Genomic DNA, 115,343 nt, shown 5'->3' on the forward strand with positions numbered 1-115,343 from the left:
TATCTATCGGATATCCAGATGTTCAAGTCGTCATCCACGGTGGCGTAGTTGGGAGCCGCATAGCTTCCTCCGCCATAATCATAAGCAAGCCGCAACCTTACATGGTCTGAATTAAACTCGCTAACGCTACCTCCAGCAGAAACCAAAAGCCTTCCATGGGCGTCCTCCAAACTGCGGATATCCTGCTCCTCCATTCCATCAAAACGATTCCATTGTCCGTTGTTTAGATAGTACATGGTATCTAATGCATTCGGCACAGAAAGGTTTACGTAAAGCCTATCATTGAACCACGTGGTTGCGTTATACAGTCCATTCGGAATGGTGTTGAAACGGGTCCAATTCTCATAGTTTGCCAGATTTGGACTGGAAAGTTGCGCGTGATATACACCATCTTCTGTACAAGCAAATATTTCGCTTTCCGAAGTGGCCACATCGTAAACATTCAGCGTGGCTCCGCTCGGACCAATGTAATAGGTGTCTTTTACTTCATGCTTTACAATATCCAATACCACAACCGCGAAGCCACAGGCCAGATACGCGTAATCTCCCTTTATATCTATGTTATTGATCGTTTTGTTCCCTAAGATGGATTTGTCTTTGATGTCTGGCACGTTGATGATCTGTCCATCTTGGATCAGATCAATATTCGTGTTGCTGTAAGCTACAACAAGGGTATTGTTATCATCGCTCCAAGCGATCGATGCGTAGCCAATATCTGAAAGTCCATTCACCTTTGTCAGCCGCTGAATATCTCCATCAGCTTTGGCATATCGGAACAGTCCGTTCTGAGAAGCTGCAAAGATCCAATCGCCTGCATCGGCACACTGAACGCCATCGTTATACGGGAGATGATCGCGCCATTGACCCACGGCCACCTGTGCAAACAGTGGCAAATTGATCAAGGCAATAAGAGGTAAAAGAAATAAGGTACGTGGCATTTGCTTTAGCGATAATGGCAAACAATCAGGAACAAGTATAATGGTTGCAAAGCGAAATAACTCGCCTTTGCCCGATATATTGTGTAAGCTACGGTCAGTCTTCCGGCCAACCGATAACTGCAAGGTCGATCTGACGCTTTTCCAACGATACATTCATCACTTTCACCATCACGGCATCGCCTAGTTTGTAAGAGTTTCCTGTGGTTGAACCTACAACGCTCATCGTGTCTGGCTCGTAATCGTAAAAATCATCTGGAAGGTCTTTCAAACGGATCATGCCTTCGCACTTATTCTCTTTTATCTCCACAAAAATTCCCCATTCTGTCACACCCGAGATCAGTCCTTCGAACTCTTCGCCAATGTGATTCATCAGGTATTTGGCCTGCATGTATTTGGTAGAAGCGCGCTCAGCATCGGTGGCCTTCTTCTCCATTTCTGAACTATGGATGCAAAGGTCTTCGTAGTCTTGCTTGTAGGCTGATTTTCCACCATCCAAATAGCGTTGCAACAATCGGTGCACCATCACATCAGGGTATCTTCTGATTGGCGAGGTGAAGTGGGTATAATAATCGAAACCAAGTCCGAAATGACCAATGTTATCGGTGCTATATTCGGCCTTAGCCATGCAACGGATGGCCATGGTGCTGAGCATGTTTTCCTCACCTTTTCCTTTGATGTCGGTCAATAATTTATTGAGCGATGCGGTCAAAATCCGTCTCGGACCAAGTTCAACCGTGTATTCGAGTTGCGCAGCTATTGTCACAAGCATTTCCAAGCGCTCCTGCACCGGATTGTCGTGAATTCGGTAGACGAATGTCTTCGCCTGACCAGACTTTGGTTTTCCGATAAACGTTGCCACTTGCTTGTTGGCAAGCAGCATGAATTCTTCAATCAGCTTATTGCTGTCCTTGTATTCCTTCAGATAGAGTTCAATCGGGTTTCCTTCGTCATCCAATCGGAATTTCACTTCTTCCTTCTCGAATGCGATAGCTCCATTTTCAAAGCGCTTGGCGCGAAGATGCTTGGCGAGTTCGTGCATCGTCAGCACTTCGTCCTTCAGTGGGCCTTCGCCTCCTTCAATGATCTTTTGAGCATCATCGTAGGTGAAACGTTGGTCTGAATTGATGATGCAACGACCGAACCATTCGTTGATGACGTTGGCTTTCTCGTCCATTTCAAAAACTGCCGAAAAGACCAGTTTTTCCTCGTTTGGACGAAGCGAACATACCTTATTCGAAAGCTTTTCTGGAAGCATCGGTATTACGCGATCAACCAAATAAACAGAGGTTGCTCTGTGAATCGCCTCGTCATCCAGCACGGTTCCGGGCTGCACATAATGCGATACATCTGCAATGTGGACACCTATTTCCCAGTTGCCATTCGGCAGCTTTTGGATGGAGAGCGCATCATCAAAATCCTTCGCATCATCAGGGTCGATGGTAAAGGTGGTAAACTTGCGGAAGTCTCGCCTTTTGGCAATTTCCTCTTTGCTGATCTTCTCAGGTATCTCCTCGGCTTGTCGTTCCACATTGGCAGGGAAACTCAAAGGGAAATCGAACTCGGCCAAGATGGAATGCATCTCGGTTTCCATCTCGCCTGGTCGACCTAGAACCGTGATCACATGTGCGATCGGGTTCTTGGCACGCTCTGGCCACTCGGTCATCTTCACAATCACCTTGTCGCCATCTTTAGCACGGAGCATTTCTCCCAATGGGATAAAGAAATCGACTGGCATCTTCTGATTATCGGGCACCACAAAAGCCACCTTACTGGTGGTATTGATGGTGAGGGTGCCAACAAATGTCTCTTTGGCGCGCTCCACAATTTCCACAATCTCGCCTTCTACCCTGTTTCCATGGTCGGTAGCGTAGGCATGCACTTTTACAATGTCGCCCGGCAACGCCTGACGCACTTTACGTGGCGAAATGTAGATGTCGCGCTCGTAGCCTTCCACGGTAACGTAAGCCGCTCCAGTGCTGGTCATATCCACCTTACCGATCAGTTTCGGTGGTGGCGCGTGTTTCAATCGATACTGTCCTCGCTCTATTTCGCGTAGCTGACCATCATTCTTCATTCGATTGAGGGTCTGAGCAAGTTCATTCCGCTCTTGCGTATCGGTAATACCAATTCGCTTGGCTATTTGCTTGTAATTGAGTGCCCGGTCGGGACTTTTACGCATGGTTTCCAAGATAGGCTCTTGGAAAACTGATATGGATGGGCCGCGTTTTTTGCCTTTTCCTTTCTTATTCTTTTTCAAATTTTCTATTGTAAACAGAGCATTAATACGCTCTTACATTCTTGCCTTCCATATAATTGATGAAGGCTCTATTCACCACGCGATTTCCGCCTGGTGTTGGGTAGTTGCCAGTGAAGTACCAATCGCCCAAATGGTTCGGACAAGCTGAGTGCAATCCTTCGATGGATTGGAAGATGAGCTTCACCTCTGCATTGATGTTCTTTGGCGAAATGATCTCGGCCGATTTATCTGAAAGCTGTTCGGCAGTAAATGGACGATAGATATCCTTTACCACATTTACGGTCTGTTCCAAGGGCAATTCCATTTGGGCCTTTGCCTTCTCGTACACATCATCCAAAATGTTGGTCTGCATGGTGTCTTTCAGCAACTCAACTGCCGCTTTAAAGACCATGAAATCGCCCAACTTGGCCATGTCAATACCGTAGCAATCCGGGTAACGGATCTGTGGTGCGCTGGAAACGATGATGATCTTCTTTGGCCCTAGACGGTCCACAATCCTGAGGATGGATTGCTGCAGCGTTGTGCCTCGAACGATGGAATCATCAATAAGCACCACATTATCTTCTCCACGTTTTACCGTTCCATACGTGATGTCGTACACATGCGAAACGAGGTCATCGCGGTGCACATCGTCCGTAATGAATGTTCGCAATTTGGCGTCCTTAATAGTGAGCTTCTCCACCCGCGCACGCATCGAGAGGATGTCTTTCACCTGTGCGGCATCCAACGAACGTTTTCCCGAAAGGATCATATCGGTCTTCAGTACGTTGATGTAATCCTCCACGCCCTTCACCATTCCGTAAAAGGAGGTTTCGGCTGTGTTTGGGATGAATGAGAAAACGGTGTTTTTCACATCGTAATCCAACTCTTTCAGAACAGGTGCTACAATCAGTCTTCCAAGCTCTTTCCGTTCCTGATAAATGTCTTTATCGCTGCCACGAGAGAAATAAATGCGTTCGAACGAACAGGCCTTTTTCTCCAAAGGCTCGCGGAATTTCTTCTCTCTAACCGTTCCATCTTTCTTGATGATGAGCGCATAGCCAGGCTGAATCTCCTTCACGTCTTCCCATCGAACATTGAAGGCCGTTTGAATGGCCGGGCGTTCGCTGGCTACAACAATCACCTCATCATCCTGATACCAATGTGCAGGGCGGATTCCTGCTGGATCACGCATCACAAATGCGTCTCCATGACCGATCATTCCGGCAATGGCATATCCACCATCCCACTTTTTGGCCGATTCGAACAGAATGCGTTGCACATCTATGTTCTCTGCAATAAGCGGTGTGGCATCTAGTTTAGAATAACCTTTCTGCTTGTAATCGTAATACAAACGGTCGTTCTCTTCATCGAGGAAATGTCCGATCTTCTCCAAAACCGTAACGGTATCTGCTTTCTCTTTCGGGTGCTGACCAATTTCAACCAACTGCTGAAAGAGCTCATCCACATTGGTCATATTGAAATTGCCCGCTAAGACCAGGTTCCGCGTCATCCAGTTATTCTGACGCAGGAAGGGATGACAATGCTCTATGCTGTTTCCGCCAAAGGTTCCGTACCTCAAGTGGCCCAAGAAAAGCTCTCCCGTAAAAGGAAGATTCTGCTTCAACCATTCGGGATCTTGAATATGGTCTGCGTTTACTTTGAATTCTTCCTCAAACCTTCCGTTGATGTGCGCAAACACATCTTTGATTGGCGTGGACGAATTGGAACGGTGGCGACTGATGTAACGCTTTCCGGGCTCCATATCCAACTTGATATTGGCCAAACCAGCACCATCTTGTCCACGGTTGTGCTGTTTCTCCATCAGGAGATACGATTTGTTCAGCCCATAAAAACTCGTTCCGTATTTGTCCTTGTAGTACTGAAGCGGTTTCAGCAAGCGGACCATTGCAATTCCGCACTCGTGCTTTATAGCGTCACTCATGGTGGGTTCCTAAGATGCAAAGGTAACGAAATGAAGATGGGAATGTTCTTGGTTTTGGATAAACGGAACTGTTTTACCTTTAGTCCGAAATGAAGTGGGAACAACGTTTTATCTGTTTGATTTTTTGTGTGTGGTCGGTGACCACACTAGCCCAAAATGCCAAGCTTGACAGCCTGAAGGCTAACTTGGAGAGTGCCCGTACGGATATTTACAAACTGAATGCCCTGAACGAGCTGTGCCTAAACTATCTTTCAATAAACCCAGACACTTCGGAGCTGTACGCGAAACAAGGAATCCGCTTAGCTAAACAACTAGGTTCAAAAACAGAGTTAACACGGGCTATAAGAAACAAGGCAGATGCCATTGCCCGTCAGGGCAAAGACAGCTTGGCGATAAGGATCTATGAAGAAGCCCTTGCAATAGAACCCTCTTCGAATGACAGCGCGCTTAGAGCGAACATATATGGCCAGATGGGAGGTGCGCACTACCATTTGGCCGACTATGATAAAGCCTTGACCGCATTTTTCAGTGCGCTCGAACTACTGAAGTCTGACTCTTTAAAGCAAACAAGGGCAGAAATTCTCAACAACATTGGTAATGTGTACTATTTCGTAAACATGCCAGAGGCGGTAAAGTATTACGAACAGTCACTGCAGATTCATCAGGAGATGGACAACTTGGAGGGCATCGCATCTCAGCTTGGTAATCTTGGGCTCATCTACATCAATACTAAAGATTACGAAAAGGCAATCAGCTATTCAGAACAGTCTCTCAAATATTACCGGAGCCTCGGTAATGACCGGAGCGTTGCCCGTTCTGCCGTAAATCTGGCCTATGCTTACAAAGAAGTGGGAAAAACAGGCTTGGCTCTCAGATACGCTAAAGAATCGCTAGAGATAGCCACGAGGCTGAATGTGGGACGCGCTATCGCCACATCTACCATCATGCTAGGCAATATCTATTTCAAGTTAGAGGATTATGGCGCTGCGATACAGTACTATGATAACGGGTTGAAAATGGTACGTGAATTAGGCATGCGGTCTTACGAATGGGAAACCATGTTTTTTTTGGCTGAATCATATCGACTTACTGGAGAGAAAGACAAGGCTCTTACTCTTTACCCTGAGGTAATCTCTCTTAAAGACAGTATCAATACGCAAGAATTGCTAGCTCTTACGGCTGAGAAAGACGCAAAATATCAATCGCTTCAGAAAGAAGGACAGATCAAACTTTTAACAGCAGAAGCAGCGGTGGCCGATCTGGAACTTCGTAAAGGAGAAACGTACCTGCTTGCCGCAACCATCATCACATTTCTGTTGGGCATTGTTTCTTTGATCGTCTTCTTCTTTTACCGGGTAAGAACACGGGCTAACGTTGCTTTGGAGAAGAAGAACAACGAGATCTCAAAGCAGAAACAAGAAATCGAGGAAAAGAACCTCCACATCACCGATAGTATTCGCTACGCGGAAAGGCTCCAATCTGCCATTCTTCCGAAGGACGAAATGTTTGCCAAGCATTTCTCAGCACATACCATCTTATACAGACCCAAAGACATCGTTTCGGGCGATTTCTATTGGATGGAAAGCCTCCCCCCAAGCCCCTCCTTTGGAGGGGGAGCAATCTGCTATTTGGCTGTGGCAGATTGCACCGGTCATGGCGTTCCGGGCGCCATGGTGAGCATGGTGGGCTTTCAGGGACTGAACAAGGCGGTGTTGGAAGAGAAGCTTACCTCTCCAGCAGCCATTCTACAACGCCTCAGCGACCACGTGGAGGAAGCCTTTGAGAAAAGCGGTGGAAGTGTAAAAGATGGCATGGACATCTGTTTGGTGGCCATCGATACCAAGAAACGGCAGGTGACCTACGCAGGTGCGCACAACGCCCTTTGGATCCTTAGTTCCAAAGAGGAATTGCCGAACGCCAATCTGCGCGAAGAGGAAAACGGCTACCGTATGTTTGAATTGAAGGCCGACAGGCGTTCCATCGGTGGTTTCATGGATGCGGGTTCGTTTAACGAAACAACGGTTGCACTGAATGAAGGCGACCGCCTGTTCCTTTTCTCCGATGGTTTTGCCGACCAGTTCGGTGGGCCGCAAGGCAAAAAGCTTGGCAGCAAACGCATGCGCGACACGGTTCGCGAAATGGCGCTTTCAGGAAACCTAGTCGCCCTCGGAGCCATCTTCGAAGACTGGAAAGGCACAGAAGAACAGGTAGATGATGTAACCGTTATTTCGGTGGCAATCTAAGCTAACACCTCTTCTTCGAGCAAGGCTTCTACCTGCGTATATGGAAGGTCAAACGCATCTGAAACACCTTTATAAACCACTTCTCCTTTCACCACATTGAGACCTTTTTTCAATTCCTCATTATCGGAGCAGGCTTTCTTCCAACCCTTATCTGCTAATTGCAAAGCATACGGTAACGTTGAATTGGTTAACGCGATGGTTGAAGTGCATGGAACAGCTCCGGGCATGTTGGCCACGCAGTAATGCACCACATCATCCACAATGAAGGCAGGATTCTCGTGAGTTGTCGGAACGCAGGTCTCAACACAGCCCCCTTGATCTACGGCCACATCTACGATAACGGTTCCCGGTCGCATGGTCTTTAACATATCCTTGGTAATCAACTTCGGAGCTTTTGCTCCAGGTATAAGCACAGCACCAACGATCAAATCGTGGGTTTGAACAAGTTTTCGGATGTTGTACTCGCTGCTGAACTCCGTTACCACATGGTGCGGCATGATGTCGTTAATTCGTCTCAGACGAGGCAGACTTACATCCAAAATGGTAACATGCGCACCCAAACCGGCTGCCATCTTAGCAGCTTGAACGCCCACAATTCCTCCGCCAAGTATCAGCACTTTTCCTGGCGCAACTCCCGGAACGCCTCCGAGAAGAACACCACGACCTTTAACTGGTTTTTGCAAATAGCGCGCACCCTCTTGAATGGCCATTCTTCCCGCTACTTCAGACATTGGCACCAATAAGGGCAGCGATCTGTCTGCCTGCTCAACGGTTTCGTATGCCAGACACACGGAGCCACTGGCAATCATGGCGTGGGTCAAAGGTTCGCTGGAAGCAAAGTGGAAATAGGTGAAAATGAGTTGGTCTTCACGACATTTAGCATATTCCTCAGCTATCGGCTCCTTCACCTTCATGATCATTTCGGCCGAGGCCCAAACTTCGTCAGCAGTTGCAACAATCTTAGCTCCTACGGTTCGGTAATCCTCATCAGGAAATCCGCTGCCATCGCCTGCAAAGGTTTCTATCAGGACCTTGTGGCCTCTTCGGATGAATTCATGTGCGCCAGATGGCGTTAGTGCCACGCGGCTCTCATTGTTCTTAATTTCCTTAGGGACCCCTATTATCATGATGTTTGGATTTTATTTTTACAAATATTATCCAAATACCCCCTATTCATCAGGGGTTACATCAATAAAAACATAAAAGTTTTACGGAACAGCTGTTGATAACGGGGGTTGGCAGCTACGAAACCTCTTGCCAGCGTTTGACCTTCACCTGATCCTTGATGATCTCTATACTCTGGTTGATCATCTCTACACTCATCTTGTTCAGTTCTTCGTCTTCTTGCTCAAGCAGCATCATGTCCATGGTCACATCGGCCAGTTCGCTGATGACCTTGGTATTCTCTGGACTGCTGATGTCAAGCATCATTCCTTCTACGACCGAGTACGTAATGCTTGCAACCGCCTTTTCGAGTTTGGTAGTAATGGTGCTACCGACCAAGGGAATGGCTGCAATGTCTTTTACCTCCGAATTGTTTCTGACCGCTTCAGACACTTTCCGATTAACATACGTTCGCAATTGCTCCTGATAGCGTTCGTAATGCTGTTCGCTGGCGGTTGTTATTCTGCTCGAAAGCCATTCTACCAATACCTCCTTCTGAGGCCGGATCACTTCCAAAATGATACGACTTGCAACTGGTGTTCCGTGCTTCAGTTCCTCCTGAACACCTTCTAGCACATTGACAACCACACGGTCCGAAATCTCTTCGACCACCACGGCACTGTAACGCAGGTAAATACGGAACAGGTAAGAATCGCGGAGGTTGATAACGCCCATCTTGTGAAGGCGCAAAACCATGCTGCCCACTCGGAAAATTCGCAGTACACGAAACTGACCAAGCGGAATGCAACCCAATACATCGTACCAATGGATGAATGGATAGAAGAACCATTTATGATGATGATTATGATAAACTGCCAAAAACCAACGGATGGAAAACTCCCCAATGAAAATGGACACAAAGAACATATCGTACCAATAGAAATTCTGGTGCAGATGCTTGTCGTACCAAGCGTGAAACGAAGGTGCTTGTTCCAGTAAAAAAGCATTCACAAAGTTGATGGTGAAGTTCCATTCGACCAGAATGTAAAACAGGTTGAGGACCACCAGATTGACCATGAAAAGGTCCACCAGAAAGAGGGCGGTGCCCCGTTCGTCCTTGAATTTTGACCAGTTTATTTTGAGCATGCGGCAAAAGTACCGCGCAAATGACCTTCGACAGTTTTTATGGTTTTTCTATACACTACTTTTCTTACTGATTGACCCCAACCCTTTTTCCGAAAAGCATCTTTCTCATCAGAATGACTCCCAACGCATCCGATCCCAAACCGCGTGATATGATGATCTGGCCCTTGACGGTGATGAATCTGGTGCTTAAAAGAGTCAATCCGCCAAACAGACGTGATTCTGCTGCCGCAGATGACGCATGGAAAACATATAGAATCCGGATTCTTGAAATACTCAACCAACGCGGGGTAGAATATATAGAAACCACCGATCATCAGATCATTGCAGTGGCAGGAAAACCGATGCCCGACAAAAGCAACGTGCAAGGTTTGGTGCTGGCTGCCTTAGAAATTCGTGATTGGCTTGATCGGATGAACAAATTGAACAGTGAAAACCAATATGATTTCAACATAGGAATATACACCGAAAGGGTGGTGGCGGGCATCATTGCCGCGGTTAGAATGCCCTATGATCTGTATTCACACGCCCTCAACGAGGCAGCAAGGATCTGCCAATGTTCCAAGCACGGAACGGTAACCGTATCAGAATACACCCATGCCTGTTTATCGACTGCATTTGAGTGCCATCATTCTGGCGGCTTGGTGCCTTTAGAGCGAATTCACAAACCTATCAGACGACTTCTTCGCGAAGCGAGCAGAAATACGCGAGCTGACGATGCTTGTCCTATAAACCTCTACGAAGTGCGCTCGGTAAAACATCCAAAGCATTGACTAAAGATCAATGTTCCAAATGGTTCCAACCCTGCGCCCTTAGTGGAATGATCTGGTCGTGCGAAACCATGTTGTAACCATCGCCCTTATCGGTAATGTGACCAATGACACGAATGGCCGGATTGTCCTTGATCCGTTGGTAATCTTTCAGATCAACCGTAAAAAGCAGTTCATAATCTTCACCTCCATTTAGCACACATGTAGTGGTGTCGAGATTCAATTCTTCGGCTGCAATGGCGGTTGTATGATCAACAGGAAGTTTCTCAATGTAAATGCGACAACCGACTCCACTTTGAGTACAGATATGCATCAGGTCTGAACTCAATCCGTCTGAAATATCGATCATAGAGGTTGGAACAACTTTTTCGAGTTCGAGAATGTCGATGATATCGGCCCGTGGTTCGGGTTTCAACTGACGTTCCAGCACATAATCGTGACCTGTAAGGTCTGGTTGTATCTCTGGGTTTTCCTTGAAAATTGCTTTCTCTCGTTCAAGCAATTGCAGGCCGAGATAAGCCGCGCCCAAATCGCCCGAAACGCAGATAAGATCGGTTTCTTTTGCTCCGTTCCTGTAGGCAATGACCTCTTCCGTGGCTTCGCCAATGGCTGTAATGCTGAGCGTTAGTCCGGATAGCGAAGTGGTGGTATCTCCACCCACGAGGTCGACATTGTATTTATCGCAGGCGAGAAGGATTCCCGTGTAGAGTTCATCAACCGCCTCTAAGGGAAAACGGCTGGAAAGACCGATGGAAACGGTGATCTGCGTTGGTTTTCCGTTCATGGCGTAGATGTCGGAAAGGTTGACGGCCACGGCTTTGTAGCCCAAATGTTTGAGCGGCACATAGCTCAGGTCGAAATGGATTCCTTCCAAGAGAAGGTCGGTGGAAATGAGTGTTTTTACTTTTCCCGTTCCGAGCACGGCAGCATCATCGCCAATTCCTTTGACGGTGCTTTTCTGTGTGAGTTCTACACTTTGCGCAATGCGATCAATAAGGCCGAATTCGCCCAGATCGCTTAGTTCTGTTCTGTCTTTGTCTTCAAGCATGGCGCGAAGGTCGTAAATGGAACGCTATATTAATGGAACACGGATGACGCGGATTGAACGGTTCTGAACTGATAGGAATATTAGAACAAAAAAGGGGCGTATTTCCATACGCCCCTACTTGGTGTTCTATCAATATTGGGCGAAGCCCAGTGAGAATCAAACCTTACCCAATTTCTTGCGCTCGTGCTCTTTCAGGAATGTCTTTCTGAGACGGATGGATTGTGGCGTTACTTCCACGTACTCATCTGCCTGAATGTATTCCAAAGCCTCTTCGAGTGAGAATTTGATAGCTGGTGCCATTCTGATCTTCTCGTCTGCACCTGAAGAGCGCATGTTGCTCATCTTCTTGGTTTTGGTCAGATTCACGATCATATCGCCAGCACGGGTGTTTTCTCCAACCACTTGTCCTTCGTAGATCGCAGTTCCTGCTTCGACAAAGAATTTACCTCTGTCTTGCAAGTTGCTCAGCGTGTAAGGAATGGCTTCGCCTGGTTCCATAGATATAAGCGAACCGTTCTGACGACCAGGAATTACTCCTTTATAAGGTTGGTATTCCTTGAAACGGTGGCTCATGATGGCTTCACCCGCAGTTGCTGTAAGAAGTTGATTTCTCAACCCGATGATTCCCCTAGATGGAATGGTGAATTCGAGCAACATACGGTCGCCTTTCGGTCCCATGTTCACGATCTCACCTTTTCGGTTGGTCACCATTTCCACGGCTTTTCCGTGTACTTCTTCTGGAATATCGATGGTCAGGTCCTCAACTGGTTCGCACTTCACACCATCAATTTCTTTGATGATAACCTGTGGTTGACCAATTTGAAGCTCATAGCCTTCTCTCCTCATCGTTTCAATCAATACGGAAAGGTGTAGAACACCGCGTCCGTAAACTTGGAAACTATCAGCCAAGTTGGTGGTTTCCATTCTCAAAGCGAGGTTTTTCTCAAGCTCTTTTTCCAAACGCTCACGTACGTGACGTGAGGTAACGAACTTTCCTTCTTTTCCGAAGAATGGCGAATCGTTGATGGTGAAAAGCATGCTCATAGTAGGCTCATCGATGCTGATAGGCGCCATTGCTTCTGGAAACTCTGCATCACAAATGGTGTCACCAATTTCAAACCCTTCAAGTCCGACCAACGCGCAGATTTCGCCTGCTTCAACCTCTTCCACTTTCACTTTACCCATTCCTTGAAACAAGTAAAGCTCTTTCAGTTTTCCTTTGGTGATGGTGCCATCGCGCTTGATCATAGCAATCTGCTGACCTGCTTTCAATGTTCCTCTGTACAATCTTCCAATAGCAATACGACCAGTGTATGGCGAGTGGTCCATAGAAGTGATCTGCATCTGCGCAGGACCTTCAGCAATTTTAGGTGCTGGAATGTGCTCAATAACTTGCTCCATCAAATAATCGATGTTGCCGGTTGGTTCAAATGGCTCTGGACCCATCCAACCTTGCTTTGCCGAACCGAAAACGGTTGGGAAATCAAGCTGATCTTCCGTTGCTCCAAGGTTGAACATGAGATCGAACACTGCTTCCTGAGCGATGTCTGGCGTACAGTTTGGTTTATCAACCTTATTAACTACCACAATAGGCTTCAATCCCAATTCGATTGCCTTTTGCAATACGAAACGAGTCTGAGGCATCGGTCCTTCAAAGGCATCAACCAACAGCAATACACCATCAGCCATGTTCAAAACACGCTCAACTTCACCCCCAAAGTCGCTGTGACCTGGAGTATCGATGATGTTGATCTTGGTGTCTTTCCACATTACCGCAACGTTCTTGGCGAGGATGGTAATGCCGCGCTCGCGCTCCAGATCGTTGCTATCCATTACAAGCTCTCCCATCACCTCGTGGTCTTTGAAAACCTTGGCAGCGGATAGAATTCTATCAACCAACGAAGTTTTTCCGTGGTCAACGTGGGCAATAATGGCAATATTCCTTAATGATGTCATGTCCTTGAAAATCAGCGCGCAAAAGTACGGTTAAGTTTGTGGCGAAAATCACTTGTTCGAATTATGAAAAATCCGTCTCCATTAATCCGCTATTCGTTCATCGCGGCCATCGGCTTTTTGTTTGTTGGGGCGCTATTTACAATGGTAAAATGGCCTGCAGCCGAACTATTTGCCATTCTCGGTGGCGCATCTACAGTCGCACTTTACGTTCTTTTCAACAGGGCAGCAGCAGTTAAAAGAACGTCCGCCTATCCGCGACATGCGGCATTTTTAGCGCTTGTAACAGCTATTGTGCTCAAATCTTTCGGCCTGTCGATCGGGTCTTATTTCATGTTTATTGCGCTGGTTGCAGTACTTGTATGGTTTGTGTGGTCCGTTTTAGAAGAACTTCCTCCTTCAGAAGACTGAGATTATCTCCATCTTTGCGCCATGAGCCAAGGCAAACTCATCATTTTCTCTGCCCCAAGTGGATCGGGCAAAACAACGCTCGTTCATTTTCTGCTTTCAAAACCCGAATTGAAACTGGCATTTTCTGTCTCAGCAGCCAGTAGATCAAAGCGGGCCAACGAAGAAGATGGAAAAGACTACTACTTCCTTACACCTGATGAGTTCCGTGCTCGGATTGCGAAAGGCGATTTCTTTGAATGGGAAGAAGTGTACGAAAACCAATACTATGGAACCCTGCGTTCGGAAATTGACCGCATTCATTCCCAAGGGAAAACGGTGATCTTTGATGTGGACGTAGTTGGTGGATTGAATTTGAAAAAACAATTCGGCAATAATGCCTTGGCCATTTTTGTACAGCCTCCATCGGTTAAAGAGTTGGAAAACCGATTGAAACGCAGATTGACTGAAAGTGATGAAAGTTTAGCCAAGCGCGTGGCCAAAGCGGAAGAGGAATTGACCTTTGCCGATCGCTTTGATGTGGTTGTTGTGAATGACGACCTGGAAATCGCTAAAAAAGACGCATACAAGCTGGTTGCTGATTTCATCCAATGAAAAAGGTCGGCCTGTTCTTCGGTTCGTTCAATCCGATTCATGTCGGACATATGATCATTGCCGACCATGTTGCCATCAATACCGAACTAAAGGAGATATGGTTTGTGGTATCGCCACATAATCCGCTCAAGCAAAAAAAAAGTCTGTTAGACGGGCATCATCGCTTATCGCTTGTGCGGCTTGCAACTGAAAATGATCCGCGGTTCAAAGTATCTGATATTGAATTTCACCTTGAGCAACCTTCGTACACTTCAGTCACACTCGCATATTTAAAGGAGAAATACCCGAATGTTGAGTTCACATTGATAATGGGCGGAGATAATCTGGCCTCATTTTCAAGATGGAAGAATTACGAATCCATTCTTGAAAATTATCCCATTGTGCTTTATTCGCGTCCTGATTTTGACGCAACGGAAATGCTTGATAGAGGCAGAATAACGGTGCTAGATGCTCCACAAATGAATATTTCATCCAGTTCCATTCGCGAACAGATAAGTGCAGGCCACAGCGTAAAGTATCTGATGCCCGCTGAAGCTTGGGAATATTTAGATGAAATGAACTTCTATAAATAAGTGATATAGTATTACATTTAAGTTCAACTTATGCAAGAGGCTAGTACGATCATACATTGGGGAGTTCCTATCATTTCCATCGCCATCCTTTTGGTTGCGTGGTGGCTCTTGAACGGCCGTTTGAAGAGACAACGTCTGAATGACGAACTGGAACTGGGAAAGATGGAAGCCGAGCGTCTGAAACAGCTCGACCTTGTCAAATCCGACTTCTTCTCTAACGTAACGCACGAGTTCCGCACACCTCTCACGCTTATCCTTGGTCATTTGGAGCAGGTTATTCCTACCATTGGCGATGAACAGGCCAAGAAAGAGTTGATCGTAGTTAAGCGAAACGCCAAACTCCTGGAGAAACTCATCAACCAACTTCTTGACATTGCGAAGATCGAAGCGGATAAAATGGACCTCGATCTACGAAGAGGCAATATTGTTCCATTTGTAAATGAAATCCAGAAATCCTTCGTTTCTCTTTCGCTGAGAAAAAAGGTTGCGCTCAAGTTCAAAGCCAACGATGAGGTAATTAATATGGATTTCGACCCAGACAAGATCGAGCTCATATTCTTCAATCTACTCTCCAACGCATTCAAGTTCACGGATAATGGCGAGGTGAGTTTGCAAGTTGGATTGGCGGAAAAGAATGGAGCCGAATATTGCAAGTTGGTCGTTCAAGACACAGGTATCGGAATTGTGGAGGATCAGATTCCTATGGTTTTTGATCGCTTCTATCAGTCCGAAAATTCGAGATGGAGAAAGAATAAAGGAACAGGAATCGGCTTAGCACTGGTTAAAGATCTGGTTGACCTTCACAAAGGCACGATTGAACTGAAAAGCATCTCAGGAGTCGGAACAGAAATCACCATTCTGCTTCCATTGCACCAAGATTCTGTGAAGTCCAAATCCGACATGGAAATTCCAGCATTGGAAGCCATTGATCCTGATCTGGAAGTTTCGGAGGTATTTGAACCGAACAATCAGACGCTTAGCGAAGAAGAAATAAATGCTCAGAACATTGTTCTTGTGATTGAGGATAATGACGATATCCGAAATTTCCTGCGACTTACTTTGGAACCGAGTTATCGGGTTTTTGAAGCTGTTGACGGAGAAACAGGAATTGAAAAAGCCATCGAGATCATTCCAGATATGATTGTCTGTGACGTGATGATGCCAGGTAAAGATGGTTTTGAAGTGACCAAGATTCTGAAGAAGCAGGAGAAGACCAGCCACGTTCCCATCATTCTTCTCACCGCAAAAGCAGGACTCGAAAACCGCATTACCGGACTCGAAACGGGCGCAGACGCTTACGTTCCAAAGCCGTTCAGTTCGGAAGAGTTGCATGCGCGCATCAAGAATCTGATAGACGGAAGAAAGAAGCTGAAGGAGAAATATTCGCGGTCGATGCTGGTGAAACCAGAAGTGGCACACGAACCTTCTATGGAAGAGAAATTCCTAATGCGTGTAAAAGGCGTGGTTGACAAGCATTTGGATGATGAAAACTTCAGCGTAGAAGAATTGAGTAAGGAAGTCGGAATGAGTCGTGCTCAACTCCACAGAAAACTCATTGCGTTAACAGGAAAAAGCGCCAGCAGGTTTGTGCGCAACTACCGTTTGGAGCATGCATACCAATTACTGGAAAATAAAGTTGGCACAGTTTCTGAAATCGCATACCGCGTAGGCTATAGCAGCCCAGCATATTTCACGAAGTGTTTTACCGAAGATTTCGGCATCTCTCCAAGTCAGGTCAAGAAGGAGATCTGACCCGTTATACTTATGTCTCATTTTGATTTTGCAACAGATCCGCTGTGGCGTTGCAACATAATTGAACAGAAATCGGGCGAACGACCTGTTCATAACACATGTTGCTACAAGATGTGAAACACCTTTCGTAGTTCTCGGCACCAGCGAACAAGCCGTTCGCTCGCTTCTTGCTGACATTTGAGTCAGTCAATCACTAAAAGAAGACGGCCATGAAAAATCAAGCAAAAAACAACGGGCAACGCTCCATTTTGATGAGCGCGGGACGCGATACCTTCTCGCGCGTACTACTAATAGTTGCTATCATATTATACTCTACTGCGCTTGTGCTTCTGGCCAATTTAGCAATTGCAGGCGAGAGCAAAGACCTCTCTGGCGCACTCATTAAAGTGAACAACCGTTTGAACGGAGAAGCATTCGCCAATACGAATGCAACGGTTCGGTCGGTACACGGAAACGTTCTTGCCATAGATATGCGTCAGACTGATCTTTCAAAACTGAATTCCGTTGAAGGCATTTGCGCCAGTCAGCTAGATAGAATGGGAAGCGGTCTGTCAACCCTCGACACGAGGGTGGTAAAGAGCAAGTATTCTGGCGCCCACGTGGTTGTTGGGGTGCTTGATAATTCCGGTGTCATTTCAGCGTCCGATATGACCAATCTGATGAAAATGGAAACTGCTGCAAACATCGGTTTCATCTCTTACCTATCGGATGACCCTACTTCTACCGTTATCATGCGCAATCTGAAAGGAGGAGAAAGCAACCTTGTGGAGGCATTGGCATACATGCAGGAATATGCTAAAACCGTAAATAAGCCGCTGGTAATAGAAATGGTATTGAGCGGAAAAGAGCTTGAAAACCCACTTTTTGTTCAGGTATGTCAGAAAATTGCTGAGGCAGGAGTCCAATTTTTAGGCGCTCCTGGAGTGAACATAAGCTATTCGAGTGCTCAGGCGCCAATCCAATTGGCATTCAGCATGTTCAACACCAAAACAGGAATGATCACGGACCAATCCGACTTTTGGGCAATCGGTGAAGTGAAAATGCAAGAGATCATGCTTTTAGGTTCTGACGACAGAACGTGTGAGATCTTTTTCCTCACGGAATCCAATTTCGATAAGATCTACATGTCCAATTCGTCTGATGATGTGGTGATGGTAACCACGCTTAGTGCTGATGGAGAAGTGAACTATTACCATGTAACCAACAAGGAAACTGCCTTGATTCCAAGACCGTTGCTGAACGGAACCCCTGTTTTGGAAGATGGATTGACAGGCATCTACCCATACTTCTCCAAAAAGGCACTGTTCAACGATGGCGTGGCCAAAAACCAGTTTGTGGCGTTGAACAGGATAAATCGAAAAATCGCGCTCCATCCAGATAGCGGAATGGCTTTGTCTATTGGTTCACCTTCGGCTCGCACACTGGCAATGTCCTTGAGCAACCTTGCAGGTTCAATGAAAATTGAGATCCGAGATGCGAATGGAGAAACGGTTTACAAAAACCGTCCAGATGCTGAAACACAAAGCATTCAAACAAAAATCGACCTCTCGGAAGGGGCTGAAGGGCTGTATTTTCTTGACTTGACTTCCCCCGAATTTCACCAGAGCTTCGCCCTGCTGATGGATTGATATAAGAAGCCCCGATGAAAACATTGGGGCTTTTTTTGCTTCATTTTTTTACGGTAGAAAAGCTCAGGCAATAGTTGTTTCAAGTTCAACTGACTTCCAATCTGGTCACTATTCTGAGTTTTGCTGAAATGAACTTCTTGAAATGTCAGTGCCTTTGAAGAATTTTTGCGCGTCTGTAAGTGTCAAATAATTAACAGTATCTTTGCGGCTTCAATAATTATTTAATTACAAAATGAAAAAAGGTACAGTAAAGTTTTTCAATGATTCTAAAGGTTTTGGTTTCATTATCGATGATGAGTCAAAGACGGAATACTTCGTTCACGTTTCAGGTCTAATTGACGAGATTCGTGAAGACGATAACGTTGAATTCGAATTGAAAGAAGGTAGAAAAGGACTTAACGCAGTAAACGTTAAGGTTCTATAATATTTTTGATCTGTAGAAAACAGAAAGGCTCGCCAAATGGCGAGCCTTTTTTATTTAAAGTGGTTTGTTTTAACCCGTGTTTCAGTAAAAAGACACGACTATTTCAACTCATTCAAACTCCAATCATACTCGTAGAACGAATATTTCGGATTGAGTTTTATTTTCTTCAACAGAAATCGCTGAATAAACGGAATGACCTGATCTGAACCACCAAAATCGGGTGCGTACCATTCAAATATCTGCGATACCTGTGCATTCGGCCCTTGCAATCGAATGAAGGCCGGGTCGTTGATAACGGTCCTTGTCTGCTGCTCCAACTCATCATCCAACTTTTTAGATGTATAAGCAAATGAAGCCAATTTTGGACAACCAACTGCTGCACAAACCAGCACGAAATGTAAGCGTGGGTCGGGAAATTGTTTGGCAAGTGTTTCCTTTTCCAAGTCATTCAGTGTGATTTTCTTTCCGCGCAACGTGAAGGTTTGCTTATCAAAGAACCCATCGATTTTAAGCGGCCCTTCTACGGGATGATGATCAACAATTCCTTTGATAACGAACAGATTGTATGTGTTGATCAGAAATGCTTTCTCCTCATCTCCCTGATGTTCTTGGGCCGTTGCAATTTGCTTGAGTAGCGCATTCAATTCGGCAGGATTGGCCTTGATTTCCTTGTAATCCACCAAACCCTTTTCCACATTCTTTTTCAAAAAAGCGTCAGCATCCGTAAAGAAGTTCTGCGCCTGAATAGAAAATGAAAATAGAAGAAGGAAAATAGGAATGAGTGATTTCATACGATTTGAATGGCGAAGATCATGCCAGATCACCAAGGGTTCTTAAGGTCCTCGGCTGTGTAACGATGTTGTTTCAAGATGAAATTGGAATCTCGCGGAGCTTTTAGTTGCAACGGGTCACTTTTCCCAATGCGCGAAAGGAATGCAATGGGTGTAAGCACAAGATAATAGACCACGAAAAGGATAATGGCCGCATTGATCTTTCCCATCGTTTCGCCAAACCAAAGCCATGCACGATCAATCAATAGTGCAGCCTTTTCGCTAAATGCAGAAAGAATAAGCACGCTGAAAGCAATGATCAGAAATACCTTTCCGTGGAAAAGCAGATGAAGCGCGCAGAAACCCGCTACGAGTACAAGAATGTTCTTATACGTTTTCTGCATCAGAAAAGTGTGTAAACAAAAGGCGCAACGGCTGTTCCTCCACCCATCACAATTAGGATTCCGAGAAGTAGCAGTACCAGTACAATTGGCGTGAGCCACCATTTTTTGCGTTCCATCAGAAATTTGAAGAGGTCAGAAAATGCTTCCATGGTACAAGTTTGTAGCGAAGTTAATTATCCTTTTTCAGCGCAATGAACGGACCGATAGCCAATACGTCCATTTCGGTATTCAAAAAGCCATTGATGGCGTCTTCTGGCGAACAGACGATCGGTTCGTTATTCACGTTGAAACTCGTGTTGATGGTAATTCCGTGACCCGTTTTCTCTTTCATTTTGGAAAGCAGTTGATGCATCAACGGATTCGTGTCCTTACTCACTGTTTGAATTCGGCCCGACATGTCGACATGTGCTACAGAAGCGAATTCAGAGCGCACCAGATCAAGCTTTTCCTTCCAGGACAGCGCGCTGTAGTTGGCAGGCAGTTCGTTGTGCCATTCATCTTTCCATTTATGAACCTGTAGCATGTATGGCGATGGCAGTTCCACATCGAAATAACGTTGCAGGTCTTCTTCCAAAAGAATAGGCGCAAATGGTCGGAAACTCTCTCGGTACTTGATCTTGAGGTTCACCTTCTTCTGCATTTCCGGACTTCGGGCATCTGCTAGAATGCTTCGGCATCCCAAAGCCCGCGGCCCGAATTCCATCCTTCCTTGGAACCAACCAATGACATTACCTGAAACGATCAGTTCACTTACTTTTTCAGTTAGGTCGTTTTCAGCAGCAGTTTTCGAGAATTTGATGCCTTTCGAATTCAGTGCCAATTCAATTTCAGCATCGGAGTATTCCGTTCCGAGCAACGAGCCCGACATGGAATCCGGGCGCATCGCGGTTCGTTCCTTTCCTTCAAAAATGTGGTAAGCCGCCAAGGCAGCACCAATGGCACCACCAGCATCTCCAGCCGCGGGCTGAATGTAAACCTCGTCAAATAGACCAAGATCAATCAGCTTTCCGTTGGCCACACTATTCAAGGCTACTCCGCCAGCGAGGCAAATATTACGGCAACCTGTTTTCTCCTTGGCAGTCTTCGCCATCTTGACAAAAATGTCTTCGGTTACCTGTTGAATGGCCAGTGCCATATCGCAGTGCTCACTCAACATTTCATCATTCGCTTCACGTTTTTTCAGTCCGAAAAGTTTTTGCCATTTCTCGTCCTTCACCATGCGAAGACCCGTGGCGTAGTTGAAATAGTGCTGATCAAGCCAAATGGAGCCGTCATCATAAACAGTTACCAAATAGTCAGTAATGAGTTTTCGATACTTTGCGGTTCGTTCCCCTTCAGGATTTCCGTAAGGCGCCAATCCCATCAGCTTGTACTCGCCTTTGTTGACTTCAAACCCCAAATAATAGGTGAAAGCAGAATACAGCAAACCCACGGAATGTGGGAAATTCATGGTAGCGAACATCTCGATGTCTTTTCCCGAACCCTTGCCAATGCTGGCCGTACTCCATTCACCAACTCCATCAATGGTCAGAATAGCAGCATCTTCAAATGGCGAAGGATAAAACGCGGAAGCCGCATGCGAAAGATGATGGTCCGGAAAACGGATCGGAATCTTCTTGGCCTCTTTCGAGTCAGAAATCTCTTTCAACCCATTTCTGATCTCGTGCTTATGAAACAGCTTTTCGCGAAGCCAAACTGGAACGGCTTTGTGGAATGAGATAAATCCGCTTGGCGCGAAGGCATAATAGGTTTCCAGCAAGCGCTCGAATTTGAGTAACGGTTTGTCGTAGAAGGCAATCGAATCCACGTCTTCCAACTTGATGTTGGCGAATTCTAAACAGAAACGAACGGAATTGACAGGAAACGAAGCGTCCTGCTTCTTACGCGTAAAACGCTCTTCTTGTGCTGCGGCAATGATCTTGCCGTCAACAATCAGCGCAGCTGCAGAATCATGGTAAAAGGCGGATATGCCAAGGATGGTCATTTGGTTGGTGATGGAATGAGGAACTCGGTGAAGTTATCAGGAGTAATGACATCAAATGTGCTTTCGTATGCCTTGGCAAAAGCGGACGGGATTTTAACTTTAGACCGCTGCTTCCATTTGAATTCATACGCTTTCATGTTTCCATCAACTTCTTCAATAAGGTCGATTTCCTGTTGTTGGGTAGTTCGCCAGAAATAACTTTTGGCGTACGTTCTGTGGTAGTTATTGCGCTTCAATCGCTCGCTCATCAGGAAGTTTTCCCACAGTATTCCTTTATCCTGTCTCAACGAAATGGGGTTGAGATTATTGATGATGGCATTGCGAATTCCATTATCGTAGAAATAGATCTTTTGATTTTTCTTAATCTCGTTCCGCACATTTCGGCTGAGTGCCGGAAGTCTGAAAACGATGAAAACCTTTTCGAGCAGGTCGATATAAGCAGAAACCGTGTTCTTGTCGACACCCAACAGTTGACCGACTTCTGTCAGATTGACTTCACTTCCACATTGGAGTGCAAGGGCAACGACCAGCTTTTCAAGAATTTCGGGCTTTTTTATTCCAGAAAGAGCAAGAATATCCTTGTAGAGGTAAGACGAGGCTAGGTCTTTTAGCACACCGCGCTCATTTCCTATCCGATTGAGCACATCAGGATACATTCCGAATACCAGACGGTTTTCAAGTTGTTGTTGTACGGTCAGGAAATCTGTGTGTTTCTGCCATTCTTCCCAACTTATAGGTAGCAGTTGAAACTCCCATTTTCGTCCCGTAAGCGATTCGTTGATGGTGTCGCCCATTTCCAGAGCCGATGAGCCGCTGACCAACAGCTGAACTTGAGGAAAGCGGTCGATCATCATTTTAAGCGTAATGCCCGCATTACCGATCCGTTGTGCCTCATCCACAAACACAATTCGATGGTCGCCAATGAGTTGATTGAGTCGTTCATAGCTGGGATCAGTCAAGGTCTGTCGCGTGGTTGCATCGTCCCCATCCAAGTACAGATATTCTCCAAATGTTGAAGCCAGCTTGCGAAGTAGCGTGGTTTTTCCAGTCTGCCGAGGCCCGATGATCACAATCGCTTTCTTGTCAAAAAAGTGATCCTGAAGTGTTTTGAAAATGCTTCTTTCAATCATTTAGCCGTATTCAATTCACCAAAAATATACATAATCGGTGAATTCATTCACTGTAAACGTGAATAATTGGTGAATACAGTCGCCAAATACTATGCAATATTGGTGAACAGGGTGTTCAGCTGTTCTCCCATTTCATGGTACGTTCCACCGCTTTTTGCCAGCCTTTGTAAAGCTTTTTGCTTTCTGCCGAAGACATGCCTGATTTGAACGTTCTATCGATGGCCCAGTTCTTCGAAATCTGGTCTTTTTTATAAAACCCGACTGCGATTCCAGCCAAGTAGGCTGCGCCCAAAGCGGTGGTTTCAATCACTTTTGGCCGCTGAACATCAGTTTGAAGAATATCCGATTGAAACTGCATGAGCAGATCATTAGCACAGGCGCCACCATCCACTCGAAGGGCATTCAAGGTAATTTTCGAATCCTTTTGCATCGCATCCAGCACATCTTTGGTCTGATAAGCCAACGATTCGAGCGTAGCGCGAATGATGTGCTGCTTGGTTGTTCCGCGTGTCAAACCAAACATGGCGCCACGAGCGTACATATCCCAGTATGGAGCGCCCAATCCAGCAAAGGCAGGAACGACATAAACGCCATCGGTGTCTTTGACTTTCATGGCGAAATACTCCGAATCTGGAGATTCATCAATCATCTTCAGCCCATCGCGAAGCCACTGAATGGCCGCTCCAGCGATGAACACACTTCCTTCTAAGGCATATTCTACTTTTCCGTCCAAGCCCCAAGCGATCGTTGTGAGCAATCCTTGTTTGGATTTTACTGGAGTTTCGCCTGTATTCATCAGCATGAAACAACCCGTTCCGTAGGTGTTCTTTGCCATTCCTGGCTCAAAACAGGCTTGTCCGAAAAGAGCGGCTTGCTGATCGCCAGCAATCCCTGCAATAGCGATTTCTCCACCGAAAAGCGATTTTTCCGTTTTTCCGTAAACCGAACTGCTGTCCTTCACTTCGGGCAGAACAGATTCAGGAACATCAATCGCTTTCAGCAATTTCTTGTCCCATTTCAGTTCGTTGATGTTGTAAATCAGCGTTCGCGAAGCGTTGGAATAATCAGTCACGTGGGTTTTGCCTCCAGTAAGATTCCAGATCAGCCACGAATCGACTGTTCCGAAGGCCAATTCGCCAGCTTCGGCACGTCTTCTTGCGCCTTTCACATTGTCCAAAATCCATTTCACTTTGGTTCCCGAGAAATAGGCATCGACCACCAAACCGGTTCGGTTTCGAATCTCTTTTTCATAACCATCAGCCTTCAGTTTATCACAGATGGAGGCAGTTCTTCTGTCTTGCCAAACAATGGCATTGTAGATCGGTTTCCCCGTTTTTCTGTCCCAAACCACGGTAGTTTCGCGTTGATTGGTGATGCCGATTGCGGCTACGTCTTTGGCTGAAACGCCATTGTCTTTTAGAACGGCCTGTGCAACTTCCAACTGGCTGCTCCAAATTTCCATCGGGTCGTGTTCCACCCATCCGGCTTTCGGGAAGAATTGAGTGAATTCCTTTTGAGATGATGCGAAGATTGCTCCGTTCTTATCGAACAGAATTGCTCTGGAGCTTGTGGTGCCTTGATCGAGCGCTAAGACATATTTTGCCATGGGTTTTAATTCAAAGTTTAAGGTTGAAAGCTCAAAGTAATTTGACTTTGAGATATACTGGTTGATGATCTGAGAATTTGAAATCGAGATTGATGACCTTCACTTCTTCAACTGAAATGTTCGGGCTGCACAGATAGAAATCGATGACCTGCGTTTCGGTTTCGCCTTTCACATATGCGGCTTTCAGGTCGCGGTTGGTTGGAAATGACGTATCGAAAGCCCAATTCCAACCTTCAATAAAGTCATTCGGCACTTGACGGTCGCCCGTTCCTGGAGCGTGCTGATTCCAATCTCCGCCCACAATGATGTAGTTTCCTTTTTCTTCTTCAGCCACTAGGAACTCCTTCAAGAAATCCATCTCCGCTTTCTTCAACGAACCATCATCATAAGCAGAATTGTGCGTGTTGATGATGACCACTTCAGCATTGTTGTATGGCATTCGCTGAACCATGAAACATCGATCTAAAAAGTAAATTCTATTTGGCCAAGAATAGCTGGAAGGAAATTGATGACGAGTGGAACTTGTGACCGTAAACCGATTGTAGGTAGCCAAACCGCCCATCACTTTTCCCATTGGTTCTAAGAACGGAATCGGCACAAAATTGACGTTGTAGTTCAAACAGAATGAAGCGTTGTGATCGGGCAGAATTTGAGCAATGTCCGTGTACTCATTCAGGCGCCAGCTTCGTTTAGAAAGCGTGTCTACTTCCTGTAGCATGATAATGTCGACCTCATCGTAATACTTGAGCGTGTTCATCACTCCATTCAAATTCTTTTGAACTGTGCTCTCGTCCATTCGAACGGTGGTTCCTCCATCGTAAAAGAAATCGCTCTCTTCGCCTAATCCGCAGTAACCTACGTTCCAATCGAGCAGCGTAAGAATACTGTCTGGCCGCTGTGCATTAACTGCCTCAATTTGCACCACTTCTTCTTTTGGTGGTTGAAAATCGGTAAGGGTTCCATAAATAAGATTGCCTCCTACCCAAATAACTGGGATGAGAATAATCGGTACTATGAACTTCAGGGCTTTTTTCATGGTCTATGCGTTCGACCAAAGATAGAAGAATCAACCGCGATGGTTTACCCTATATTTGGACACAAATCGGACACAATGCAGCACAACGAATACACTTGGAAATCAAAAACAGGCATCACCGTTTTTGGACAATCGTGGTTGGTGGATCAACCCAAAGCGGTTGTTGGAATCATTCACGGTATGGGCGAGCATGCTTCGCGATACAACTATTTGATCGATGCATTGAATGCTGCAGGAATTTCGGTTGTTGCTTACGATCAGATCGGACATGGAAAAACGGGTGGAAAACGCGGACACGTTTCGAGTTATGATATGCTTTTAGGTTGCGTTGGGGAACTTTCGGCCAAAATGGTGGAATTGGTTCCTGCAAAACCGACTTTTCTGTTCGGTCATAGCATGGGCGGAAACGTGCTGCTCAATTACCTGATCAAAAGAAACCCGAAGATAAATGGCGCCATTGTTTCGGCTCCGTGGTTGAAATTGGCCTTTGATCCACCGGCCATTCAAGTAAAGTTGGCCAAGTTGGTAAGTGGCATTCTGCCTGGTTTGGTTCAGTCAAGCAAATTGGATGTGACAGCCATATCGAAAGACCCGAAAGAAGTGCAGCGTTATGTGAATGATCCCTTAGTACACGACAAGATCAGCACCGCTTTTTTTATTGGCGTTCACGACCAAGGATTGTGGGCTTTGGAACACGCAGCCGAATTGAAAACACCCCTTTTACTGTATCACGGAACAGCAGATAAATTGACCTCGCACGATGCTTCGAAACTGTTTTCAGAACAAGTAACCGGTGATGTTACATTCAAGTCGCTGGATGGTTTTTACCACGAATCTCACAACGAACCAGAACGTGAAGAGCTTTTCAAAATGATCCTTGATTGGATCACTGCTCATTCAAAATAGTCGATTTATTCCTTTACGTTTTCCGGATTCACTTCCCTTCGGGCGTTTTCAAGCTCCGTCTTATAAAGTCCATCTGTAATGATGGCCTCGCCCTTGTAATAGAACACATCGCCCCAACTATGGGCAATCTTCTTGTAGGTGGTCTTCACTCCATAGATGTCGACAACGGCAATGGTGATCACATCTCCACCTTTCTTTTCAGTGGTAATGGTCAGTGTATTCTCCTTGCGTTGTTCTCGGACTCTGGCAATTTCTGCCTGTTTGGCGGCCTCTTTCGCTGCCACAATGGAATCTGCACGCTCCTTTTCCTGCCTTACAGCCTCTTCTTGTTGTCGTAGTCGCTCAATACGGGCGGCTTCTTTGGCTTGAACAATGGAATCTGCCCGTGCTTGTTCGGCAAGCTGTGCCAAGCGTGTTACTTCGGCAATAGAGTCAAGTACGGCTTTCTTTTTCGCTTCTTCTGCCAATAGCGCTGCCTGAGCGGCCAAGCGCTCTGCTTCTTTAACTGAAGCAAGAGAATCTGCTACCGCTTGTTTACGCACTCGTTCCAATTCCTTGGCCAGCTCTGCTGCCACTCTAGCCGCTTCTTTTGCTGCATCAATGGAATCTTTCTCTGCCTGACGTTTTGCCGCTTCAAGCGCAGCTAAACGTTCTCGCTCAATCCTTTCTGCTTCTTTCACTGCTGCCAACGAGTCTGCCTCCGCCTTTTTACGCTGATCTTCCAATTGCTTCGCGAGTTCAGCTGCTACACGTTCCGCCTCTTTAGCAGCGTTGATGGAATCTCGGGCGGCTTGGTTTTTTGCCGCTGCCAGCGCCAATTGTTGCTCCCGCTCCAGGCGTTCTGCTTCTTTCAAGGCCGCCAGAGAATCGGCCTCGGCCTTTTTGCGTTGTTCTTCCAATTGCTTAGCAAGTTCAGCTGCCAATCGTTCGGTTTCTTTAGCCGCATTGATGGAGTCTCGCGCTGCTTGATTCTTAGCAGCAGACAATGCCAGTTGCCTTTCGCGCTCTAGCCGTTCTGCTTCTTTTGACGCTAAAAGCGAATCTTTCTCTGCCAGTTTCCTTAAACGTTCAGCTTCTTTTTCCTGTTGAAGGGCTAATTTTTCTGATTCGCGCAAGGCTGCAATGGAATCCATTTTCGCCTTCTCGCTCAATTCTTTCAATCGCTTAGCCTCCGCAATCGAGTCTTTCTTCGCTTTATCGGCAGCGGCCAACGCTTCTTGAGCCGAAAGTTGCACGTTCTTCAAGGAATCTGCCTTGGCCGCTTCTAATGCAGCCGATCGTTTCCTTTCGCGTTCGGCTTTTGCCAATTCCTCCAATTTGGCTGCTTCGCTGCTCATCTCGTCTTCGCGCTGCTTGGCAAGCTTGGCTTTCATTTTGGCCAAATGCGCCTCTACTGCTGCTATCGAATCGAGACGGTTCTGCTCTTTCGCTATGATCAAAGAATCTTGCAATCGTTGCCAGTTGGCAATGGAGTCGGCAATAAACCGTTCGCGGGCACGGGCAATCGAATCGATTATGGCTTTTTCTCTAGCAGCTGCCATTGCTTTGGCGCGTGCCTCTTCTCTTCGTTTGGCAGCTTCGGCAGCCGCGGCCTTTTCTTCCTCAATACGGCTGATGTCGCGGGTAACGCTTACAAATGCGCGTGCGCCTTCATCAAACATCACGCCTCCAGCAGTTTCCTCTCTGACCGTGTTTCCTTTATAATCCTGTCGCATACGCTGCAGATCGAGCGTAACGTTCTGTGCATATTCTCCCGTTGATCCATCAGGAACTTTCGTTACCACCGTAATGGTTCGCGTGGCATAGCCTTTCTCCGAAACGCTTACCACATACTCGGTATTCAACTCCAGCGTGGCAACAAATTTCCCTACGTTATTGGCGTAAGAATACTTCAATCCGCCATCTATCTTGAATATCTTGATCTCGGCTTCGGGCAGTATTGCTCCTTCCTTCGTAACGTTTCCATTAAGAACGAGCTTGCCCTCTTGCGCATATGATGCCAAGCTGAGCAGGATGAAAAGCAGTATGGATGCGTGTTTACCCAAAGAATCCGGAATGTTCGCCAAACGCAATACTATGCTATTTGTTATCTACCCTAAAATTGGGCTTGCAAAGTTAATAAAATGCCAATCCGCTGGTTTTTAGGAAGTCCACATGGGCGGTCCGTTTGTCGATTGGTCGCTAAATAGCTCAAATTCGTCTAAAAGTGGAAACTTCCAAGGGACGAAATCGGTAATACTCCAACCAAACAGGAAACAACCAGGTCAGCGTCAAAAACGCAAACGATCAATTTAAAGGTTAAGAAGATGAGAACAGATACGAACAGCGGAAGCGGAAAAGAAAGAATCCTGATCAAGGCAAATTATCAGTTGGTGCCAGTAAACCTTGATGACATTCTCTTTATTAAGGCGCTTAGTGACTACGTGATCATTAAGACCACTACCGGAAAATACATCACACTTTCTACCATGAAAGAAATGGTAAGCAGTCTTCCAGAAGATGTATTTGTACGGTCTCATCGGTCTTTTATCGTAAACATGGATAAGGTGTCGGCCGTTAAGGGCAGCACCATCGAAATAAGAGATAGCGAAATGCGTTTCAGTGTGCCAATTGGCAGAGCATATAAAAAAGACTTTAAGGCTTCTTTGAATGCCGCGTAGGTGGTTTCATGGGTTGTAGGTTGGAAAGCCGTGCTGGGGAGCACGGCTTTTTTTATGGTCCAAACTCGAGCAGTTTTCCTTCTAACCAGCTCAGGTCGGCCACCTTCGGGTCTTTTTTTACCCCGTCAGCAATGGCCTGGATGTTTGCCTTTTGGCCATCTGCACGCGAAAGGGAAAGCGTGTGCTTGATCAGATTGAGATACAATTTCCGTTGCTGGTCAGAAATGGTTCTATTCCGGTTTAGGAATGAGCGAAATGCCGTAGCGTGATAGAACAGCGCATCCGAATCATCCAATTCATAATATGATTTGAGCAAAATGGAGCGCGCATCCAACCGGTAGAACACATCATCCAGATCCACTTTTTGCAACTGACTGATTGCTGCGCGGAAGTTGCGCTCGTAGAAATGAAGGTTGGCCAAATTGTAGGCCAGGGCATTGGTCCGTTGCGAAAGTGGCAGAAACTGTTTGTGGCCATGAATGAACTCGCGGGCATAATCCAAATTCCCGGTCCGAAGCGCAATGGTAACCACGTTCTTAAAATCCCATTGCGATATGTTTCCGTTGCTGAATAGGGCGCCATGCTCCAAGGCCTTTTGGTAAACCGCCAGCAGCTCATTCTGAAAAACCAATCTTCCGGCATTTATTCTGCGAATACAGTAGTTGAGCAGATACTGGTAGAGGTCGGAAAGTTCTGCGCTGGATAAACGCCCGATCAGCTTTGGCACCTCATTTTTCAGCTCGTCAAAAACCGTTTCGTTATCAGGCTCGGTCAAACTCCGAATGATGAGACGATACAATTTGATATACGAACTATCATCAAAAAGTCCGGCATCCACCTGGTTCAGAATGGTTTTCAGGAAAGGGTCGTTCCATTCCTTTTTTAAGATGAAGTTCAGGTTGATCTTTTCGGCACTTATCTGCAGTTTCTTGGCCACGAAATAAAGGTCGAGATAGAGCGAGCTTTCCTCGAAAACGTCTGAAGAACGTTTTCCAGAGACCAATTCTTCCTTGGCTTTCAGCGAATGTAACTCGTGGCGATAATGAAGCGCTTCTGAATCGATATGAGCAGAATCTTCTATGCGATTCAATTCCTGATTGTAGGTTTTCTCAAATGCCCTAATACATTTCCGTTCCGACAATTCGTGCAACAGCAGCAATTGTTGTTTCCGAGCCTGCTTCGTCAGCTGTTTGTAACTCAAATACTCGTAAATGACCTTGTTGATGTCCGTGAGAAGATAGCGTATGCCTTTGTCATTGAACGGAACATTAGGATAAAGCCGCGCATGAATATCTTCCCGCGACAGCGCATTCTCATGGTGCTTTCGGAGCGCGTCAATTCCACGTAAAACGTCTTCGCGCATTCGCGGAAATCGGAACCGAACAAATCGTTTCGCCTCTTCCAATTCAGCGGTTGAAAGCTTTTCAATCAGCTCTAAGCTTATCATGTAGAAATATTAGTCCGACAAACATCCACATTTATACGTGTTAAATAAACCACATTGCTATTATAAATATCGATAGGTCAAAATAATCAGCACATTTATCAGTCCGACAAATAGAAAATAATGTGGTTTTTTATCGGAGGTGGTAACGATACATTTGGAACGTGAAACCGTCTAAAGACCAAACCCATGGAAATGACACAGCGAGTATTTAAGGGAATCAGTGGAATGATCCTGATGCTCGCCATCGGAATAGGAACGCTGAATGAAGCTGCTGCTCAATGCACGGTTAACATTTTCGTCACGCAAAATCCAAGCACTTGTTTCTCTCAGGTTGCTATTGCTGCAACAGCTTCCGATCCGGTTCAAGAATGGAGCTATTACATCGATGGACAATTGGTGAGCAACGGAAGTTCCGTCATGCTCAACTTGGAGCCAGGCACGTATCAAGCATACGTTGGAATCACTACCGATCAAGGTTGTGTTGCAACGGATCTGACCACATTCACCGTTGATGGAAACATCCTTCAGGTTGATGCTGGTGCTGATCTGCTTTTGTGTCAGGAACAGGCGGTTCTATCTGCAAACGTGACCGCTACAAACCCATATTCTGTACAATGGACGCCTGCAGGGCTTCTTGAAAATCCGACAAGTGCAAGTACGTTGATCACTCAGAATGTCTACAACCAATGGTTTATTGTTGATGTGATCGATGCTGTTACGGGTTGCATTAGCTCAGACACAATAACGGTAACGCAACAGAATCCTTTGTTCGATACACTTGATCTTTGCAGTGGTTCGGCAATCATAGACCTTGGTCCAGGAGCGAATTCTTATCAGTGGTTGAGTTGGACGGATACGGCAGGAAATAATTTTTCTCTCAACTATCCCACCTCGCAGCAATCAATCACGGCCTCCGAGCCGGGACAGTATTTCATGTATGCCGATTTTCCGGATTGTGGTGCATTGACGAGTTTGGTGACTGTCGAGGCATGTCCGCCCACCTGCTTTAATGCGTTTGCGCAAACGGTTACTACTGATCAGTGCGGTGATATTTATTCATTCGTATCAACGGGAACAGCACAAATAACTTCTTGGTCGTGGGATTTTGGAGACGGAACTACTTCCAGTTTCCCGAACCCATTTCACGTTTTCACCACAGGTACATACGAGGTTTCGCTGACAACCGTCAATTCCGATGGCTGTACTGCAGTTTCTTCGCAAACTTTTACCTCCAACAATGGTGTGTCTCTTACCATGTCAAGCGATACGGTTGCTTGTCAAGAAGCTGCCTATATGGAGGTTTTCCCGATCGGCGGCTCTGGCGATTATAGCTATTCGTGGACTCCGACACAAGGTGTTTTTTCCGACCCAACGCAGTCCATTTTTTATGTCGAAGGCGTGCATAATGAAATTTATTACGCCTACGTAACGGATAACGTGACGGGCTGCTTTGCCTACGATTCGGTAACCGTTAGCTCGTATGTGGCACATAACGAGACACTCCAACTCTGCAACGATAGTGTGTTCTTCAGCCTTGGGCCGGGGGCAAGCTTCTACAATTTAGCCCCGATTTCATTTGATCAGCAACAATATTATGGCTGGATAGATACGCCTGGTCAATATGTGTTCTATGGTCAGTTTCCGGGATGTGGAGCCATTACAAGTCAGATAACTGTAGAAGAATGTTCAACTGCATGTTCAGCAACCATTTCCAATGATGGTTTCAATTATCAGTACTGCTGGGCTTCTGTTGATTTGAATGCCACCTATTCTTCTCCGATAGACAGTGCCATTTGGGATCTTGGAAATGGCGATGTGGTTTTTGATAATGGCAGTGGAATTCCTCCCCAGTTTTATTCAGGAGGTTCTTACATCGTTCAGCTCACTGCCTATCATACTGGTGGGTGCGTAAGCACAACTAGCTATTCCATCATCCTTCTTACAGACATTGACGTTCAAATCAATGTTGGAGATACCGTTGCTTGCGCAGGACAATTATTTGTCAGTGCTACTGCAACGGGAGGCGGAGGTCAGTACGCTTATTATTGGCCAATTTCTGGAAACACTACGCCAAGCGCTGTCATTTCAGTAACGCAGAACCAATGGGTTACGGTGGAAGTGACCGACACGTACACAGGCTGTACAGCCTACGATTCTGTTTACGTATATGCCAATCAGCAGATCAACCAAACCATTGAGATGTGCGTTCCTACCGTCACGTTGGAAGTTGACCCTGGAAGCTTGATTTACAACTGGACATATACAGACGAGTTTGGAAACACTACTCAAATTCCAGAACAGACCAACCAATTAGAGGCCGTTGGCTTGGGAACATACACGTGTTTCACATACAGTTCCGGTTGTTTAAGTGTTCAACATACGTTCGAAGTCATTCTCTGTCCTACCGTATGTTATAGCGACTTCATTGCTGTTTCTAACCCTCAGCAATGTGGTTCGCTTTACGATTTTGCGGGTCAGAATTTCAGTCATCCTGTAGATAGCGTTGTTTGGAACTACGGTGACGGATCGACCTACACAGATGATGGTGTTGGTGAAACACATTTTTTCACAGGCGGGGTTTATACGGTCACGATGACCGCGTATCATTTAAGTGGCTGCGTCAGCACGTCATCGCAAACACTTACGGTCAATTCGGGTGTGACAATTGAGTTAACTGAAGACACGGTTGCGTGCAATGGAATGCTTCAGCTAAACCACACTATTTCGGGAGGAAGCGGAGGCTACATCTACCAATGGTACCCTCAAGCAGCAATGAATAGTCCAACAGCTCCTTTTCCAACAATGACAGTTACAACTGATGGTTGGGTTGAAGTTCATTTAGAAGATACGCAAACGGGCTGCACAGCAGTTGATTCGATGTACGTGTATGCCAATACCGCTATCAACGACACCTTACAATTGTGTGGAGATAGTGTTTTGCTCGTGGTTAATCCTGGTTCTCTGGTTTACAATTGGTCATACACGGATGAGTTCGGAAACACTGGTCAGGTACAGAATTTCGACAATGAGCTGCTGGCCGATGCCATTGGAACCTATATCTGCTTTACCTATTACTCAGGCTGCAATACGGTGATACATTCATTTGTGGTTGACGATTGTGCTGCGCAGAATGATGATGTTTGGCCTGGTGATGCCAACAGCGATGGGATTGTGACCAACTCGGATGCCCTTTATCTCGGTTTGGCATTCAACCAAACCGGACCAAATCGTCCTGCCGCAACCCTGAACTGGGTCGGTCAGCCTTGCCCAGATTGGACCTTCAACTTTGCGGTGAATAACGTGAACCTGAAACATGCCGATTGTGATGGAAATGGCATCATCAATTTTGATGATACATTGGCCATCGATTTCAATTACTTGAACACACATAACAAGTTTGAGGGCGTTTCAGCATCAGGAAATCCACCAATTTGGGTTGAGGCCACGCCAGACACCATTGGCTTAGAGCAGGCAATTGACATCGTGGTTCATTTAGGAACAGCATTGCAGCCAATAGATAGCTTACATGGTGTGGCTTTCACACTAACATTTGATGAGTCAAAGCTTTCACAAAATGGTCTTTCAATTGACTTCGATAATTGTGTTTTAGGAACTGTAGGTTCTGATGTTCTTACATTCCAAAAGAATCAATTCATCAATGGCGCAATTGATTTTGCGGTTACGCGAAATACACTTCAGAATTTCCAAGGTTTTGGACCAATTGTTCATGCTCGGATCGTGACAACCGACAACCTGTCTGGAGTTCATAGTGTAGTATTTGGCATTGATGGGGTTGTTGCGCTTACCGCTTCCGAAACGTTGATTGATCTATCTACAATTCCAGATACGGTTGTAATAGACCCGAATAAAGTTGGGATGGAAGAACAACAGTTGGCCAACGTAATGGTATATCCAAATCCTGCCACCGATATATTGAACGTGACCGGTTTGAAAGGAACTGGTTCAATAACGGTTGTGAACACATTAGGACAGGAAATGACCAGCATTTCTTTCCAAGGTTCCGACAGAGTGCAACTAGACCTTACTGAGTTGAACTCGGGCGTTTATTTTATTCGAATAAAATCAGAGAATGGTATTGTGACCAGAAAATTGAGGTTGATTCAGTCGTAGAATTTCAACTTTGTGTAGTAGTTGAAGGGCCGCTTTTCAGCGGCCCTTTTACGTACAGGTCAATAAGGTTGTGGTGGTTAGCCTGATTGAACTAAAAGATCACCACGCTATCTAGATAAGCAGATACACTTGCGAGTCTTACAAGACCCAGACCTTGCTTATAATAGCTGGTTGATCCAGTTCCTGCGGAATAGGACGTAACCTGCAAAAGTTCTCCATATTGACATCCATTCGGAGAATTGAAGGTTGCGGCCATGTCATCGATAACGATGGAATCGGTTGTAGCGGTCGACCATTGTTGTCCCACGGTTGGATTCGAGGGAATGTAAACTTCCTCTGCACTTAATGCAGAGTTCCAACGGAAAACCTGTCCATTAGCCTCCCGATAATAATCGTGGATAGTACCAAAAGCACCTGTAGTGACCATGTGGAAGTAATCTTGTCCATTGTTCAAGGTGGTCTCTTCGACCACCTCTAGCTGGAACCACTGGTTCGAAGGCATCGCATATATCCAATAGCTTCCAATGCTAAGTGGGAAATAAGAGCTACTACCATTTCCATCACAGATAAACTGAGGATTCAGAACAGATGTGTCGGTTATACAGGCATTACACGGTCCTCCACAATCAATTCCTGTTTCTCCTTGATTCAAAATTCCATCAAAACAGGTTCCAACCGTTGTGTCGCACGGAACACATGGCCCTCCACAATCAATTCCTTCCTCACCATTGTTCAACGCTCCGTCATAGCAAGTCTCTTCACAAGAAGACAGCACCGCAGAAACGAAGATCAAAAGGACAAATAGGCTGACCCAATCAATAATTCTGTTTGATCCTTCAGCGCTCCGCATTACAAGAAAAGAACGTTCCCTATGTTGTACAGATTAGCAACAGGATTAACACACATTGTGGCTATTTGCGCATCATTGTTTATCACCTTCTCGTGATCTGGCCCCAACACGAAACCAGAAACACTTACATCGCTATCATCTGTGAGGATCGTGATGAGGTCTGCTCCAACTTGGGAGGCATATTTGATTGTTTGCTTAGCATGGTTGCCATCAGCTTGGGCCAATTTATATTCAACCCCATTTTTTTTGAACATGTTCTCTGCCCAAGCGATGTTGTTGTTCCGCGCATTGATCAGAAACTCATCCGTCTCATGACTTGCAAATAGATGAACCATTGAACCGAAATCTTTGGCAATACTAATGGTGTGGATAACCTTTTGCTTTGTTTCTCGGCTTGAATCAATTGGAAAAACAATTGTCTTGTAACCATGGTCAGCAATATTCTTTTTCTGAACAACAATTACTGGAACAGGTGAAGAGGTAATCACTTTCACTGCCCAAGCTCCCGTAATGTGCTGCATACCTATCACGCCATGGGTTCCCATCACTATAAGCTTCGCCCCTATTTCTTCAGCAACTTCACCTATGGTGGTGAAAATTGAACCTTCCCTCAAATGAGAATCGGCTTTAACGTTATACGTTGATTTGACCTGTTGCACTTGAGCGTCCATCTTAGCATTCAGGTCATCAAGCGATTCTCCCGCCTTTTTCAATTTCGACTTTGTGTCTTTATTGACCACGTGTAACAGGCGGATCTCATCTCCAGTTACTGAAGCAAGTTTAGCTGCGTGATTAATAGCGGTATCTGCTGTTGAAGTAAAGTCAGTAGGAACAAGAATGAAAGGGTTCTTTTCGGCCATTTTAAATCAATTGTTAAGGGTGTGCTAAGGTAGATTATTTGTGTTCGAGAGAGCAGGTCAATTGTCATAAGTACTCACAATTGACCTAATTCTCTCCAAGTGCATTTGTTTGGATAGTTGCCTGTATTCCTTCCCATAGTTAGTGTGATAGGAGTGTTGTGCTAAAAAGCTTAACTGAATTCTATTCCACGATTCAATCGTTTCGACAATTTTCAACTCTCGCAACTCATGAAACAAATTGGTGGCAATAGCCTCAAAGTCTTCCCTACCAAGGTAATCTAGATCAGCATCGCAAAGAATTTGCGACAGTTGATCCTTCGGTTCTTGAGGAACTTTGGTTGCCATGATCATTCTACAGATCTGATCGACCTCTTCAGATGTAAATCCAAATTGCGGCAAAAGTTCTCTGGCAATTTCGCAACCTTTGAGCTCATGGTCCTTATGCCCATAAAGAAAACCACAATCATGATATGCAGCAGCAACCAATGCCAAGCGCAAATCGACCTCATTCAATCCTTCCGACCTTCCGATTCGCTCAGTGGCTTCCATCACGTCAATTGTATGGTGATGTCCATGATAGGTTAGGTGCGCAGGAAGTTCCTGTTCGAGTCGATCTAATATATGTTTCGTTGCGCCTTTATAATCCATCGGGCCCTAAAAGTAACAATTAAGCATTTTTCTGATTCCAACGACTGTACTTAAAATACGAAAGGCCCTTTCGGGCCTTTCAAACTATTTCAAATAATTATACGTGAACGATTCCTACTCTGCAGTTAGGGATGTTCCTTGATTCGAAACCGCATCAAGCTTAGCTTCAAAAACATTCATCATTATTTCAACCTCTGCACGAAGGGTTCCTACTTCATTTTTGCAAGCAGTTTGTCCTTCTTTAAGTTGTTCAATTTCTTCGCTTTGTTCTTTAAGGGCTTCCAATAGTATTGGAACCAAATGAGAATATTCAATAGACTTCCATCCTTCTGAATCGGTACCAACCAGCTCAGGCACGACTTTTTCGACTTCCTGTGCAATAAGTCCATACTGCAGTTTATCATCGAAGCCCATTTTAGGGAATTCATCTTTTCTCCAGTGATAAGTAACCCCATTCAGTGCCGCAACAAGTTCAGATGCATTTTCAATTCCATTGATGTCCTTTTTCAACCGCAGGTCAGAGGTTTCATTGATACCTGTCGACTTCACCTTTCCATTAATTTGCAACTTATACCCAGGAGAAACCTCTCCAATTCCAACGTTACCATCAGGTTGTATGGTTAGTGCCACTTGGTTCGAAGTAATCTGGGCTCCAGAAACGCTAGTCGCATCTCCAACATTGTTCATCAAGAAATGTAATTTTCCGACTCCATAGTTACCCGTTCTTTCGTGGTAAATGGCTGCTTTAATTTGGTCAGTGACGCCACTTTCACTATTGAATCCGATTCCAACTCCATTTACTCCAGTTTGCGTACCGTTTTTATTTCTAAGATACAATGGCAGATTAAACCCGTTGTTACTAACCTGCACCTGCAAGGCTTGAGATGGAACATTGGTTCCTACACCCACTTTTCCGTCATCTTTAACAATTAACGCGGACAGCACTGCGCCATTGTCCTTTACCTCAAAATCACCAGTGCTTTGAAGGTCAATTACAGTACTAGCAGTACTCGCGTTGGCAATAACGAATGTTTCAGCGCCATCTTGTGTGATTGTAGTCGTGGTCTGAGTTAGTGGGCCTCCAAGCTTAATGGTTGGAACTGATGCTGTACCTCCTTGAGTAAGACCATTGTCCACAGCCAAAGAAGTTACAACTCCTGTGACTGTTAAGTTACTGCCGCTGAAGGCAAGTCCAGTTCCCAATCCTATTGTCTGTGGGGTTCCAACTGCTGTTGCCCCAATCAAACCTGGAGTTACCAAATCTTGCATTTTGGCGTACGTTATCGCGTTGTCTGCCACATCATTCGTTACAACTGCACTGAATGAAGCATTACCAGCCCCTCCATGAAGAACTGTCGTTGCACTTCCTTGCCCCACAATTCCAATATTTCCAGCACTCAGTGTGATAGGTGCAGTAACTCCAGTAACTGTATTTGCATCCGAGCCCCAAGAAGGCACACCTCCAGAAACCTTTAACACCTGTCCAGCACTACCAACACCTAAACGCGCATAATCGGCACCGTTATAATATATGATGTCCCCTGATGCATCGGAACCAAGGGCAATATCAGTGCCATCAACACTATTATCCTGAATAACAGTAGCTCCTTGCGGTCCAGCAACATCTCCAGCAAGGTTACCAGTGAATCCAGTTGCAGTAAGAGTTGTTCCGCTGAAAGAAAGACCCGTGCCCAAAGAAATCTCTGATGGAGCTGCTGCTAAACCTGTTGGATTACCCAAGATGCGCGTAGCGCCAATGTCTTGAATTTTACTATACGTCACAGCGCCATTTGTAATTGTGGTGGCAAATGAACCAGTGCCACTCCCCGTAACAGGGCCAGTAAGAGTAATGGTTTGATCCCCAGTATTCGTCCCAATACTAGACCCTGAGAAGTTGAACCCGCTTAGCGTTCCAGTAGCAGAAACATTCCCAGTGGTGGAGATGTTCCCGGTAGCAGCAATACTTGAAGGAGTAATTGCACCAAGAGACAGAGAGATGGCTGGAGTGGAGGTCGGGTTTGTTACTGTTCCAGAAACCCCATTGGCAGTAGTTACGGAAACTGAGGTAACGGTTCCAGCAGTAGATGATAAAGAAATCCAATTCAAACCATCATGATATTGCAATGTTGTTCCGTTCCAACGAATGGAACCCGCTACTCCAACTGAATTATTTTGGTTTTGCAAGCGAATTGCACCTTTCACGTCCAATTTCTGCGCTGGGTTACTTTCATCAACACCAACATTCTGTGCAATGGAGACAATCGGAGACATTAACAAAACCCCTACAAGTAAACGAACTATTTTCATGGTCATTTCTTTAAATACAGTTTAAAAATTCTAACTCTTGCTTCAATGCAACTGCCTTAACGAATTAGAACAGGAATCAAACTTACAAAATCTTTTTGCTTCTTCACAAATGTCAAACCTATTTTCATAAATATTCCAATGATTATTAAGTTTTAGACTTACACTTATGAATCATTCCAATATTTATTGACTGAGTTTTACAAACACGTTATCAACATGCCCCGTCCTATACTTGGACCTGCTCGCGAGTTGTTTGATTAATTTTTATGCAAAAAAATGAAACATATGTGAAGGTGTGGTTTTCACTTTGATCATCTCACTGAAAAGATGAAATCGACAATTCTCATCTTCCTTAAATGTCAGTTCCAACTTTGCTTCCAAGAAAATCTGTAGAATACTTAGGAACTCAAGTCAGATGCTAATAGTTATGTCCCCAGACTAGAAATCGCAAAATGCAGCCTAATTAGCACGGAACACATAGCTTCGCATTACCATGGAGTACTTAAATCCGAACAATTTTTTGCTTGCCACGGAAACGATGGCCGTTGTAGATGTTCGTTCGCCACAAGAATTTGAGTCTGGACACCTTCCTGGCGCCACCAGTATTCCCTTGTTTGCTGATGACGAACGGGCCATTGTGGGAACGATTTACAAACAACAGGGTAAAAAAGATGCGATTGAAAAAGGCTTAGAGATTGTCGGTCCTAAAATGGCTGAATTGGCTAAACGGGCTGCACAAGTTGCCGTGAACGGAAATTTAGGCGTTTACTGTTGGCGCGGAGGCATGCGAAGCAACAGAATGGCGTGGCTTTTTGAGCAGGTTGGACTCAATTGCACCGTCCTTGAGGGCGGGTACAAAGCCTACAGAAATGCTGCGCTTGGTGGTTATTCTGAACTAAAAAACTTCATCGTAATTGACGGTCCAACAGGAAGTGGGAAAACCAATATTTTACATGCGCTAAAAGACTCTGGAGAGCAGATCTTGGACTTGGAAGGATTAGCAAGCCACAAAGGCTCTGCGTTCGGAAACATCGGGATGAATCCGCAGCCGACATCGCAGCAATTCCAGAATGATCTCTATCATGAATTAAGGAGTCTTAGCTTGGAAAAACGTATTTGGATAGAACGGGAAGGGATGACAATCGGTCGTGTTTATCTGCCACAGCCGCTGTGGCTGACATTACGAAGTTCTGCCGCAATTGCCATAGAGGTTCCTTTGGAAATAAGGGTCCAACGTCTAGTGGCTGACTATGGTTCGTCCTCATTCTCCTCACTAGAAACCGGAATTAAAAAACTTCAGCAAAACCTTGGCGGGCAGAATATGAAACTCGCCTTGGAACTCCTTGCAGCCGGAAAATTGGACGAGGTTGCTGAGCTACTTCTATCCTATTACGATAAACGATACTCATTCAGTAAAGACAAATACGTGGCTCGTCCACCAACTGTTCTGAAACTGAACGAAGCCAATAGCGCCATCAACGCACAACTAATGATTGACTTAGCAAACAAACTCAAACTATGAGTACAGAAGCCATAAAACTCACCCAATTTTCCCATGGTTCCGGATGTGGATGCAAAATATCACCACAGGTTTTAGCACAAATTCTTTCCAGTTCAGAGAAGGCTGCGGAATTTCCTGATCTATTGGTAGGAAATGCAACGAAAGACGATGCCGCTGTTTACCGCATAAGCGATGATCAAGCCATCATCAGTACCACGGACTTCTTTATGCCAATTGTAGATGACGCATTCCAATTTGGAGGAATTGCTTCGGCCAATGCGCTTTCAGACGTTTATGCTATGGGCGGAAAACCGTTGATGGCAATCGCTATCTTGGGTTGGCCGTTGGATAGGATTCCCACGGATGTTGCACAACAGGTCATGGAGGGCGCTAGGTCTATTTGCGCCAAGGCAAACATACCATTGGCCGGTGGTCACAGCATCGATTCGCCCGAACCAATATTTGGTCTTTCGGTAACTGGTTCAGTCAACATCTCAAATCTGAAAAGAAACGACAATGCTCAGGTTGGCGATTCCATATATATAACCAAGCCGCTAGGTGTTGGCATTTTGAGTGCAGCACAAAAGCGCGGAAAGGCAGTTGCGAAAGACCATGAAATGGCCGTTAAGCAAATGCTGAAACTAAACACTTTTGGAGCTGTCGCTTCGGTACTGAATGGCGTTTCTGCCATGACTGATGTGACTGGTTTTGGTTTGATGGGACATTTGATTGAAGTGTGCGAAGGAAGTAGTGTTTCTGCAGAGATTAATTATTCTAAAGTGCCGCTTTTAGAAAACCTGAAAACGTACCTGGATCAATTCATTTATCCAGATATGACCATGAAGAACTTTAGCAGCTATTCATCTAAGACTTCCACTTTGGGCGGAGAACAGCTTTTCACTCTTTGCGATCCACAAACAAGTGGCGGCTTGCTGATATGTGTTAACCCTGAAGCTGAAATAGAGTTTCTCGCCTTGGCCAAAGAAGAAAATCAGCCCGTTTGGAGAATTGGATTGATAACTGACTTGAAGGAAAAAATCGTTTCTGTGCTGAACGGTTGAATTCCATAAAGAATGTTAGATCGATTCTTATCCATAAACACAGACCTGATTTTTACGTTAGCATTTGCAAAACATCGGTATCATTACCGCCCAAAATAATTTCAATCTCCTAAACACATGAATCAATTCAATCGAATTCTGCCTGTTATTCTCTGCGGAGCGCTCGGTTTTAATACAGCCTTCTCTCAAGACGCATCTCTTAAAGGATGGCAAATGAAAGATCCTTCCGAAGGAACATATGGTGTGGGGGCAGAAAAAGCATACGACTTGCTTAAGGATCGCAAACCAACGCGTGTGGTTGTGGCCATTTTGGATTCTGGTGTAGACACGGATCATGAAGATCTGAAAGCCAACATCTGGGTGAACGAAGACGAGATTGCTGGCAACGGCATTGACGATGACAAAAACGGCTACGTAGACGACATCAATGGTTGGAATTTTCTAGGAAATGAAGACGGAAAGAATTTGGATGAGGCTAACTTGGAAATAACGCGCATCTACAGAAAACTGGCACCTAAGTTTCAGAGCGTTGAATCAGAAAAATCTGTTGCTAAAACTGACCGTTCTGATTACAGTCTTTTCAAAAAGGCCGAAACAGAAATCCTGAAGGAATTGAATGATGCGGCTGCTGAATTTGGACAGATCGATGGTTTTTTGACCGTTTACATGGCAGCAGACAGTGCCGCCAAAGCACAGTTTGGCGATGAATATTCAGCGGAAAACATCCAATCGTGGCAACCGGAATCTGATGGCAATAAACTGTATCAAAGTATTCTGGCTGGTCTTTCTCAAGACCCTAACTTCTCAAAAGAGGCATTGGAGAAATACCACGATTACCTGAAGGACAAATTAGAATATCACTACAATCCACAGTTCGTAGATCGTTCACTCATCGGTGATGATCCCTATAACATGGAAGAGCGTTTTTACGGAAATAATGATGTTTCTGCACCACATGACGATCACGGAACACACGTTGCAGGAATTGTTGGTGCCATCAACGGAAACGGAATTGGAATGGACGGCATCTGCAAGAACGTGGAACTGATGATTGTGCGGACCGTGCCTAATGGTGATGAGTTTGACAAGGATGTGGCAAACGCCATTCGATATGCCGCTGACAATGGAGCTCACATCATCAACATGAGTTTTGGTAAAGCCTATTCTCCAGATTTCGAAGCTGTTCAGCAGGCAATTAAATATGCAGAAGGTAAAGGCGTGTTGATGATTCACGCTGCGGGTAATGATGCTGAGAACCTCGATAAAGCGGCCAATTTCCCCGATCCTGATTACACGTTTCAAAAAGAACCGTGCTCCACATGGTTGACCATTGGCGCATCAGCATCAACGGGTGATGAACATCTCGTTGGCGTTTTCTCAAATTACGGGAAGAAAACGGTCGATCTATTCTCGCCAGGCGTTAGCATTTATTCCACCAAACCGAATAACACTTACGAGTTTGAGGACGGAACAAGTATGGCCGCACCAGTCGTAAGTGGCGTTGCTGCATTGATCAAATCGTATTTCCCAGAAATTACGGCCGTTCAATTAAAAGAGCTTTTGCTCGAATCAAGCAACAAATACCCGAAGCTTTCGGTGCTTCTTCCAGACCCAGAATACCAGCAAAACAAATCCACTAAATTCAAGAAATTGTCAAGCAACGGAGGCGTAGTTAATGCTTACAATGCAGCAAAGTTGGCTTTAACACTTTACGCAAAATAAGATATCGGTTTCTTTTTCGTTACCTTAGGATAACCTTAATCGTAATCCATGAAAAAGTTACTCGCTGTTATTGCTGGTCTTGCTGTTGCTTTTGTGCTTATTACAGCAGGGACTTTTGCGTCTGCCAAGTTTTTTGGAAGCCTTGAGGTCTTCAGTCCTTCACTCGATGGAGCGAAAGAGTTGGTTAGAAGTCTTTCTGATATTGGACTCATCCTTGTCATCGTATCGCATGCCATCGGATCTCTTGCTGGTGGCGTTATGGTCGGTTGGATTTTGAAGGATGATACAATGAATGTCGGACTTACTCTTGGAGCAATCATGACCATTCTCGGCTTCGTTAATATGACGCTGATTCCTACGTATCCAGAATGGTTCTATTTAGATTTCATCGTGTTCATTCCCTTGTCTATGTTTGGAGCCAATTACACCTCCAAACTTTAGACTGATTCATGCAGACAGAGAATTTGATTGTTGGCCTCGGAATCGCTGGCCTGAATCTCTGTCATCAACTCGAAAAGGCGGGAAAGTCGTTCATCGTCATCGATAATTGCCCAACTAATTCTGCTTCGCTGATTGCTGGCGGTATTTACAATCCTGTGGTCTTCAAGCGCAAGCTTAAAAGTTGGAAAGCTGATGTTCTCATTCCGACCTTAGTTGAGGCGTATGATGAGATAGACGCTCGATTGAATATTACATCACTACACCATCAATTCCCTATCCTCAAGCCAATAACATCTATTGATGACCTTGGACAATGGCAACGGGTAATTCAGGAAGAACGGCTCATTCCATATGTCGAATCAATCGAAATGGGTTCTCCGGAAGGACCTTTTAAAGAAGGAATTATTGCAAATACAACCATTCAGAATGGTGGATTTCTAAGAATTGGAAAGACACTTTTGGCCTATCGCGATTACTTGAAAAAGAAGGGATTGTTGATTCAAGACGCCTTTGATTATTCCGATCTTCACGTCAATGCTTCTAGGGTTGAATACAAAGACATACTTGCTAATCGGATTATATTCTCTGAAGGTCGTTTTATCTCCGAAAATCCCTATTTCAGCTGGGTGCCATTCAAGCCTACAAAAGGTCAGATTCTCACTGTTAAAACCGATGGCTCACTAACTGCGGATAGAATCTACAATCATCAGTTTCTTTTGTTCCCAACTGAACAGAAAGACGTGTTCAAACTTGGCGCTACGTACGAATGGGACAGATTGGATGAAATTCCAACCAACGCATCAACGGACGAGTTGCTTTCCAAAGCAGAAAAGGTTCTGAACGTAAAAGTCGAGGTGCTCGAAGAAAAGGCCGCCATTCGCCCAACGGTTGTGGATAGACGGCCAGTACTTGGCGCTCATCCCGAATACAAAAACATCTTCCTATTTAACGGAATGGGAACGAAAGGGGTGATGATTGCGCCCTATTTCGCAAAGCAATTGGTCGATTTCATCTACACTCATCAGGAACTTGACTCGGAAGTTAGCTTGAACCGATTTCTTCGCAGGCACTATAAGAAAGAGTGAATTCCGAGTTCTTTCTGAATTGCTGATTTCAACTTCAATTTCACTTCTTCTTCGTTCACAACCATTCTTAATTCCTGCTGCATAGAAGTAACAGCCTTATCGTCAATTCCGCACGGAATAATGTGCTTGTAATACTCTAAATCTGTATTCACATTCAGCGCAAAGCCATGCATCGTCACCCAGCGGCTGGTGTGCATCCCGAAGGCACAGATTTTGCGTGCCTTTTCAGCATGTTCCCAATCGATCCAAACGCCCGTAAAACCTTTGGGCCCTCGACCTGCTTCAATTCCATACTCAGCTAACGTAGCGATGATGGCATCTTCCAGTTTATCAATGAATTTATGGATGTCGTGGAAGAAAAAATCAAGGTCAAAAATCGGGTAGCCAACTATCTGACCAGGACCGTGATAAGTAATATCACCTCCGCGATTGATGTGGTAAAATTCCGCGCCATGAAGCTTCAGCTCACTTTGGTTCAGAAGTAAGTTTTCTTCGTTTCCGCTCTTACCCAATGTGTACACATTCGGGTGAGAACAGAAGATAAGCCGACTTTCAGTGGGGTTTTCGAGTTGGGGATTGAGCTTGTTCCACTTCTTTCTATCGGTCATTTCGTGAAACTGACCAAGCTGATAATCCCAACATTCCTTGTAAGGAACGAGGCCTTTGTCTTCGAAAAAGACCTTATGAGTCATCAGAGTTTTGCGAGTTCTCCTTTTAGGTGATCTATCACCTTCACTTCTGTCTCGTCAATGCCTTTTTTCTCGGCCAAGAAATACGTAATCCAGTCACCAATATGAATCAGATAGAGTGATCGTTGAAGGTCGCTTTCTCCTTTCGACCAAATCTCAACAGTTGTATTTGTATACTCTGCAAAAGTTCCTTTGTTGATGTCCATTCGTGCCTGAATTCGCTTGAAATCAGATTCATTTCTGAATAACACAACCGCCAAATCATCATTCTTGGTTCTCCAACCAACCAGCTCATTATGGTTCATTTCTGGAACTACATGATGCCAGCAAAGCATTTTACTGTTCTCGTTTATCTGCTGGCGAAATCGAGTAGCAACACCACCAAAACCATCAGCAGCATAGATCACCGGAATCTTCCCAAACAGTTTTTCAGTTACTTCCAATGCCTCTTTTTGGATAGCCGATTCGTTGTCGTCCAAAAGCTTCATTCCGGCTTCCAGTTCTTTCTCGAATTTCTTCGAAATGATGCCGTGTGCATGAAGCGCGTAAAGTACTTCGGGGAAGGAAAGTCCAAAACTTGCGCGTGGCGGCTGACCACCTGGAATTTCAATGAAATCCCAGTGATGTTTATCGGCCATCTCCTTCAGCTTTCCACCACTGGAAATGACAACGATCTTCGCGCCTTTTTCGTGCGCCAATTCTGTGGCGCTTAACGTCTCTTCGGTATTTCCTGAATAGGAACACGCAATAAAAAGTGTTTCGTCATCCACAAAACCCGGAACGAAATAACCATTATTGGTCGTTATCGGAATTCCCGCTTCCGAAGCCACTACTTCCGCAGCAATCGTTCCTCCAATTCCAGAGCCACCAAGGCCCGAAATAAGCACGTTAGACAGCTTTCGTCTTTTCTCCGTTGGAGAATAGGCATTGCCAATAACAATCGCGTGAGCAATCTGATTTGTGAAGTCTTTTATGAGTTCTTTCATGGTGTTCAATTCGTGTTTTTACTCACAATTGGTAAGCGGACAAAACTACCGTTTTCGCCTCCTGAAATGATATTGATTTTTTCCGGCCGGATTGCTTCTGCAGGAATATCGAAATGGTCTTTATCTGCAACACCTACCGCCAAGCGGATACGATTTCCGGCTTTGATCGTGTAACTGGTTGGAATGAGGTCGATAACGGTCTGAGTGAATTCGTTCGGTTTCAGCTCAATCATCGACTTTTCCTTGTACGAATGCTGCGGAAAACAGGTCTTGTAATCTGGGTTTTCGGTCAAAGCGGCAAAGTCCAGATCAAGCATTCCTTCCGTGATGTAGCGGCTTGTTCCATCTGGCAAAACTTCCTCCAGATACACGAAAATGTGTCCTTTTCCAGTGCTAGTACTCACGTTCAAATGAACTTCTGGATGCCCGGTGATTTCCACGTCCTCTGCCAAAACAGGCCCGTCAAACACTTCCATCAGATTGTCCTGCGCATTTCGCGGGCCGTAGAATGTGTCTTCGTATTTGTAAAGCACAGTGAGGGAGTTCCATCTCGTGCCTCCGCCTTTTTCGCCATAACCGGTGGTGGTAGCATAATCGCAGAAATGCTCAATGCTGGATTCGGTCGGAATTTTGGTGGTGGTCAGCATTTCTTTTGATAAGAACATGTCTGCTGATTGGACCTCTTTTGGCGGCCAAGTGGTTGATGCCTTCCATGCCTGCTCACCCATTGTGAAATAGTTAACTGGTGGCTCATTTTCCAGTCCCGTGTCAATTCCTTTCACATATTGATCAAAGAAACGGAGCACCTCCATTTGAATATTCAGCTCCTTGGTCTTAGTTCCTGTGGCATTACTGAAATATTGGCCTGGACCGTGATCCCAAGGTCCAACCATTACGCGTTTCGTGTTCGATGTGTTCCAGAATCCTTTGAACACCGAATTGGAAAGTGCACCATCAAACCAGCCTGAAATCCTGAATATAGGCACGCCACTTGCCTCCACGTCTTTTACACGAGCATGAATACTACAGTCGTCAGCCGTTAATTCTGCGCCATGGCCACGGTCTGGTTCGTCTCTTGCGCGAACGCGATACAGCCCTTCGAAAATATCGTAGTTGTCTTTATGCTGTGCCATCGCTTCTTGAAGCAGAATTCCCTTTTTATCGCCATCAACCGGACTAGGCCATTTCACAAAGGTTTTCACCTTCTTGCCTAATGGCGCAAGCGTGTTTTGATCAAGCGCATTTGTGGTCAACCGCCATTCCTTAACAAAAGGTGTTTGGCGGATTCCGCCAGGATAAACAATATCTGTATAGAGATCCCAAATATCGCTTCGCGGAACACATGCTTTTAGCGATGGATGCTTGGTGATCAATGCCAATTCGGCCGTGGTTCCAGTGTATGAAATTCCGGTGGTAGCCGTTTTTCCATCAGACCATGGTTCGGCCACGATCCAATCCAGCATTACGCCCATGTCTGTCACTTCCTGTGGCGAGAACTCCATGTCGCGATGACCATACGAAGCGCCCGTTCCACGCAGATCGACTATCGCTACGGCATAACCGTGCGAATTGAAAAACTTCACTTCGTCCTCGGCCACGCTTCCAAACGCTGGGTCTTTGATGCCTCTCCAAAATGCTTTCAACTGAAACGTTCGAACGTAACGAACGAAATAAACCACAGTCGGAACCTTGGTTCCTTCTTCCAGGTCCTTTGGGAGAAAAATATCAACGGCCAACTTTACACCATCGGTCATCGGTACATATTGCGACCGATAATCGAAAGCCGCTTTGTACTGTGGTTCGGGGCTGTAATGGCTTTCACCAAGTGTTTTGGTGCCTTCCTTGCCGCCACCCGCTTGCGCGGAAGTAATCAGAGAAAAGAAAAATAGAAAATAGAAAAAACGAACTGAGTTACGAGCGAAGAAAAAATCTCCATTAAACGTGATGATTTCTCTCTCCTTTGGGGAGATGCCGAAGGCAAAGGGGCTGCTTTTTTTCATGGGAACGCGAATATACTGCGTTTCTGTGCGAGGCCGCCTTAGCGCGGCCTGTTATCTTTGCGCAAAATTTTACGCATGCAAGAGCTCAGCGAACAGGAAATCGTCAGAAGAGAGGCGCTTCAAAAACTCATCGACCTAGGTATTGACCCATACCCAGCGGCAGAATTCCCCGTGAATATTCTCGCCAAAGAGGTGAAGGAAAAGTTTGCCGCAGGCGAAGAGTTGAAAGAGGTGGTGCTGGCCGGTAGAATGATGAGTTCGCGAGTGATGGGAAAAGCATCATTTGCAGAGTTGCAGGATGCTTCTGGTCGTATTCAGATCTACATCGCACGAGATGAAATCTGCCCTGGTGAGGATAAGACCCTATACAACGAGGTTTTCAAGAAGCTGTTGGACCGAGGCGATTTCATCGGAGTGAAAGGCTACGTTTTCAAAACGCAGGTAGGCGAAACGTCTGTTCATGTTCAGGAATTGACCCTACTTGCTAAGTCTGTTAAGCCGCTTCCTGTAGTTAAGACCGATGCGGAAGGTGTGGTTCATGATGCGGTGCATGATGCGGAGTTCCGTTATCGCCAGCGCTACGTTGATCTGGTTGTGAATCCTGGAACCAAGGAGGTTTTCAAGAAGCGAACCAAGCTTTATAGCGTGTTCCGCGATTACTTCAACGAACACGATATCCTTGAGGTGGAAACGCCCATTCTACAAGCTATTCCTGGTGGAGCTGCCGCTCGGCCGTTCATCACACATCATAATGCGCTAGACATGCCGCTTTACATGCGGATTGCGAACGAATTGTATCTGAAAAGATTGATTGTTGGTGGCTTCGATGGCGTGTATGAATTCGCCAAGGACTTCAGAAATGAAGGCATGGACCGCACGCACAATCCTGAATTCACGGTGATGGAGATCTATGTGGCCTACAAGGATTACAATTGGATGATGAACTTTACCGAGAAACTCTTGGAGAAGGCCTGCATCGCGCTGAATGGCACTACCGAGATTGAATACGGGCCGCACAAAGTGAGTTTCAAAGCGCCATTCCCACGCGTTCCGATGTTGGATGCCATCAAGGAGCATACAGGCGTGGACATTACAGGAATGAGCGAGGAAGAATTGCGCAAGGTGTGCACCGACCTTGGCGTTCCTGTGGAAGACAGCATGGGTAAAGGCAAGCTGATTGATGAATTGTTCGGTGAGAAATGCGAGGGCAATTACATCCAACCGACCTTCATCACGGATTATCCTGTGGAGATGTCTCCATTGACCAAAAAGCACCGAAGTAAGGAAGGTCTGGTGGAGCGATTTGAACTGATGATCTGTGGAAAAGAGATTGCCAATGCCTACTCGGAGCTAAACGACCCCATTGAGCAACGCGAGCGTTTTGAAGAGCAAATGCGCTTGGCTGATAAAGGTGACGATGAGGCCATGATGATCGATCAGGATTTCCTTCGAGCATTGGAATATGGTATGCCGCCAACATCAGGAATGGGAATTGGAATGGACCGTTTGGCCATGATGCTCACCAATCAGCATTCGATTCAGGATATTCTCTTCTTCCCGCAAATGCGCCCAGAGAAAAAAGCCGAGAAAAAAGTTGAGTTGAACGAAACCGAGAAGCTCATTTTCGGCATTCTTTCCAAGAATTCGCCAATGAATCTGAATGACCTGAAAACCCAAAGCGGCCTCAGCGGCAAGCAATGGGATAAGGGCATCAAAGGTCTTGCGTCTGCTGGTTTGACGAAAGTGACAAAAACGGAGGCTGGGCTGACGGTGGAGGCGGTTTAATTTACCCACAGTTTCACCGAAACTGAACCTTTTTCCCTGTTCAGTTTCATCAGGTAATTCCCTTTCGCAAGCATAGGAATCGCAAGGATTTTCTGATATGAACCTGCTGCCTGCTGTATGGTTGGCAGAAGTTCAGAAATCATCTTCCCCGAAACATCAAACAGCTCAATCGAAACCCGTTCATCCGACTTCAATTCGTACTCAATCGTAACCTGATTGTTAGAAATCGGATTCGGATAAATGAGGGTTGAACCGATGTAGGCGTCCACTTCGCCAATGCCCACGTTCATTCCAGAAGTGTAGCGCGCTATGAGCATTTGCGTTGGCCCCGCTCGTCCTCCGGCCAAGATCTTCAGATCCGGTTGCAGGGCCAAGGAATAAAAGAAAGTCCCAGGCGCGTCATCCAGAACCACCTTACCGTTTGCTCCGAAGGTGTTGTCGTAAATTCCATCTTCATGGAGCCGATAAAGCACGCCTACAACAGCGACAAGGTTAGCCGCCCTAACAGCAACGAGGACACGGCCATCAGGCTGTATCAGCAGTCGTTCGGCATAATCATCCTGCCCTAAATGATCTATATAAACCAAGCCATCAAATGAGAAACTCGGATCGAGAATTCCGTTGCTGGTCGTTCTGGCTATCACCCCGTCCGTATCGCCACCGCCTGCCTGATACTGTCCAGCCAAGTAGAACCGACCTGCGCCATCCATCTGTATGTCGTTGAATTGTTCGTTCGGGTTTGGTAGATCTATGAGTGATACACCAACAGACCCGAAGGTGTTGACGAAAGAACCATCTTCATGGAGTTGCACCAAAAGTCCGCGGGGCTGGCCTCCTCCACCAACAGTGGTCGAACCCGCCAATGTAATTCTTCCATTGGCTTGAACGTGCATAGCATAGGCCCTGTCTTGGTCCTGTATGTCGTAGGTAAGAAGTCCATCGAAAGAAAAATCTGTATCGAGCGTTCCGTCAGCATTAAATCGGGCAATGGCGATGTCGGTTTCAGATGCAGAGTTGGTCGTTCCTGCAATAAGAATCTTTCCATTGGGTAACAATTCCATGTCGTAGAGAACCCCGTTCGGGTCGGTAATTCCAAATCCGACATCCACGCGGCCATTGGTCCCAAAACTGAGGTCTTCTGACGCGTCTGGGTACAGCCTCATCACGAACATCTGGTAATTGCCACCGCTTGTAGGGCTGTTGGAATATCCACCGATCAGGATCTTCCCGTCCGGTTGCAGCAGCACCCTTATGGCAAGGTCTTGATTTCCAAAATCGAAATTCTCTCCGCCAATTCCTCCAAAATTCGGGTCGAGCGATCCATCCGGATTGAGGCGAACGACTGTAATATCGGTATTGAGGTTCGAAATATTGCCAACCGCAACGATCTTGTTGTCCGGTTGCACAGCTATGGAAGTAAACGTTCCAGACTGACTCAAGAGGAACTGACCATCGCCATCAAAGGTGTTGTCGAGATTGCCGAACTGGGCAAATGCAGAAAAACAGAATAGGAGCAGCGCTCCAGCGGTAAAGAGTCCTTTCATCTCGGTTTTGTTGAGAATAAGCCGTGAATAAAGTTAATCACTCCATCCATAAAAACCTCCTGATCATCCCAAAGCGCCAAGTGGCTTCCGTTCGGACAATAGAGATATTCTCCATTCTGCACGAGGGTTGACATTTCCTTCATTTCCTCGGGGTTCATGCTGTCGTACTTAGCTCCGACCATTAGCGTTGGGGTCTTGATCTCGTGTAATCTGTCCCACACGCTCCAATCTTTTAAGATGCCTCCAGGAACGAACTCGCTCGGACCTTGCATGTAGCTGTAAACCTCACCGTTGAAATGGCCGAAACTTCTGGCAACTGGTTCAGGGAACGGATAAATGCGGCAGATGTGCTTGGCGTAGAATTCCTTTTCCACCAATTCCAGATAAAGCGGATTTCCGTAATCTCCCTTGTCTTCAAACATCTTGAAAGTATCCACCAAACTTGGCCGCAATTCCTCACGAAGTTTGTTGTTGTGAGCTGCGTATTTGTGGAAATCGGCAGTCATATTGCAAACAACCATTGCCTTCAAATTCTGCTGATACTTGAGCGCGTATTCCATTGCCAGAATGCCACCCCAACTCTGACCGAGCAGCACGAAGTTGGTGCTATCGAGACCAAGTGCAATGCGAACCTGTTCCACTTCTTCCACAAACCGTTCGATGGTGTAAAGGCTCATATCCGTAGGTTGATCGGAGTAATAAGAACCCAACTGGTCGTACTCATAAAACTCAATATTCGCCTGCGGAAAAAAGCTTTGGAAACTCTCCAGATATTCGTGTGTTCCTGCTGGTCCACCGTGCAGAATAAGCACCTTCATCGGGCTGTTGCCGAAGCGCTTGGTCCAAACCTTATAGCCTTCTTTCAGGTCAATCATCTGAACACCGCCCGCTTGGTAAGCGCCAGATGTTTTGAAATTGTTGTATTCGCAGCTTGCCGCTGATTCGGAAACCGGAGTAGGTTGTAGTTGTGAACAACCAAAAAAGGCCAAAAGAGCAATAAGAATGGTGTAACGCATAGGGTTGAATTTTGCCCTAAGATACGTGCTTCGAAATTTCTGAGACAGAGATGGAATTATGCGAACTGTCATGCACCACAATTCCATCTTTTAACAAGATCGCCTGAGGCGATTCATGATGAACACCTAGTTCTGATGCGATTGCATTTGAAATGTTTCGATACGCGATAAGATCCAAATACCATGGCTCTACGTTTTCCAAATTCCATTCTCGCTCTAAGCGCGACTTTGCCATAGAACTAATGGAACATCTGGTGCTGTGTTTAAAAATGAGTTGCGGCTTTTCGTGCGAAAGTTCAAGTATCTCTGAAATCTGCGCTTCCGTTGTCATTTCTTTCCAAGGAACATTGGAGCTTCCGCCTCCGAAAAAGTCTTTCCAACTCATTTCTTCTTACAAACCATTAGTGAGTGATAATACCCAACCGTTTCTACAATCTTTTCTACTTCCAAACCTGCTTCTTCAACGTACTGAGCCATTCGTTTACTATCGTACATTTTGCTGTTGCCATTGGCCATCGAAGTGAAATAAAGTGATGTTCCATGCAGACAATAGGTTGCAGTCATGCTTTCCTGCATATCCCAAAATGTTTCCAAAATGAATACGCGGCCATTATCAGAAAGTGCATCTTTTGCATGAGTGAGAATGTGCTTGATCTGCTCTGGAGAAAAGCAATCCAAGAACTGGCTCATCCAAACAGCGTCTTGGTTTTTAGGCAGCTCATATTCTTCATCTAACACATTTTGTTCGTGTGTAGAAATTCTGTTCTCTAAACCTGCTGCTTTAATCCGCGGATTTGCCAATCCAGTTTGACTTGGAAGGTCCACAATCGTCATGTGAACATCTGGGTCCTTTTCCACACACAGAAATGACCACTTACCCGTGTTTCCACCAATATCCAACATGGATTTTGGCTTGAACTTGAACACTTCTTCTCGTGCTTGCGGAAAAGCCTGATCGGAATAATGATGGTCGAAGTTGAACCAACTGTCTTTTTCGCGCTTCGGAAGCTGAGAAAGTCCGTGGTAAATTGTCGGCCAATCACCCAGCTCTTTTAGCCCTGCAGGTTTTTCTTCTCTGATCGCTTCTTCTAATCGGAATGTGCCTGGATAACAGATGTCTTGAATGAAATCCGTGTTGGCAATGGTCTGCTTATCCATCAACCAAAAAGAGCCTGTTTTGCCGATTTTGTATTTGTATGGCTCTATCAATTTCACCAAATCCAAACTCAATCCAGCTTCCAAAAGTGTTTCCACACCGTACTGCGAAATGCCTGTTTCCTTGCTCAGTTCTTCTGATGTTGCTCCTTTTCTGCCCGCACTAGCTAATGCTTGCAGAACACCCGTTCTGTTCAGCGCAACTGCCGCCTGAAACATCATCGGATAAAACGAAAGCCGCTCTGCCGCCTCCTTTGCTTCGGTCAGCGAAATGTTGTCTTCTTGAAATTCTTTGTACATATGCTGGTTTTAGTCTTCAATCCAATCTGTAAAATACTCTTGCGGCTTTCTTCTTGTCTTGCGCGGCCAATTTTCTTTCGGGTAACCGAGGTACAGAAAACCAAGGAATTTGTCTTTCTCTCCCAGCTCCATGAACTCCTTGGCTTCGGGCCAATAGGTAACACCTCCACTTGCCCAAAAAGCACCAATTCCGTGCGCTGCGGCCACCAACATCATATTCTGAACCGCCATTGAAACCGAGGCGATCTCTTCCTCAATCGGGTCGCGTTCGGCCTCATCGCGCTTCAGGCAAATGCCGATGATCGCAGTCGTCATCAACGGACGATCGCGAAGCTTTTCGAACTTCTCCTGCTCAAAGCTATCCGCCTTCACCTGCTTATAAAGCTCCGATTGAAACTCGGACAGTTTCTTCAGTCCATCGCCCATGAAAACCTTGAAATGCCATGGCTGCGTGTACCGATGTGTTGGAGCCCACTTGGCTGCATCCAACAGTTCCATTACAATTTCCTTGTGCACTTTTCGGGTAGAGAAATGTTCCGGAATGATGGTCCTCCGATCCTCAATTACTGCTTTTATTTCACTCAAATTGTACCGCATTCACGCTCCCATTAAATCTTGAACAAAGTTATTTAGAATGAGTTTAGATAAACGATAACTTTGCCCTATACTTTGAACATTAACCTTTGAACTTTTCGATATGTATCCACCAGAAATAGTAATACCAATGAAGCAAGACATCACTTCTGTTGGAGTGAAAGAACTGCTTTCACCTGAAGATGTAGATGCAGCCATTAAGGCTGACGGAACCACCTTGGTTTTCATCAATTCGGTTTGCGGTTGCGCTGCAGGAAATGCTCGCCCAGCCATTAAAATGGCGGTAAAACACGATAAACAGCCAACAAGAGTGACTACGGTTTTTGCCGGATTTGACGTTGCTGCAGTTGCTCAAGCACGTAAGCACATGGCGCCATACCCGCCAAGCAGCCCAAGCATTGCGCTTTTTAAAGACGGCAACCTGGTTCATTTTATCGAACGTCATCATATCGAAGGTCGCCCTGCACAGATGATCGCTGATAATTTGACCGCAGCGTTTGACGAGTTTTGCTAAGCACTAGGATTTAGCCGTTAGCTTTTAGCTCATCGGGAAATGAAAAAGCCGCTGCGATAATTCGCAGCGGCTTTTTTGCTAATCGCCAAATCCTAATAGCTAACAGCTATTCAGCATCGGGATTCTTCAACACCTTCGGCACTTTGAAATAGTCTGAATCGGCCTTTGGGGCGTTTTTGAGCGCCTGCTTTTGAGTGATGGTTTTCTTCTTCTCATCGTTCCGCATCACGTTCAGTTCTTCCGACATGTAAATGAGCGGTTCCACACCTTCGGTGTCGAGTTCATTCAGCTTTTCCATGAACGAAAGAATCTTGTTCAGGTCTTTTTTGATGCGTTCTTTTTCCTCGCCTTCAAACTGAAGCCGTGCGAGGTGAGCCAATTCATCAACCGTTTTATCCGTTATATCCATGTCGTTTCAATTCTTGTCTGATCACATCCTGCGCAGCATCCCTCAGTTCAACAACATCACTTGCGGTCATTCCTTTTGAGGGAATTGGCCTGTGAATTTTGATGAACGTTTTGCCTGGTCGTCCGCCTTCCCAAACATGCGGTTTGGCGGGCAGAATCTTCCATCCTTCGACAAAAGTAACGGGAACCACGGGAACTTGTGCCTCAATGGCAATTTTGAACGGAGAGTTCTTGAACGGAAGCATCTTGGGCGGATTATCAGGAATGATCGCCTCAGGATAAACCGCAATGGTTATTCCTTTTTTCAAGTCGTCTGCCGCACGCTGATACGAGTTGTACGATGCTCGAATACTGGTCCGGTCGATGAGGATGTTCATCTTATGAAAGAAGATATTGAAGAACCACCATTTGCCCAATTGCACTTTTCCCATGTAATGGAAATAGATTGGAAAGGCTATGTACGATTGAACGATATCCACGAACGAAACATGATTTGGAACGATGATATACGGACCATCGGTTAGCGGTTCTTCAATCTCAACCGTTGTTCGAACACCTGTTACAAAACAGATCATACGTGCCCAAATACGCTTCAGGAACATGGCTTTTTTGAAGTGCTGTTCGCGATGCACGAAATAATAGAAGAATGGGAAAAGCGGCATGAGCGTAATGAAACACGCTGCAAAAAACCATCCTCTCCAGAGAATCTTTAACGGCCAAAGGAGCTTCGACATGGGACAAATTTAACAGGATGTTCTTTCCCTCTCCGAATTCAGAATTTCTACTTTTGGTGTTCTGTCCGATAAAGACGAAACATGGCAAGAATACTTACAGGCATACAAAGTTCGGGAAGGCAGCATTTAGGAAACATTCTCGGTGCGATTCGGCCTGCCATTGAGCTTTCGAATGACACGAAGAATGAGGCTTATCTGTTCATTGCCGATATGCATTCACTTACCACCATTAAAGATGCGGCCACACGAAAAGAGCACGTTCTGTCCACGGCCGCTGCGTGGTTGGCCTGCGGATTGGACACGGAAAAGGTTGTTTTTTACCGTCAGTCAGATATTCCGCAGGTAACCGAAATGACCTGGTATTTGAGTTGTTTCACGCCATTTCCGATGTTGGCAAACGCGCATTCGTTCAAAGATAAATCGGAGAATTTGGCAGATGTGAATGCGGGATTATTCATTTATCCGGTGCTGATGGCCTGCGATATTCTGATGTACGATGCGAATATTGTTCCTGTTGGAAAAGACCAGCAACAACATTTGGAAATGACGCGCGACATGGCCCGTTCGGTCAATCATCAATTAAAAAAAGAGCTTTTTGTGATTCCCGAAGCGCAGATAAGCGAGCGGGTGATGATCATTCCCGGAACGGATGGCCGCAAGATGAGCAAGTCTTACGGCAATGTCATCGATGTTTTCCTTCCTGAAAAGCAATTGCGCAAGCAGGTGATGGGAATTGTGACGGACAGCACTCCGATGGAAGAACCAAAGAATCCAGACACGTGTAATGCTTTTGCGCTGTATTCTCTTTTGGCTTCAGATGCTCAGATTGCCGAAATGCGTCAGAATTATCTGGGAGGAAATTACGGATACGGACATGCCAAACAAGCCTTGTTTGAACTCATTCTGGAAGAATTCAAGGATGAACGTGTGCGTTTTGACGCACTCATGCAAAATCCGGAGAAGATTGAAACGCTGCTGTTAGAAGGGGCAGAAAAGGCTCGGCCAGTTGCCCATCAGGTTCTTGCCCGCTTTAAAGCGGCCATAGGATACTGAGAAACGGTGCCGCAATAAGTGCCAGTAGTAGCAGATCTGCTAGCCACCATCTTTTTATTGATTCAAGCGCCCGAACTGCAAAAATGCTCAGCGGAAAAGATGCCAAGATAATTCCACTCTGCCAGCCAAGACCAAGAATCAGCGACATCAATACAATCCCCAATAACCAACCAACGTTGGACAACGTCAAGTTTCGTTCGGTTACGGTTCCTGCCGTTAGACTTCCCAACAAACCCGACAGCGAAACGAAAACCACAGGCATTAAAGCCATCTGGCCTGCATTCAGCTTCCCAAAACTCACGCTTCCCAACCAAGCAGATTGAATGACACGCTGAAAAGCCAGAAATGGAGATTCATACCAAATCACGATCATCATAATAAATACTGCGGTCATCAGTAAGCCCAAACTGAGCACGGCCCATTCTTTCCAGTTTCCCGTTCTAAGAATCAAAATCGCAAAGGCAACCGAAAGCAGCAGAAAGATTGATTGGCCTGTAAATAGGCTAGCAACACCAAGGAACAATCCAATATGGAAGGTTTGCGATAAGACTGAATCGCGCTTATAGGTTGAGAATAGAAGAAGATACACGCCAAGGATAACGAGCATGGCCACTGACAAATCCAATCTTGAAAGTGCTGCTTTTGGTTGCACCATGATGAAGGATACAAATGCGACCATGAACAGATTGGTATTGCCGAAAACCTGTTTCGTATCACGGGTTCTCAATCTAGATAAGAACGCTGCAATCGAAATGACCAATACGCACAGATATGGCAGTAGCCATGAACTTGTTTTAAGCCACCCAAAAGCCCAATGTGCATAAAGGAAATCGTTGCTTGGGCTGTTTTCCGACATCATAAAAACGGCTGTAAACAGCATTGCCGCGCTCAGCAAATAGCTGAGCACAAAGGCAGAAATCGTGTTAGATCTAAGAATAGCCGTTACCATTTGGACATGTGTCTAAACGATTTCAAATATTGGATATATTTGCCGCATAAATCAGCACAAATGAACTTACAAGAAATTCTTGCACCGATCGGAGACCTTTTCATGTGGACGTTTGGTCTTTTAGAAGCTGGCGAAAACAAGGTAAATTACCTTTTGATCATCATCATTGCCTTGGCGCTTGTTTACTGGACCGTGAAACTTGCGGGATTCCAGAAAGACGAGATGCTGAACCGTTGATCCTCTTTTCAGAGATCGAAACCGATATCTGACCTAAAGTATTTGCCTTCGTAGTTTACGACCTGCGCGTTAGCGTATGATTGTTCTAAGGCTTCTGTCATATTTTCTCCATAAGATGTGATGGCCAAAACCCGGCCTCCGTCAGTCAAAACATGACCATTGTCGGATTTTGTTCCTGCGTGAAAAACCACGCTGTCTTTCACCTTGTCCAGGCCTGCTATCTGCCTTCCTTTCTCATAAGTTCCCGGATATCCGTCAGAAACCAACATTACCGTGCAAGTGGTTCGTGGGTCAACGCTCAAATGAACTTTGTCCAACGTTTGATCAGCAACAGCTTCGAATAGATCCACCAGATCTGTTTGAATTCTCGGAATGACAACCTCTGTTTCCGGATCACCCATTCTCACGTTGTATTCAATCACAAAAGGTTCTCCTTTCACATTCATCAAACCGATGAAAACAAACCCCCGATAATCGATTCCATCTTGTGCCAAACCGTTAATGGTCGGTTTCACAATGCGTTCTTCCACTTTATTCATGAACTCCTGATCCGCAAAAGGAACCGGAGAAATCGCGCCCATTCCGCCTGTGTTCAGTCCCGTGTCTCCTTCGCCAATACGCTTGTAGTCTTTGGCAGATGGAAGGATCTTGTAGTTTTTTCCATCAGTAAGCACAAAAACGGAAAGCTCTATTCCACGAAGGAATTCTTCAATCACAACTTTATCAGAAGCCGATCCAAATTTGTGCTCTACTAACATGGATGTCAGCTCAATACGTGCTTCCACCAATTCATCGCAGATTAAAACACCTTTTCCACCCGCCAAGCCATCCGCTTTCAGCACATATGGAGAACTCAATGTTTCAAGGAACTTGAATCCTTCTTCCAACGAATCGGAAGTAAACGAACCGTAGCTAGCAGTTGGAATCTGATGACGGACCATGAACTCTTTGGAAAATTCTTTGCTGCCCTCAAGCATCGCTCCCAACTTGGATGGTCCGATGACGGGAATGTATTTCAGCGATGGTTCCTGTTGAAAATAGTCAACAATGCCTGCAACCAACGGGGCTTCAGGACCTACAATTACCAGATGAATGCCGTTTCCACGAACAAAATCACGGACGGAAGGAAAATCCAAGGGGTCAAGATCCACGTTTGTACCAACGTTCTGCGTCCCAGCATTTCCTGGGGCGATATAAAGCTTGCTAAGCCTCTTGCTTTGGCTCATTTTCCAAGCCATTGCATGTTCTCTTCCTCCTGATCCGATCAGTAATACATTCATTCCTTGTGTCATATTTGGTGGGTCAAAGGTCTTATTTTCATTCAGAATTCATACCTGTAAAACGTGGTTGGCCCATGTGTTTTCATACTTTTGGAATCAATCAGAATAACAACAGAAATGGCCTACGAAAACATCCTTACATCGCTTGAGAACGGAATATTCACCATCACCATCAATCAGCCGAAAAAGCTGAATGCATTGAGCAAAGGTGTATTTGACGACCTAGACGCTGCAGTAAAGGAAGTTTATACAAATCCAGAAATCACCGGTGTGATCATCACCGGAAGTGGCGACAAGGCATTTGTAGCCGGTGCCGATATTTCGGAATTTGGTGGATTAAGTGCGGAACAAGGAAAAAAATTGGCCACGCGAGGTCAGGTCGTTTTCAACGCAATAGAGAACGCACCAAAGCCTTTTATTGCTGCGGTTAACGGTTTTGCTTTAGGAGGCGGATGCGAATTGGCCATGGCATGCCACATGCGTGTTGCCAGCGAAAGTGCCCGATTCGGACAACCAGAAGTGAATCTGGGATTGATTCCAGGATATGGTGGAACACAACGATTGATCCAACTGATCGGCAAGGGAAAAGCTATGGAGCTGCTGATGACTGCTGATATGATCAATGCTGATCAAGCATTGAGATTGGGTTTGGTAAACCACGTGGTGGCTGCGGATGAACTTTTAGCCAAATCGACAGAAATCCTGTTGAAAATTGCCACGAAAGCACCTGTTGCGATTGCAAAAGTGATTGAATGTGGAAACGCCTACTTTACAGATGGTGTTAACGGATTGGAATTCGAAATAGACCGATTTGTTGAATGCTGCACCACAGAAGACTTTGCAGAAGGAGCTGCTGCTTTCGTAGAAAAAAGGAAAGCGGCCTTCAAAGGCCGCTGATCAGCGTGAGAAATAGACAATAATATTCAGGATAACCAAAATGATGGCCAAGGCTATCATGATGTTGTTCCTGATCTTCTCTCTCTGTTTATGTTTATGCCAACTATCCACTTTGCTTCCTTGCCGCTAAACTAATCATTATTAGACTTCGAAAGGGCCTTGAAGCACCCCGAAATCGTATCCTTTTCCTTTAAGTCCTAAGATAATTTCATTCAGCGATCCCTGAAGGTTTTTCATCGCCTTTTTACTGTCATGCATCACAATAATGCTGCCGCTTCTAACATTTTTCAACACATTGTGAATAACTGTCTGTTCATCGATCTTTTGATCAAAATCTCCCGAAATCACATCCCAAAAGACAATTTTCTCGGTGTCTTTTAAAGCTTTGTATTGAGATAGCGTGAGCTTTCCGTACGGTGGACGAAAAAGCACAGAGGAGAACACCCGCTTACCTTCGAAAGCATTCTGCTTGTACTGTTCGGTTGGAGTGGTCCATCCATTGAGGTGGTCCATTCCATGATTTCCGATCGCGTGTCCTTGTTCTCTCATTTTCTGCACCAATTCTGGGTGCTGATCTGCATTCTTTCCAAGTATGAAAAACGTAGCTTTCACTCCGTGCGTTTCTAAGACGTCTAGCACAAACGGAGTTGCTTCCTGTTCAGGTCCATCATCAAACGTGAGATAAACCTTGTTCCCGCAGTTCTTTACCCTAAATACAGCTTCTTTAAAAAGCCATCTGTAAACCTTTGGCGGACGAATCAGATACACTCGGCCACCAATATTTATTTGCTCGAAAGCGGTGATTGAATGTATTTAGATTCAATTTCGTCAAATCGCGCCTCAATGGTCTTCAGCAACTCGTCCTGCTTGTGGATTCGCGCCAAGATCAACAACTTCTGAAGTACAGACATTGCAATTTCCGGTTCGTTACCCAAACGCGCCACTTGACTACGGTCGAGTCGTGTGTAATACTCAATCTCTTGAGCGTACACATCCATGAGCTTTAAAGCAATGTCGTTCGCTTTTTCGAACTCTCCGAGCTTGTAATATCCTTCGGCCAAACCTGCCGCAGAGAAATTAAGAAGGATGGATTCGTGTGGAATTGCTTCCATACAGCGATCAAGCGTTTTCAAGGCTTCTTCCTTCTTTCCATCTTCAATCAGGCTATTGGCAAGTCGTGCGTACATGCTTCTGTAGTTCAAACTCATTCGCTCAGTTTCTGTACCATGATAAACCTGTGGTTTATCCATGTTGCCCCATTTGAATTTGTTGACCATGTTTTCGTACATCGCCACATTATTCACTTCTCCTGTCTGCCCATCTTTATTAGCTCGTTCTATTGGAACCAATCGGTAGGCCAAACCTTCAATTTGGAAATATTTCTCTAAGCCTAAATAGTTGTCTCCTCCAACAGTAACAGCGAAATAAATTGGGCGCTCCCAGTTAGTGTTTGCGAGAATATCCAACACCATCAGGTGATTACGTGTAATTGATGAGCCCTTGATTTTCCAGACCATCTCTTTCACAATTCGGTCTGCTTGATCAGGTCTCACGGTTCCTGTACTCATCACTTTGGCAGAATCAACCGTGATTTTCAAGTTGCCAGTTGGCATGTAATTGAAATCGCCAACACGCGTTTGAAGCATGTACTGCTTATCATCCTGTGCCACAAAATCCAATACTTCCTTTAACTCTACGTTGCCTGGAATTTTTCTGTCGTAGATCGGAATCTGAAGCCGTTTTTCTCCCAACAGATCTTCTTCGCTGAACGTGAACGGAATTGGAGCAGCGTCATAAGCTGCTCTTCTCAATTGGTCGATGTACCAGTTGGTGTTGAAGAGGCTCAGGTTTACTACGCGGATGTCTGTTCTTACACCTTCCACCTCTTGGGCATACCACAATGGGAATGTGTCGTTATCGCCATTTGTAAAGAGTATAGCGTTAGGAGCGCATGTCTCCAAGTAATTGACTGCAATATCGCGTGCCGCGTAACGGTCAGAACGATCGTGATCATCCCATCCATCTTTTGCCATTACGTAAGGCGCAGACAAACTAAGAACCGTGGCCACTCCAGCGGCAACAACTTTCGGGGCTTTCTCTTTAAGCGCATCGTAAATAGCCGCTACTCCCAAGCCGATCCACATGGCGAAAGCATAGAACGAACCTACATAAGCGTAATCTCGCTCTCTTGGTTGAATTGGATATTGGTTCAGGTACACAACAATGGCCAAGCCTGTCATGAGGAACATGAGACCAACCAGCCATGCACTTTCCTTATCTCTATAATATTGAAACACAAATCCGATCAATCCCAGAATAAGTGGCAACATATAAAACTTGTTGTGCGCCTTATTTGAGGTGATAGAAATTGGAAGATTGTCCTGCGGTCCAAGACGCATTTCATCAATAAATGGAATTCCAGAAATCCAGTTTCCATGATTGATCTCTCCGTGACCTTGAACATCATTCTGCCTTCCTGCAAAATTCCACATCAGATATCGTAGGTACATATGTCCGATCTGATACTTGAAGAAGAAGGCCAAATTCTGTCCCAACGTTGGTTTCACGTCTCCGCCTTTAGCGCCTGTCCAGCTTTTGTATTCTTCGATATGGTGTGCTTGATTGCTGTACATACGAGGAAACAATCCGCTCATTTTAGGGTCATATTCAGCGATGGACTTTCGGCCAGAAACCTCGTACGATTCCTTTGCCTGATAGTAAACCTTATCGCCATCTTCTTTTCCTACATATTCTGCATTGAAATATGGTCCGTAAAAAAGTGGGCGATCTCCGTATTGTTCTCGATTTAGATATGATTGCAGTGCAAAAACGTTGTCTGGGTTACTCTCATCCATTGGCGGATTCGCCATAGATCGAATTACCGTTAGCGTGTATGCTGAATATCCAACCAGCAACATCATCATGCTCAGAATAACCGTGTTTGCGGTTACCATCTTCTGCTTTTTGGTGTAATACAATCCGAAAACGATTGCGGCACCTAATAATATCAGGTAGAAGAACAAACCAGAATTGAATGGCAGTTTCATGGAATTGACGAACAGCAGTTCGAACCATGAAGCCACTTTCACCACATAAGGAATGATGCCATATTGAACGAACACCAAGATGGCCAACGAGGCAACGCCTGCACCAAGGAAACCGATCGTAGTTGGCTTGAATCGCTTGAAGTAATAAACGAAAGTGATGGCCGGAATGGCAAGCAGGTTCAGCAAGTGAACTCCGATTGACATACCAAAAAGCAACGCAATAAGTACAATGTAACGGTCGGCATGCGGTTCGTCTGCCACGGATTCCCATTTAAGAATGACCCAAAAAACCAGCGCTGTAAACATGGAAGAAAGCGCATAAACCTCGCCTTCAACAGCCGAGAACCAGAATGAATCAGAAAACGTGAAGGCCAGAGCACCAACAGCACCGCTTCCCATTACGGCCAAGATCTTGGCGAAATCGTTCTCATCTCCATCCTTTCCGATTACCAATTTCTTGGCAAAATGGGTAATAGACCAGAACAGAAATAAAATAGTGAAAGCACTGGCAAGAGCAGACATTGTGTTTACCCATTTGGCCACTTGCGTTACATCATCTCCAGCAAAAATGGCGAAGAATCGTGCTAACATCTGAAACATTGGTGCTCCAGGTTCGTGACCAACCATTAACTTATAAGAGGCGGAAATATATTCTCCGCAATCCCACCAACTTGCTGTTGGCTCAATCGTAGAAACGTAAACGAATGATGCCACAAAAAACACCAACCAACCCGTAAGGTTGTTCATCAATCTGTACTTGCTCATAAAGGCTTTGTTTAAGCGATGCCGAATTTAGGAATATTAGCCACAAGAGACGGAGAAGCACTTGCAAAAGTTGTTTGTGTCGATGTTAAACTTTCTTATTTTTGCCGCCCAAATTGACCCATGGTGTAACTGGCAACACGTCTGGTTTTGGTCCAGAAGAGTCTAGGTTCGAGCCCTAGTGGGTCAACAGAAGCAAAAAAGCACCTCCCAATGGAGGTGCTTTTTTTGTGTTGAGCATATGAGTACTGACTACTTTTACAATCCATGAAAAACATCCGCAACTTTTGCATCATTGCCCATATTGACCACGGGAAAAGCACGCTGGCCGACCGTCTTTTGCAAGTGACAGGTACTGTTTCTGACCGCGAAGCACAGGCACAAGTATTGGATGACATGGACTTGGAGCGCGAGCGTGGCATTACCATAAAGAGCCATGCAATTCAAATGAACTATCGTTTGAACGGTGAGGATTACATCTTGAACCTGATTGACACTCCCGGACACGTGGATTTCTCGTACGAAGTTTCGCGCGCTATTGCAGCTTGCGAAGGAGCGCTTCTTATTGTAGATGCTGCCCAGGGAATCCAAGCACAGACCATTTCCAATCTTTATTTAGCGTTGGAACATGATCTAGAGATTATTCCTGTGTTGAACAAGATTGACCTTGACAGCGCCAATCCGGAAGAGGTGAAGGATCAGATCGTTGAGCTTTTAGGCTGCGACCGAGGAGATATTCTTGCGGCCAGCGGAAAAACAGGCGTGGGTATTCCAGAAATGTTGGAAGCAATTGTTGATCGGGTTCCAGCACCAAAGGGAGACCCTGAGGCTCCATTACAAGCGTTGATCTTTGATTCTGTTTTCAATCCGTTCCGAGGTATCATCGCCTATTTCCGTGTGATGAATGGAAGCATTCGCAAGGGAGAACAGGTGAAATTTGTGGCAACGGGCAAACAATATGGCGCTGAAGAGATCGGCATTTTGAAATTGAAGCCATCGCCACAATCACAGGTTTTTGCCGGAAACGTTGGCTACATTATTTCGGGCATCAAAACAGCCAAAGAGGTGAAAGTGGGTGATACGATCACTTCTGTGGATCGTCCTTGTGCTGAAGCTATTCAAGGCTTTGAGAATGTGAAACCGATGGTTTTTGCAGGTATCTACCCAGTTGACACAGAAGATTACGAGGAGTTACGCACCAGTATGGACAAACTCCAGCTGAACGATGCATCATTGACATACGAGCCGGAAAGTTCTGCGGCACTTGGTTTCGGCTTCCGTTGTGGTTTCTTGGGAATGCTTCACATGGAGATCATCCAAGAGCGCTTGGAGCGTGAGTTCGACATGACGGTGATCACTACCGTTCCTAACGTTTCATACATCGCCCACACCAAGAAGGGCGAAAAGTTGATCATCAACAACCCATCTGACCTTCCGGAACCCAACTACATCGATGTGGTGGAAGAGCCTTACATCGCTGCGCAGATCATCACTAAATCTGAATACGTTGGGGTGATCATGACGCTTTGCATTGACAAACGCGGCATTCTGAAGAACCAGATCTATTTGACCAGCGACCGAGTGGAACTTCAATTTGAGCTTCCGCTAGGCGAAATCGTGTTCGATTTTTACGATAAATTGAAATCCATTTCGCGTGGATATGCTTCTTTCGATTATCAACCTCTTGATTACAAGCCAAGTCGGTTAGTGAAATTGGATATCCTGCTTAACGGAGATCAGGTTGATGCGCTATCAGCCCTTATTCACATGGATAATGCGCACACCTTGGGGAAAAAGATATGCGCCAAATTGCGCGAATTGATTCCGAGACAGCAGTTTGATATTGCTATTCAAGCAGCTATTGGTGCCAAGATCATTTCGAGAGAAACGGTAAAAGCGATGCGAAAGGACGTTACCGCCAAATGCTACGGTGGCGACATCTCGCGTAAGCGAAAACTCTTGGAAAAGCAGAAAAAAGGGAAGAAACGTATGCGCCAAGTAGGAAACGTAGAAGTTCCTCAGTCTGCGTTTATGGCTGTTCTTAAACTGGATTGATCAGTCTTTGAGAGTAATCACCTCATAGGTCACATCATCCACATAGACTTTTCCTGAGTTCGATAAGTAGGGATAAACGATCCATTGGTCTGTAGTGTCAGCTGCTTCTCTGAGGTCGGCTATGTGTTTCACTTCCATCCACTCTGCGGGCTTTGAAACGTACTGCCCGATACCAATGTAATCGTGGCCGTAATCTGTCGAATCGTTGCGGTAAGAATAGGCAATGGTCAAATTCGGAAATGCCTCTTCAGACCAAACCTGAGCAGTGATCAGCAACTTCTTGTTCCCACTGGAACCAAGGGCCGCTACAGGAACCCCTAAAGTAGATCCGAAGGGGGCGTCACCCGTCAGTTTCGTGCTTTTTGTTCCTGCAAAGGCCATTTCTGTGTTGACTCCTTGCGTGCCCCAATTATCGTTTTCTTCGAATCCTGAATGGAAATCAACCCTGCTTAATACAGATTCATCATTGGGTATTTCCAGCACTTTCTCCTGACGGTAGAAAATGCCATCATATTCTCTTCCAGTCTGCATAAAAACCTGCCAATACCTATCCTTATCCATTCCATCCCAATGAAGAATGAACTTTTGATATTGATAGCTCTGAACCAAATTGACTGAGACGAAAAGCAGGCAGAACGTTATCACGATTCCTTTTGCCAAACGGCCACTATTTTGAATGAGAAATGCCAATCCGAAGATGAAAAATGGCAAGTACTCGATGAGAGCGCGCATGCCAAAACTGCCGCCATAGTACCAATTCCACCAACAGGAGATCACGTAAATGCTGATGGCGAGAAATGCCCAAAGCCAACTAGCTTCTTTCGGTCTTTTGAATAGGTACAAAACAAGGCCGATGGCGCCCAGAAATGCCACTGGCGAATACACAAAAAAGCCTTTTTTAAAGCTGAAAAGCACATTCAATATTTCGGGAGAAAGGAAGTTGAATCCCTCGCCTTGGTACGACCAAACAAGTGGTTTTCCTACTTGCAACACGTACATCAGCGATTGAAGAGAAAGAATACCGACAACCACGATCATGGCGAAAATCATCTTGCTGCCGAAAGCTTGTATCAGGCGCGTTCTTATCGGTTCTATTCCACCAGCAATGAATGGAACGCTCAATAGCACAAGTCCATTCGCTGGGCGAACAAGTACAATCAGGGCGAAAATGGCTGCAGACGCAATCCAATATTTTTGACTGCCAACCTGTATGAATTGCTGAACCGTGTACAGAAAAGCACAGAAAAGCGCGAAGCTGTACGCGTGAGACATGGCCGGTTCGGAAATGGCATAGTGAAACAGTCCCGTGGCGAACAGGCAGCAGACAACCGCAAAAAGTGCTGTTTTCCGTTCAATTCCCTTTGCCTCAAGAAACTTGGAAAGAAAGTACATGCCCACGCCTGAATAGAACAGCGCGCTGAGCATTATGCCATATTGAAATGGAGATGAATAGCCATCCACAGGAAACCCAAATAAAAATGCTGCGCCACATGAAAGTAAAAAGAATGGTAGCGTGAGAATGGCCGTTCCTGCGTAGTATTTATTGATTCTTCCGAGGTCAGAAACCACGGTAAAATCGGCACCTCCACCATCAAAATAAACATCGGCATAAGAGTGGATGACCTGATCCCAGTTGAACGAATGTTCGAGGAAAATGGCTACCAGATATCCGTAGTATCCCTGAGCGTCCGCATGGATGAGGCCATACATCGCTTCGTTATCGAAAATACCAGAAAGAGCCAGAACAAAGGCTAAAACAAGGCTTGCTGAAATCACCGCAACCCTCATCGTGCTTGTATAAAAGTGATTTCAAAGTCGTCTATATAAACCTGAGCCCCATCCGATTTCATAGGATAAACCACAACCTTATCTGAAGAGTCTCTTGGTGCGCCACATTTAAAAACAGCCGTGACCCAGCTCCATTCATTTCTGCCATTGAACTGCGGTCGAAGTGGATATTTTTTCCAAACGTAACTGCTTCCAGTACTATCGTCTATGGCGCAGACAAACGAAAGATCGGTTGTTCTGGAATCTGAACGAACCCAGCCGCTTACTCGAATTAAGTTGAAAGGAACGGCTACTTCAGAAACAGGTTTGCGAAAAGTAATTCCGTACTGGTCTTCTGGCAACATGAGCGCTGAATGTGCTCCAGTGTAAAATGCTTCGTTGGTAATTTGCTGTTCGTTACCCCAACCGAATGGTTCTTCTAATCCGTGTTTGATCACCAAGCTATCGAGACCCAAATAGCTGTCCTCTCCAGGATAACCTGAGTAATACCAAGCAAGATCATTTCCAGTGCGCATGAACAGGCTCCAGAATTTCACCTTCGACATGTTATCAAAAGGAATAATGTTGTGAACGTACTGATAGGTTTGCACTAGCTGCATGGGAACCAATGCGACTGCTGCGATCGTTAAAAGCCATGGTTTCAAAAATCCCAAACCGTATTGCAGCGCAGCCGCCAAACCAATGGCAAACAGCGGATAAACATCAATGAACGCGCGATGGCCGTAGCAGCCTCCATAGTACCACATCCACCAAGAAGAAATGACCCACGTAAATGCCGCAAGCACAAACAAAAGCCACCCGAACTGTGGCCTGTTGCGATGAAGTCTAGCCGCTAATCCGATAGCCGTAACAAAGAGAATCGGACAATAAACAACAAGTCCTTTCCGATAACCGAACAGTACATTGAAAATCTCTGGCGCGAGGAAATGAAACCCTTCTCCTTCGTAAGACCACACCATCAGTTGTCCTGTTTGAAAAAGGTAGATAACGGGCTGAACAGCTACAATTCCCCAAAAGATAAGTGCCGAAATCAGTAACGCTTTCTTATTTGAAAAAAGACGTTCGATGAGATTTAGTGTTCCGAAAAATCCAGATGTGACAACCGGAACTGCAAGAACGATCAGCGCGTTAGTGGGACGGATGAGCACCGTGAGTGCTAAAAATCCAACAGCCAAAACCAGATTGCGAATAGTCAGTTGCTGAGCAGATTTCCAAACGAAAAACAAGAATGCTGAAACAGTGAAAAACGTGTAAGCATGAGACATGCCTGGCTCGTAGATCACATAGTAGAACAGGTTTGTGCCGAACAGAACAAGGAATAAAGTAAGTAGGATGATGTTCGGTTTAAAGCCCATCGCATTGAGCAGTTTACCCAAAAAGAATAGCCCCAAACACACACTTACAATTGCTGCCAAAGCCACCATCAACTGAAACGGCCGCGAATATCCGTCAACAGGAAGTCCTAAAACCATACTTAGCGCGCAGCCCACAAAGAAGAATGGTGCTTGAACTACCGAGGTTCCGGCAAAGTACTTATTGACGTTTCCCGTAGGGGTTTCTACCACATAATTGGCACGTTTCCCTTCAGGATAATAGGTTTCATTAATCGCATCGACAAACGAAAACTGAAGGTCGTGATAGATGAAAACAGCTGGAAGATATGCGTAGTAGCCTTGCCCATCAGTCATAATAAGCGGCTCTTCCGAAAGGTTTTGCCAACGGGTAAAGCTGGCAAATCCGATCAGTCCGATGAAAACAAACCAGACAAATCGTGTTACGTTCAAATCAGCAGAAACTACTTGCTGAAGATATTATACTTCAGAATACAATAGATGGCACGGAAACCGTCTTTGGCTCCGATCTTTTTTCCGTCTTCGTAGGTCCTTCCATAGTAAGAAATACCAACTTCATAGATTCGGATCTTAGGAATGCGGCTGATCTTGGCCGTAACTTCTGGCTCAAACCCGAAGCGGTGTTCCTTCAACTTTAGGCTTTGCACCATTTTGGTATTGAACAGCTTATAACATGTTTCCATATCTGAAAGGTTCAGATTGGTGAACATGTTTGATAGGAACGTGAGGAACTGATTTCCGATCGTGTGCCAGAAAAACAGGATTCTGTGCGGATTTCCACCCAAGAATCGGGAACCGTAAACCACATCTGCATTGCCTTCTACAATCGGCTTCAGCAGGTCATTGTACTCGCGTGGATCATATTCGAGATCGGCATCTTGAATTAACAGATACTCTCCCGTTGCCAGTTCAATTCCTTTATGAAGCGCTGCTCCTTTACCCATATTCACGGGTTGCGAAAAAAGCCGAATGTCCATATCTGGATTCTGCGCTTGGTAATTCTCAACAGCTTCAACGGTATTGTCAGAGGAGCAATCATTCACAATGATCAACTCTTTTTTAATTCCGTTCACCAGTTCAACCGCCTTTATTCTATCAAGGATCAGATGAATGGTTTTGCCTTCGTTGTAGGCCGGAATGACTAGGGATAGTTTTGAAATTGACATATAACGAGTTGAATAAGACGCAAAAATCGCAATTCCTGTTTAACGGCAATCAAAAACACCAGTCTGTTGGTATTCTGCTACCAAAACACAATCACTTATTTCCGATTTTCTTTCGGTTAAAAATTGGCTCCCGTTACGAATTTGGAATTCGCTCCAAAAGTTTTGTGAATAGAGCGGCTGCACGATTGGACCTTCACCATGATACCAGGAATAAAAATCGAGCATCGCTCCGCAATTGTTCCACCCATCTGTGTAAATCGTGTCCATCTTAACAACCATTTCATTCTGGCTGAGTTCTTTAGCAATTATCGAAGGGTTGTCCTTTTCAGGCAAAATTTTAACCATGGCAAAAATTAAAGAAAGTATTATTGCCGCGTACGAACCTGCTAAAGCTTTATTCATCGACTTACCGATAGACAACCCTTTCATATTCCAAACCAAAGAAATGGAGATGACAGCAGATAGATAACTGAATGTCCGAGGAAAGGGAAGGGTTCTGAAAACAATTACATAGGCTGCTGCCGATCCAAGGAAAAACCACAAGAACCTCTTCTGCAAACCAAACAAATTCCGGTTAGGCAAAACCGTAAGAATCAAGCCCAGTACGAATGCCGGTCCCAGTAGGGTGAATATATCGTAGAGAAAATTAAGCTTCTCTCCATCGGCCAAATTATGCAGGTTCCTTTCGTTCACCCATTGGTTGCCGATTATTGAATCTATGCCCGAATAATACATGAGCGGTGAATAAAGCGCGAAAGCGAAAACAATCGAGAGGATGGCGCTAACCAAAATCTTTACCACGGGAACTGTTCCTTCTTTTTGATAAAGCTCCCAAACTAGCATTGAACCAAGGCTAAATGCGGGAATAATAAAACTCGGCAAGGTAAATACCCCCAACGAAACTGAAATCGCAAGTAATGACCAGTATGCCCAACTGGAAAATTCACTTTTCGCTTTTTCCTCAGACAGAATCTTTATTGACCCATACAGGGCAACAAGGAAAAATGTAGCTTGAAGACCGTACCCTCTGGCTTGAGCAGAATATTGAATGGTTGCCATTGAACAGCTCCAAAAAAGAACCCCGATCAAAGACCAAGTAACAGATGATTCTACTCTTAGAATTCTATAAATCAGAAACCCGCTTACTATTGCTGAAATGAGCGAAACAGACCGCATGGCAGTAAAGGGGTTCATCGGTATCTCCACTACAAAAGAGCCTAAAACAGAAAATAATACGTGGTTGTTTGGAAACGGATATGTGGAAATAGCGATCCTCCATCCCTGTGAAACGAAATGTCGATAAGTTAGCGCTTCGTCAATGTGAATTGGTTGGTTCAAAACAAGCCAGGTGGCGAAAAGGACGATAATCGACAAGGTCAGGCCAAGGCCAAAATTGACCCGCTTATTGTTCACCATCCGGCTGATTCGTTTCTTTCAACAAATAAAGTGGCCGTTTCTTAACGTTGTTGCTTATACGCCCAACATACTCTCCAATGATTCCAATTGAAAAAAGTTGAATCCCTCCAATAAAAAGGACACTCAACATCAACGAGGTCCAACCTGGTTCGTACACCTTCCAAACAAAGCGCGAATATAGGGCAAAGAGCATCAACAAAAATGAAATGAACGATACCACAAAGCCCGAAATGGTGGCCATTTTGAGCGGAAAATTGGAGAAGGAAGTGATTCCGTCAAGAGCAAAACGGAGCATTTTCCTGTTAGTGTATCCGGTACTTCCGCTAAGGCGTTGATCACGCTCATATTCCACAAACGTCTGGTTAAATCCGATCCATGCAATTTGCCCACGAAGGAATTTTTCGTGTTCCGGCATTTGTTTCAATGCCTCTACCACGCGTCTTGTGATGATTCTGAAATCGCCTGTATCAATTGGAATATTGACACTTGTGATGTTGGCCAGCAAGCGATAGAAAATTTTGGCCGAGGCTTTCTTAAAAACCGTTTCTCCTTTGCGAGCAATCCTCCGAGCATAAACAACATCAAAACCTTCTTTGGTCTTTTTGACCATTTCTGAAATCAGCTCGGGCGGGTCTTGAAGGTCAGCATCAATAATAACAACAAGGTCGCCTTTGCAACGGTCAAGACCAGCAGTGACGGCAATCTGATGTCCGAAATTCCTGCTGAGATCCAGATAATTGATCGCTACATCTTGGTTCGAAAGCTTTTTGATCTCCCCTAAGGTGCCGTCTGCACTTCCATCATTGATGAAAAGCAGTTCCGTCTTGGTTAATCCCAAGGTTTTGATGACAGCCACCAACCGATCAAACAAGGGTCGGATATTTTCCTCTTCGTTGAATACAGGTATGATGACTGATAGATCCATTTCAGATCTTCATTTCTGGGATGTCTCCTTCAACAATCAGCCGCCCTTCGGTAGCAGCAACCACTTCTTCAACTGTTACTCCCGGAGCGGTTTCAATCAGTTTAAAACCATCTGGTGTTACGTCCAGAACGGCCAAGTTCGTAACCACGCGTTTTACACAACCCACACCAGTGATCGGAAGCGTGCATTGCTTCAAAAGCTTTGACTCTCCTTCCTTGTTTGTATGCATCATGGCTACAATGATGTTCTCTGCAGATGCCACAAGATCCATTGCACCACCCATTCCTTTCACCATTCTTCTAGGAATTTTCCAGTTGGCGATGTCTCCGCTATCGGACACTTCCATGGCACCCAAAACCGTCAGTTGCACGTGTTGACCACGGATCATGGCGAAGCTGGTGGCCGAATCGAAATAAACAGCTCCCGGACGTGCTGTGATGGTCTGCTTTCCTGCGTTGATCAGATCTGCATCTTCTTCGCCATCAAACGGAAATGGTCCCATTCCGAGAATGCCGTTTTCTGATTGAAATTCCACCTCAATTCCTTCGGGAATATAATTAGCAACCAGCGTTGGGATCCCAATTCCAAGGTTAACGTAGTAACCATCGCGCAGTTCCTGCGCAATTCTTTTTGCTATTCCGTTCTTATCTATTGCCATTACGAAATTTTAAATGCGTGGTCTGACGGTTCGCTGTTCGATTCGTTTTTCGAATTTCTCTCCTTGGAAAATGCGGTTTACGAAGATTCCAGGAGTGTGGATGAAATTGGGGTCCAATTCTCCCGGTTCTACCAATTCTTCCACTTCTGCAACAGTGATCTTTCCGGCCATTGCCATCATTGGGTTGAAGTTGCGGGCCGTTCCTTTATATATGAGGTTTCCCAAATGGTCGCCTTTCCATGCTTTTACAATGGCGAAATCGGCAGTTAAAGCGGTTTCCAGAATGTGCGGTTTGCCATTGAATTCGCGAACCTCTTTACCTTCGGCTACTTCTGTTCCGAAACCAGCAGGTGTGAAAAAGGCTGGAATTCCAGCTCCGCCAGCACGACATCTTTCGGCCAACGAACCTTGCGGAATCAGATCAACCTCCAATTCTCCGCTCAACATCAATCGCTCAAATAGATCGTTTTCTCCAACGTAAGAAGAGATCATTTTTCGGATCTGCCGTTTTTGAAGCAAAAGGCCAAGTCCGAAATCGTCAACTCCAGCATTGTTGGAGATGCACGTCAGATCCATGATTCCCATCTTGACCAATTGAGCAATGCTGTTCTCTGGAATTCCGCAAAGGCCAAATCCGCCTAGCATCAAGGTCATTCCATTTTTGATTCCGGCCAACGCTTCTGCCGGTCCTTTTACAACTTTATTCATCTTACTTATTCAAAACCCGGATCGTACAATCCGCCCCGTTGGTTGCTATTCTGTTTATCGTATTTCTTACAATCGAGCTCAACACGAAGTTCTCCTTCTGGTCTATCAAATGGTCCAGTAGAAATGCCGATCTTCTTGTCGTCATAAACCTGCTTCATGTAAAGTGCCCAAATAGGCAATGCCATGGATGCGCCTTGTCCTTCTAAAATTGTCCTGAAATGGGCGGCACGGTCTTCGCAACCGACCCAAACGCCTGTGACCAGGTCGGGCGTGTGGCCCATGAACCAACCATCTGATTGGTTCTGAGTTGTTCCTGTTTTTCCTGCTATCGGATAGTTGAGTTTGTATTTGTAGCGAAGTCGAATTCCAGAACCGGCCTGCACAACGCCTTCCATCAGGTTGATCATGGTATAGGCGGTTTGCTCATCCATTACCTCGTGTGTTCTAGGAACAAACTCTTCCAATACGGTTCCTGTTTTGTCTTCAATTCGGGTAATGACCACTGGTTCGGTGTAAACGCCTTGATTGGTAAATGTGCAATGCGCTGCGGTCATTTCATAAACAGAAATGCTTGGTGTGCCTAAGCAAATTGCTGGATAAGGGTCAATCGGGGCCGTAATGCCCATTTTTCTGACTAGGTCAATTACAGCCTGCGGTCCAAACTTTTTCATGATGAACGCAGTGATGGAGTTGACCGAATGCGCCAACGCCTCTTTCAAGTTCATTTCGTCACCATCATGCTTATTGTCTGAGTTTTTAGGTGTCCAATCCTGGGGCAGATTCCACCTGTCTTTCTCAAACGTAACCGGAATGTTGAGCACTTTCTCGCATGGCGACCAACCTTCTTGCATGGCCAAAGCATATACAAATGGTTTGAAAGTTGAGCCCACTTGACGGCTTCCTTGCTTCACGTTATCGTACTTGAAATGTTTGTAGTTGATACCGCCAACCCAAGCTTTCACAAATCCCGTTCTCGGATCCATCGACAATAGACCCGATTGCAGAAAATGCTTGTAATAACGAATGGAATCCAAGGGAGAAAGAACCGTGTCAATCTCGCCTTTCCACGAGAAAATGGTCATTTCGATGGGCTTATTGAAAACAACCTTCAACGAATCATCAAAGGGTTCCCAAATTTCTTTGTAAAGCTTCCATGTTTTGTCCAGATCGGGCTGAAGTTTGGCAGATTTCTTCTTGAGCTTTTCAATCTCATCACGGATATCTTCCTGCTCATCTTCTTTCTCCATACGCTCTGCACGCTCGAACTCCTTGTATAGTTTGTCTATCTGACCCTCGTACCCATTTTGCTCGCTTTTAAAAACGAAATAATCGTGATAGCGTTTTCGAATATCTGGCCGCAGGTCGAGCCGTTCGTTGTAGCGCGTTGAACGTCTCATGGATTGAAGCATGATGCTTTCTATCTCATCTTCGCTTACTCCTCTGAATGGTGCGGTCTTATTGTTTTTCTGGTCTTTCCAAAACTTTGCCTGATGTTCTGTGATATGTTCGGTAACTGCGTTTTCGGCATATTTCTGAAGACGCGAGTCGATGGTTGTATAAACACGCAAGCCATCGCGATACAGATCATACTTAGAACCATCCGGTTTCAGATGGGTATTGCACCATTTGGTGAGCTCGTTTCGCAGATACTCTCGGAAATAGGTTGCTGATCCCTCGTTGTGATCCGTGCTGTGGTAATCCAATTCCAACGGCAGCGCGTCAAGCGAATCCATTTCGGTCTCCGTCAAATAACCATTGCGCTTCATTTGTCCGAAAACCGTGTTTCTCCGATCACGGGTCAATTCCAAGCGTCTTCTAGGATTGAAGAGAGCCGGATTTTTAAGCATTCCAACAAAAACGGCTGCTTGTTCGATTCTCAACGAATCGGGGCTGGTATTGAAGTAAACAGAAGACGCAGATTTGATTCCGACTGCTCCATTGATAAAATCGACCGTGTTCAGATACAGCGCAATGATCTCTTCTTTGGTGTAACGTTTTTCCAAACGCGTGGCAATAATCCATTCTGCCGGTTTCTGAACCAACGCACCTCCGCGCAATCGATTATCGCCAGTACGCGTGTCGAAAAGGTTCTTGGCCAACTGCTGAGTAACCGTGCTACCTCCGCCCCGCTTTCCTGCAAGCATAATGGCACGTGCCAAACTGTAAAGATCTACACCGCTGTGTTGGTAGAAACGCTCATCTTCGGTAGAAACCAACGCGTGAACCAAGTGTGGAGAAAGATCTTCGTATTTGACATTCGATCGGTTTTGAACGAAATACGTTCCGAGCACTTTCTGGTCTGCAGAATATACTTCGGAAGCTAAGTTGCTTTTTGGATTTTCGAGTTCATCGAAGGTTGGAAGCGGCCCCCAAAGTCCTGCGGAAATTGAAAATAAATGAAGGACAATAAGCATTGGTCCGGCCAATACCATCAGCCAGAAGTACAACACGTACTTTCTCTTAATCGGTGCTGTTTTTTTCTGTGCCACTATTTCCCTACGTGCTTTTCGATTGATATTCCAACATCCAGAACAGACGGAAGAGCCTCTGTGCGCATACCTTGCTCAAACTGAAACGAATAAACCCCAGAGTTAGGAAAGCTGATGTTCTGCTTGAACAGAATGTGATTGTCGAGAATGTCTCCCAATCCTGTGCCCAACCATCGGCCAGAACCATCGGCTAGAATACATTCTACCGTGTCTTTGGCGGTTTTGCCAGACGGAAATGTGGTGCTGACGAACATATAAATGTTTGCATACGGATACATGGCGTCATTCCTTAGATCGATATAGAAATCATATCCGGTCATGGTATCAGTAACTTCCACATCGAAGGTAATCTTATCTCCAACTTCCCAAATTTTGTTAGGCAAGGATTTGCTCGATTGATACATGGACTGTTTGCACCCGACCATGGCGAACATGAATACAATTCCTATGACCAGGAATCGATTACGTGGCATTGTTGTTCGTGTTTCCAGAACTGTTATTCCGATTACGATTTCTGCTCTTTCTGCGTTTGTTGTTGCCCGAACCTTGCTTTTTATTTCCGCCTTGCTGTCCTTTCGGCCTGTCAAAACGAGTTAGATCATCTTGCCCAACCACATTTTCGTAGTCGTGTTTCACCACTGGAACCGCAGCATGCACCACATCTACAAGTACAGCCGGTTTTTTACCCTCCTTGTTCATTTTCAAGATTTCCTTGACCCGCTCAATTGGAACCTCGATAAAATTGGATGGGTCATCGCGCATGGTAAACCACATCACGCCTTTGAAAATATCAACCTTCTGCGTGAACGCTGATCCTTTCTCGGTCTCCAATTTGGTTTTCTGATTCGGGAAATCTTTGAGCGCATCGAGATAACTGTCCAACTCGTAATTGAGACAGCATTTCAGTTTTCCGCATTGGCCCGCCAATTTTTGAGGATTGAGCGACAGCTGCTGATAACGTGCTGCGCTGGTGCTTACGGTTCTAAAATCAGTCAACCAGGTAGAACAGCAAAGTTCTCTTCCGCAAGAACCGATGCCGCCAACGCGAGCTGCCTCTTGCCTTGCTCCTATTTGCTTCATTTCCACCCGCACCTTGAACTCGTCCGCATATCTTCTGATCAGATCGCGGAAATCAACTCGGTCTTCGGCCGTGTAATAAAAAACAGCTTTGCTCCTATCTCCTTGATATTCCACATCGCTGATCTTCATGTTAAGGCCCAACTCACGAGCAATGATCCTTGCGCGCGTTTTGGTCTGCTGCTCACTGTTCACGGCTTCCTGCCATTTGTCGATGTCAGCTTCGGTGGCCTTCCTGAATATCTTCTTAAAGTCTCCCGTTGCAGAATCTACGTTACGCTTGCGCATTTGCAACATCACGAGGTCGCCTGCCAAGGAAACCGTACCCACATCGTGACCAGGAGAGGCTTCTACAGCTACCACATCTCCTTCTACCAAACGAAGATTGTCTTGTTTGAAAAACTGCTTTCTGGTGTTCTTAAAACGCACCTCCACAAACTCAGAAACGGTATAACCTACCGTGTCTTCCATGTTTGACAGGTAATTGAAAACACTCAATTTATCGCAACTGCCTGTTTGACAAGCACCGTTATTCTTACATCCTCTTGGCAGACCACTTTCGGTCTTTCCGTTACTACATCCGCTACATCCCATCGTTCTACATTTTGTACTAAGAAGGCAAATTTAATTGTTTAACGGGCTGTGCCGTCAATTACTTCAGTGCCCCGCTCATAAGCAGGTCTGAAAGTTGGAAAGACAGGTCGGTAAACACGATCCTGGCGTTGGCATTTCGTTCAATGTGGTAATGGGCATCGTTGAAAGCGGTGAGAATTCCAGATGCATTTTCAACCGTAATGAAGCGAGAGAATTTATGTACGAACTCCATTTCCTCCCGCAGCAACTTGTCTTTTGTTTCTGGAAGCGTTCGATACATCAATACCTTTCGAAGAATGCCGCTTGATTGGGTGATCAATGCTTTCTGCTGCTCTCTTCCCAAAGCGTTGAACTCTTCAGAAAGGTCTTGGATCTTCTCCATGTTGAGCACAAAACAGGCACGCATCCAATCGATAAAAAACCGGACGGTTACGGTGATAGACTCTTGATCGTCCAATAATTGTTTGGCCAAATTAAGATTGCCATCTGCCAAATGTGCCAACCTTTTCATCTGTTCCAGATCAGCCCCATCTGCCGAAAGGGACTCCGCAATTTCTGCATCGCTCAATCTACCAAGCAAGTGCATTTGCACCCTCGACAGTATTGTCTGCAACATGTTTTCGGTGCTTTCGGCCACAAGCAGAAAGACGGTTCTTGCTGGTGGCTCTTCTAAGATCTTAAGCAACTTATTGGCCGAAGATTCATTCATGTTTTCGGCCAGCCAAATAAGCACAACCCGATAATCGGCTTCGTAGGCTTTATAACTCAGGTTTTGCAGCACTTCCTTACTGTCATCCACATTGATAGCGCCCTGCTTGTTGTCGATTCCCAACTCCTTCAACCAGTCGTTCAGGCTGAGGTAAGGATTGTTGATCACTGCTTTTCTCCATTCGGGTAAGAAGTCCTTACTGGAAAAATTCTTGTGGTCAACTTTGGATGTTTTGTTTTTCGGGAAGATCAATTGGAGGTCTGGATGTTCCAGCTTCGCATACCGAATGCATGAATCGCATTTTCCGCAGGAATCTATTTCTCCTCTGTCTTTACAAGCAAGATATTGAGCGAAAGCAAGCGCCAACGGCAACGAGCCAGCTCCAGACGGGCCAACGAGCATCTGAGCATGTGCCACACGTCCGTTACGAACAGAATTGCACAGTTTGGATTTGAGTTGTTTTTGCCCTACGACCTCTGAAAAAAGCATGCGTCAAATTTAATGAGAAGAGACAAGAGATATAGAGGTAAGAAACAAGGCCTCTTGGTCCGCCCTTATCTCTATATCTCTTGTCTGTCCAGTCTCCTTATTCAGGATGATAGATCTGCTTGGCATTTTTCAGAATCTCCTCCTTGTCCAAGGTCATTGGTTTGGTTTCGTGACCTGCCAATAGATCCATCTGGTCGTTGTAGTGAGGGCTGTTTGGCCTGTCGCAATTTCCACCAGCCATCAGCGACTCGATGTGAGGCAGTCCTTCTTTTGAAAAACTAACCAACTGCAGGTAAGAGTCTCCTCCTTTGCAATCCATGGTTCCGGCATCAGCATCCCACTCGCTGGCCGATGCGGCCAACACATCTGCAATGCCACCAAGGCCAACGGTTTTTCCGTTTCGCGTAAACGTTTGAGCCTCACCAAATGGAAATTCGAGCTTATTGAAGTGACGCATGAATTCCTCTTTCGTTTTGCGAATGGCCGATACCCAGACACTATCGTCCACAAACAATCCTTGCTCCACGGCCTCCGACCTTCTACCGGTTTGCTTCATAACCTTCTGCGCGGTGGCATAGGCAAAAGCCGCTTGCATGTTTTCTGGCCCCATGTTGTAATTCCAACGATGCATAACCTCAATGGCATCCGCGATGTCTGGATATTTCGTAGCATCAAGATTGTAGGCGTTTTTCATGCTCTCGATGAAAATATGATTCTCAGGCACCTGTTGATCCCATTTTATCGCCTTGAACTCATCCCAATCAAGCTTTCCGTATTGTTTCATCAGATTCTGAAACTGCACACTTCTATTGTTGTCATAAATTCTGAACCCCATGTGCTTAGGATAACCCTTGGCGCTGAGGTTTTCGGCCTCACACGTTGCGTTGAACGGTGTGTTGTTCGTGTTAAAAACGTAGCCACATGTTGGATTCAGGTATTGCGGAAGTTTCTCAATCGGCACAATGCCCGTCCAGTTGGTTTTTGATGTGTTTCCTGGAACCAAGCCTTCATAGTTGAACGAGGTGTCGCGATCAGGAATCAAACCGTAATCGATGTAATAGATGGTATCCTGTCTATCAGCATAAATAATGTTGAAGCGACCTAAGGCCATCATTTCCAGCGCTGTTTTAAACTCGGTGAAATTGCTGGCCTTGTTCATGTTGAACCATTGATTGGCCACACGGATATCTTCCGAAGCAGGGCATTTGACCGAGTAGAACATCTTTCCTTTTTTGGAGCGGAGTGTTGGGCCATACTTGCTCCAATAGCTCATCATTTTCACTGGAATCACAATTCCGCCAACTTTCACTTTCAGCCAAACGGGGCGTTTTTCCAGCTTCAACCATTCTCCATCATACTCATACATCAACTTTTTCTTGGGATGCATTTTCAGCTTGTAGGTGTCCACAAGATCGAGCCCGTTCCAAGTATGCGTCCAACCCAGATTCTCGTTGGTTCCCAAAAAGATGCTCACGCCTCCCGGAAATAACCCGCCAAGAATATTGAGTCCTTCCTCAGAGTTCAAATGCGCCTCATACCACGAGAACGCGCCATCATAAGGCATGTGTGGATTCACCGCCAGATAGGTTTTCCCATCTTCCGTAGCGGCCGAGTTCATTGCAAAGGCGTTTGAGCCCATCGGCACCTCTTCTTTATCAAACTTATTGCCGATGATCTTCTGGATCGGTTTGTGCGCATTGCAGATCACGCTCAACGAAAACACATAACTGGCAACAACATCTTTAGGAGTAATTGGAAATGCCTTTTTAATGAATTTTTCGTCCTTCCAATGCTTTTTGGCATAGGCATTTATCCCAGCACAAAAACCCTCCAAGTACTTTTTGAACTCTGGTGAAATGTCTTGTTCATAGCGCTCCTCCACCAATTTTTGAATGCCGAGTGTGTGGGTCAGAAAGTCGCGGCCCGCTCCGTCTTTACCTTGATAACGCCCAGCAAATCCTTTGCCTGCATAAAGCATCTCCTGCATGGTCGGAAAAAGATCTTCGGCACTTGCCCATGCCAAACCATAGGCTACTTCCGCATCTGTTTTGGCAAAAATGTGCGGCACGCCATATTCGTCTCGCGCAATGGTGATGTTGGTCGGGTCGATCTGGGCAAAAACCGTGTGTGACAGAAGGACAAGCAGGAGGGTCTTTTTCATGTATAATGGAGGTGAATGGCGAACTTACTTTAAACAGATCACTCAGCCAAAGACAACTGGCCCTCCCATCAGCATGTTTGCGGATAATTGCTGCTCAATCGTCTTTAAGCGGCACATCCAATTTAGATTATCAGTAGCAATGGTTACGTTATGCGTGTATTCGGCTAGAACATCCGAAGAATGGGTTACTTCATCTCTACTTTCAACTACATCATATGTGGATTGCGCTATATCATATGTGGATTGGGTTACTTCATCCCTGAATTGAATGATATTATGATGAGATTCGTTTAGGTCATCCGTAGCTTTGATTACTTCATCCGTAGCTTATTATTAGCTTATAATTACTTCACTTTAAGCCAAAGGATTTTTTTGAGGTGTTGATAACGGTCTGATAATGATGCCGCTGACCGCTGCGCTGATTTTCTTGTGAGCCTTCAGTAGACTGCCTCTGGTCTTCTAAGTGGCTGAGCGTATTTTACTGTTAGCGCTGTTTCTTGCAACTGTAAATCCCCAAATTAGTTGAGAATTTAGTTTTCCAAAGCGAATCATTCGCTGATTTTCGAACTACAGCGCCCTTTATGTTTTTAGTTTCAAATAATGTCGAATTGCAGTCGATTATCGACTAATGCCCAAAAACGATAGACTTGTTAAAAACAATGCCATTACTTTTGCAGGGATTATCCATTTGTACGCAAACACATGAACGGATTCAAATCCCTCATCCTCTTATCAGTGTTAGCAATAGCTTCTACCGATTCAATCGCCCAAACGGGAGTTGCTATTAACGCTACTGGTGCTGCCCCAAATTCAAATGCAATTCTAGATGTTACAAGTGCCACCAAGGGGGCGTTGCTTCCTCGAATGACATCTGCAGAGCGGACTGCCTTTGTTCCAACCGGGTTATCTGGTATGACTGTTTTCGATACTACAACACAATCATATTGGTATTGGGATGGAAACACAAACATCTGGAAACAAATTCCTACTACCACAGGAACCTCACTTGATGCAGCATATGATGCGGGTGGTTCTGGCCTAGGAAGAACCATCACTGCTGATGCGGGAAACGTGGAGATTCAAGGGGCTGGTTTTTTGACCGTGGCTTCGAACATTGGAGTTGGAACAACCTCACCAGATAGGAGAATGAAGATCTCTGGAGCCGGTTGGACTGCTCTTGAGGTTGAGAACACCGATAACCAAGATGCCGCCATTGAGTTGACATCGCAAAGTGTTTCAAATTACATTTTTACGGACAACACCGGGTATTTAGGGCTGGAAAGTGCTGCTGGAAAGGAAATCTCACTGAGAACAGATGGTGCAAATGAAAGAATGGTGATTCAATCCGATGGTCGGGTTCGGGTGAACAATCTTGCAGATGCGAACAGTGCGGTAGTGCTTTCAAATGCAGCGGGGGTTCTAGGCAAAAGACCACTTACGGGAAGCACAACAGATGTGCTTTTAGGCACAGGGGCTTTCGGTCCGGCTTCGGCCTTTGCAGATGATGATTGGTATCAGGTGCTATCTACCAATACACCCACAGGCATCAACGATTGGATCTACACGAATGGGCGTGTTGGAATAGGGGTAGGTGCTTTATCAAACCCATCATCTCCTTTAGAGGTTGGCGCATCAGGCTCGGGTAATCCGGATGCCAATTCCATTGTTGCATCAAATCCTACCAACGCGGTATCAAACGATGCTATCATCATGACTCGCGTAGCTGGTTCTTCAGCTGGCGATCCTTTTTTCTCCATGGATATTTCGGGAGAGGCAGGTTGGTCTATGGGAGTGGATAATGACCATGGAAATAGATTTAAGGTTGCTCCAAGTTGGAATAACCTTTCATCAAGCACCGCTTTGACCATTAAACCAGATGGGAACGTGGGGGTTGCTACAGACGACCCCAACCAAAAACTCCAAGTGAATGGAGTAATTAGAAGTAATGGTTCTTACATGATTGATGTGGATGCGGCAAATGGTGCTGGTCCTCGAATTGCGTGGGGTACCACTTCAGACGTTTACGCCATGATGAATTTGGGCGCATATGCTGGAATAAACAACCTCGAAACAAAGGACCGCGATTTCAGGATCGGTTCAACTGCGGTTACCAATGCCATTTATTTAAAAAATGCAGATGGTAATGTGGGAATTGGTACCGCTGGCCCTGAACGTAAGCTTCATGTTGACGGAGATATGAAAATCGGTGTAGACGCCTCTACTTTGCGAACACTGTATTTTGGAGACGCTAGCTACGTTTATCTTCAGGAAACAGCGGACGATTACCTGACCATTGAAGCTGCTAACGGAACCAGAATCGGAAATCAAGGCACCTACATCAAAGATGTTTTTCACGGATCGTTCCTAGTGGGAAATAGTAACGCAGATCAATGTTCTGTGTGTTCTTGGGACGGATTTGGGTCCGGTCACTTAGAAATTCAAGTGCTATTCAGCACTTTGGGAATCCCCAGCGGTACGAATAAGACCATTATGCTGACTGTTGATTCCGGGAATAATACTTACGATGATGAATTTGCTGTTAGTTTGCAGAATTTTTCCACTGATAGAATGGACATATTCATAAGAAGAATAGACAGCTCTGGAAGTACGTGGGGATTGACCAGTATGCGCGTTAATTATATAATCATGAATAACAACTAGTTTGCTTCAAGATAAGCCAAACACAAATCCACAGCAGCCTCCACTCCTTTCTTGTGCGTTCGCTCCATACCGTGCGATGCTGCCACTCCAGGACCAATAAGACCAACTCGGAAATCATTACCTGCACGAAGTGCGGCTGAGCCGTCAGAGCCATAATATGGATAGATGTCTACTGCGTAAGCAATCTTATTCTTCTCCGCTAGCTCCACAAGCTTTTTACGGAATTCATAATCATATGGGCCGCTAGAATCCTTAGCGCAGATAGAACAGGCCGTTTCTTTGCCCTCGCAAGCATCCCCAATCACACCCATATCTATGACTAGCAGTTCTTGGATTGTTGGGGCATATCCACAAGTGCCGCCATGACCAACCTCTTCGTAATTACTGAAGAACAGCTCAACCTGTGCGCTTTTTCCTGATTCTTTCAGTCGTCTGGCCACCTCCATCAAAACAAAACATCCGGCTTTGTTGTCCATGAACCGACTTTTGATGTATCCGCTTTCAAGCTCCTGATACTTAGTGTCGAACGCAATGATATCACCATTGGAAATACCGAGCTGCTTCGCGTCATCAGCTGACGAAACCTCCTCGTCCAAACGGATGAACATGTTTTCTAACGAACGCTGTTTAGTGTTCGTGTCCTTATTTGCATGCACAGATGGGTCTTTCAGTAAAAGTGTTCCTGAATAAACCTTTCCGCTATGAGTATGAATCCGACAATATTCGCCTTCAAATCCGTTGAGAGACAATCCGCCCAAAAGGGAAAACTTGAGATGTCCGTCCTTTTGTATGCCGCTAACGATGGCACCAAGTGTGTCGACATGTGCTGCCATGGCAATGGTCGGGTTTGATCCCAGCGAACATTTCACTGCTCCTTTATTGGTATACTCTGGTGAGTAGCCCAAGCAATGGAAATAATCGAAAATATATTTGCAAGCATTGGTGGTAAATCCCGTTGGCGAATCTATCTCCACCAATTCTCTCAACTTGTCGTAATGGTTCATGTTTTGGTCTTTGGCTCAAAGAAAGAAAAACCTGACAGACCTGACATCACGACCCGAAAATGAATGTCCAATTCACCCTCTGTCAGACCTGTCAGTAATCGCGTTTTTTGGCACTATTTAGTGGCAAGACACGCTGACTTTTTCTGAATCCCTTTGTTTACAAGGCTTTCAGCGCGTTTTTACGTTTCGTAACTTCTGGATGGCATGGCCTTGTGCATGGTAATTGCCTACTGCCCATCGTCAAACATTAATTCACAAACAACTAAAAACAAATATTATGGAAGACGCATTCAAAAAATTCCTTTACGCTGGTGTTGATTTAGCTGCTGAAGTATCTACAAAATTCGAGCAATCTGTAAAAGAGCTTATCGAGAAAGGTAAGATCTCTGATGTAGAAGGTAAGAAAATGGTTGATGAGCTTTTCGAGAAAACAGAAGCTCGTAAAGAAGAGTTCGAAGCAAAATATGCTGAGATCAAAGAAAAAGTTGGTATCGTTAAGAAAACAGAAGAAGAAATTCTTGCTGACCTTAAATCAAAAGTTGCTGACTTGGAAAGCAAAATTGGAAAGTCTTCAGCTAAAGCTGCAGCTCCAAAAGCTGCTGTTAAAGCTTAATTGAACCGTTGAAGCAAGATTTAGCCGTCTTGCTTCTATGTTTGTTAGTAAGCGCCCAAACACGATGTTTGGGCGCTTTTTTTTGTCATTTAATGGCCTTTTACCTTAAATTCTAAAACTTAAATTTAGCTGCCAATTCTCAAGTTGGGAAAGAACAACATTCCAAGTTGGCAACTACATTAGCCAACGTTGTTTGAAACTGAAATGCAGATTGCTTCATTTTCCAGCCTTGATTATGGAATTTGTTACGGTAATTGGTCACCTGAACAGTTTTTAACAAATTTATTTGACGCAATGGAAAATACAATTTTTTGTGTTTTTTGTGCGAAAATGGTGATTTTTTTGCGTTGTTTACATTTAGTACCATGTGCAAATTCATGTTTAGCGGGACAACAAAGGTTCTGATCCTGTCCTGATAAAAATGTTTTCGTCAAGTGTGGTGGTGTTTTCGTAAGGTTCAAAGCAAATAACGAGTATGAAAATTTTACGTATATTGTTACAAGTATTTCGCAACATGATAAATAAATTCACTTCGGCATTCTTTCTTTCTGTGATATTATGTTTTTACTATGACAGCGTTTGGGCACAAGAACCTCATCCAGACCAAAGTTACCTGAAGGCAATTCAAGGCATCCAGTCCAAACCCGCAGAACCAATTACGTTTGGCCCTGACGTTGAAAGTCTTAACCTCCAAAACCAAAATCTTTCTGAGTTGCCAGCTGAGGTTTTTCAATGTTTGAACCTTGTTTCTGTAGACCAGTCTTTCCAAATTCTGGAAATGTTACTTAAAAACTTTAAAAGAACCTTGCTCAATTACTCCGCTGAGCTAGTGTATTTGTTTTTTGGTTTATCCAAGCCACAAATCATCCCTTATTAGTCTCCAAACTAGCCATATAGAAAAATGACATTCGTAAAAATCATACCCACTTTACTGTTGAGCTCATTTCTTCAGGTAGCTGTTGCACAAACCAACGATGTAAAACCTACAGAGAGCAATGAAGCAAAGCAAGAGTCAACAGATGAAATAAACCCTTATGCTAATGAGCAAATTGCTGATGACGCAACAAACCCTAGTCCATTGGGCCTGGACACCAACAACATCAGCATCACTTACGATGATTACAATATTGAAGTAGCGGATTTTCTATACGGCACTTGGGGTCTACAAAATGTACTCATTACAAAACCCGATTCTACCGAATTATTAGTCCCACAGATAGATTTCTTTCAACTCCGTTTTACCGATTCAAAAACGCTGATTTTTAGGCTAAATGACAGGCTTCCTGAGCAAAAGGCTGTTTGGAATTATGAGGGCAATGCCATTGTTGCCGCAGCAATGATTCTTAAGGGATGCGAAGATTGCGTCAACCAAATTCGCCTGGATAATTTCGTCAAAACGGAGACTGGTTTTGAGGCTGATATCTTTATTGAAAACAATATGTCCCAATCAGCAAATGGCCATATTAGCTGTAATAAATAAAGGAAATGCAATACATGAAAACGACATACATCTCTATTTTCTTCTTCCTCTTTGGCATTTCTTCCGTGTTCTCGCAGGTGGCTGTAAACGCCTCTATGAATGTTACGCAGCTAAACCATGGCTATGACTGTGGTAGTGATGCTTCTGGAGCGTGCTGTGGCTGTTTTATCAGCATTTGTAACGACCCTGAACCTCGATGGGAGGTTTGGGGTGGTCACAGCGGAGGCAGCTTTAATGCCACTGCTATCACTCAAAATCCAGGAACCCGAAGTTGTGGTGTTTGGAATGTGGCCGATTATGACCTTAATGATTTTACTAATATCACAGCTACTCAATTGAATGTTGATCTGCGCAATTGGGAAGAAGATGGTTGCGGAAGCGATAATAACTATAATACTGGTTGTGTAAACAATGATGACGCTTATGATGCCCGTGCCAGGGTTGGCAATATCAACTTTAGAACCGGGTCTCCATGTCAATTCAACGAATACGGCTTTTTTTATAATAACAACAGTTACGGTGTTAAAGTAGATGTGTACTGGAGCTGGGCAGCCGCTCCAACATTCACAACCAATATCACATCTGATGGTAGTACTTACACCGTTTGTCCAGGTGTGCCACTTACGTTCAGCGGAGTTACTAATGTTGATAACGGACAAGAGGTTGGCCGATGGTTCAGATGGCAGAGCAGTTCCAACGGTACCACATGGAATACTATCGCTGGAGCAACCAGCGCAAATTATTCGTTTACAACCGTCAATGCTACCGCTTCGGGTATTGTAACATATTATCGATTACAGGCAAGTAGCGGCTGTAGCGCCAATTGGTCGGCCCCTTACGTGGCTAATTCGGCAACTATTACTGTAACCGTGCTTGCGCCAAGCAACGCAACCTGCAATTTACCAACATGTGAAACCATATACGTTGACCCGGTCAACGGTAATGACGGCAACACCATGCGGCCTAATACACCATACAAGACCGTTACCAAGGCCCTGAGCGACATTGCATCTAACAACAGCACGCTCAAGACAATTAAGGTGGCAAAGGGCGCTAACACTGAAACCCAAACATGGGTAATGAAGCCTTATACCACAATAGAGGGCGGGTATGTTCCCGGTACGGGCAATACAGACTGGTACAAATCTTCGGCCGCTGCTAACAAGACCACGCTCACCTTTTCTACAGCAGCTGTGCGCACAGAAAACAACAATGTCAAAAACCTCACTGCCGTGTATAGCAATGGAACTAGCAATTGGACAATTCAAGACATTAGCCTTGTAACCAACAATGCCACTGGCACCTCGGTTAGCGGAAGGGGGGTAAGCAACTACGGATTCCACATCGTAAACAGTAGCTCTAACTACACCATCAACAGAGTGAATATGACAGTAGGAAAAGGGAGCAACGGCACAGCCGGTTCCGGAAATGCTAATAACGGGGGCAATGGTGCCACAACTGGTGGCGGTGGTGGTAGTGGTTCCAATGGAAACGGAAACCCTGGTGGCGGATCTAATGGAACGGTTGGTTCTGCTGGAACCCAGCCAACAGGTCTTACCGGAGGAGGAGGGGGAACTGCAGGCACTGGATCAGATGTTTGCGGGAGCACTTCTGGTGGCTGTCCTGGTTCAAAAGGGGGCTGTAATGGAAGTAACGGTACTGCTGGCGGGAACGGTGCCCCAGGGGGGGCTTGGGCAGCTAACAACAGACCTACTGCGCCAGCAGTTAGTAATACGGCTTTTTATACTCCTGGTGGCCAGGCAGATAGTGGTGGTGGTGGTGGTGGTGGTGGACATGGCGGTGGTGGTGGTGGTTCTCGCGGTGGTAGAATCGGCTGTGTTAACTGTGACGGTAAGACCGGTGGCACCGGAGGCGACGGTGGCAAAGGTGGAGCTGGAGGCCTTGGCGGATTTGGTGGTGGTGGTGTATTCGGTATGTGGCGAGATAACTCAACCACGGGCGTAAGTGTCACAGAGTTAAACATTGCAATAGGTACAGCAGGAACAGGGGGTGCTGGAGCCGCTGGGGAAACAGCCCCAAGCACCGGTAGAAACACTGGAAAGTCTAACGGTAGCTGTAATAACTGTGCCGCTGGACAAAGGTGTTCTGGTAATGGGGGCAACGGAGGATATGGTGGTGATGGAGGTAGAGGTAGGGATGGTTCGAATGGCACAACGGCCAATACAGTTGTGGATGGCGTTACCTCTAGCAACACGGCAACAATTGCTTACGTACCAACGATTAACTTAAATAATGGTGCCACAAGGGGAAACATGCCTGGTGTATATTGTATCAACTCAGAAATTTCCATGACCAAGAACGCTGGCAACTGGGCCTTGCCTTCTGGTCTGACTTATGTTAAAGACATTACATCAAGCACTAGTAGCTACTCAAACACAACAAATACTGCAGTTGTGACCACAAACACTGCTGGAAAATATGATATAACTGCCAATTCTGTTGTCTTCAATGACTTCCTGAATGTGGCGCCTACATCACTTTTTAATAGAACGTTGCCAACCGTGTCGGCCAGTCCGTCAACCATTTGTGTCGGTGGTACAACAACCCTTTCTATTGCAAACACATTTAATCCAGGGGGAAATTCCCGTAAAGAACAGGAGTTGCTAATTTATACCACTACTCCGTCCAGCCCCACATTCAGTTATAGTACAGGATCTGTAACGACCAGTGCATTCACAACGGCCGGAACGTACATTGTCAGATACCGTGAACGACACGAGTGCTGCGGTTGGAGTCGACCTGTTTTCGCGACAATTACGGTGGAGGAGGATCCATCAGCTCCAACTATAGCCCCTAATCCGAATGTTGCCTCGGTTTGTGAAGGAAGTATTGTGAAAGCGGTTATTACAGCGGGATCGAACGGGACTGGTTGCGCAGACCTATACGAATATTCCACTAACGGGGGGGCAGATTGGCTTCCGTACACTTCTAACTCAAACATCACTGCTCCTGTCGGGGCATCCGTTGTTACAATCAGAGTTAGTCGTTCATGTACTGGAAACGGCTGTACTCCATATGTGGAGAACAGCTATACGTGGTCCGTTAACCCCTTGCCCACTATCACATTCGATCCAATGCCAGAGGCTTGCAGAAGCAATAGCGCACAGACGGTGGGGCTTGGTTATTCGGCCACGTTGAACAATCCAATTGAATATACAATTGATTTTAATGCGGGTGCAAATACCGCTGGATTCATTGATGTTGCGTACACATCATTGACTACCTCGCCAATCGTAGTGAACGTTCCAGCAAACGCTGGTTCGGCAACAACACAAATCGTGTATAACGGAACCCTTAGCCTGCGTAACGGAAACGGGTGCGTAAGTGCAAGTTATCCAATCACAATAGCCATAAATCCGAATCCAACTGTTGCGCCAACGAATAACAGCCCAATTTGTGAGGGCCCTACGTTAACCTTAACGGGAGGTGGCGCTTTAGGAACAACTCCATATACATACAGTTGGTCGGGTCCAAGTGGTTATACTGGCTCAGGAAGCCCGCTTGACCGCACATCAAGCACAACTGGAATGTCTGGAACATACTCGGTCACCTTAACAGACGCCAAAGGTTGTGCTGCTACCGGAAGCACCGTGGTCAGCGTAGTGCTTGATCCAACCCTCTCTGGGCAGCCAACTGGTACAACCATCTGTGCTGGTCAAACTCATAGCACGTCCATTTCGGTTTCTGGAGGAACTGGACTGGTTTACCAATGGCAATACTCAACAAATGGAACCAACTGGTTCAACGTGGCCACCAACTCTCCTGCAAACGGATTCAGTTACAGCGGAGCGACAAGCCCGAACATAACGATCTCTACGTCTACTGCTGTGCCTTTGTCTGATCAATACAGGTTCAGGTGTCAAGTAACTTCTGGTACTGGCTGCAATCCTAATCCTTTGAATAGCAGTTCAATCACACTCAATGTCGTTCCAGCAACAATTACAGCCAGTCACAGAACGTGGACAGGTATGGTCTCTAACGATTGGCTGAACGCGCTTAATTGGGATTGCGGTGGGGTGCCAGATATAACTGTAGATGTTATCATTCCTGCCGCACCGAGGTATCCGATCATCACAACCGGACAGTTTGCTGAGTGTAACATCATCAAAATAAATGAGAACGGCCCTCCATCCACCATTATAGTAGAAGTGCAGAATGGTGGTAACCTAAAGGTTGATAGTCCATAGATACCAAGTTTAAAAATGACTGTCCACAGAAATAGGAGCGACAATAAAACACCCCGACCAAATGGTTGGGGTGTTTTTGTTTAATGGCATGCCTGCCTATTTAGTACATTCGCTGTTTAGCGTTCGCTAACATGATATTTGACGGCCAGACCTTCCAGAACATTAACCGTATCCGCGAAATCATCGCGGTCCTGGTTAAATATGGCTTTGAAGATGTGGTGACCAATTCCACTTTACGAAACTTCGTTTCTGAGAAAGGCCGTATTTCTTGGACACGCCAAGGACAACCCGTTTTTCAGTACACAAGATGGGAGCGTATTCGCATGGTCTGCGAAGAATTAGGTCCAACATTCATCAAGTTGGCGCAGGTTCTCAGTAACCGACCAGACATGCTTCCTGCTCCCCTCATTCTTGAACTTGAGAAGTTGCAGGACAACGTTCCTCCTGTTCCTTTTGAAGAAATAAAAGCCACCATTGAGCGTGAAACAGGCAAGAAGTTAGAAGACGTTTTTCAGGTTTTTAACGAAAAGCCTTTAGCAACTGCTTCCATTGGACAGGTTCATAAGGCACGCTTGCATTCTGGTAAAGAAGTCGTTGTAAAAATCCAACGGCCAGGAGTGAAAGAATTGGTCTACCGTGATCTTGCGATTCTTACAGATGGCGTGAACCGTGCTGATCGATACCTGAAAAAGCAAGGAGTTCTTAACGCGATGGACATGGTCCGTTCGTTTGAGCGAAGTATGCATAAGGAACTCGACTACCGAACCGAGGCCCGCAACTTAGATCGTTTCCGAAATCTTTATAAGAGTTATAAGAACTTCATTATTCCAGCGGCTTTTCGTGAATACAGTACGGAAAAACTGATGGTGATGGAATTCGTTGGTGGATGTAAGATCTCTGATGTTGCCCAAATAAAGGCCTGGGGTTTAGATCCGCGCAAGGTGGCAGAAAATGGAATGGACATCTATCTGACCCAGATATTTGAGTTCGGTATTTTCCATGCCGATCCACACCCGGGGAATGTTTTGGTTCGCAAGGATGGTGTAATCTGCTTGCTCGATTTTGGGATGGTGGGTACGCTTATGCGTAAGGATAAATACGCATTTGCTGGAATTTTTGTGGGAATGGCAGAACATGATCCCGCCAAAATGGCGAGTAATCTGAAGGTTTTGGCCATTGACCATGGAATTACCGACATGCGTCAGTTAGAATATGAATTGAATGAGCTGATTGAGGATTTTGCCTCTTTAAATGTTGACGAGGCAAGCATTGCAGAAACGGTAGAGCGTCTTCAGAAAATAATGTTCGACCACCAGATCCGTGTACCTGGCGATATTTTCTTGATTTTTCGGGCCTTTGCGATTCTTGAAGGAATTGGGAAAACCATTCACCCACATTTCAATACCTACGACTTCATCCGTCCGTACGGACTGAAGTTGATGAAGGAGAAGTATTCTCCTCAGAATATTTGGCATGATGTGAATCAACGCTTCACATCCATTAATGCGTTCCTCACATCTTTCCCAAAAGACGTGCGCGAAATCCTGGATAAAACCAGAAATGGAAAAATCCATTTTGAGGTTGAGCTACAGGGCTACGGCTACCTGCTCAAGAAAATGGACAGCATTGCTAACCGAATGGCCATCACATTCCTGATCATGGCCTTTATTATCGGTTCTGCCATCACAATGACAGTCGACTGGGGTGATCGTATCGGCTACATCTATGGGTTGCCAGAAATAAGCGTTTACGGCCTTTGGTGCGCGGGCATTCTAATGCTTCTCCTCTTCTACTCTATTATTCGTAGGAGGAAGTACAAATAGCATTAATCAAATACTGCGATTGTTACCCCATCGGTTTCTGAAGGCCAACTAGGAACGTGCAGTTCACGTTGATTGAAATTCAAGTCAATTGTTTCTTGCTGGTCTGTCGGGAAGAAAACATCCACCCCGGTTAAGAACGAAGTAAAGCTGAACAGCCCAACCGAGGTTTCGTCTGTTTGCTCATTACCATCATCATAAAGGAAATAAGCGATGGTCGTGTTGCTTTCAGAAGCGAACTCCTGTGTGCTCAGATCATATCCTTCCACTGTCATTTCGTCTCGATTGTAAATAACTGCTTGGCTTGATGTAAACGAAATAACAACAGCTTGATTATCATCTGAAGGGAGGCTAGCAAGAAGAGTCCCGGCTAATGTGTTTGCTGGCGGAAAAGCCCGCAGATAGACTAATGCATCTGATGTTAAAAATGGTTCACGGTAATAGTGGAGTTTTCGATCTGCTGGATTCGCAGAAATGACTTCAAATTCATAATGAACGCTTTCCTTGGCATTGAAACTTCCCCATTTTCCCTCAGAATTTGTTGTGTACGTGTTGATTGGAGTTTCGTTCAATCGTTCTCCTGTTGCTGAGTTCAATTCATAGATATTCACAATTGCCCCTACCAATGCTTCATTCTCTCCGAGAGTTAGCACCTTGCCGGCTACCATTCTTTTTCCATCAGATACAATTGCCGTGGAACTTGGGGCAATTCCTCTAAAAAATTCGAACATCTCTGAAAATGTCTCTTCAGACGTGGCTACTTCATAGTGATCCTTTAAAGCAAGAGACACATTCGTGGCTCCTGGAATATCAGCACCAGACACGATTGCATCATAAGGCGAGTAAATATTTAGGGTTGGAATTTCTGCATTTGGACCCGCTGGTCCTGATTTCGGATTACTAGCCAGATGGACATAATGCGCCACTTTTGCAGCTCGTGCGGCATCTGCAAGATAGTCGTATCCTAATCCTCCTCCTGCACTATGTCCTACAAGTTCAACTTTCGATGCTCCTGTAGAAGACAGCACATTATCAATGAAATCATCCAGCGCATCAACAGATGAGCCTCCTCCCAATGAGTTCCAGTCGAACACATAAGTGCTATTTCCACAGTAATTACTCTGTGCAAATCGCTTCACTTGACTGGCATAGGTATCTCCAGAAGCCAAAAATCCATGACACATGATTATTGGGTAAAAAGATGTGTCGCAAGCTGAGGGCGGATTACCGATAACTTCATCGTCCTTTTTACATGATGACAAGCCAAAGGAAACCGCAAAAACTAATAGAAGAGCTTTTTTCATGGCGCTACAGTTTTAAGAACCACTAATGTAATTCAATATGGTTTGAATTAGGACCCCATCATCACCATAACTACCTGAATCCAGCCGATAAGAAAACCGATTACGGCTCCGATATACTCGATAAACTTAAACTCCTTTTTGAGAAGCATCATTATCAGATTTTCGAGTCGGTCTGCGGGTAGATTGTTCACCTTTTCTTTAATGATGTGCTCCACATTAAACCTCTCTTCAATGTTTGATAAGTAGTGGTCAATCATAGCAGGAACAGATTCCTCTACCTCTTCCATCACCGTATCTTTAAACTTGGTTTTACGCTTATCGCCAACCAGGGCCGCAGTTATAGGATAATTCTTTGGAAACGTGACGTTGAGGTAATAATCAATCTTTACTTCCACCAGCTCCTTTATAGATAAGATATTCTCTGGGTTGTTGAGCTTCTCTTTCAGATCCTCGGAAGACAGTAGTTCTTCTGCCACCATTTTCCCAATTTTCTCAGCAACCTGTTTCTGGTTTTTCGGGAAGATTCCGTGTAACGTATAAATCCCTAGAATATTCACGGGTTTCTGAGGGTGAAAAAGCATTTTCACCGCTATGTAGTTGGTAAACCAACCCACTAGGGCCGCTATAAACGGGAGAGTGTAAATCATTCTGTAGGTATTACGTCCACTTTCAAACGCTCATCACGATTGGCAATTTCCCATGCTGTATGAAATATGAGTCGGGCAATCTTCTCCATTTTCTGAAACATGATCTTATCAACCGTGTCTGTCGTCTGATGGTAATCTTCGTGAACTCCGGTGAAATAAAAAATGACAGGAATCTTGTTTTTGGCAAAATTGTAATGATCGGAGCGATAATAGAATCGATTCGGGTCGTTCTCGTCATTATACGTGTAGTCAAACTCGATTCCAGCGTAGCTTGAGTTTGTTTTTTCGCTCAGCGCATGCAGTTCGGTGCTGAGTTTGTCTGAACCAATGATGTAAACATAATTACTGTCTGGTGCATGGTTTTCATCAATCCGTCCGATCATATCGATGTTCAGATTCGCAACCGTGTTTTCCAATGGAAACACGGGATGATCGGTGTAAAACTCAGAACCAAGCAACCCTTTTTCTTCTCCAGAAACAGTCATGAAAAGCATGCTTCTTTTCGGTCCGTTTCCATCTTTTTTTGCTTGCGAAAATGCCTGCGCCAACTCAATCAACGAGCTGGTTCCCGACCCATCGTCATCAGCTCCGTTATAAATATCATCTCCTTTTTTGCCAAGATGATCATAATGCGATGTAACTATCACTAATTCGTTTGGCTTTTCCGTTCCTTCCAAATAAGCCAACACATTTTCCGAGGTCAATTCTTCCCTGTTCTTCTTTACATCAATCGTTACAGATACATTGAGCTCCTCTTTTAGCGGAATTCCTTTCTTGTTGATTTTATCGTCCAATTTTTGGTGTCCTCCTTTAATTCCAGCACCATTCAAAATGCGGTTCGCCATTTTCGAACTTATATAAATCAACGGAATTCCTTCTGGTGCGACAGAAGCATCTCCTAATTGCAAATCTGGCCGTTTTATATACCTGCCAAACTGCGAAACTGACGAAGTAAAATTGTTGTCAACGATAAGCAGGGCTTTTGCTCCTTTTGATTGCGCCAACTCAATTTTCTTGGTCCAATCAACCGTCCAGTCACTTTTCTCCTTGGTTCCACTAACCCACGAATTGCCTTTTTTGTCTGTTGGCTCACCGCCAGATATCATCACCACACGACCGCTAACCGAAGCACCATTATAATCGCTGTACTTCTTAGCATCTATTCCGTAACCTAAATACATCAGGTTTTCGGTTTTGATGAGCATGTCACCAAATCCAGGAAAATAATACATGTCCTTAAGGAACTTCAGCGTGTCTGTACCAACCACCAATTTAACCGTATCCGGATAGGTCAACTGAAGTTTGAACGGTTGGAAATATCCTCCTATTTCTTTTATCGGCTGAAAACCGAACTCCTGAAATTGGCTTTTAATGTATTCAGCCGCTTTTTTCTGACCTGGTTGTCCCGTTTCGCGTCCTTCAAAATCGTCAGAAGCAATGATTTCCAAACGGGATTTCAGGTCTTTAGCCGTGATGGTTTCTGCGTATTTCATTTGCAGTTCGTCCTGCTGCGCGAAGCCATAAAACCAGCCCGAAACGAATGCGAATGTTAGAACCGTTCTCAGCATGGTATTGCAATTTTTTCTACTCGAGTTGCGTGTCTTCCTCCTTCAAAATCAGTGGTCAGAAATTTATCCACGCAATCAAGAGCGACTTGTTCGGAAATGAATCGTGCTGGTAAAGACAACACGTTTGCATCGTTATGCTGACGCGTAAGCTCTGCCAACTCTGGTGTCCAAGCAATTCCCGCTCGTACATTCGGGTATTTATTGGCCGTCATTGCCACACCATTTCCGCTACCACAAATAATGATTCCCAAAGATATTTCACCCGAATCAATGGCTTTGGCCAATGGATGTATCGCATCTGGATAATCCATTCTATCATCTGTACTTGGACCAAAGTCCTTTACATCATAACCTTTTTGTATCAATACTTGCTTGATTCGCGTCTTCAGTTCAAATCCAGCGTGGTCGCAAGAAATAGCAATGTGTTTCATCCGTTTATTGTTGTTAGTAACCGTTTAGGTGATTTCTTCAATTTTTAATCTTTTTCTGAATGACAGCAGGCGTTTCAGCCGCTTTTCCAAACTTCCTACTTATTCACGGTCATTCTCTGTAAAACTAATTTGGTTGTCAACATCTTCTCAAATAAAAGTTTGTCTTATCCGTTCTTAAATCGCAGTTGGGCAAAACATTGGATAATCCAAATAAAATGATCGGGCAAATTTCAACGATCGTGATCCTTTGTAGTACATCTAATTCACACATCAATTACCAACGATCAGCGTTATCCACAAACCGTGCATAACTGTCTAATCACCTCATTTTATGGAACCTTAACTCAATTATTGTTGTTCATTTCGTGTTATCTAAAGCTGATAAGTCCATCTGCCAAACCAAGAGACAATTTGTTTTACACGGATCAACAATCATATATTATTACCATAAATCTTAAATCAATCTTTTTAAATAGTTCTTTAGGTTGTTCATCAAATTTCTATGAAGATTTAATGGAACTATCTTTATCGCCCTGAATGAAATTTCAAGTTAGCCTTTTCCTTCTTCTCTTTTTCAGCGCTGGTCTTTCGGTTGGACAGGAACTCGAATATGTTTCATACAAATTCGATAATGGTCAAGTTTCTAGCGAAGGCTATATGTTGGATGGAAAACCTGAGGCTTATTGGAAAACGTTCTACGATGATGGAACGCTAAAATCTGAAGGTAATAGAACAAACCATCAGTTGGATAGTATTTGGAAGTTCTATGCTCCTACTTCTATCATTTCCCAAAGTATCACCTATCAAAACGGTAAGAAGAATGGACTTCGCAAGACCTTTTACGAAGATGGCACAATTCAAAAAGAAGAAGCGTTTTTGAATGATGTTCTGATAGGAACAATCAGAAAATTCTACCCATCAGGAAATTTACAGGAAACAATTCCCTTAGATACACTTGGAAAAGGAATTGAGCATGGTTTAGGTTACGAATTTGCTGAAGATGACGGACGTATAACAGCTGTCACTGAGTATAGAAATGGGTATGTGTCCAGTAGAGAGCGAATCAACAGGAAAGATAAGTTCAATCAGAAGCAAGGTTTATGGAAGGAGTTCTACGATAACAGAACGGTTAAAGTGGAAGGCCGGTACAGGAATGACAAGAAAAATGGCTATTTCAAAACCTATGATGAGCAAGGAAATTTATCAGAAACATTAAAGTATGAAGATGGAATTCTGATTCCAGATCCAAAAGAACTTGCCAAGCTAGACATCAAACGAGAGTATTATCCAAATGCTCAGGTTAAATCGGTTGGTAGTTACAGTAAAGGAGTAAAAGAAGGTGTGCACAGAGAATATAAGGAAACGGGAGAGGTTGCAGCAGCTAAGATTTACAGCAAAGGAAAAGTGGTAGGAGAAGGAATAGTTGATGCAGAAGGCAGGCGTCAAGGTCCTTGGAAAGAATTCTATGATACAGGTGAATTAAGGAGTCAGGGCAAGTATAAAGATGGTTTGCGTGATGGTGATTGGGTATTCTTCTATCGAGAAGGAAATGAAGAACAGCGCGGAACGTATCATAAAGGAAAGCCGGATGGGAATTGGAAGTGGACCTATGAAAATGGTCAGACTTGGCGCGAAGAAATTTTCTATGATGGTTTGGAAGAAGGATTAGCTATTGAATATAATGACACGGGAAAAGTTGTATCAAAAGGCAATTATCTCTCAGGGGAAAAAGAAGGAGAGTGGTTTCAAGATCTGGGCGATGACCGAGAAGAGGGAACTTATGTGGCCGGACAACGTAATGGCATGTGGAAACATTATTATCCTTCCGGAAAGCTGAAATTTGAGGGAAAGTTTGAGCAGGGGATGGAGAATGGAAAACACACTTATTATTACGAAAAGGGTCAGATACAGGAGATAGGAAGCTACAAATTCGGATTGAAAGAAGGAGACTGGTTTGCGTACAATGAGGAAGGAATTCAGACGCAAGTGGTAAATTTCAAGCAAGGAGAAGTAGTGAAAGTGGATGGCGAAAAAGTAGTGCAAGCAGAGAAGGAAGATGAGCCCTAATATCAGATTTGACCATAACTCAACGAGGTATCAAAATCTCATTGAGAATTTGCCTGTTGGGGTTATCATAATCAACGATGGAGAGGTCGATTATGCCAATCCTCATGCATTAAAAATGCTAGGAATTAGCGAGAAGCAGGCTGTAGGAATGAAGCCGGTTCAATTCCTGCATCCCTCCTACAATAACCAGTTCGATCTGCTATTGAACAGTATTGGAATTGGTAAATCGCCTGGATTTATTGAACTTAAGATTCAGCGTTTGGATACGGGAACCATTCTTGATGTTGAAACAAGTGGTGGGCTATTAGATGATGGTTCGGTGCAAATGTTGTTGCATGATATATCCACTAGAAAGCAGTTAGCAAGAGAACAATTGCGTGCACAGATTGCCGAGGAAACGAATCTTCAGCTTCAAAGAGAAATCATTGAACGAAGCAAGGCCGAAAAAGATTTGCGACATGCGCAGCAATACGCAAGAAGCATCATTGATAGTTCGCTAGATATGATTGTTGCCACTGATATCGATTATCGAATTAACGAGTTCAACACGGCAGCTGAAAGCACTTTTGGTTACACGCGTGAAGAAGCGATTGGTAAGCCGTTATCAATGCTCTTCTCTGATGAAAAAGAAATGAATAAAGTGGTTGAACGGATCACTGTGGAAGGTTCTTTGGCCAATGAAATCATAAATAGAAAGAAAGACGGTTCTTTTTTCATTTCCTTCCTCTCCGCTTCTGTGCTCAAGAATGATAAAGGAGAAATTGTTGGGGCGATGGGCGTGTCTCGTGATATCACTGCTATTAAAAAGGCAGAGGAAGAGTTAAGATTAAGTGAGGAGCGACATAGAGCGATTTATGATCAGGCATATATTGGAATTGCTAGGATTGCTAAGATGGGTCGTTTTCTTCTCGCTAACGAGCGGCTGTGTGATATGCTTGGTTATTCAGCAGAGGAGCTATACAGGAAGACTTTCTATGAGTTAGGTGTTCAAGAAGAGGTTGAAGAAGGCTTGGTTGATTGGGATCAATTGCTAAGTGGAAGAATTAAGAATTTCTCTCGTGAGCAGACATATGTTAGGAAAGATGGCGAACTGCTAAGTGCTAATGTGACTGTTTCTCTGGTAAGAGATTCTAATGACAGTCCAAATTATTTTGTGGCTGTTTTTGAGGATATTACTGAACGTAAAGAGTACGAAAGACAGCTTGAAGAGTCTATTAAGGAAAAGGAAGTTCTGCTCAAGGAAGTTCATCATCGCGTTAAGAATAACATGCAGGTTATTTCTAGCATTTTGAATTTGCAGTCTTCTTACATTGATGATGAAACAGCGTTAAGTATTCTCAGAGAAAGTCAAGACAGGATAAAATCCATGTCTTTTGTTCACGAGAGTTTGTACCAGAGCAAGACCTTGTCTGAGGTTAATTTCTCTGAGTACATACAGAATATTGCACGAAACCTGTTTCATTCTTATGGAAGACCGGAAGGCGGATTATCGCTTGATTTTGATTTGGAAGAACTCTATCTGAATCTCGATACGTCTATTCCATGTGGACTGATAATTAACGAAGTTGTGTCTAATTCCTTGAAGTATGCATTCAAAGGTCGCGAAACAGGTTCGATCAGGATCGAGTTTTCGAAACTTTCCGATGGTAAATTGAAACTTATTATCAGTGATGATGGTATAGGATTACCAAGTGATTTTGATATTGACAATGCTGATTCTTTGGGTTTACAGTTGGTTACAACACTTATTACACAAATAAGTGGAGTATTGCAAATTGACACTATCAATGGAACTCAGTTTAATATTGTGTTCAAAGAACAATAGTTATGGCTAAAACAAGCGTATTAGTAGTTGAAGATGAAAGTATAGTTGCGAAGGATATCCAGAATAGCCTAAAGAAATTGGGTTATTCTGTTCCTAGCATAGAAAATACAGGCGAAGATGCCATTGATGCAGCTGGTCAGCATAGACCTGATTTAATTCTTATGGACATTATGTTGAAAGGAGAAATCAGCGGTATTGAAGCTGCTGAGCAGATTAAAAATCGTTTCCAAATTCCTGTGATTTTTCTCACTGCGTATGCTGATGAGAGTACATTGAGTAAAGCGAAGGTAACAGAACCTTATGGGTATATAATTAAGCCTTTTAAGGAAATTGATTTGCATACATCCATTGAGATGGCTCTCTATAAGCACGGAAAAGAGCAGGAGGTGAAAAAAGAGCGAGATCTATATTCATCGATTGTGCTGGACAAATCGTCTGATGACTGCATTTTCGTTAAGTCTAACAGTCGACTGGTGAAAGTGAAGACGAAGGAGATTTATTTCGTAGAGGCGTTAAAAGATTACGTAATAATACACGCTAAGGATGCGAAGTACACTGTTCACTCTACTATGAAGGATATGTTGTCAAAACTATCTGTGAGCGAATTCTTAAGGGTTCATCGATCATTTATTGTAAGGGTTGATAAGATCATCGCCATAGAACAAAGTAATTTGGTGATGGAGGACGAAAAGAAGATTATACCTGTAGGGGGATCTTATCGGGATGAACTCAACAGTCGGTTAAAGTTCGTGTAATTGTTTGATAATTAGCACGTTAAGACACATAAATAAACAGTGTTAATTGGAGGCTGTTAAGGGCGTTTCGTTTTATAAGTGGCGACTAGGTTGGTTTATCACCAAAAAGCCCGTGTTTCTACTCTAATTGCTCTTTTCGAAGATATAAGTGACACTGGAACAGCGCGAAGTCTTGTTCAGCGCATATAGGTTGGAAATCGTTCCTACGTAAATTGCTCGTATCCAACGGATGACAGTTGTGGTTCCGTTTTTTTCACTAGCGTTTTTTTCGCTTAGCAAGCTTACGTAGTACGAATCGAACCACATTGGTTTGATTGTTTTCAATCGAAAACCTAAACGTGCCATTAATGTCTCTATGGTAGTTATGTCAAAGTGGTAAAGATGCCTTGGTACATCGTAAGCTGCCCAATTCTTTTTGTAGAATCTTGCGTCAAAAGAAGTGTGGTTGGGAACTGCAATTATCAATAGACCATCATCATCGAGTATTCGATGGAAATGTCCGATTGTCTCTTGTAATTTATGAACGTGTTCGAGAACATGCCAAAGAGTTATCACGGATTTGGATTGCTTGGTAATGTCGTCCAAGCTTGTAGCAATACGAATTCGTGAGTCTTTTTCTATTATTAGTGTTCTTGCTTTGGAATCAGGCTCAAAGGCTTCAACGCTCCATCCGTGACTCGCCAGTTCAACTGAGAAATCACCACTTCCTGCACCATAGTCAAGGACGGTTCGCTGCTTCGTATGCTTCTGAAGTAGCAATCTTTTTTGCTTCAAAGTGAAGCTCTTCACAATTCGGTATAACCTAAATAGTAGTCCTGTTTTCGTATCCGTGTGGGAAACATACTCAGGATTATCGTAGTAGGCGCCTATAGAATCTTCTGTGGGTCTCGGGTTGGTAAATAGGAGTTGGCACGACTCGCAAGCAACTATCTCAAAGGGATATTTAGAGTAAGTGTAATCTATGGATGTGATGGCGTGTTCGTAGCCGGATGTTCCGCAGGATGGGCACGCATTCAACGTTTCTAAAGAATGTTCCACGTGAAACTATTTACCTAAATGAACTAATAAAACTGATATATCTGATGGAGAGACACCACTTATTCTGGCTGCTTGGCCTATAGAAGAGGGTCTGATTTTATTCAATTTCTGCCTTGCTTCTGCTGACAAAGATTGTAGGGAATTGTAATCGAAATCAGGAAGCAAAACTATTCCTTCAAAGCGAACAAGCTTATTTGCTGATTCTTGTTCTTTATCGATGTAACCGTTGTATTTGGCTCTAATTTCCACCTGTTCCAATATCTCCACATCAGTGCTAACTGAGCTAATGGAATTTGCTACGGACGGTATGCTATCAAGCATAGATGTTAAGGTCACTTCAGGCCTTGAGATTAGGCTGTATGCCTTAAGTTTCTGATTAACATTGGCGCTATTCCGTGACGTCAGGTAAGTGTTTGCTTCCTCGGTGTCTAAGCTGATTTTACCTAGCAGTTTCTCAACATCTGAAACGTATTGATTTTTCAATTCAACTTGTCTCAAACGATCATCCGAAGCGAGTCCAAGAGAATGACCCAATGGAGTAAGTCTGGCATCTGCATTATCTTGTCTTAGAAGTATGCGATGCTCCGCTCTTGAAGTAAACATTCGGTATGGTTCTTCAGTGCCTTTCGTTATTAGGTCGTCTATGAGAACACCGATATAAGCCTCTGATCTGCCAAGGATAAATGATTCTTTGTCTGAAGTGTTTTGGTGCGCGTTAATTCCTGCCATTAAGCCTTGGCAAGCTGCTTCCTCGTAGCCTGTTGTTCCATTTATCTGACCAGCTAGAAATAGGTTTTTTACAAGTTTAGTTTCTAGGGTATGGGTTAGTTGAGTGGGGGGGAAATAGTCGTATTCGATCGCATATCCTGGGCGGAACATTTTTGCGTTTGCCATTCCGGGTATCTGCCGAAGAGCTTTGTACTGGATCTCTTCTGGAAGCGATGTTGAAAAGCCATTTAGGTAGACTTCTACAGTATCCCATCCTTCTGGCTCAACAAATAGCTGATGTCTGTCTTTGTCTGAGAAACGTTCAATCTTATCTTCGATAGACGGACAGTAACGAGGTCCTATTCCTTGGATTCTTCCTGTAAACATAGGAGAACGATCAAAGCCTTCTCGTAGAATGTCATGGACCGCTTCGTTGGTGTATACGAGATGGCAGCTTCGCTGCTTCTTGAGCGCTGTTGTATTGGTGAATGAAAACTTCCTAGGAGTTACATCTCCGGGCTGTTCTTCCATTAATGAGTAATCAATGCTTCTTCCGTCAATTCTAGGTGGTGTACCTGTCTTCATTCTCCCGCTTTCAAACCCAAGGGATTCAAGGCATTCAGTTAGCCCAACAGAGGCCTTCTCAGCGCTTCTGCCGCCACCAATATGTTTTTCTCCAATATGGATCAATCCATTAAGGAATGTTCCGTTGGTGAGAACCACTGCGGAGCAATGGAATTCATGTCCCATACTAGTTCGCACTCCGCAAACAGTTTCATTCTGAACGATAAGTTCGGTTACGTTGTCTTGCCAAAAGTCGAGTTTCTCGGTCTGTTCGAGCATCATTCGCCATTCGTATGCAAATTTGAACCTATCGTTCTGTGTACGTGGACTCCACATAGCGGGTCCTTTAGAACGATTCAGCATTCTGAATTGAATTGCCGACTTGTCTGATACGATTCCAGAGTATCCGCCCAGTGCATCAATTTCCCGAACGATTTGGCCTTTTGCTACACCGCCCATTGCTGGATTACATGACATTTGGGCGATGGTGTTCATGTTCATCGTAATGAGCAAAGTGCTAGACCCAAGGTTAGCTGCTGCTGCTGCTGCCTCGCAACCAGCATGTCCGCCACCCACTACTATTACGTCATAATGCTTATGCATGTCTTCGACTTTGTTTCACGTGGAACAACCATAAGTTGTTGATAACCAAAGGATTGTAAAAGCTAAAAGGACCGCAAAGATAGATAAAAATCCTCTTTGGTTGTCATTAACTGTTTTGCAGGTTTGGTCTTGTCCTTGTATCCGAGTAAATGGAGCACTGAATGGACCATTATTCGGTGAAGCTCATTTTCAAAAGTAAAACCAAGTGTTTCTGCATTTTCTCGAACTCGGTCTATGCTAATAAAAACATCACCTGACACAGCGGATTCAATGGTGTAATCGAATGTGATCACGTCCGTGTAATAATCGTGATTGAGATGTTTTCTATTGATGTCGAGCAAATAATTGTCAGAACAAAAGATGAATGATAATTCCATCAACTTCTGACCTTCAGAATGACATACGTCTGAAAGCCAATCGACAATTTTTTGTTCGTTGGAAATAGAGAAAACGGTTTGCTCCGAATGGAACGAAACATCAGCCATTTAGCCGACTTTGAAAATCATTTCAACCCTAGTTCCGTTTTCTGAGAATTCTACTTCGTCAGCCAAATGCTTCATTAAGAATACTCCCCGGCCGCTGATTTTTTCAAGATTCTCCGGGTCTGTTGGGTCAGGAAGTGCTTCATGGTCAAACCCTTCACCTTCGTCCTTTATACTGAAGGACAGACGATCGCCACGTTCTATGAAATCTAAATGGACCTTTTTTTCAGGATTCTGACGGTTACCATGGTTTATGGCGTTGTTTACCGCTTCAGTCACGGCAATCAAGATGTTCCCGTAGTAATCTTCGTCTACCGAGAATTTCTTGCAAACGTCATCTACCAGTTTTTCAGCGATGACAATATTGTCGGCCTTAGAGTCAAAATTCAGGCTTTGTTTTTCCATTAGTGCAGTTATTCCACCTGCTTCTTAAAGTACTCATCAACCTTTTCTCGGTAAAACGGATTAAGGTTCGGTGGCACGGTTCTCAGCAGCTCGGTCTCATTATTTTTCTGCCTTATATACTCGAAAAAAATCTCAGGGTTACCATAATCTTCATTTTTTGCCTCCTTCGATTCTCTCCGCTGTTCTTGCTCTCTTTCGCGTTCGGCCGATTCTGCTTCCAATAGCCGAGTTAGAATTTCCTGTTGCCGGTTAAGCGTCTCTTGTGTTATCATTTTATTGACGAGGTCCGTCTCTGTCTGTTCCATCAATTCTTGAAGCTTCTTCATCTCGCCAGAACCACCTTTTCCTCCTTCGCCTTTTTTCAACTGAGATTCATATTCCCGCGCCATGTTGCGTAGCGCCTCTTGTTGTGCAGCCATTTGTGCCATTTGCTTACTCATTCCCTTGCTTCCTGGAGTCATGCCTGGTTTTTCTCCTGGCTTTTTACCTCCAGGTTGCATTCCTTTTTTCATGTCTTCCAACTGCTTATTCATTTGTTCCTGAAGTTTGCGCATAGCACCGGCTGAAGGTTTACTGCCCTTTCCACCGGGCTTGTTGCAAGAGCCAGAACCAGATGCTTGCGCTGCTGCTGCTTGCATTTGCTGTACCGTTTCGCTTAGAAGCAAGGCTAAATTATTTAATGATGTAAGTGCAAACTGTTGACGAGACAAAGCTTCGGGTGTCTTGCGGTCTGCCATTTTTTCGATAGACTTTTTCATGTTTCCATTCACCGAACGGATCTCTCGATTCACAATGGTTTCTATCTGCGGAACGCGTTTGCTTAATGCATAAAGAGAGTCTTCTATTAGTTTGCTATCATCTTTTAGTTTGAGCTGCTCACGCGCCAGATCCGTGTATTTAGGATCGTTCTGATTGGTGGTTTTGAGATTACCAATAAGCTGTTCTTGATCAAAGGAAAGTGTCAGGAGGTTTTCCACGATTTGACGCAATGCCTCTAAGTCTTCTTCTTGTCCTTGGGACTGCATCTGCATCATCATGTTACCCATTTTCTGGGCCATGTTTTTCATTTGTTCAGATGCTTTTTTCTGCGATTCAGACGCCTTTTTATTCTGGTTCTGGTCGAGTTGCTCCTTGCTTTCTTTTTGATTTTCAGACACGGACTCTTCTTCGTTCTTGAAGTCTTCCATATCGTTTGGTTTTTCCAGCTCCTCGTTCTTCTTTTCTAGGTCTGTGAGGTCGTCTTTTATCTTTTCGAATTCTTCGTTCAGTTTTTCCTGCTTCTCACTCAACTCTTCGTTTTCTGCCGTTTTTTCCTTCGTTTCTTCGGATAATTGTTCTTGGTCTTTTGCTAGTTCTTCCAAGCGCTCCATCGTCTGTTCAAGTTTTTGTTCAAACTCCAATTGTTTGAATAGCTCCAAGCTTCGGTCCAGTTCTTTCTCTAGATCTTCATTCGTTAACTCAATATCTTCAAGGAGCTCCTGAGCCTTTTCTTTGGTCATTTCATCCATCAGGCGCTCCATTTCATCAAAGAGCTTCTTCATGTCATCTGACATTACTTCCTCGAACAGCTTCTCCAATTGTTCTTGCTTCTCAACAAGCTTTGGGTCAAACTCCATCATTTCGTTCATTTTGGAGTTCTTCTGTTCAGATTTCTGCTGAATGTCCTCCATTTTCTTCTGAAGGGATTTCTGCATCTGCAGCATCTCTTTCATTTTTTCCTTGTCTTCCCAATCAAGGTTTTTCTTGTTTACGAGGTCTTTTTGTAGGTCAGCCAAGTTCTTTTTCATTTCCTCGGCCATTTTTAGACTTTCGGATATTTCTTGCTTCAGTTTCTCACTTTTTAGGTCGTTTTCTGCGGCCAACTCATTCATGGTGGCCACTCGGTAGGTGCTTTTTTCCGAACGACTGGATTTGCTTCCATTCACACCATCGTTATCCCAAACTTCGAAATAGTACTCCACTGCATCGCCTGGTTCTAAACCTATCTGCGTTAGATCCCAGAAATGGAAGAATGTTTCTGATTTCTGATTTTTGGAAACGCTCAATAGTTGTTCTGATTCATCGGCTTGTGAACCAGTTTCATTCAGTCGTTTGTATTTGAAAACCAGCGATGAGAATCCATAATCGTCTTTCACCTGTCCGTTGAAGTAAAGACGTTTTGGGTTCAGCGAATCTTCTACACCGGTCACGGAAATTGAAGGGTAAAGATCTGGAACAACCGTGACCGTGTATCGCAACGAATCACCAGATTCCATGTATTCGTTGGAACCAACAATCGTGTAGGCCGCACTTTTTTTGAATTGCTCCGAAAAAGTGAAGTTGTTGTCCGAGACACGATTAAGTTTGCGCGGTTCATTATCCAAAACCATGCTCAACCCAATCGTTTTGGCTGTTTCGAAATTCCAGTTTATCCGCGTTCCTTCTGGGACCAATAAGTCTCCGCTGTTCTGACGGTTTTCGTTCGTACGACCAGTGTATTTAGGAAATTCCAAAGCAACATCAAACCCAACCACCGAAGGTTTTGGCAGCACTTTCAAAAGGTGTTCTGCTGAATTAAAACCGTTTCCGCTTAAACGGAAATCAACATCTTCTCGAGGTTGATGAAAAACGAAAGAAAATTTAGCTGCGCTTAGCTTGTTCATTAGCGCTCGTTTTCCATCCACTTCAACGTAAAGATCGTTCGGCACTTCTTTGCCATCTAAGGAAACCACGAGTTCAAAATCCTGTAGCTCAATGGTAGAAAGCTCTTCATTCTGAATATTGAAAAGGAATGGCGCGAGGTTTTCGAACGCTGTTCGATGATTGACGATTCTCCTTGTTCCCTCAGTCAATAACGAAGGAAAAACAACCAAAATCAACATCAACAGAATAACTGGAGGAAGAGCATAACGCAGGAATTGTTTGTTTTCCTTCAGGTCTATTGCTGTTGTAAATGGAATTGGCTTCAATTCCCCAATTCGCTGGTCGATGCTTGCAAGAAGCAGCTCAGAATTGGATGATTCAGCAGCACGTTGCAATTGCAAGGTGTTCAGTAATCGGTCTTCAATAGTTGAAAAATGTGCGCCAACGATTGTTGCCGCTTCATCGTAAGAAATTCCCGGGCGAATGTGCCAAAGGCGAATAATTGGCTCCGCTACCCAACGAGCGATGGCTAAACCAGAAACACCTAGAAGGGTATAGAAGAAAATGGTTCGACCAGTTACCCCGAAATGCCCAAAATATTCTAGAGAAACGAAGGCTAAGAAGAAAGCTAAAAGCAAGCCTGTTGTAAGCAGCGTTCCGCGAATAAGCTTATTCAGATAGTATTTCCGAATAAACTCATCTAACTTATGGAGTAATAGTTGACCGTCCCTGCTCATCGTTGTCTCAACGCCTGCATAATTTCTTTGTTGCTGCGACCACCAAAAATACGGCTATTCTGCGCGCTTCAATGTTCGCGTCTAAGTATAAACACGAAATAAGGCTACCTTTGCGCGCCCAAAATCAACCTTGATGGAAAGCCGAAAAGTAAGAGTACGATTTGCCCCTAGCCCAACCGGGCCACTGCACATGGGTGGCGTAAGAACTGCACTTTACAATTATTTGTTCGCCAAGAAAATGGGCGGAGATTTTATTCTGCGAATTGAAGACACCGACCAAACACGATACGTTCCTGGTGCCGAAGAATATATCATGGAAGCGCTGGAATGGTGCGGAATGAAGCTGGATGAGGGACCACGAAGTGGAGGCCAATATGGTCCATACAAGCAATCGGAGCGGAAAGCCAGCTATCTGGAGTTCGCTGAGCAATTGATTGAAAGCGGTCATGCATATTATGCGTTCGATACTCCAGAAGAGCTAACCGAAATGCGGGAACGCTTGACTAAAGCGAAGGTTGCAGCGCCACAATACAATGCGGTCACTCGTGAAACAATGAAGAATTCACTCACGCTTTCTGAAGATGATGTGAAAAGACGCATTGATGAAGGAGAAGCGTACGTAATCCGTATAAAGATTCCACGAAAGGAAGAGGTTCGATTTCATGACGTAATCCGTGGATGGGTTGTGGTTCATTCATCGCAAATGGACGACAAGGTTCTATTCAAGTCGGATGGTATGCCAACATATCATTTGGCAAATGTGGTTGACGACTACAAGATGAAGGTCACACATGTGATCAGAGGAGAAGAGTGGTTGCCATCAGCTCCGCTGCATGTGCTCTTGTACCGTTATTTAGGATGGGAAGAGGTGATGCCTGTTTTCGCACACCTCCCGCTTATTTTAAAACCTGACGGAAACGGCAAACTAAGTAAGCGAGATGGAGATAGACTTGGGTTTCCCGTGTTTCCGCTGAACTGGAAAGATCCAGAAACGGGAGAAGAGTCTCATGGCTATCGAGAAAGAGGCTATTTTCCAGAGGCCTTCGTAAACATGCTTGCTATGCTAGGATGGAACCCAGGAACCAATCAGGAGATTTTCTCTTTGGATCAACTTGTTGAGGCGTTCTCTTTAGAGCGAGTTGGAAAATCAGGTTCAAAGTTTGATCCAGAAAAGGCAAAATGGTACAATCAGCAATATCTCAGAACGTATGACGATTCTGAATTGGCCGATATTTTCACTGTAACGCTTAATCAGAAGGGAATTAACGTTGATAAAGATTATGTCACCGCGGTCTGTTCGTTGATTAAGGAGAAAACACAGTTTACTGGAGAGTTTTGGGACATCGGAAGTTATTTTTTCCAGAAGCCAACGCATTACGATGAGGGTGTGATAAAGAAGCGTTGGAGTGATCAAGCTGCAATATTTTTCTTGGCGGTTGCTGATGCTTTATCCGAATTAGCCGAGTGGAAATCGGAAGAGATTGAATTGACGTTTAAATCAACCGCTGAAAAGTTGGAGATAAATCCAGGGCAGGTAATGCAATTGTTCCGGGTTTTATTGAGCGGTCAGGCTGGTGGCCCAGTGATTTTTGAAATGACTGAGCTGATTGGCCGTATAGAAGTGGTAGCTAGATTACGAGATGGGGTCGAAAAATTGAAATGATGCAAGAGTTGTACATCGAAGATATCAGGCTCCATGCATATCATGGTTGTCTGGAAGAGGAAGGAAGAATAGGAGGGAAGTACCGCATTGACATCAAAGCCGTTGCTGATTTTTCTGCTTGTGCAGATTCGGATGACCTGAACAAAACCGTAGATTATGTGGTCATTTACAATCTAGTGGAGGAAGAGATGGCGGTACGATCAAAACTCATTGAAACGGTTGCTAAACGAATTGCGCTTAAATTGAGAGAACAATACACGTGGGTTTCAGAATGGGAAGTTAGTTTGACCAAATTCAATCCTCCTGTTGGTGGAAGCCTTGGTCAGAGTCGTATTGTCTGGAAGCTAAATTGAATTTGTTTGAGTTAAGTTTGGATTATTACTTTTGCAGCATGGTCGAGTGGCCGAGCGGTTAGGCAGAGGTCTGCAAAACCTTGTACAGCGGTTCAAATCCGCTCTCGACCTCAAGAAACCCCACTAATTTCAGTGGGGTTTCTTATTTTTGATAGGCGCTAAAGAACTTTACAGGAAAGACATAGATGAAACACACAGCTTTTTTAATCTTAATTATCCTCTGGTCGATTAGGGGTTTCTCCCAAATACCACCGTATGGTGACTACGCAGTTCAAGTGGATGTCGTTGGAAATGGTTTTGCAAATACAGCCTTGATTTATTTTGAGGATGATGGGTGGAATCCGCCAGCAACGACTCCAACTTATGGTTGGGATGGGTGTTGTGATGCACAGATGCTATTAGGAAACGTTAATCAGCCTCATATTTACACCGAAGTCGTATCACCTCCCTTACCCCCTGGAAACCCACCAGCAAATTCAAGACTATCAATTAATGGATTGCCACATCTTTTTGAGCCAGTTGATGTACCATTGGGCTTTCTACCAGGCACATTGGCACAGTATGACTTCAAATTCACCCTTCTTAGCACGCTACCCTTGGGCGTTGTAGTTGAATTGGAAGACGTTACCCAGAATGTTACTCAAGACCTTCTAGGCGACTCAATTTATAGCACATGGGGGGCGGTATCAGATGACCCGGCCAGATTTATTATTCATTTCTATCCGTCAAATGTAACTTCCAATGAGCAAAACCCTAATCGAACGGAACGTGAAGTAGAAATGTTTATTAGACACGACAATATTATTTTTAGGGGATTGAATGAATTAGGGGTGGTTGATTTTATGATGTTTGACACACAAGGAAGGGTTGTTTGGTCTGAGAAAGTTTTTGACAGAAAAAACATGATGTCCCTAAATAGAACTACCTTTTCTGATGGCGTCTACGTTTTGCGGTTCAGACTGACGGGTGGATCAATTATTACACGAAAGATCCATTTATAAAAAAAAACTAAATTTGTTGTACAATTAAACTCATGAAAAAGCTTATCTCTTTCATTTTTTTGCTTTTTGGTACGGCCGATTTTTCAGTTGCTCAAGGGCCACCGCTTCCTCCGCCTCCACCGCATGCACACACGTCTTTAGATTTGGTTGTGTCGGTGCTTGTTTTGGCAAGTATTGTGTATGGCTCGTATAGGCTGCGTTCTTCAAAGCCGCATAAAGCAGCCTAGTTTACAGGACTTTATTAATCTCTTCCGAGGCAGCTAGTATAAACCTTGGTTTCCTAGAATTCTATCAACTAACATTTCTAGTTGATCTTTTATGGTATCGAACTTCACATCTCTGATTGATTCGTATTCAAGTTCGCCGTTGGTGTTTTTGTGGATTCTGAAATAGAATGAAAATGAACCAATAGGTTCGGTCGACTCAAATTTACTTCGGCCAAATTTCAAGGTGTAAAAATCATACGTTTCTGGAGAGGCCTCAGAGACAATGTAAAGTTGGTCAGAGAACCATCGTAGGCGCTCTACGCCATAATCGTTCTCTATGTCTTTAATGAGGTAATGGTTTTTCTGAAACGAGACCCATTTAACGTCTTTACTTTGGTCGAACAACGAATGATAGCCAATTTGAAATGTCGAATCTGTTTCTGCTACCCCGTACCATAGAATGATGTTCAACGGTGTGGTTCCAACAAACACAAGTTTTGGTTTTTGGGATTCAGAGAGCAGGTCATTTTCAAAGACCTCCGCTACGATAAGTTTGTTTACTAGGCCGGCTATTAGATACGTTGAGCTAAGTGCCACTCCGAAATAGTTGACCTTTCTGCGCCAACCGCTAGTGCGTTTAATAAACAATAGCGCAATCACACTAAGCAGGAATGGAACTGTATAGAAGAGATCAACTACGAATACTGATGCTATACTTACCCTGTGATCGGAAAATGGAAGAAATAGCTGAGTCCCATAAGTAGTGAGGCAATCAAGTAGCGGATGTGTGAAAATTGACCAGAAGAAAAGCCATGTCCAACCCTTATAATCTGCCTCAGGTTGTTTGCGGTAGAGCCAATTGACCAACCACCCCAGTATTGGCGCCATTACAATGGCAAAAAGGATAGAGTGTGAAATACCTCTGTGCAAGACGATCTCATCAATTGCCCCACCTCCAATGAGTTTGATATACAGCACATCAAGATCTGGAATGGTACCCGCCACGGCACCCCACAGTAAAGCCTTGTTCCCTACTTTTTTACCGAGAACAGCTTCTCCAACAGCAGCTCCGAGTACAATTTGAGTTAAACTATCCACGTAGCAAATCTAGTAACCGAACAAATGGAATTCGTTAAGAATTTCAGATTGCCGCAACATGGCTATATTTGAATCATGTCGGTCGAAGTAAATGATAGAACCAAAGCTCAACGTCTTCACCAAGAGGTAAAGCAGTGGCAGTCTGAGCTTAATTCACATGTTATTGACCTCATGTTTTTTCAGCGCATGCTGGACATATATGCCTTGAAGGATGTTGGAACAATTTCGGAGTCTGCTGATATCGGACATCTCAAACAAACCCTAAGCTCATTTTTGCAGTTTCGGGTAGAGCGACAAAAACAGCAATTAAGAGAACATGAAGAATATCTCCTGAAAATTGCTGAAGACCGCGTGTTGCTTAAGGATCGGGAATTTCCATTCAAACATCAGGACGTGGAGAAGGAGATGCGTGACTTTAGGACAGGTTATCAGGCGCTTCAGGCCAGTTTGTATGAAAAAATTGAGCAACTCAAAAACTACTGATGTTCTGCGGTAATCATGCTGATTACTCTTTTTGAGTTTTCTTGAGCTAGAACTGAGCGAAAACGAATGGGTAAAACGCTTGATTGAAATGTCTTTGTCATTTCGAAGGAGCCGCAATCGAAGAAGAAAAAATCGGCCTATTTTATAATTTCT

94 protein-coding genes and 2 tRNA genes (2 of these 96 cut by a window edge) are annotated in these 115,343 nt (G+C 44.7%); 38 read left to right on the plus strand and 58 right to left on the minus strand.

Annotated elements, in window-relative coordinates; genetic code table 11:
• From K9J17_01525 to K9J17_01535, 3 genes are all read right to left on the minus strand, one after another.
• Positions 1–938, minus strand: partial view of a hypothetical protein gene (locus tag K9J17_01525; GenBank protein ID MCF8275386.1) — the start only. The gene continues 1,378 nt to the left of window position 1, outside the view; only the first 938 of its 2,316 coding nucleotides appear in the window; its start codon is at positions 936–938; the stop codon falls past the left edge of the window.
• A gap of 94 nt (positions 939–1,032) precedes the next feature.
• Positions 1,033–3,195, minus strand: a complete 2,163-nt coding sequence (gene rnr, locus K9J17_01530; GenBank protein MCF8275387.1) for a ribonuclease R — start codon at positions 3,193–3,195, stop codon at positions 1,033–1,035.
• Between the two features lie 22 nt (positions 3,196–3,217).
• On the minus strand, positions 3,218–5,119 hold the full coding sequence (locus K9J17_01535; GenBank protein MCF8275388.1) for an amidophosphoribosyltransferase: 1,902 nt from the start codon (positions 5,117–5,119) through the stop codon (positions 3,218–3,220).
• A gap of 137 nt (positions 5,120–5,256) precedes the next feature.
• Between K9J17_01535 and K9J17_01540 the strand changes: the two genes are divergently transcribed.
• Complete coding sequence (locus K9J17_01540) at positions 5,257–7,362, plus strand: tetratricopeptide repeat protein (protein MCF8275389.1); 2,106 nt, start codon at positions 5,257–5,259, stop codon at positions 7,360–7,362.
• Here K9J17_01540 and ald read toward each other — a convergent pair.
• Together ald and K9J17_01550 are read right to left on the minus strand one after the other, a co-directional pair.
• Positions 7,359–8,489, minus strand: coding sequence for an alanine dehydrogenase (ald, locus tag K9J17_01545; protein ID MCF8275390.1), 1,131 nt, complete (start codon positions 8,487–8,489; stop codon positions 7,359–7,361). The genes K9J17_01540 and ald overlap by 4 nt on opposite strands.
• A gap of 115 nt (positions 8,490–8,604) precedes the next feature.
• Entirely contained in the window at positions 8,605–9,612 is a 1,008-nt protein-coding gene (locus K9J17_01550) for a hypothetical protein (protein ID MCF8275391.1), read from the minus strand.
• Between the two features lie 149 nt (positions 9,613–9,761).
• Here K9J17_01550 and K9J17_01555 point away from each other — a divergent pair, with 149 nt between their 5' ends.
• Entirely contained in the window at positions 9,762–10,382 is a 621-nt protein-coding gene (locus K9J17_01555; GenBank protein ID MCF8275392.1) for an adenylate/guanylate cyclase domain-containing protein, read from the plus strand.
• Positions 10,383–10,389: 7 nt separating this feature from the next.
• Here K9J17_01555 and thiL read toward each other — a convergent pair whose 3' ends face one another.
• Together thiL and typA are read right to left on the minus strand one after the other, a co-directional pair.
• Positions 10,390–11,427: a thiamine-phosphate kinase gene (thiL, locus tag K9J17_01560; protein MCF8275393.1), complete on the minus strand. Its 1,038-nt coding sequence runs from the start codon at positions 11,425–11,427 to the stop codon at positions 10,390–10,392.
• 156 nt (positions 11,428–11,583) lie between these two features.
• Positions 11,584–13,383 carry a translational GTPase TypA gene (gene typA, locus K9J17_01565; protein ID MCF8275394.1) on the minus strand — a complete coding sequence of 600 codons (1,800 nt, stop codon included), beginning with the start codon at positions 13,381–13,383 and terminating at the stop codon, positions 11,584–11,586.
• A gap of 63 nt (positions 13,384–13,446) precedes the next feature.
• On the opposite strand from typA, the gene K9J17_01570 reads away from it, so the two are divergent.
• The 6 genes from K9J17_01570 (at position 13,447) to K9J17_01595 (ending at position 18,758) form a co-directional block, all read left to right on the plus strand.
• Positions 13,447–13,791, plus strand: a complete 345-nt coding sequence (locus K9J17_01570) for a hypothetical protein (GenBank protein MCF8275395.1) — start codon at positions 13,447–13,449, stop codon at positions 13,789–13,791.
• Positions 13,792–13,812: 21 nt separating this feature from the next.
• Positions 13,813–14,382, plus strand: coding sequence for a guanylate kinase (gene gmk, locus K9J17_01575; GenBank protein ID MCF8275396.1), 570 nt, complete (start codon positions 13,813–13,815; stop codon positions 14,380–14,382).
• Complete coding sequence (locus K9J17_01580) at positions 14,379–14,954, plus strand: nicotinate-nucleotide adenylyltransferase (protein ID MCF8275397.1); 576 nt, start codon at positions 14,379–14,381, stop codon at positions 14,952–14,954. Before gmk ends, K9J17_01580 begins: the two co-directional genes overlap by 4 nt.
• Positions 14,955–14,984: 30 nt before the next feature.
• Entirely contained in the window at positions 14,985–16,706 is a 1,722-nt protein-coding gene (locus K9J17_01585) for a response regulator (protein ID MCF8275398.1), read from the plus strand.
• Between the two features lie 209 nt (positions 16,707–16,915).
• Positions 16,916–18,334 (plus strand): hypothetical protein, encoded by a 1,419-nt coding sequence (locus tag K9J17_01590; protein ID MCF8275399.1) that lies wholly within the window; start codon positions 16,916–16,918, stop codon positions 18,332–18,334.
• 232 nt (positions 18,335–18,566) lie between these two features.
• A complete protein-coding gene (locus K9J17_01595; GenBank protein MCF8275400.1) occupies positions 18,567–18,758 on the plus strand; it encodes a cold shock domain-containing protein in 192 nt (63 codons plus the stop codon).
• A 98-nt stretch (positions 18,759–18,856) separates the two neighbouring features.
• Here K9J17_01595 and K9J17_01600 read toward each other — a convergent pair whose 3' ends face one another.
• From K9J17_01600 to K9J17_01630, 7 genes are all read right to left on the minus strand, one after another.
• Complete coding sequence (locus tag K9J17_01600; GenBank protein ID MCF8275401.1) at positions 18,857–19,549, minus strand: DUF547 domain-containing protein; 693 nt, start codon at positions 19,547–19,549, stop codon at positions 18,857–18,859.
• 29 nt (positions 19,550–19,578) lie between these two features.
• On the minus strand, positions 19,579–19,932 hold the full coding sequence (locus K9J17_01605) for a hypothetical protein (GenBank protein ID MCF8275402.1): 354 nt from the start codon (positions 19,930–19,932) through the stop codon (positions 19,579–19,581).
• Positions 19,932–20,081: a DUF5989 family protein gene (locus tag K9J17_01610; GenBank protein MCF8275403.1), complete on the minus strand. Its 150-nt coding sequence runs from the start codon at positions 20,079–20,081 to the stop codon at positions 19,932–19,934. The genes K9J17_01605 and K9J17_01610 overlap by 1 nt, the downstream gene beginning before the upstream one ends.
• Positions 20,082–20,101: 20 nt before the next feature.
• Entirely contained in the window at positions 20,102–21,916 is a 1,815-nt protein-coding gene (locus K9J17_01615; protein ID MCF8275404.1) for a carbamoyltransferase, read from the minus strand.
• Positions 21,913–23,046: an ATP-binding protein gene (locus K9J17_01620; protein MCF8275405.1), complete on the minus strand. Its 1,134-nt coding sequence runs from the start codon at positions 23,044–23,046 to the stop codon at positions 21,913–21,915. Before K9J17_01620 ends, K9J17_01615 begins: the two co-directional genes overlap by 4 nt.
• 115 nt (positions 23,047–23,161) lie before the next feature.
• Positions 23,162–24,652 (minus strand): glycerol kinase GlpK, encoded by a 1,491-nt coding sequence (gene glpK / locus K9J17_01625; GenBank protein ID MCF8275406.1) that lies wholly within the window; start codon positions 24,650–24,652, stop codon positions 23,162–23,164.
• A 31-nt stretch (positions 24,653–24,683) separates the two neighbouring features.
• Positions 24,684–25,688: an endonuclease/exonuclease/phosphatase family protein gene (locus K9J17_01630; GenBank protein MCF8275407.1), complete on the minus strand. Its 1,005-nt coding sequence runs from the start codon at positions 25,686–25,688 to the stop codon at positions 24,684–24,686.
• Between the two features lie 75 nt (positions 25,689–25,763).
• On the opposite strand from K9J17_01630, the gene K9J17_01635 reads away from it, so the two are divergent.
• Positions 25,764–26,594 carry a lysophospholipase gene (locus K9J17_01635; protein MCF8275408.1) on the plus strand — a complete coding sequence of 277 codons (831 nt, stop codon included), beginning with the start codon at positions 25,764–25,766 and terminating at the stop codon, positions 26,592–26,594.
• Between the two features lie 5 nt (positions 26,595–26,599).
• Here K9J17_01635 and K9J17_01640 read toward each other — a convergent pair whose 3' ends face one another.
• Positions 26,600–28,660: a hypothetical protein gene (locus tag K9J17_01640; GenBank protein MCF8275409.1), complete on the minus strand. Its 2,061-nt coding sequence runs from the start codon at positions 28,658–28,660 to the stop codon at positions 26,600–26,602.
• Between the two features lie 240 nt (positions 28,661–28,900).
• Between K9J17_01640 and K9J17_01645 the strand changes: the two genes are divergently transcribed.
• Positions 28,901–29,254, plus strand: a complete 354-nt coding sequence (locus K9J17_01645; protein ID MCF8275410.1) for a LytTR family transcriptional regulator — start codon at positions 28,901–28,903, stop codon at positions 29,252–29,254.
• Positions 29,255–29,306: 52 nt separating this feature from the next.
• On the opposite strand, the gene K9J17_01650 is transcribed toward K9J17_01645, so the two are convergent.
• A complete protein-coding gene (locus K9J17_01650; GenBank protein ID MCF8275411.1) occupies positions 29,307–30,701 on the minus strand; it encodes a hypothetical protein in 1,395 nt (464 codons plus the stop codon).
• A 192-nt stretch (positions 30,702–30,893) separates the two neighbouring features.
• Between K9J17_01650 and K9J17_01655 the strand changes: the two genes are divergently transcribed.
• Entirely contained in the window at positions 30,894–34,832 is a 3,939-nt protein-coding gene (locus K9J17_01655; GenBank protein MCF8275412.1) for a T9SS type A sorting domain-containing protein, read from the plus strand.
• A 91-nt stretch (positions 34,833–34,923) separates the two neighbouring features.
• On the opposite strand, the gene K9J17_01660 is transcribed toward K9J17_01655, so the two are convergent.
• From K9J17_01660 to K9J17_01675, 4 genes are all read right to left on the minus strand, one after another.
• Positions 34,924–35,682: a hypothetical protein gene (locus K9J17_01660; GenBank protein MCF8275413.1), complete on the minus strand. Its 759-nt coding sequence runs from the start codon at positions 35,680–35,682 to the stop codon at positions 34,924–34,926.
• On the minus strand, positions 35,682–36,542 hold the full coding sequence (locus K9J17_01665) for a universal stress protein (protein ID MCF8275414.1): 861 nt from the start codon (positions 36,540–36,542) through the stop codon (positions 35,682–35,684). The genes K9J17_01660 and K9J17_01665 overlap by 1 nt, the downstream gene beginning before the upstream one ends.
• A 57-nt stretch (positions 36,543–36,599) precedes the next feature.
• Complete coding sequence (locus K9J17_01670) at positions 36,600–37,190, minus strand: HD domain-containing protein (GenBank protein MCF8275415.1); 591 nt, start codon at positions 37,188–37,190, stop codon at positions 36,600–36,602.
• A 114-nt stretch (positions 37,191–37,304) separates the two neighbouring features.
• Positions 37,305–39,497 carry a tail fiber domain-containing protein gene (locus tag K9J17_01675; GenBank protein MCF8275416.1) on the minus strand — a complete coding sequence of 731 codons (2,193 nt, stop codon included), beginning with the start codon at positions 39,495–39,497 and terminating at the stop codon, positions 37,305–37,307.
• Between the two features lie 493 nt (positions 39,498–39,990).
• Between K9J17_01675 and mnmH the strand changes: the two genes are divergently transcribed.
• The 5 genes from mnmH to K9J17_01700 all read left to right on the plus strand — a co-directional run bounded on the left by mnmH (position 39,991) and on the right by K9J17_01700 (position 45,307).
• On the plus strand, positions 39,991–41,019 hold the full coding sequence (gene mnmH / locus K9J17_01680; protein MCF8275417.1) for a tRNA 2-selenouridine(34) synthase MnmH: 1,029 nt from the start codon (positions 39,991–39,993) through the stop codon (positions 41,017–41,019).
• Complete coding sequence (gene selD / locus K9J17_01685; protein ID MCF8275418.1) at positions 41,016–42,059, plus strand: selenide, water dikinase SelD; 1,044 nt, start codon at positions 41,016–41,018, stop codon at positions 42,057–42,059. Before mnmH ends, selD begins: the two co-directional genes overlap by 4 nt.
• 117 nt (positions 42,060–42,176) lie before the next feature.
• A complete protein-coding gene (locus K9J17_01690; protein MCF8275419.1) occupies positions 42,177–43,781 on the plus strand; it encodes a S8 family peptidase in 1,605 nt (534 codons plus the stop codon).
• Between the two features lie 48 nt (positions 43,782–43,829).
• Positions 43,830–44,222, plus strand: coding sequence for a hypothetical protein (locus tag K9J17_01695; GenBank protein MCF8275420.1), 393 nt, complete (start codon positions 43,830–43,832; stop codon positions 44,220–44,222).
• Positions 44,223–44,230: 8 nt separating this feature from the next.
• Entirely contained in the window at positions 44,231–45,307 is a 1,077-nt protein-coding gene (locus K9J17_01700) for an FAD-binding oxidoreductase (GenBank protein ID MCF8275421.1), read from the plus strand.
• Here the strand turns inward: K9J17_01700 and lipB are convergent.
• The 3 genes from lipB to K9J17_01715 are packed head-to-tail and all read right to left on the minus strand — an operon-like array spanning position 45,292 to position 48,982.
• Complete coding sequence (lipB, locus tag K9J17_01705) at positions 45,292–45,999, minus strand: lipoyl(octanoyl) transferase LipB (protein ID MCF8275422.1); 708 nt, start codon at positions 45,997–45,999, stop codon at positions 45,292–45,294. The genes K9J17_01700 and lipB overlap by 16 nt on opposite strands.
• Positions 45,999–46,982: a bifunctional phosphoglucose/phosphomannose isomerase gene (locus K9J17_01710; protein MCF8275423.1), complete on the minus strand. Its 984-nt coding sequence runs from the start codon at positions 46,980–46,982 to the stop codon at positions 45,999–46,001. The genes lipB and K9J17_01710 overlap by 1 nt, the downstream gene beginning before the upstream one ends.
• A gap of 5 nt (positions 46,983–46,987) precedes the next feature.
• Positions 46,988–48,982 (minus strand): CocE/NonD family hydrolase, encoded by a 1,995-nt coding sequence (locus K9J17_01715; GenBank protein ID MCF8275424.1) that lies wholly within the window; start codon positions 48,980–48,982, stop codon positions 46,988–46,990.
• Positions 48,983–49,057: 75 nt separating this feature from the next.
• Between K9J17_01715 and lysS the strand changes: the two genes are divergently transcribed.
• Complete coding sequence (lysS, locus tag K9J17_01720; GenBank protein MCF8275425.1) at positions 49,058–50,767, plus strand: lysine--tRNA ligase; 1,710 nt, start codon at positions 49,058–49,060, stop codon at positions 50,765–50,767.
• On the opposite strand, the gene K9J17_01725 is transcribed toward lysS, so the two are convergent.
• From K9J17_01725 to K9J17_01745, 5 genes are read right to left on the minus strand one after another with little or no spacing between them, the layout of a single operon-like run.
• The gene (locus K9J17_01725) at positions 50,764–52,311 is read right to left on the minus strand and encodes a T9SS type A sorting domain-containing protein (GenBank protein ID MCF8275426.1); all 1,548 of its coding nucleotides are present in this window, start codon (positions 52,309–52,311) and stop codon (positions 50,764–50,766) included. The genes lysS and K9J17_01725 overlap by 4 nt on opposite strands.
• On the minus strand, positions 52,308–53,327 hold the full coding sequence (locus K9J17_01730; GenBank protein ID MCF8275427.1) for a proline iminopeptidase-family hydrolase: 1,020 nt from the start codon (positions 53,325–53,327) through the stop codon (positions 52,308–52,310). Before K9J17_01730 ends, K9J17_01725 begins: the two co-directional genes overlap by 4 nt.
• A 16-nt stretch (positions 53,328–53,343) precedes the next feature.
• Positions 53,344–53,712, minus strand: a complete 369-nt coding sequence (ytxJ, locus tag K9J17_01735; protein MCF8275428.1) for a bacillithiol system redox-active protein YtxJ — start codon at positions 53,710–53,712, stop codon at positions 53,344–53,346.
• Positions 53,709–54,782 (minus strand): methyltransferase domain-containing protein, encoded by a 1,074-nt coding sequence (locus K9J17_01740; protein ID MCF8275429.1) that lies wholly within the window; start codon positions 54,780–54,782, stop codon positions 53,709–53,711. The genes ytxJ and K9J17_01740 overlap by 4 nt, the downstream gene beginning before the upstream one ends.
• Positions 54,783–54,791: 9 nt before the next feature.
• Positions 54,792–55,379: a nitroreductase gene (locus K9J17_01745; GenBank protein MCF8275430.1), complete on the minus strand. Its 588-nt coding sequence runs from the start codon at positions 55,377–55,379 to the stop codon at positions 54,792–54,794.
• A 100-nt stretch (positions 55,380–55,479) separates the two neighbouring features.
• On the opposite strand from K9J17_01745, the gene K9J17_01750 reads away from it, so the two are divergent.
• Positions 55,480–55,890 carry a BrxA/BrxB family bacilliredoxin gene (locus K9J17_01750; protein ID MCF8275431.1) on the plus strand — a complete coding sequence of 137 codons (411 nt, stop codon included), beginning with the start codon at positions 55,480–55,482 and terminating at the stop codon, positions 55,888–55,890.
• A gap of 106 nt (positions 55,891–55,996) precedes the next feature.
• Here K9J17_01750 and gatC read toward each other — a convergent pair whose 3' ends face one another.
• Positions 55,997–56,299, minus strand: a complete 303-nt coding sequence (gene gatC / locus K9J17_01755; protein MCF8275432.1) for an Asp-tRNA(Asn)/Glu-tRNA(Gln) amidotransferase subunit GatC — start codon at positions 56,297–56,299, stop codon at positions 55,997–55,999.
• Positions 56,283–57,032: a 1-acyl-sn-glycerol-3-phosphate acyltransferase gene (locus tag K9J17_01760; protein ID MCF8275433.1), complete on the minus strand. Its 750-nt coding sequence runs from the start codon at positions 57,030–57,032 to the stop codon at positions 56,283–56,285. The genes gatC and K9J17_01760 overlap by 17 nt, the downstream gene beginning before the upstream one ends.
• An 81-nt stretch (positions 57,033–57,113) precedes the next feature.
• Between K9J17_01760 and trpS the strand changes: the two genes are divergently transcribed.
• On the plus strand, positions 57,114–58,085 hold the full coding sequence (trpS, locus tag K9J17_01765; GenBank protein ID MCF8275434.1) for a tryptophan--tRNA ligase: 972 nt from the start codon (positions 57,114–57,116) through the stop codon (positions 58,083–58,085).
• Here the strand turns inward: trpS and K9J17_01770 are convergent.
• Positions 58,063–59,034: a hypothetical protein gene (locus tag K9J17_01770; GenBank protein MCF8275435.1), complete on the minus strand. Its 972-nt coding sequence runs from the start codon at positions 59,032–59,034 to the stop codon at positions 58,063–58,065. The two genes, trpS and K9J17_01770, sit on opposite strands and share 23 nt — an antisense overlap.
• Before the next feature lie 60 nt (positions 59,035–59,094).
• Here K9J17_01770 and K9J17_01775 point away from each other — a divergent pair, with 60 nt between their 5' ends.
• Positions 59,095–59,271, plus strand: a complete 177-nt coding sequence (locus tag K9J17_01775) for a hypothetical protein (protein ID MCF8275436.1) — start codon at positions 59,095–59,097, stop codon at positions 59,269–59,271.
• Between the two features lie 8 nt (positions 59,272–59,279).
• Here the strand turns inward: K9J17_01775 and purD are convergent, their stop codons facing one another.
• A complete protein-coding gene (purD, locus tag K9J17_01780; protein ID MCF8275437.1) occupies positions 59,280–60,551 on the minus strand; it encodes a phosphoribosylamine--glycine ligase in 1,272 nt (423 codons plus the stop codon).
• Positions 60,552–60,668: 117 nt separating this feature from the next.
• Here purD and K9J17_01785 point away from each other — a divergent pair, with 117 nt between their 5' ends.
• Positions 60,669–61,448 carry an enoyl-CoA hydratase/isomerase family protein gene (locus K9J17_01785; protein ID MCF8275438.1) on the plus strand — a complete coding sequence of 260 codons (780 nt, stop codon included), beginning with the start codon at positions 60,669–60,671 and terminating at the stop codon, positions 61,446–61,448.
• A 141-nt stretch (positions 61,449–61,589) separates the two neighbouring features.
• On the opposite strand, the gene K9J17_01790 is transcribed toward K9J17_01785, so the two are convergent.
• Both K9J17_01790 and K9J17_01795 read right to left on the minus strand, forming a co-directional pair.
• Entirely contained in the window at positions 61,590–62,207 is a 618-nt protein-coding gene (locus tag K9J17_01790; GenBank protein MCF8275439.1) for a polysaccharide deacetylase family protein, read from the minus strand.
• 23 nt (positions 62,208–62,230) lie between these two features.
• Complete coding sequence (locus K9J17_01795) at positions 62,231–65,260, minus strand: DUF2723 domain-containing protein (GenBank protein ID MCF8275440.1); 3,030 nt, start codon at positions 65,258–65,260, stop codon at positions 62,231–62,233.
• A gap of 114 nt (positions 65,261–65,374) precedes the next feature.
• Between K9J17_01795 and K9J17_01800 the strand changes: the two genes are divergently transcribed.
• Positions 65,375–65,447 (plus strand) — tRNA-Gln (locus K9J17_01800).
• A 77-nt stretch (positions 65,448–65,524) separates the two neighbouring features.
• Positions 65,525–67,312, plus strand: coding sequence for a translation elongation factor 4 (gene lepA / locus K9J17_01805; GenBank protein MCF8275441.1), 1,788 nt, complete (start codon positions 65,525–65,527; stop codon positions 67,310–67,312).
• On the opposite strand, the gene K9J17_01810 is transcribed toward lepA, so the two are convergent.
• The 12 genes from K9J17_01810 to K9J17_01865 all read right to left on the minus strand — a co-directional run bounded on the left by K9J17_01810 (position 67,313) and on the right by K9J17_01865 (position 82,844).
• Positions 67,313–69,100, minus strand: coding sequence for a hypothetical protein (locus K9J17_01810; GenBank protein MCF8275442.1), 1,788 nt, complete (start codon positions 69,098–69,100; stop codon positions 67,313–67,315).
• Complete coding sequence (locus K9J17_01815) at positions 69,097–70,884, minus strand: hypothetical protein (protein MCF8275443.1); 1,788 nt, start codon at positions 70,882–70,884, stop codon at positions 69,097–69,099. Before K9J17_01815 ends, K9J17_01810 begins: the two co-directional genes overlap by 4 nt.
• Positions 70,885–70,895: 11 nt before the next feature.
• Entirely contained in the window at positions 70,896–71,618 is a 723-nt protein-coding gene (locus K9J17_01820; protein ID MCF8275444.1) for a glycosyltransferase family 2 protein, read from the minus strand.
• Positions 71,619–71,657: 39 nt separating this feature from the next.
• A complete protein-coding gene (locus tag K9J17_01825) occupies positions 71,658–73,034 on the minus strand; it encodes a glycosyltransferase family 39 protein (protein ID MCF8275445.1) in 1,377 nt (458 codons plus the stop codon).
• Positions 73,021–73,959 carry a glycosyltransferase family 2 protein gene (locus K9J17_01830; protein MCF8275446.1) on the minus strand — a complete coding sequence of 313 codons (939 nt, stop codon included), beginning with the start codon at positions 73,957–73,959 and terminating at the stop codon, positions 73,021–73,023. Before K9J17_01830 ends, K9J17_01825 begins: the two co-directional genes overlap by 14 nt.
• 1 nt (position 73,960) lies before the next feature.
• Positions 73,961–74,617, minus strand: a complete 657-nt coding sequence (locus tag K9J17_01835; GenBank protein ID MCF8275447.1) for a CoA transferase subunit B — start codon at positions 74,615–74,617, stop codon at positions 73,961–73,963.
• Positions 74,618–74,626: 9 nt separating this feature from the next.
• The gene (locus tag K9J17_01840) at positions 74,627–75,325 is read right to left on the minus strand and encodes a CoA transferase subunit A (GenBank protein ID MCF8275448.1); all 699 of its coding nucleotides are present in this window, start codon (positions 75,323–75,325) and stop codon (positions 74,627–74,629) included.
• 5 nt (positions 75,326–75,330) lie between these two features.
• Positions 75,331–77,172, minus strand: coding sequence for a hypothetical protein (locus K9J17_01845; protein MCF8275449.1), 1,842 nt, complete (start codon positions 77,170–77,172; stop codon positions 75,331–75,333).
• A 641-nt stretch (positions 77,173–77,813) separates the two neighbouring features.
• Positions 77,814–78,287 carry a gliding motility lipoprotein GldH gene (locus K9J17_01850; protein MCF8275450.1) on the minus strand — a complete coding sequence of 158 codons (474 nt, stop codon included), beginning with the start codon at positions 78,285–78,287 and terminating at the stop codon, positions 77,814–77,816.
• Entirely contained in the window at positions 78,277–79,485 is a 1,209-nt protein-coding gene (locus K9J17_01855; GenBank protein MCF8275451.1) for a hypothetical protein, read from the minus strand. The genes K9J17_01850 and K9J17_01855 overlap by 11 nt, the downstream gene beginning before the upstream one ends.
• Positions 79,486–79,543: 58 nt before the next feature.
• Positions 79,544–80,683, minus strand: a complete 1,140-nt coding sequence (locus K9J17_01860; GenBank protein ID MCF8275452.1) for a DNA polymerase III subunit delta' — start codon at positions 80,681–80,683, stop codon at positions 79,544–79,546.
• A 97-nt stretch (positions 80,684–80,780) separates the two neighbouring features.
• Positions 80,781–82,844, minus strand: coding sequence for a penicillin acylase family protein (locus K9J17_01865; protein ID MCF8275453.1), 2,064 nt, complete (start codon positions 82,842–82,844; stop codon positions 80,781–80,783).
• 702 nt (positions 82,845–83,546) lie between these two features.
• On the opposite strand from K9J17_01865, the gene K9J17_01870 reads away from it, so the two are divergent.
• Positions 83,547–85,505, plus strand: a complete 1,959-nt coding sequence (locus K9J17_01870) for a hypothetical protein (protein ID MCF8275454.1) — start codon at positions 83,547–83,549, stop codon at positions 85,503–85,505.
• On the opposite strand, the gene K9J17_01875 is transcribed toward K9J17_01870, so the two are convergent.
• Positions 85,502–86,509, minus strand: a complete 1,008-nt coding sequence (locus tag K9J17_01875) for a M42 family metallopeptidase (protein MCF8275455.1) — start codon at positions 86,507–86,509, stop codon at positions 85,502–85,504. The genes K9J17_01870 and K9J17_01875 overlap by 4 nt on opposite strands.
• A gap of 277 nt (positions 86,510–86,786) precedes the next feature.
• Between K9J17_01875 and K9J17_01880 the strand changes: the two genes are divergently transcribed.
• The 5 genes from K9J17_01880 (at position 86,787) to K9J17_01900 (ending at position 94,633) form a co-directional block, all read left to right on the plus strand.
• Entirely contained in the window at positions 86,787–87,122 is a 336-nt protein-coding gene (locus K9J17_01880; protein MCF8275456.1) for a hypothetical protein, read from the plus strand.
• A 475-nt stretch (positions 87,123–87,597) separates the two neighbouring features.
• A complete protein-coding gene (locus tag K9J17_01885; protein MCF8275457.1) occupies positions 87,598–87,999 on the plus strand; it encodes a hypothetical protein in 402 nt (133 codons plus the stop codon).
• Between the two features lie 24 nt (positions 88,000–88,023).
• Positions 88,024–88,602, plus strand: coding sequence for a hypothetical protein (locus tag K9J17_01890; GenBank protein MCF8275458.1), 579 nt, complete (start codon positions 88,024–88,026; stop codon positions 88,600–88,602).
• A gap of 14 nt (positions 88,603–88,616) precedes the next feature.
• Positions 88,617–92,810, plus strand: a complete 4,194-nt coding sequence (locus K9J17_01895; GenBank protein ID MCF8275459.1) for a hypothetical protein — start codon at positions 88,617–88,619, stop codon at positions 92,808–92,810.
• 131 nt (positions 92,811–92,941) lie between these two features.
• Positions 92,942–94,633 carry an AarF/ABC1/UbiB kinase family protein gene (locus K9J17_01900; protein ID MCF8275460.1) on the plus strand — a complete coding sequence of 564 codons (1,692 nt, stop codon included), beginning with the start codon at positions 92,942–92,944 and terminating at the stop codon, positions 94,631–94,633.
• Between the two features lie 2 nt (positions 94,634–94,635).
• Here the strand turns inward: K9J17_01900 and K9J17_01905 are convergent, their stop codons facing one another.
• Genes K9J17_01905 through rpiB form a run of 4 tightly spaced genes read right to left on the minus strand, consistent with a single transcriptional unit; the run spans position 94,636 to position 98,580 of the window.
• Positions 94,636–95,934 carry an alpha/beta fold hydrolase gene (locus tag K9J17_01905; protein ID MCF8275461.1) on the minus strand — a complete coding sequence of 433 codons (1,299 nt, stop codon included), beginning with the start codon at positions 95,932–95,934 and terminating at the stop codon, positions 94,636–94,638.
• A 47-nt stretch (positions 95,935–95,981) separates the two neighbouring features.
• Complete coding sequence (locus K9J17_01910) at positions 95,982–96,581, minus strand: DUF445 family protein (protein ID MCF8275462.1); 600 nt, start codon at positions 96,579–96,581, stop codon at positions 95,982–95,984.
• Complete coding sequence (locus tag K9J17_01915) at positions 96,578–98,149, minus strand: M28 family peptidase (protein MCF8275463.1); 1,572 nt, start codon at positions 98,147–98,149, stop codon at positions 96,578–96,580. The genes K9J17_01910 and K9J17_01915 overlap by 4 nt, the downstream gene beginning before the upstream one ends.
• A complete protein-coding gene (rpiB, locus tag K9J17_01920) occupies positions 98,143–98,580 on the minus strand; it encodes a ribose 5-phosphate isomerase B (GenBank protein ID MCF8275464.1) in 438 nt (145 codons plus the stop codon). Before rpiB ends, K9J17_01915 begins: the two co-directional genes overlap by 7 nt.
• Before the next feature lie 537 nt (positions 98,581–99,117).
• Here rpiB and K9J17_01925 point away from each other — a divergent pair.
• From K9J17_01925 to K9J17_01935, 3 genes are read left to right on the plus strand one after another with little or no spacing between them, the layout of a single operon-like run.
• The gene (locus K9J17_01925) at positions 99,118–100,647 is read left to right on the plus strand and encodes a hypothetical protein (protein ID MCF8275465.1); all 1,530 of its coding nucleotides are present in this window, start codon (positions 99,118–99,120) and stop codon (positions 100,645–100,647) included.
• Positions 100,637–102,472 carry a PAS domain S-box protein gene (locus tag K9J17_01930; GenBank protein MCF8275466.1) on the plus strand — a complete coding sequence of 612 codons (1,836 nt, stop codon included), beginning with the start codon at positions 100,637–100,639 and terminating at the stop codon, positions 102,470–102,472. Before K9J17_01925 ends, K9J17_01930 begins: the two co-directional genes overlap by 11 nt.
• A gap of 2 nt (positions 102,473–102,474) precedes the next feature.
• Positions 102,475–103,227 (plus strand): response regulator, encoded by a 753-nt coding sequence (locus K9J17_01935; protein MCF8275467.1) that lies wholly within the window; start codon positions 102,475–102,477, stop codon positions 103,225–103,227.
• A gap of 123 nt (positions 103,228–103,350) precedes the next feature.
• Here the strand turns inward: K9J17_01935 and K9J17_01940 are convergent, their stop codons facing one another.
• From K9J17_01940 to K9J17_01960, 5 genes are all read right to left on the minus strand, one after another.
• Positions 103,351–104,265, minus strand: a complete 915-nt coding sequence (locus tag K9J17_01940; GenBank protein MCF8275468.1) for a class I SAM-dependent methyltransferase — start codon at positions 104,263–104,265, stop codon at positions 103,351–103,353.
• Between the two features lie 6 nt (positions 104,266–104,271).
• Positions 104,272–106,140: a tRNA uridine-5-carboxymethylaminomethyl(34) synthesis enzyme MnmG gene (gene mnmG / locus K9J17_01945; GenBank protein ID MCF8275469.1), complete on the minus strand. Its 1,869-nt coding sequence runs from the start codon at positions 106,138–106,140 to the stop codon at positions 104,272–104,274.
• A gap of 62 nt (positions 106,141–106,202) precedes the next feature.
• Positions 106,203–106,625, minus strand: coding sequence for an rRNA maturation RNase YbeY (ybeY, locus tag K9J17_01950; protein ID MCF8275470.1), 423 nt, complete (start codon positions 106,623–106,625; stop codon positions 106,203–106,205).
• Positions 106,626–107,027, minus strand: a complete 402-nt coding sequence (locus K9J17_01955; GenBank protein MCF8275471.1) for an ATP-binding protein — start codon at positions 107,025–107,027, stop codon at positions 106,626–106,628.
• Between the two features lie 8 nt (positions 107,028–107,035).
• Positions 107,036–110,386 carry a hypothetical protein gene (locus tag K9J17_01960; protein ID MCF8275472.1) on the minus strand — a complete coding sequence of 1,117 codons (3,351 nt, stop codon included), beginning with the start codon at positions 110,384–110,386 and terminating at the stop codon, positions 107,036–107,038.
• Positions 110,387–110,519: 133 nt separating this feature from the next.
• Between K9J17_01960 and gltX the strand changes: the two genes are divergently transcribed.
• The 5 genes from gltX to K9J17_01985 all read left to right on the plus strand — a co-directional run bounded on the left by gltX (position 110,520) and on the right by K9J17_01985 (position 113,630).
• Positions 110,520–112,049 carry a glutamate--tRNA ligase gene (gene gltX / locus K9J17_01965; GenBank protein MCF8275473.1) on the plus strand — a complete coding sequence of 510 codons (1,530 nt, stop codon included), beginning with the start codon at positions 110,520–110,522 and terminating at the stop codon, positions 112,047–112,049.
• Positions 112,046–112,402, plus strand: coding sequence for a dihydroneopterin aldolase (gene folB / locus K9J17_01970; GenBank protein ID MCF8275474.1), 357 nt, complete (start codon positions 112,046–112,048; stop codon positions 112,400–112,402). Before gltX ends, folB begins: the two co-directional genes overlap by 4 nt.
• A gap of 40 nt (positions 112,403–112,442) precedes the next feature.
• A tRNA-Cys gene (locus K9J17_01975) sits at positions 112,443–112,513 on the plus strand.
• Between the two features lie 74 nt (positions 112,514–112,587).
• Positions 112,588–113,403: a T9SS type A sorting domain-containing protein gene (locus K9J17_01980; GenBank protein MCF8275475.1), complete on the plus strand. Its 816-nt coding sequence runs from the start codon at positions 112,588–112,590 to the stop codon at positions 113,401–113,403.
• Between the two features lie 32 nt (positions 113,404–113,435).
• Entirely contained in the window at positions 113,436–113,630 is a 195-nt protein-coding gene (locus K9J17_01985; protein MCF8275476.1) for a hypothetical protein, read from the plus strand.
• Positions 113,631–113,663: 33 nt separating this feature from the next.
• Here K9J17_01985 and K9J17_01990 read toward each other — a convergent pair whose 3' ends face one another.
• Positions 113,664–114,707, minus strand: a complete 1,044-nt coding sequence (locus tag K9J17_01990; GenBank protein MCF8275477.1) for a metal-dependent hydrolase — start codon at positions 114,705–114,707, stop codon at positions 113,664–113,666.
• A 75-nt stretch (positions 114,708–114,782) separates the two neighbouring features.
• Here K9J17_01990 and K9J17_01995 point away from each other — a divergent pair, with 75 nt between their 5' ends.
• Complete coding sequence (locus K9J17_01995; GenBank protein ID MCF8275478.1) at positions 114,783–115,190, plus strand: hypothetical protein; 408 nt, start codon at positions 114,783–114,785, stop codon at positions 115,188–115,190.
• Positions 115,191–115,327: 137 nt separating this feature from the next.
• On the opposite strand, the gene K9J17_02000 is transcribed toward K9J17_01995, so the two are convergent.
• Positions 115,328–115,343, minus strand: partial view of a DUF3299 domain-containing protein gene (locus K9J17_02000; GenBank protein ID MCF8275479.1) — the 3' portion only. It continues 425 nt past the right edge of the window; only the last 16 of its 441 coding nucleotides appear in the window; its start codon lies beyond the right edge, outside the window — the gene reads right to left on this strand; the stop codon is at positions 115,328–115,330.

This window comes from Flavobacteriales bacterium (genome assembly GCA_021739695.1).
Taxonomy (GTDB): Bacteria; Bacteroidota; Bacteroidia; order UBA10329; family UBA10329; genus UBA10329.

Bases quoted from the DNA above. Each gene is read 5' to 3' on its own strand.
- K9J17_01535 (MCF8275388.1), bottom strand. From the start codon at position 5,119: ATGAGTGACGCTATAAAGCACGAGTGCGGAATTGCAATGGTCCGCTTG.
- ald (MCF8275390.1), bottom strand. From the start codon at position 8,489: ATGATAATAGGGGTCCCTAAGGAAATTAAGAACAATGAGAGCCGCGTG.
- K9J17_01550 (MCF8275391.1), bottom strand. From the start codon at position 9,612: ATGCTCAAAATAAACTGGTCAAAATTCAAGGACGAACGGGGCACCGCC.
- K9J17_01555 (MCF8275392.1), top strand. From the start codon at position 9,762: ATGATGATCTGGCCCTTGACGGTGATGAATCTGGTGCTTAAAAGAGTC.
- thiL (MCF8275393.1), bottom strand. From the start codon at position 11,427: ATGCTTGAAGACAAAGACAGAACAGAACTAAGCGATCTGGGCGAATTC.
- typA (MCF8275394.1), bottom strand. From the start codon at position 13,383: ATGACATCATTAAGGAATATTGCCATTATTGCCCACGTTGACCACGGA.
- K9J17_01570 (MCF8275395.1), top strand. From the start codon at position 13,447: ATGAAAAATCCGTCTCCATTAATCCGCTATTCGTTCATCGCGGCCATC.
- gmk (MCF8275396.1), top strand. From the start codon at position 13,813: ATGAGCCAAGGCAAACTCATCATTTTCTCTGCCCCAAGTGGATCGGGC.
- K9J17_01580 (MCF8275397.1), top strand. From the start codon at position 14,379: ATGAAAAAGGTCGGCCTGTTCTTCGGTTCGTTCAATCCGATTCATGTC.
- K9J17_01585 (MCF8275398.1), top strand. From the start codon at position 14,985: ATGCAAGAGGCTAGTACGATCATACATTGGGGAGTTCCTATCATTTCC.
- K9J17_01590 (MCF8275399.1), top strand. From the start codon at position 16,916: ATGAAAAATCAAGCAAAAAACAACGGGCAACGCTCCATTTTGATGAGC.
- K9J17_01595 (MCF8275400.1), top strand. From the start codon at position 18,567: ATGAAAAAAGGTACAGTAAAGTTTTTCAATGATTCTAAAGGTTTTGGT.
- K9J17_01600 (MCF8275401.1), bottom strand. From the start codon at position 19,549: ATGAAATCACTCATTCCTATTTTCCTTCTTCTATTTTCATTTTCTATT.
- K9J17_01605 (MCF8275402.1), bottom strand. From the start codon at position 19,932: ATGCAGAAAACGTATAAGAACATTCTTGTACTCGTAGCGGGTTTCTGC.
- K9J17_01610 (MCF8275403.1), bottom strand. From the start codon at position 20,081: ATGGAAGCATTTTCTGACCTCTTCAAATTTCTGATGGAACGCAAAAAA.
- K9J17_01615 (MCF8275404.1), bottom strand. From the start codon at position 21,916: ATGACCATCCTTGGCATATCCGCCTTTTACCATGATTCTGCAGCTGCG.
- K9J17_01620 (MCF8275405.1), bottom strand. From the start codon at position 23,046: ATGATTGAAAGAAGCATTTTCAAAACACTTCAGGATCACTTTTTTGAC.
- glpK (MCF8275406.1), bottom strand. From the start codon at position 24,652: ATGGCAAAATATGTCTTAGCGCTCGATCAAGGCACCACAAGCTCCAGA.
- K9J17_01630 (MCF8275407.1), bottom strand. From the start codon at position 25,688: ATGAAAAAAGCCCTGAAGTTCATAGTACCGATTATTCTCATCCCAGTT.
- K9J17_01635 (MCF8275408.1), top strand. From the start codon at position 25,764: ATGCAGCACAACGAATACACTTGGAAATCAAAAACAGGCATCACCGTT.
- K9J17_01645 (MCF8275410.1), top strand. From the start codon at position 28,901: ATGAGAACAGATACGAACAGCGGAAGCGGAAAAGAAAGAATCCTGATC.
- K9J17_01650 (MCF8275411.1), bottom strand. From the start codon at position 30,701: ATGATAAGCTTAGAGCTGATTGAAAAGCTTTCAACCGCTGAATTGGAA.
- K9J17_01655 (MCF8275412.1), top strand. From the start codon at position 30,894: ATGACACAGCGAGTATTTAAGGGAATCAGTGGAATGATCCTGATGCTC.
- K9J17_01660 (MCF8275413.1), bottom strand. From the start codon at position 35,682: ATGCGGAGCGCTGAAGGATCAAACAGAATTATTGATTGGGTCAGCCTA.
- K9J17_01665 (MCF8275414.1), bottom strand. From the start codon at position 36,542: ATGGCCGAAAAGAACCCTTTCATTCTTGTTCCTACTGACTTTACTTCA.
- K9J17_01670 (MCF8275415.1), bottom strand. From the start codon at position 37,190: ATGGATTATAAAGGCGCAACGAAACATATATTAGATCGACTCGAACAG.
- K9J17_01675 (MCF8275416.1), bottom strand. From the start codon at position 39,497: ATGAAAATAGTTCGTTTACTTGTAGGGGTTTTGTTAATGTCTCCGATT.
- mnmH (MCF8275417.1), top strand. From the start codon at position 39,991: ATGGAGTACTTAAATCCGAACAATTTTTTGCTTGCCACGGAAACGATG.
- selD (MCF8275418.1), top strand. From the start codon at position 41,016: ATGAGTACAGAAGCCATAAAACTCACCCAATTTTCCCATGGTTCCGGA.
- K9J17_01690 (MCF8275419.1), top strand. From the start codon at position 42,177: ATGAATCAATTCAATCGAATTCTGCCTGTTATTCTCTGCGGAGCGCTC.
- K9J17_01695 (MCF8275420.1), top strand. From the start codon at position 43,830: ATGAAAAAGTTACTCGCTGTTATTGCTGGTCTTGCTGTTGCTTTTGTG.
- K9J17_01700 (MCF8275421.1), top strand. From the start codon at position 44,231: ATGCAGACAGAGAATTTGATTGTTGGCCTCGGAATCGCTGGCCTGAAT.
- lipB (MCF8275422.1), bottom strand. From the start codon at position 45,999: ATGACTCATAAGGTCTTTTTCGAAGACAAAGGCCTCGTTCCTTACAAG.
- K9J17_01710 (MCF8275423.1), bottom strand. From the start codon at position 46,982: ATGAAAGAACTCATAAAAGACTTCACAAATCAGATTGCTCACGCGATT.
- K9J17_01715 (MCF8275424.1), bottom strand. From the start codon at position 48,982: ATGAAAAAAAGCAGCCCCTTTGCCTTCGGCATCTCCCCAAAGGAGAGA.
- lysS (MCF8275425.1), top strand. From the start codon at position 49,058: ATGCAAGAGCTCAGCGAACAGGAAATCGTCAGAAGAGAGGCGCTTCAA.
- K9J17_01725 (MCF8275426.1), bottom strand. From the start codon at position 52,311: ATGAAAGGACTCTTTACCGCTGGAGCGCTGCTCCTATTCTGTTTTTCT.
- K9J17_01730 (MCF8275427.1), bottom strand. From the start codon at position 53,327: ATGCGTTACACCATTCTTATTGCTCTTTTGGCCTTTTTTGGTTGTTCA.
- ytxJ (MCF8275428.1), bottom strand. From the start codon at position 53,712: ATGAGTTGGAAAGACTTTTTCGGAGGCGGAAGCTCCAATGTTCCTTGG.
- K9J17_01740 (MCF8275429.1), bottom strand. From the start codon at position 54,782: ATGTACAAAGAATTTCAAGAAGACAACATTTCGCTGACCGAAGCAAAG.
- K9J17_01745 (MCF8275430.1), bottom strand. From the start codon at position 55,379: ATGCGGTACAATTTGAGTGAAATAAAAGCAGTAATTGAGGATCGGAGG.
- K9J17_01750 (MCF8275431.1), top strand. From the start codon at position 55,480: ATGTATCCACCAGAAATAGTAATACCAATGAAGCAAGACATCACTTCT.
- gatC (MCF8275432.1), bottom strand. From the start codon at position 56,299: ATGGATATAACGGATAAAACGGTTGATGAATTGGCTCACCTCGCACGG.
- K9J17_01760 (MCF8275433.1), bottom strand. From the start codon at position 57,032: ATGTCGAAGCTCCTTTGGCCGTTAAAGATTCTCTGGAGAGGATGGTTT.
- trpS (MCF8275434.1), top strand. From the start codon at position 57,114: ATGGCAAGAATACTTACAGGCATACAAAGTTCGGGAAGGCAGCATTTA.
- K9J17_01770 (MCF8275435.1), bottom strand. From the start codon at position 59,034: ATGGTAACGGCTATTCTTAGATCTAACACGATTTCTGCCTTTGTGCTC.
- K9J17_01775 (MCF8275436.1), top strand. From the start codon at position 59,095: ATGAACTTACAAGAAATTCTTGCACCGATCGGAGACCTTTTCATGTGG.
- purD (MCF8275437.1), bottom strand. From the start codon at position 60,551: ATGAATGTATTACTGATCGGATCAGGAGGAAGAGAACATGCAATGGCT.
- K9J17_01785 (MCF8275438.1), top strand. From the start codon at position 60,669: ATGGCCTACGAAAACATCCTTACATCGCTTGAGAACGGAATATTCACC.
- K9J17_01795 (MCF8275440.1), bottom strand. From the start codon at position 65,260: ATGAGCAAGTACAGATTGATGAACAACCTTACGGGTTGGTTGGTGTTT.
- lepA (MCF8275441.1), top strand. From the start codon at position 65,525: ATGAAAAACATCCGCAACTTTTGCATCATTGCCCATATTGACCACGGG.
- K9J17_01810 (MCF8275442.1), bottom strand. From the start codon at position 69,100: ATGAGGGTTGCGGTGATTTCAGCAAGCCTTGTTTTAGCCTTTGTTCTG.
- K9J17_01820 (MCF8275444.1), bottom strand. From the start codon at position 71,618: ATGTCAATTTCAAAACTATCCCTAGTCATTCCGGCCTACAACGAAGGC.
- K9J17_01825 (MCF8275445.1), bottom strand. From the start codon at position 73,034: ATGGTGAACAATAAGCGGGTCAATTTTGGCCTTGGCCTGACCTTGTCG.
- K9J17_01830 (MCF8275446.1), bottom strand. From the start codon at position 73,959: ATGGATCTATCAGTCATCATACCTGTATTCAACGAAGAGGAAAATATC.
- K9J17_01835 (MCF8275447.1), bottom strand. From the start codon at position 74,617: ATGGCAATAGATAAGAACGGAATAGCAAAAAGAATTGCGCAGGAACTG.
- K9J17_01840 (MCF8275448.1), bottom strand. From the start codon at position 75,325: ATGAATAAAGTTGTAAAAGGACCGGCAGAAGCGTTGGCCGGAATCAAA.
- K9J17_01845 (MCF8275449.1), bottom strand. From the start codon at position 77,172: ATGCTTAAAAATCCGGCTCTCTTCAATCCTAGAAGACGCTTGGAATTG.
- K9J17_01850 (MCF8275450.1), bottom strand. From the start codon at position 78,287: ATGCCACGTAATCGATTCCTGGTCATAGGAATTGTATTCATGTTCGCC.
- K9J17_01855 (MCF8275451.1), bottom strand. From the start codon at position 79,485: ATGGGATGTAGCGGATGTAGTAACGGAAAGACCGAAAGTGGTCTGCCA.
- K9J17_01860 (MCF8275452.1), bottom strand. From the start codon at position 80,683: ATGCTTTTTTCAGAGGTCGTAGGGCAAAAACAACTCAAATCCAAACTG.
- K9J17_01865 (MCF8275453.1), bottom strand. From the start codon at position 82,844: ATGAAAAAGACCCTCCTGCTTGTCCTTCTGTCACACACGGTTTTTGCC.
- K9J17_01870 (MCF8275454.1), top strand. From the start codon at position 83,547: ATGAACGGATTCAAATCCCTCATCCTCTTATCAGTGTTAGCAATAGCT.
- K9J17_01875 (MCF8275455.1), bottom strand. From the start codon at position 86,509: ATGAACCATTACGACAAGTTGAGAGAATTGGTGGAGATAGATTCGCCA.
- K9J17_01880 (MCF8275456.1), top strand. From the start codon at position 86,787: ATGGAAGACGCATTCAAAAAATTCCTTTACGCTGGTGTTGATTTAGCT.
- K9J17_01885 (MCF8275457.1), top strand. From the start codon at position 87,598: ATGAAAATTTTACGTATATTGTTACAAGTATTTCGCAACATGATAAAT.
- K9J17_01890 (MCF8275458.1), top strand. From the start codon at position 88,024: ATGACATTCGTAAAAATCATACCCACTTTACTGTTGAGCTCATTTCTT.
- K9J17_01895 (MCF8275459.1), top strand. From the start codon at position 88,617: ATGAAAACGACATACATCTCTATTTTCTTCTTCCTCTTTGGCATTTCT.
- K9J17_01900 (MCF8275460.1), top strand. From the start codon at position 92,942: ATGATATTTGACGGCCAGACCTTCCAGAACATTAACCGTATCCGCGAA.
- K9J17_01905 (MCF8275461.1), bottom strand. From the start codon at position 95,934: ATGAAAAAAGCTCTTCTATTAGTTTTTGCGGTTTCCTTTGGCTTGTCA.
- K9J17_01910 (MCF8275462.1), bottom strand. From the start codon at position 96,581: ATGATTTACACTCTCCCGTTTATAGCGGCCCTAGTGGGTTGGTTTACC.
- K9J17_01915 (MCF8275463.1), bottom strand. From the start codon at position 98,149: ATGCTGAGAACGGTTCTAACATTCGCATTCGTTTCGGGCTGGTTTTAT.
- rpiB (MCF8275464.1), bottom strand. From the start codon at position 98,580: ATGAAACACATTGCTATTTCTTGCGACCACGCTGGATTTGAACTGAAG.
- K9J17_01925 (MCF8275465.1), top strand. From the start codon at position 99,118: ATGAAATTTCAAGTTAGCCTTTTCCTTCTTCTCTTTTTCAGCGCTGGT.
- K9J17_01930 (MCF8275466.1), top strand. From the start codon at position 100,637: ATGAGCCCTAATATCAGATTTGACCATAACTCAACGAGGTATCAAAAT.
- K9J17_01935 (MCF8275467.1), top strand. From the start codon at position 102,475: ATGGCTAAAACAAGCGTATTAGTAGTTGAAGATGAAAGTATAGTTGCG.
- mnmG (MCF8275469.1), bottom strand. From the start codon at position 106,140: ATGCATAAGCATTATGACGTAATAGTAGTGGGTGGCGGACATGCTGGT.
- ybeY (MCF8275470.1), bottom strand. From the start codon at position 106,625: ATGGCTGATGTTTCGTTCCATTCGGAGCAAACCGTTTTCTCTATTTCC.
- K9J17_01955 (MCF8275471.1), bottom strand. From the start codon at position 107,027: ATGGAAAAACAAAGCCTGAATTTTGACTCTAAGGCCGACAATATTGTC.
- K9J17_01960 (MCF8275472.1), bottom strand. From the start codon at position 110,386: ATGAGCAGGGACGGTCAACTATTACTCCATAAGTTAGATGAGTTTATT.
- gltX (MCF8275473.1), top strand. From the start codon at position 110,520: ATGGAAAGCCGAAAAGTAAGAGTACGATTTGCCCCTAGCCCAACCGGG.
- folB (MCF8275474.1), top strand. From the start codon at position 112,046: ATGATGCAAGAGTTGTACATCGAAGATATCAGGCTCCATGCATATCAT.
- K9J17_01980 (MCF8275475.1), top strand. From the start codon at position 112,588: ATGAAACACACAGCTTTTTTAATCTTAATTATCCTCTGGTCGATTAGG.
- K9J17_01985 (MCF8275476.1), top strand. From the start codon at position 113,436: ATGAAAAAGCTTATCTCTTTCATTTTTTTGCTTTTTGGTACGGCCGAT.
- K9J17_01995 (MCF8275478.1), top strand. From the start codon at position 114,783: ATGTCGGTCGAAGTAAATGATAGAACCAAAGCTCAACGTCTTCACCAA.